Consider the following 111,480-nt stretch of genomic DNA (forward strand, 5'->3'; position numbering starts at 1 on the left):
GACGCCGTCCGTCGGGCCCGCGCGCGGGCCGATCTATATGCCAGAGCCGCCGGTCTGCGGGTGACGCGGATCGTCTCGATCGCGGAAGCCGGTCAGGATGCGGGCGGGCCCGATCGTCCGCCGATGCTGATGGCGCGCTCGATGGCGGCCGACGCGAAGACGCAGATCGCGCCGGGCGAGAAGGACATCACCGCGACGCTGCAGGTCCGCTTCCTGCTCGAACAGTAACGACGCAGACGAAAAAGGGCCGCCCGGACATGCCGGACGGCCCTTTTGTCTACGGTGCAGTCGCTACCGGAAAAACCCGATCAGCGAACGCTGCCGCGACGCACCAGGTTGACGATCGCCAGCAGGACGACCGCGCCCAGCAGCGACACCAGGAACGAGGTGATCGTCAGCGGCGCGTTGTTGATCGATCCGCCCGAGATGATCAGGCCGCCGATGAACGCGCCGACGATGCCGACCACGATGTTCAGGAAGATGCCCTGCTGCGCGTCCGTGCGCATGATGATGCTCGCCAGCCAGCCGATGACGCCGCCGATGATCAGCCAAAGAATGATGCCCATATCCGTTCCCTCCGTTGCGGCCCGCGAACGGCGCGGGCGTTGGAAGCAGAACAGTAACGGGGCCAAGTTGTTCCGGGCGCGATCCTAATCAGTACTTCTGCTGGCGTTCGTACAGCGAGCGATAGTGCTGGATTCGGGTGACGCGCAGACCGGGCATCCCCGACCGGTCGATCGCACGCTGCCAGCCGGCGAACTCCTCGACGGTCAGGCTGTACCGGTCGCACACCTCGTCCACCGACAACAGGCCGCCGTTGACCGCGGCGACGACCTCCGCCTTGCGGCGGACCACCCAGCGGGTGGTGGAGGGCGGCGGCAGCGAGTCGATCGTCAGCGGCTCACCGAGTGGACCGATGACCTTGGCCGGGCGGATCTTTTCGTTCTGGATCATTCTTCAACCTCTGGCGGGGCGCAGGGCCCCCTCGAAACGCGTACAGGCGACATACCGGCGGGGCTTGAAGATCGCCTGAAACGCCGCGGTAAACGGGGACTTCAATTCTCCTTCCAATGCGTTAGCATTCGGGCCACGCCCCGGTTGAAACAGCCGCTGCCGGCGGGTGCCCCGCCACCCGCCACGGACCCGGTCCGGGCGGCCTCCGGCGCCACGCCCAGCGATGCCATCGCGGCCGCCACATCGGGGTCGGGCATCGTCCCGTCCGTTCCGGGCGCGCGTTCGATACGGCTCTGATGCAAGGCGACCCCCCGATAATCCATGCGAGGCGTCCGCTTACCGCAGCTTTGGTGAAGGCGAGGTAAAGCGCTTTTGCCGATCGCCGCCTGCACCTATGTAGCGCTGCGTGGACCAGTCGATCGATTTCCAGTTGCCCGGGGGCGCCGCCGGCCGCCGCATCGTCGTCGCCATGTCGGGCGGCGTCGACAGCTCGGTCGTGGCCGCGCTGGCGGTGCGGACCGGTGCGGAGGTCATCGGCGTGACGCTGCAGCTCTACGATCACGGCGAGGCGACCGCCCGCCCGGGCGCCTGCTGCGCCGGTCGCGACATCCGCGACGCCCGCGCGGTCTGCGACCGGCTGGGCATCGCGCACTACGTCTTCGATCACGAAAGCGCGTTCCGGACGGCGGTGGTCGACCGTTTCGCCGACGAATATCTGGCCGGCCGTACGCCGATCCCGTGCGTCCAGTGCAACATGGGGCCGAAATTCACCGATCTGTTCGGCCTCGCGCGCGATCTCGGCGCGGACTGCCTCGCCACCGGCCACTATGTCCGCCGCGTCGTCGGTCCGGGCGGGGTGGAACTGCATCGCGGCAGCGACCCGGCGCGCGACCAGAGCTATTTCCTGTTCGCCACCACCACCGCCCAGCTCGACTTCCTCCGCTTCCCGCTGGGCGGCCTGCCTAAGGACGGCGTCCGCGCGATCGCGGCCGAACTGGGGCTGGGCGTCGCTGCCAAGCCGGACAGCCAGGACATCTGTTTCGTCCCCGATGGCGACTATGCCGGGCTGGTCAAGAAACTGCGGCCGGAGGCGGCGGTCGGCGGCGACATCGTCGATCAGGCCGGCACGAAGCTGGGCGAACATCGCGGCCTCGTCCATTTCACCGTTGGCCAGCGCCGCGGGCTGGAGATCGGTGGCCAGACGGAGCCGCTCTACGTCGTCCGGATCGAGCCCGACAGCCGCCGAGTCGTCGTCGGCCCGCGCCAGGCGCTGGCGGTGGAGGCGGTGGTGCTGGAAGGCGCCAACTGGATCGGCGCCGGTCATGCCGGACCCGTCACGGTGAAGGTCCGCTCGATGGCGCGCCCGGCCGCTGCACGGCTCGACGGCGACCGGCTGGTCTTCGACGCACCGGAATACGGCGTCGCGCCGGGGCAGGCGGCCGTTCTCTACGCCGGTGAGCGGGTGCTGGGCGGCGGCTGGATCGCCCGGACCGAACGGGCACTCGCCGCGGCCTGATCGGCCGGTAAAGATGTAAATGGCGGGAGAGAGCGCTTCCGCGCTCGATCTCCCGCACCATCGCGTCGCCGCTGCCGGTTCGACCGGCGGCTCCGCTCCGCATTTCGTCTTATGATTGACGGCAAGGCGACAGTGGCGGCTCGGTAGCCGAGCGCCGGACGAAAAAAAAGGCCGGACGAGCCGGCCTGTGAAGTTTTTAGGAGAGGATGCCTGAAAGGCACAGCCGTTGTGCACCGCAGCGCGTTTGTTCGCAAGTGCAACTTGATCGCCAGCGATTGCGCGACGCGCAATCGTGCCTTTTCAGGACGACGTGGCTCGGGTCTCACGATGGCCGGTGAAATTCTCTATGCTCGAACGACGCCGGCACTTAACCTGACGGTGACAGCGTTTGCCTATGCGGCACCGGTACCCGCGGACGGAGGATGGAATGCCTTATATCGATGTGATGAATGCGCGCACCGGTCTGGTCGATCCGGTCGGCGCGCGTGAGAAGGGATCGGAACTCGCCGCGCGCTATGCCGCCGCTGCGCCCTTCCCCAACATCATGATCGACGATTTCCTGCCTCCCGCGATCCTCGACATGGCTCTCGCCGAGTTCGAAGCCGCCCGCAGCACGCTGGAGGCCGATGAGTTCGATCGCAGTCAGGAGCGGTTCAAGGCCAGCTTCAACCCCGACGTTCTGCCGGAACGGCTGCGCAACCTGTTCTATTCGTTCAATTCGAAGCCCTTCATCCGGGTGCTTGAGAACATCACCGGCATTCGCGGCCTGATTCCCGATCCGTTCTTCGTCGGCGCCGGCATCCACGAGATTCGCCAGGGCGGGCATTTGTCTATTCATGCCGACTTCAACCATCACAAGATGATGAACCTCGAGAGGCGCATCAACGTCCTGATCTACCTCAACAAGGACTGGCAGGACGACTATGGCGGTCAGCTGGAGCTGTGGGATACGCAGATGACGAAGAAGGAGCACTCTATCGTGCCGCTTTTCAACCGCTGCGTGATCTTCAACACCACATCGAACAGCCAGCACGGCAATCCCAATCCGATCACCCATCCCGATGGCATCACGCGCAAGTCGATCGCGCTATATTATTACACGTCGACCTGGGATGCGACGAAGCGGTCACATACCACGCAGTTTCAGGTTCGTCCGGGCAGCACCGACCGTCGGGACGTCGAGGTTCGTCGCCGGGAACTGATGGAGGACTGGGTCCCGCCCGCCATTCGCCGCAACGTCGCGGCCGTCCGGCGCCGCGTCGGCAAGCTCGTCGGCCGCTCCGCGTAAGGATGGCCGGCGGGCAGGCCTGATGTCCGCCGCCCTCACGGCAGCCGGAATTCGCCCTCGATCACCGTCACGCATCGCCCCGTCAGGACTACCGTCTCCTCCTCGACGCGGCAGTGCAGCAATCCTCCCCGCGCACTCGCCTGCCGCGCGCTGAAGGAGGGGCGGTCCAGTCGGCCGGCCCAGTACCCGGCGATCACCGCGTGGGCCGATCCGGTCACCGGATCCTCGTCGACCCCGTAAGCGGGAACGAAGACACGGCTGACGATATCGGTGGTGTCGCCCGGCGCGGTCACGATCGCCATCAGGTCGCCCGCCGCCTTCAGCGCCGCGAGGTCGGGACGCACGGCGCGCACGGCCGCCTCGTCCGCCAGTACGATCACTGCATAGCCGCGATCGTCCCACAACGTCGCGACCGGTGCCGTCACCCCCAGCGCCGCGGCGATCGCGGGCAGCGACCGGGCGACGGGGGTCAGCCGCGGCAGGGCCAGCCGATATCCGTCGTCCTCCCGCGCGACCTCCAGCACCCCGGACCGCCGCGTGGCGAAGCGCACCCGGTCAAGCGACCGGTCGGATTGCAGCACGAGGTGCCCGCTCGCCAGCGTGGCATGTCCGCACAGCGCCACCTCTGCCACCGGCGAGAACCAGCGCAGCTCGAACTCCGCTCCCGCGACGGTGGCGGGGATCAGGAACGCGGTTTCCGACAGCGCATTCTCCGCCGCGATCGCCAGCAGCGTCGCATCGTCCAGCCATCGCGGCAGCGGCATCACCGCTGCCGGATTGCCGGAAAGGGCGACGTCGGCGAAGGCGTCGACCTGGGTGAAGGGAATGCGCAGCCGATCAGATCCGCTTGGCGAACCAGTGGGGCGTCACATCCGCCTCGACCAGCGGGTTGTCGGTGTCGACATGCCCCTCGGGATCGAGATGGATCAGCACCTCTACCTTGGGGAAACGCTGCTTCAGGTTGCGCTCCACCGCCTCGACCAGATCGTGCGCACGCGCGACCGTGATCGCCGGATCGACCTCCATGTGGAACTGCGCGAAATCGTGGCTGCCCGACCGGCGGGTGCGGAAATCGTGGATGCCGCGCAGTCCGGGCTGGCGCGCCGCCACGTCGAGGAACGCCGCGCGCTCGCCTTCCGGCCATTCCTTGTCCATCAGCTGGTCGATCGCGTTCGACGACGCCTTGAACGCCCCCCATGCCAGCCATGCCGCGATCGCGATGCCCAGCAGCGCGTCGGCGCCGTGCCAGCCCATATACTGGTCCAGCACCAGCGCCGCGATCACCGATCCGTTCAGCAGCACGTCCGACTGGTAATGGATGTTGTCGGCCATGATCGCGACCGACCCGGTCTGGCGGATGGCGCGGCGCTGATAGGCGAGCAGCAGCATCGTCGCGATCATCGCGACGATCGACACGCCGATGCCGAACTCCGCATCCTGGGTGATCGACGGGTTGGTCATCGCCTGTACCGCGCGCCAGCCGATGCCGGCCGCCGATGCGGTGATCAGCGCGACCTGGAACAGCGCGGCCAGCGCTTCCGCCTTGCCGTGGCCGAACCGGTGGTCGTGATCGGCCGGCTCTCCGGCCAGTTTCACCCCGTACAGCGTCACCAGCGAGGCGAGCAGGTCCAGCGCGGTGTCGGCCAGCGACCCCAGCATCGCCACCGATCCGGTATGCCACGCCGCGAAGGCCTTCAGCGCCAGCAGGAACAGCGCCGTCGCCACGCTCGCCAGCGCGGCGCGGATGGCCACCGGGATCAGCCGCCGGCGTTCTTCATGGGTCATGGAAACAGCAGCCCTTCGTTCCAGCCGGCGCCGTCGCGGGTGAACAGCCGGCGTTCGTGCAGGCGGTGGGCCCGATCCTGCCAGAACTCGATCGCGCGCGGCGCGACGACGTACCCGCCCCAGAATGGCGGGCGCGGCACGTCGCCGCCCTCGAACCGCGCCTTCGCCTCGTCGAACCGCCGCTCGAACGTCGCACGCTCGTCCAGCGGGCGCGACTGCTCGGACGCCCAGGCACCCAGCTGCGAGTCGCGGCTGCGCGAGGCGAAATAGGCGTCGGACTGCGCGTCGCTGGCGATCGTCACCGGTCCCTCGACCCGCACCTGCCGGCGCAGCGATTTCCAGTGGAACAGCAGCGCCGCGTTCGGATTCGCCGCAAGGTCGGCGGCCTTCCGCCCCTCGCGGTTGGTATAGAAGACGAAGCCGTCGGCACCGTGCCCCTTCAGCAGCACCATCCGCACCGACGGGCGCCCGGCCGCATCGGCGGTGGCCAGCGCCATCGCATTGGGGTCGTTGGGTTCTGATGCCTTCGCCTCGGCAAACCAGGCGTCGAACAGGGCCAGGGGATCGTCCATCGACCGGCTCTTACCGCATTTGCCGGGCGAACGGAACGAGTCCGCGCCGGCGGCATTGAATCGCTGTCGTAACGGGGTGTAACATCATGGCAGCGCGCGCATATTGGCAGGGACAGATCAGGCTGGCCCTGGTCTCGATCCCGGTCGAGATCTACTCGGCGACGCGCAGCGGTGCCGCCGTGTCGTTCCGCCAGATCCACGAACCCACCGGCAAGCCGATCAGTTACGAGAAGGTCGTCACCGGCATCGGTCCCGTCGACCTCGACGAGATCGTCAAGGGATACGAGGTGTCGAAGGGCGAATACGTCCTCCTCGAACAGGACGAGATCGACGCGGTGAAGCTGGAATCGAAGAAGACGCTGGAGCTGACCCAGTTCGTCGACGCCAGCGAGATCGACGTGCTCTATTATGAGAAGCCCTATTTCGTCGTCCCGGCCGACGATCTGGCCGAAGAGGCGTTCATCGTCCTGCGCGAGGCGCTGCGCCGCACGAAGAAGGTCGGGCTCGGCCAGCTGGCGATGCGCGGCCGCGAATATGTCGTCAGCCTGAAACCGTGCGGACGCGGCATGGTGCTGGAAACGCTCCGCTATGCCGACGAGGTGCACAAGGCGCAGGGTTACTTCCGCGAGATCCCCGACGACAAGCCCGATGCCGAGCTGCTCGATCTCGCCGAGGCGCTGATCGACCGCAAGACCGCCGCCTTCCACCCGCAGGAATTCCACGACCGCTATGTCGATGCGCTGAAGGGCCTGATCGAGCGCAAGCGCAAGGCGAACGGCAAGAAGATCATCGAGGATACCGACAAGGGCGAGCCGAAATCGTCGAACGTCGTCGACCTGATGGCCGCGCTGCGCAAGTCGATGGGCGACAAACCCGCCGCCAAGGCCACGCCGGCGAAGAAGGCACCTGCCAAGACGGCGACCAGGAAACCGGCGGCGAAGAAGCGTGCCTGATCGCACTGTCTTATCCCTTCCAGAGAGGGTCGGCATGACGGGCGCGCGCGATGGCTGAAGACCCCCTCGCCCTCTACAACGCCAAGCGCGACTTCGCGAAGACCGCCGAGCCCGCCGGCACGCTCGCGCCCGGTCATGGCAACGGCTTCATGGTCCAGAAGCACGACGCCACCCGCCTCCACTGGGACCTCCGCCTCGAAGTGGACGGCGTGCTGAAAAGCTGGGCGGTCACCCGCGGCCCCAGCCTCGACCCCGCCGAAAAGCGGCTGGCGGTGCGGACCGAGGATCATCCCCTCTCCTATGCCACGTTCGAGGGGACGATCCCCGCTGGCGAATATGGCGGCGGCACCGTGATGCTCTGGGATCGCGGCACCTGGTCGCCGATCAGGGGCAAGAGCGCGAAGGATCTCGAAAAGGGTCATCTGCACTTCGTCCTCGAAGGGGAGCGGATGAAGGGCGAGTGGCTGCTGATCCGGCTGAAGGGTCGCCCGAAGGAGAAGCGCGAGAACTGGCTGCTCCGCAAGATCGACGACGCTCATGCCGGCGGCACCGACGCGCTGGTCGAACAGGCGCTGACCAGCGTCGCGACGGGCCGGACGATGGCGGAGATCGCGGAGGGCAGGAAACCCGCCAAGGCTCCGCCCCGGCGAGGGCGCCGGTCCGGTGGAGAAGCCGCCGGCAACCCCGTCGCCGGCACCGTCGAACCGGATTCCGCCCCCCGCCGGCACGGCAGGAAGGACGATGGCCGGCTCCCGGCTTTCCGCGAACCCCAGCTCTGCACCCTCGTCGATGCGGTCCCCGCCGGCACCGGCTGGCTCCACGAGATCAAATATGACGGCTATCGCGCCATGGTCGCGCTGGTCGACGGCAAGGCCACGGTCTTCACGCGCAACGGCCTCGACTGGACCGACAGGTTCCCCCATGTCGCCGGCGCGGTGGCGGCCCTGCCGGGTCGCGCGCTGATCGATGGCGAGATCGTGTCGTTCAGGAACGACAAGCCCGATTTCGCCACGCTGAAGGACGCGATCACCAACGGCGGCGCGATGACCTTCTTCGCATTCGACCTGATCGAGCAGGACGGCGAGGATCTGTCCCCCCTGCCGCTGACCACCCGCAAGGAGCGGCTGCGCGCTCTCATCGGCGACGACGGCGACGCGCTCCGCTTTTCCGAGCATGTCGCGGGGTCCGGCGAACAGCTGTTCGCGCAGATGTGCGACGAGGGGCTGGAGGGCATCGTCTCCAAACGCGCCGACGCCCCCTATCGCAGCGGCCGCAGCAAGTCGTGGCTGAAGGCGAAGTGCATCGCCCGGCAGGAGTTCGTGATCGTCGGCTGGCAACCCTCGACGAAGCGCCGCGGCTTCGCCTCGCTCCTCCTCGGCGTTCGTCGCGGCGACGGCTTCGTCTATCGGGGCAAGGTCGGCACCGGCTTCACCCAGGCGACGATCGACGATCTCGCGCCCAGGCTGGAACGCCTGGCCCGCAAGAGCGCGCCCGTGGAGGCGCCGCGGGCGGCGGTGCGCGGTGCCCGCTGGGTCACGCCCAGGCTGGTCGCAGAGATCGCCTTTGCCGAGATCACGCCCGACGGCATGCTCCGCCACGCCAGCTTCGTCGGCCTGCGCGGCGACAAACCGGCCGACGAGGTCGTCGACGAGGTTCCGGCGGACACGCCCGCCACCCCGGCCTCGACGATCAAGGTCAGCAACCGCGACCGCGTCATCTTCCCCGAATCGAACGTGACCAAGGGCGAGCTGGCCGACTATTACGCCGCCGTCTCCTCGATCATGCTGCCCTGGACCGGCCACCGCCCGGTCAGCCTGGTCCGCTGTCCGCAGGGTCGCGCCCGCGCCTGCTTCTTTCAAAAGCACGATGCCGGCAGCTTCGGCGATGCCGTGCATCAGGTTCCCGTGCGCGAGAAGGACGGGTCGACCGAGAATTATCTCTGGGTCGACGACGCCGACGGGCTGGTCGCCTGCGTCCAGATGGGCTCGATCGAGTTCCATGGCTGGGGCTCGCGGATCGAGGCGCTGGAGCGGCCCGACCGTCTGGTCTTCGATCTCGATCCCGACGAGGGGCTGGGCTTCGCGGAAACGAAAAAGGCCGCCGAGCATCTGAAGGAGCAGCTGGCCGAGCTGGGCCTCGTCAGCTTCCCGCTGCTGTCGGGTGGCAAGGGCGTCCATGTCGTCGTCCCGCTCCGCCCGCAGGCGGAATGGCCCGCGGTGAAGGATTTCGCCAGCCGCTTCGCCCAGGCGCTGGCGCAGGCCGAACCCGAACGCTTCGTCGCCACCATGGCCAAGGCGAAGCGCAAGGGCCGCATCTTCATCGACTGGCTGCGCAACCAGCGCGGCAGCACCGCGATCATGCCCTTTTCCGCCCGCGCCCGTGCCGGCGCTCCGGTCGCCGCCCCGGTATCATGGACCGAACTGCGCGACATCGACACCGCCGCCCGCTGGAGCGTCCGCGACACCGCGACACTGCTCGACCTCGCCAACGGCCGCTCACTCGCCGGCTGGGGCATCGCCGATCAGGTGCTGCCCGATCTTTAGAGTGCGATTCACACAGGATGAAGCACCACCCCGGCGAAGGCGGGACGTTTGCAAAAGCGCGGTCGTGGCACGTTTGATGGCAGGTCGACGACGGCTCGGCATGCGGGCGGGCCTTGTTTCGGGCGATCGGGTATCGTCTGAGCGAGCCGGGGGCCGACGGTCGGGTCGGCAGACGGCGACGGCTCAGGTGCGGGCGACGGCCCGGCCCAGATTCCAGGCGGTCAGGACGAGCAAGGTCGCGCAGCGGTTTCGGGCAAGCCCCATGAAGCGCATGCGGTGCAGGCCATAGGATCGCTTGAGGGTCCCGAAGACACCTTCGATGCGTCCGCGTACCCGGCCGATCAGGGCGTTGCGCTGTTTCTGCCGGGGGTTGAGCGGATGACCGCGCTGCGCGCGCTGCTGGGTGCGGTCGCGAATGCCGTGCCGGGCGAGGCGGTCGCGCAGGCGCGGACCGACATAGCCCTTGTCGGCCCACACCGCCGCCTCGTCGCCCGAGACGAGGTCATGGCCATGCTCGACCTCGGGAACATTGGCAGGGGTCAGGATCGCCTTGCGCACGATCAGGCTGTGGCGGTCGACCCCGAGATGCAGCTTGTAGCCGAACCACGCCTTGCCGCTGACGTGCTTCTGCCATGTCGCATCCGGGTCCACCGGCGAGCGACCGCCACCCTTCTGGCGCGGCGGCTCGCTGGCCGCCGAGGCGATGAGCGTCGCATCCACCAGCGTCCCCGCCTTCACCACCAGTCCATGCCCGTCGAGTTGGCGCACCACTTCGGCAAAGACCGCCTCGGCCGTCCCGTCGCCCGCCAGCAGGCTGCGAAAGCGGCTGATCGTACTGTGGTCGGGAACCGACTCGTCCAGCGCCAGCCCGCAGAAACGACGAAACGACAGCCGGTCTGCCAGCGCTTCCTCCATCGCCGGATCCGACAGCCCGTACCAGCTCTCCAGCAGCAGCACCTTGAGCAACGTCAGCGGCCGATAGGACGGACGCCCCGTGCCGCTCGCATGCAACCGCTCCAGCACCGCCTCCACCCGCGACCAATCCAGCAGCCCATCGATCCGCTCCAGCCGCCGACTCCCGCCGCCCACCACCAGCGCTTCCGCAAACCCCGCCGACCCCGCCTCACGATGCATCGCCCGTCCCCGACAACCCTCGCAGGATATCAGTGAATCATCTCACGACACTTTTGCAAAGGTCCCGCGAAGGCCGGAGTCCAGCGGAGGGGCGGCCTGACGATGCGCAACGCCCCTCTCTGCCGCCCCTTCGGTCGCCCCCGGCCTTCACGAAACCTCGGCGAAGATCGATCCCGTGCTCCTGCACCAGCAGGAGCCCAAGGCCAAAGGCGCGACGGCGATCCTTCTGCTCTGCTCTGGGTCCCGTCGCTCGCCGGAACCCGGTGGAGAGGTTCCCCCTCCCCGCTGACGCGATCGGCCGCCCCGATCAGTCGCGCAACAGATCGTTGATGCTCGTCTTCGACCGCGTCTGCGCATCGACCCGCTTGACGATCACCGCGCAGTACAACGCCGGCTTGCCGTCGCCGCCGCCGATCGATCCCGGCACCACGACGGCATAGGGGGGCACCTCGCCCTTCAGGACCTCGCCGGTCTCGCGATCGACGATCTTGGTCGACGCGCCCAGATACACGCCCATCGACAGCACCGCGCCCTCGCCCACGCGCACTCCCTCGGCCACCTCGGCGCGCGCACCGATGAAGGCGCCGTCACCGATGATGACCGGATCGGCCTGCAACGGCTCCAGCACGCCGCCGATCCCGGCCCCGCCCGACAGGTGGACGTTCCGCCCGATCTGCGCGCACGATCCCACCGTCGCCCAGGTGTCGACCATCGTCCCCTCGCCGACATGCGCGCCGATGTTGACGAAGCTCGGCATCAGGATCGCGCCCTTGCCGATGAAGGCGCCGCGGCGCACGACGCTGCCCGGCACGGCCCGGAACCCTGCCGCGCGGAACGCATCCTCGCCCCAGCCGGCGAACTTCGAGGGCACCTTGTCGAACCCCGGAAGCTCGCCCGGGCCGCCGCCCGTCACGACATTGTCGTTCAGTCGGAACGACAGCAGCACCGCCTTCTTCAGCCACTGGTTGACGCGCCAGCCGCCATCGCCGTCCGGCTCCGCGACCCGCACCTCACCCGCGTCGAGCAGCGCGAGCGCGCGATCGACCGCGCTGCGCACCTCGCCGCCGGTGTCGAGGCCCAGGCTTGCGCGATCGTCCCACGCGGCGTCGATGATCGTGGACAGGTCGGTCATGATGTCTCCAGAATGGACTCGAGCCACGGCGCCAGCGCGTGGACATGGAAATCTACGTAATCGCGGGTCGCGTCGGGATCCTGTTCGGACCCGTTGTCGACCCACACGGTGGTCATGCCGATCGCCTTGGCCGGCTTCAGGTTGCGCGCCATGTCCTCGACGAACAGCGCCGTCGCCGGATCGATGCCGAACGCGGCACACAACCCGTCATAGGCTGCCGGGTGCGGCTTGGGCACCAGATCCATCGCGTGGATGTCGTGCACCGCCTCGAAACTGCCGCCCAGTCCCAGCCGGTCGAGGACCTTCAATGCATAGGGCCGGTCGCCGTTGGTGAAGACCAGCTTGCGTCCCGGCAGCCGCGCGATCGCTGCGGCCAGGGGCGCGTCCGTCTCCAGCACGTCCATCTCGATATCGTGCACGTAATCCAGGAACGCGTGCGGATCGACGCCGTGATCCGCCATCAGCCCGGCCAGCGTCGTGCCATGGCCGATGAAATACGCCTTCTGCACCCGCCGCGCCTCGACCGGGTCGACACCCAGCAGCTCGCCGATGAACGCGGTCATCCGCGCATCGATGCGCGCGAACAGGTCGGCACTGGCCGGGTACAGCGTATTGTCGAGATCGAAGATCCAGGTGCGGACATGGGCGAGGCGCTCGATCATCGCGCGCGGCTGTAGGCAAGGCGGTGCCGCCCGGCAAGGCGGGCACGCCACTGCCGCTTGGCCCTCGTCAGCGATCAATCCTTTGACCAGCCTCCGATTGCCGATAATGACCGATTAGGACCCAGTGAGTTAAAGCCGCGCAGATGAAGCCCCGATCGATTCTGCTGCGTACCGCCGCTCTGGTCGGGCCGCTCCTGATCGCGGCCTGCGGCGGGGGGGGCGGCGTCGGCAGCACGCCCACGCCACCCAGCGCGCAGATCCCCGATCCGGTCGCCACGCCCGCTCCGACGCCGACGCCGGTACAGACCCCGGCTCCCACGCCGACGCCTTCGGCCACCAACTACGATACGGCCGAATATCGCGCGACGGTCGGTGCCGTGTCGATGAACGCGCTGTCGTCCTACTCGCGCGGCGCGACCGGGGCCGGCATCGGCATCGGCATCGTCGACAGCGGCATCGATCTGCAGAGCGAGGAATTCGGCGGCCGCGTGTCCGCCGCCTCCGCCGATGTCGCCGGCAACGCCTCGGCCGATGACGAGGATGGCCACGGCACCGCCGTCGCCTTCACCGCCGCCGGCCGCCGCAACGGCGCCGGGTCGCACGGCGTCGCCTTCGACGCCACGGTGATCGCGCTGCGCGCCGATCGGCCGGGCAGCTGCGCGACCGCCACGGACGACGACAAGGACAGCGGCTGCAAGTTCGGGTCCGATGCAATCGCCCGCGGCATCGATATCGCGCGCACCGCCGGCGCGCGGGTCATCAACCTGTCGCTGGGCGGCACCAACATGCCCGCGCAGCTCCAGAACGCGATCGGCCGCGCGACCGCGGCGGGGATCGTCGTCGTCATCTCGGCGGGCAACGACGGCACCGACAATCCCGACAGCTTCGCCGCGGTCGCTACCAACGCGGCGGTCGCGCGCGGGCAGGTGATCGTCGCCGGCTCGGTCGGCGCCACCGACGCGATCTCGTCGTTCAGCGACCGGGCGGGCTCCGCCGCCGCCTTCTACCTGACCGCGGTCGGCGAACGGGTACGCGCCCCCGACGAGACGGGGACGCCCTTCCTCTGGTCCGGCACCTCCTTCGCCGCGCCGCAGATCTCGGGCGCGGTGGCGCTGCTGGCGCAGGCGTTCCCCAACCTGTCGGGCGCGCAGATCGTCCAGCTGCTGTTCCGTACCGCGCGCGATGCCGGCGCGGCGGGGGTCGACCCGGTCTATGGCAACGGCGTGATCGACCTGACGCGCGCGTTCCAGCCGGTCGGCGCCACGTCGGTCGCGGGCACCGGCGTCGCGGTGTCGATGGCGACCAACGCGACGCTGTCGGCACCGATGGGCGATGCGCGCACCAGCGGGCTGGGTGCCGTGATCCTCGACGGGTTCGACCGCGCTTTCGCGATCGATCTCGCCGGCACGATCGCGCGGACCGGTCCGGTGCCCGCGCTGAACCGCGCGCTGCGGGTCGGCGGGCGGCAGGTCGCGGCCGCGGTCGGCGGCACCACCGTGTCGATGACGCTCGCCCCGGTCCGCCCCGGCGCCGACTGGACGGCGCAGCCGACCCGGCTGGGCATGCGCGATGCCGCCGCCGCGCGCGTGATCGCCGGCACGGTGACCCGGCGGATCGGGTCGTCGCTGTCGTTCGGCCTCGCCTTCTCCTCGGGCGCCGGCTCGCTGGTTGCGCAGCTCGCCGGCCAGCACGAGCCGGCCTTTCTGGTCGCCGACACCCGCGCCCTCGGCTTCGACGGTGCCGCGCAGACGGCGGGCGCGGTGCGTCAGCGGATCGGCGGCATCGGCCTGACCGCCGCGGTCGAACAGGGCGTCGTCCGCCGCTATCGCCCGCTGTCGTCGCAGCCCCAGCCTCGCTTCGACCGCCTGTCGCTCACCCTCGACCGGCAGGTCGGCGCGATCGGCGTGCGACTCGGCGCCGAGCGGCTGGACGAGCGCGAGACGCTGCTCGGCGCCAGCTTCGATGCCGGGCTGGGCGCCGCGCGGGCCACCAGCTGGTTCGCCACCGCCGCCGCGCGCGCCGATCTGGGCACCGGCTGGACGCTGGGCGGATCGCTGCGTCGCGGCTGGACGCGCGGCAGCGTGCGCGCCGGGCTCGCCGGCGACGGCCTGATCCGCACCGGCGCGTTCGCCGCCGATATCGGCAAGGACGGGGTGTTCGGCGGCGACAGCCTGGGCCTGCGCCTGTCGCAGCCGCTGCGCGTGTCGAGCGGCGGGCTCGACATCGCGCTGCCGACGCTGTGGGACTACGACACCCGCTCGGTCGCGACCTTCACGACGCAGCGGCTGAACCTGGCGCCGCGGGGCCGCGAGCTGGACGTCGAGGGCCGCTACGCCCTGATAATGGGACCGGGCACCGCGCAGGCCAATCTCTACTGGCGCCGCGACCCCGGCAACATCGCCGACCTCGCCGACGATTACGGCATGGCGCTACGCTATTCGCTGGGGTTCTGACGCGTAAACATTCGCTTGCTGGGATTTCGGCCCCGCCTCCCCATCTTGGCCGCATGACCCGATACTCGTTCCTCGATCTCGTCCCCGTCGTCGAAGGCGGCAGCGTCGCCGATGCACTCGCCCGCGCCGCCGATCTCGCCGCCCATGCCGAGGCGGTGGGCTTCGACCGCTACTGGGTGGCCGAGCATCACGGCATGACCGGCATCGCCTCCGCCGCGACGGCGGTCGTCATCGGCCACATCGCCGCCGCCACCCGCTCGATCCGGGTCGGCGCCGGCGGCATCATGCTACCCAACCACGCCCCGCTGGTGATCGCCGAGCAGTTCGGCACCCTCGATGCGCTGTTCCCCGGCCGCATCGACCTGGGGCTGGGCCGCGCGCCCGGCAGCGACCAGCGTGTCGCCCGCGCGATGCGCCGCACCCTCGACAGCGATCCCAACGCCTTTCCGCAGGACGTGCTGGAGCTGCAAAGCTATTTCGCCGATGACGGCCAGACCGGCATCGTCGCCACCCCCGGTGCCGGTGCGAAGCCTGCATTGTGGATCCTCGGCTCCAGCCTCTACGGTGCGCAGGTCGCCGCCGCGCTTGGCCTGCCCTATGCCTTCGCCTCGCACTTCGCGCCCGACGCGCTCGACCAGGCGCTGGAGACCTACCGCCGCACCTTCCGCCCGTCGGCGGTGCTCGACCGGCCCTATGCCATGGCCGGCTTCAACGTCTTCGCCGCCGACACCGATGCGGAGGGCGAGCTGATCGCCTCGTCGCAGCAACAGTCGTTCATCGCGCTGCGCACCGGCGCCCCGCGCCAGCTGCCCCCGCCCGTCGCCGGCTACCGCGCGTCGCTGGGCGCGCAAGGGGCGGCGATGATCGATCAGGTCCTGTCCTGCTCGGCGATCGGCGGCCCCGCCACCGTCGCGCGCGGGATCGAGGCGTTCGTCGCCCGCACCGGCGTCGACGAGGTGATGGTCACCAGCGCGATCTGGGATCAGGACGCCCGCAAGCGCAGCCTGACCCTGACGATGGAGGCTGTCGCCAGACATAACAAGTACAATAGCACCGCTTTATTATGCGATTCGCAGTATTGACAGATCTGCGGGCCATGTAGAACTTCCTACGCCGTAAGCTGCAGTGAGAAATGCAATGCGTGCGCGTTTATCAACCAGCATAAAGTTGGCCACTTTGGCGCTGCTGATCTCTTTACCCATTACGGCGTTATCGGCATCTACTCAATCTAGATCCATTCCATGGTATCAAAGATGCACACGAGCCGCAGCAGCTTCTCCGGGAGAATGGAACAGCTTTTGTATATCTCTGTCAGGAAATAGCGGCTTGGCTCAGAGCTGTGTGGCATACACTACAGCAATCTACAGTAACAAAGTTAATCTCTTTTGTGTGCGTTTGATGAACTTCAAATAGGCACGCCATCTTATCGCCCAGCGTCATGCGATCGGCAGCCGCAGTCGCACCATCAGCCCGCCCAGATCCTCGCTCTCCTCCAGCGTGACCGTCCCCTCGTAGATCTCGGCCACGTCGCGCACGATCGCCAGGCCCAGCCCGGTGCCCGGCTTGCCGGTATCCAGCCGCACGCCCCGGTCGAAGATCCGCACCCGGTCCTCCTCGGGAATGCCGGTGCCGTCGTCCTCGACCAGGATCTCGACGAACCCGGCCTCGGCCGCCACCGTCACGAACACGCTGCCGCCGCCATATTTGGCGGCGTTCTCGATCAGGTTGCCCAGCATCTCGTCCAGATCCTGTCGCTCGACATGGACCGACAGGTCCCTGGGCCCGGTCACGTCGATGCGGACATGGCGGTACAGCCGCGCCACCGCGCGCTCCACCGATTCCAGGCTCGGCCACACCGCGGCGCGACTATGGGCGGAACCGCGCCGCCCCACCGCCCGCGCCCGCGCCAGATGATGGTCGACCTGCCGTCGCATCGTCCGGGCCTCGCGGATCACCGTGTCCGCCAGATCGTCCGCCTGTGCGGTCGCTGCGTTCATGATGACGGTCAATGGCGTCTTCAGCGCGTGCGCCAGGTTGCCGGCGTGGCGCCGCGCCTCCTCCGCCTGCCGCTCGTTATGCTCGACCAGCGCGTTGAGTTCTTCCACCATCGGGCTGACCTCGTCGGGCATCGCATCCGACACGCGGGTCGACTGGCCCGCCCGCATCCGCGCGATCTCGGCGCGCACCTTGCGCAGCGGCCACAGGCCATAGAAGGTCTGCAGCGCCGCCAGCGCGATCAGGCCGAGCCCCAGCAGCGCGAACGACCGCACCAGCGTCCGCCGCAGCACCTGGATCTGCCCGTCCAGTCCGTCGCGGCTCTGCGCCACCTGGAACCGCCAGCGCACCGGCGAACCCGGCAGCCGCACGTCGCGCTCGACGATGCGCAGCTTCTCCGCGCCGAACTGGTTGCTGTCGTAGTTATGGACCAACCGGTCGTAGTGCGGGGCGCCATAGGCCAGCCGCCGATCCCATAGCGATCGCGACGGAAACGGCTCGTGCTTTGGCGCCGACACCTGCCAGTACAACCCGGAATTCGGCTCCAGAAACTGCTGGTCGGCCGCCTCCCTCAGGAAGATCACCTCGCCGTCCGGCCCGATCTCGGCCGACAGGATCAGCGACTTCATCACATATTCAAGCTGGTCGTCGAAATTGCGCGTCACCGCCGACACCAGCACCCGATCTAGCGCGAAGCCGCCACCCGCCAGCAGCACGGTGATCCATCCCGCCGCGATCAGGATCATGCGGCGCGACAGCGACCCGGTCGCCGCCATCCGCGTCCGGAAACCGTTCATCGCCCGGCCGGAACCCGCATCGCGATGCCGGCCCGCTCCCCTGCCCCGTCGCCCATCCGCGGTGAGCGGCGGGCAGCGGGGCGGGGGAGCGGGCCGGTACCGTCGTCAAACCCGCCCTTCCGCGAGTCTGCGAACGCCCCGTCAGGCATCCGGGTCTTCCAGGCTGTAGCCGAGACCGCGGATCGTGGTGATGACGTCCTGCCCCAGCTTCTTGCGGATGCGCGTGACGAACACCTCGATCGTGTTCGAATCGCGGTCGAAATCCTGATCGTAGATATGCTCGATCAGCTCGGTCCGGCTCACCACCTTGCCCTTGTGGTGCAGCAGGTAGCTCAGCAGCTTGTATTCCTGCGCGGTCAGCTTCACCGGCTCGCCGGCCTTGGTCACCTTGCCCGACCGGGTGTCCAGCCGCACGTCGCCGGCGGTCAGTTCGGACGAGGCGTTGCCCGATGCGCGGCGGATCAGCGCGCGCAGGCGGGCGATCAGCTCCTCGGTCTGGAACGGCTTGGCGACATAATCGTCGGCGCCCGCATCTAGCCCGGCGACCTTGTCGGACCAGCTGTCGCGCGCCGTCAGCACCAGCACCGGGGCGGTCCGCCCCTCCTTGCGCCAGCGGTCCAGTACGGTCAGCCCGTCGATCTCGGGCAGGCCCAGATCCAGTACGATCGCATCGTAGCTTTCGGTGGAGCCCAGATAATGCCCCTCCTCGCCATCAGTCGCCAGGTCGACGGCATAACCTGCCCCCTCCAGCGTATTTCGCAGCTGCTGCCCCAGATTCGGTTCGTCCTCGACGATCAGAACGCGCATTGTCTCTCCTCACCGATACGAAAACGGCCGGCATCCGCTAACACGGAGCCGGCCGATACGGAATTGCCGCTGTCGCGTGGCTTAACGCCCGCGGGCGATCCGCGGGTGCATCGCTCGGCTGGCCGGCGACCTCAGGCGGCGAGTGCCACCGACATCCGGCGACGGCGCAGCGCCACGCCGACCGCGCCGAAGCCCAGCAGCATCATCGCCCAGGTCGACGGTTCTGGCACGGCCGCGACGTCGAACTGCGCCGTGCCTTCGAACTCCTGCTGGTTCAGGAAGCCGGCTGCTATATCGCCCAGGGCGAACGCCGCGAATTCACTGTTATTGTTGAACGTCAGGACGAGGCTCAACAGCGACGCGCCTGCGTCGTCGACCGTAATGAAGTTGCCCGTTTCATCGCCCGATACGGGATCGGTCAGAAATCCCAGATCCTTGATGGTGCGGGAAACACCACCCAGCGCCAGCGCGCCCTCGGCCGTCTTGATCTCGTAAACGGTGCTCGACCCATCCACCAGTTCGGCGCCGAACGTGCCGCTGCCGGACAGGGCGCCGGCCGTCGTGGTCCCGGAAAACGAAAAGCTGAAGGTCGTCGCGGCGGAGGCGACCTGCGCGGTCAGTGCCAGCGCCGCGGCGGCCACCGCGCCCAGAATCTTCTTCATGTCGTACCCCTTTGTCGAACCGGATTTCGTTAATCCGACCTTTCACGGATCGGTTAACGAATCGTTAACACGGTCATTACGGGGTAGGAATGACTATCTCGCGTCGGGGGTGTCCCGTGATGAATCGATTGCCGGTCTGGACATGATGGTCGTCATCGGCCGGTGCGACCCACGATCTGCCCCGACCGCGCATCGACGTCGACCCAGATGACGTTGCCGTCCCGCAGGAACTTCAGCGTGTACACCGCGCTCGCCCCGTCGAAGTCGGATCCCAGATACTCGGCATCGCCCATGGCCGGCACCACCCGGCGCTCGATCTCGCGCAGCGGCATCAATCGTCCCTGCCGGCGGCCGTCGAACACCTGCATCTGGTCGCCGCGCTTCTGCGCATCGACGGGTCCACACCCGGTCAGGGGCAGGCCGGCGGCCATCAGCGCGAGGAGGGCGGGGATCTTCATGGGCGGGACCGATAACTAATGGCCATTGAACCCGTTGTGAATGGTGCGCTGCACGCCTAGTTCCCGCGGCCATGGCCGCACCTGTTCTCTCCTACGAAAATCTCGGTCTCGTGCAGGGGTCGGGCTGGCTCTTCCGCGGGCTCGACATCCATATCGGCCAGCGCGACCGGCTCGCGCTGATCGGCCGCAACGGTGCGGGCAAGAGCACGCTGCTGCGCCTGCTGGCCGGCAGTATCGAGCCTGACGAGGGTCGCCGCACCACCGTGCCCGGCACGCGCGTGGTGATGCTGGAACAGGATCCCGACGTCTCCCGCTTCGCGACGCTGCGCGATTATGTGCTGGCGGGCGACGCGGCACCTGCCGTGCACGAAGCGAACGCGATCGCCGACCAGCTCGGCATCGACCTCGACCGCGAGGCGGCCTCGGCGTCGGGCGGCGAGCGGCGTCGCGCCGCGATCGTCCGCGCGCTGGCGCTGGAGCCCGACGTGCTGCTCCTCGACGAGCCGACCAACCATCTCGACATCGTCGCGATCGACTGGCTGGAGGGGTGGCTTGGCCGCTACACCGGCGCGTTCGTCGTCATCAGCCACGATCGTACCTTCCTCACCCGGCTGACCCGCCAGACGCTGTGGCTGGACCGCGGCACCGTCCGTCGGGCCGAGATCGGCTTCGGCGGGTTCGAGGCATGGACCGAGCAGGTCTTCGCCGAGGAGGCACGCAATGCCGAACGGCTCGACGCCAAGCTGAAGATCGAGGAGCACTGGCTGCAGCGCGGCGTCACCGGCCGTCGCCGCCGCAATCAGGGGCGCCTGGCCAAGCTGAAGGAGATGCGGGCCGAGCGCGCGGCGATGGAGGGGCCGCAGGGTACCGCCGCGATCGCGCTGGGGCACGAGGACGGCCGGTCGAAGGTGGTGATCGACGCGGAGCATGTGTCGAAAAGCTATGGCGACCGCACGATCATCCGCGACCTCACCCTGCGCGTCACCCGCGGCGACCGCATCGGCATCGTCGGTGCCAACGGCGCGGGCAAGAGCACGCTGCTGAAGCTGCTGACCGGCGAGTTGCAGCCCGACGGCGGCAGCGTGAAGCTGGCGAAGACGCTCGACGGGATCGTCATCGACCAGCAGCGCAGCCTGATGGCGCCCGACAAGACCGTCCGCGACGTGCTGGCCGATGGCGGCGACTGGATCGACGTGCTGGGCAGCCGCAAGCACATCCACGGCTATCTGAAGGAATTCCTGTTCGACCCTGCACTGGCGGAGGCGAAGGTCGGCACGTTGTCGGGCGGCGAACGCTCGCGCCTGCTGCTGGCGCGCGAGTTCGCCCGCGCGTCGAACCTCCTCGTGCTCGACGAACCGACCAACGATCTCGACCTCGAGACGCTGGACCTGCTTCAGGAGGTGATCGGCGATTACGACGGCACCGTGCTGATCGTCAGCCACGATCGCGACTTTCTCGACCGGACGGTGACGGTGACGCTTGGCCTTGACGGTCAAGGAACAGTTGACGTGGTCGCGGGCGGTTACGAGGACTGGGAACGCCGCCGAAAACCGCGTGTCGAGGCGAAGAAGGCGGTCAGGGCCGCTCCCCGGCCCCCGGCCACCCCGGCGCGCAAGCTGTCGTACAAGGACCAGCGCGATTTCGACTTGTTGCCCAAGCACATAGAGCAGATCGAGGCGGCCATCGCGCGCGACGAGGCGGTCCTCGCCGACCCCGATCTCTACACTCGCGACCCCAAGCGGTTCGCGCAGCTGACCCAGGCGATCGACAAGGCACGGGCAGAGAAGGAAGCAGCCGAAATCAGATGGTTGGACCTCGCCGAGCAGCTGGAGGCACTCGGCTAGATCGCCTTGCCATGCTGCCCGGCCAGCTCGACGATATACTGCCAGGCCACTCTGCCGGAACGACTTCCCCGCTGCGTCGCCCACCGCACCGCCATGTCGGGATCGACCGGCAGGTCATACGCGGCGGCATAGGCACGGACGATCGCGAGGTAACCGTCCTGGTCAAGTGCATGAAAGCCAAGGCTTAATCCGAACCGGTCGGCCAGTGCCAGGTGATCGTCGACCGAATCCCTGGGGTTGATCGCGCTCTCCTGCTCGGCGATGTCGCGGGGCTGGAGATGGCGGCGATTGGCCGTCACCAGCACCCGCACATTCCCCGGCCGCGGCTCCGCCCCGCCCTCCAGCACCGACCGCAACGCCCGCGCCTCGCCCGGGGCATCCACGCCCAAGTCATCGATAAACAAGGCGAATCCTCGCTCGATCGGGGCCAGGGCAGCGAACGCCGCCGGCAGGTCGGCCAGCGCCGCCACCTCGACCAGCGCCAGTTCCCCGCCCTCCGCCTGCACCGCGGCGACCGCGCTCTTCACCAGCGCCGACTTCCCCGTCCCCCGCGCACCCCACAGCAGCACGTCGTGCGCAGCGAAGCCCTTGGCAAGCCTGCGAAGATTGTCGATCAGCGCCGCCTTCTGGCGATCGATCCCGATCAGCCGCGCGGTCGGCACCGGCGCGAATGCCCGCCCCGCCACCAGCGTCCCGCCCGTCCAGCGATAGGCCGGATGCCCCCGCGGATCCGCCGCCGGTACCGGCGGCGGCGACAGGCGCTCCAGCGCGGCGGCGATACGGTCCAGCGGGTCCATCATCCCGCCTTGGCTCACGCCGGCAGCGCAGACAAGGCCGCTATATCCCTACGTCAGGCTTGCAGATCATAGGCTTTCAGCAAATCGTAGAGTGTCGGTCGACTGACGCCGAGCAGGCGGGAGGCGCCGGAAATGTTGCCCTCCGCCTGCGCCAGCGCGCGGCCGATCGCGCGACGATCGGCCGCCTCGCGCGCCGCCCGCAGGTTCAAGCCATTGACGTCGGGCGCCGCCGCCACGTCCAGATCGGCGGCGGTGACCAGCTTGCCCTCCGCCATGATGACGGCGCGCTTGACCCGGTTCTCCAGCTCGCGAACATTGCCCGGCCAGCGCCACGCATCCACCGCCGCGCGCGCATCCGCCGACAAGCCGCCAACCGCCGGGTTCAGCGATGCCGCATAGCGATCGACGAAATGACGCGCGAGCAGCGCTGCGTCGCCCGTCCGCTCGGCCAGCGACGGGATACGGACGACGATCTCGGCCAGCCTGTAATAGAGGTCCTCGCGGAACCGCCCCTCGGCCACCATCGCGTCGACATCCTGATGCGTGGCGCAGACGATGCGCGTGTCGACCGGTATCGCCCGCCGGCCGCCGATCCGCTCGATCACCCGTTCCTGCAGGAATCGCAGCAGCTTGACCTGCAACTGCAGCGGCACGTCGCCGATCTCGTCGAGGAACAGCGTACCCCCGGCGGCCAGTTCGATCTTGCCCTCGGTGGTCTTCGCGGCGCCGGTAAACGCGCCCTTCTCATACCCGAACAGTTCCGCTTCCAGCAGGGTTTCCGGGATCGCGGCGCAGTTGATCGCGACAAACCGGCCCTTTCCCCGCGGCGACGCGTCGTGCAGCCCCCGCGCCAGCAGTTCCTTGCCCGTGCCGCTCGCGCCCAGCAGCATCACCGAGACGTCGGCGGGCGCCACCCGTTCCAACGTGCGCGCGATCCGCGTCATCTCCGGCGAGGCATAGAGCAGCCCCCCGAAACCACCTCCGCCGCAGCGTGCCGCCAGCTTGCGATTTTCCGCTTCCAGTGCATGGACATGGAAAGCCCGCGCGACGATCATGCCGAGTGCGTCGATATCGATCGGCTTGGCATAGAAATCCCATGCGCCGTCTGCGATCGCCTGAAGCGCACTCTCGCGAGCGCCGTGTCCGGACGCGACGATAACCTTGGTGGCGGGGGCCAGCGCGAGGATATCAAGGAGCGTCGCGAACCCTTCCGCGGTGCCGTCGGGATCGGGCGGGAGCCCAAGGTCGAGCGTGACGACGGCCGGCTCGTGCAGGCGCAGCGCATCGATGGCGGCGCCACGATCGCCCGCGACGACGACCTCATATTCCTCATAGGCCCAGCGCAGCTGACGGGCGAGACCCTCATCGTCCTCGACGACGAGCAGTACGGGGCGCGTCATGCCGCCCTCTCCAAGGACGAAGCGGGCAAGTGGACCGGAGCCGCCGCCGGCAGGCTGATATGAAACGCGGTCCCCTCCCCTTCGCGGCTGGCGACCTCGATCGTGCCACCCATCGCGAGCACCAGTTGCCGCGCCTCATACGCACCGATGCCGAAGCCGGCGGGCTTGGACGACACGAACGGGCGAAACAGCTGATCCCGCACGAAATTGGCCGACATGCCACAGCCGCGATCGACGATCTCGATGACGATCCTTTCGCCATCGGTCCGCACCGCCAACGCGACGGCCGCGCCATCCGGGCTCGCCTCGACCGCATTCTGGATCAGGTGACCGATCGCCTGTTCCAGTCGGGCGGGATGCGCATGTGCCAGGCATGCGGCAGGCGCGTCGAGGACGAGGTCGTGCTGCGCGCGGCGGGACGCGGTCGCGCGGCTCACCAGCGCGGCGACATCAATCGCCTGCAACGCTTCCGGTCGGGCGCCGTCATGCTGGCCCAGCCGGGCGAGCAGCGTCGTCATCCGCGCAGCCGAATCCCGCAGCGTCGCCAGCATGTCGGCGCGGAAATCGGGGTTGTCGGCGTGGCGCTCCGCGTTGCGGGCGACCAGCGTCAACTGGCTGGCGACGTTCTTGATGTCGTGCATCAGGAACGCGAAGCGACGGTTGAACTCGTCGAAACGCTGCGCGTCGGCCAGTGCGGCGTGGGCGCGTTCCTCCGCCAGGTAACTCGCGGTCTGCCGTCCGACGATCCGCAGCAGGTCGAAATCCTCCCAGTCCAATGCCCGGTCGACCGGCGGCCGCGCCAGCACGATCGCCCCCATCAGGTTGCCGCCATGCAGCAGCGGCACCACCGCCCACGCATCATGATCGTCGAGCAGCCATGCCGGTACGACACGCTTTTCTCCCACCGACACGTCGCCGGCGCGCAGCGTGTCCAGCGACAGGATGCGGCCCGTATCGGCGAGATGACGGGCAAAGGCGGGATCGGCCGTCCGGTCGCGAGCGCCATCGCTCCAGCACCAGGCCGCCGCGATCGAGACGACCGTCCTGTCGAAGGACAGGAGCAGCCCGGCCGGCGAGTCGGTAAGATCGGCCAAGGCCTTGACGATGCGGGTGCCAAGCGGTTCGGCACCTTCGCCGGGCAGGCCCAGCGTGGCGGTGAAGCGCTGCCACTCGACACGGTAATCATAGCGGTGGCCGAACAGGTGCTTGGCGACCTTCACGCGCAGCCATGCGCGCAGCCAGGGGGTCGACGCGAAGGCGAGCAGAGCGGCGGTGAATCCGAGGACGACGACAGTCTGCGCGGCACGGGGCGACCCGCCGGTCACCGCTGCGGCGACGCTGGCCACCATCGCCGTGACGCCGGCGTAGAGGACGAGCGCGACCAGCACGAGCGACCGCGTCGCCAATGTCCGGGAGATCGACGGTGGCGCGACACCGCGATCGGCGCCTGCCGCCGCCAGCAGCAGGGCGGAGGCCGCCATGGCGGGACCGCGCAGCAACATGACCGACACCGACATGTCGGGCCGGAACGCCGCGGCGGCACTGATCGCCAGATCGACGCCCCACATCACGGACAGCGCGAAGATCAGCATACGGCGCTGTCCCGAGCGCCGCGCACCCGAAGTCTGGGCGAAGTCGCTGAGCAGGACGAGCGCGCCCATGGTTGCCATGGCCGACAGGAGTGCGCGGGTGGAGCCGATCGGCGCCCGCGCGCCGGCCGGCTCGTGCGCTCCCGCAAACAGCGACAGGCCGGCCTCGACGAGAAGGACGGCGCTAACGACCGTCGCCAGGATCAGGACCGATCGCCCCGCGACGCCCTCTCGCCGGGAAAGGGCGAGGACGACGTACAGCCAGGCAACGCTGCGCGCAGATTGGGCGAGATGGGTACTGACGTCGTCGGCGTCGATGCCGGCGACGGCCAGCGCCCACAGGGCGGTCAGCACCAACGCGATAACCAGAGCCGCCCGCGGTCGCCCGACCTCCGCCGGGCGGCCGCACTCCGCCTGCGCCAGCGCACCGAACAGCAGCGCGGCCAGCGCATGTCCCCACAGGATCAACGTGGCCGCCATGTCGCTCGCGCATTCCCCTGTCGTAAAGTTATCCGACAGGAGCCTTGGCACCGAAACACCAAGAAAAACTGAACGATGGCGGCAGCGAACTCCGTTCTTGGGAATTGCGATCGCTTGCCCTTATAGAAGCTTCGTCCCAGGAGGATCCATGACTGCCAAGACCATCGTTCCCGTGATCCTCTCCGGCGGATCCGGCACCCGGCTATGGCCGATGTCGCGTCCGGAAAGCCCCAAGCAGTTCCTGCCGCTGACCGCCGACGAGACCATGCTGCAGCTGACGGCCAGGCGGGCGGTGGGAGAGCGTTACGGCGCACCGATCGTCGTTGCGAACGCCAGCCATGCGGCGCAGGTGCAGGATCAGCTGGCGGCGATCGGCATGGCGCCGGCCGCGGTGATCCTGGAGCCGGCGGGCCGCAACACCGCGCCGGCCATTGCGCTCGCCGCGCTGGCGGCGGGCAATCCCGAGGCAGCGTTGCTGGTGATGCCGTCGGACCATGTCATCGCGGACATCGACGCTTTCCACGCCGCGATCGCCGCCGCGCTGCCGCTGGTCGGCGAGGGCTGGCTGGTTACGTTCGGGATCGAGCCGGACGCGCCCGAGACAGGTTACGGCTGGATCCAGATGGGCGAGCAGATCGCGCCCGGCGTCCACCGCGTCGCGCGGTTCGTCGAGAAGCCCCCGCTCGACCGGGCGCAGGCGATGCTGGCTGCGGGCGGGCATGCGTGGAACGGCGGCATCTTCCTGTTCCGCGCCGATATGTATCTGGGCGCACTGGCGGCTCACGCGCCGGAGATGCTGCACGCGACGCAGATGGCGATGGCATCCGCACGGGTCGAGGGGATCTGCCACTACCCGGACGAGCAGGCGTTCGCCGCTTCCCCCGCCGACTCGATCGACTATGCGGTCATGGAGAAGGCGGAGCGGGTCGCGGTGGTGCCGGTGGCGATGGGGTGGAACGACGTCGGCAGCTGGGATGCGCTGCATGCGATCAGCGATACCGACAGCGACGGCAATGCGCACCGGAGTACCGGCGGCGAGGTGATCGCGCTGGAGACGACGAACTGCCTGGTCCGGTCGGACGGGGTGCGGATCGCGATGGTCGGGGTGTCCGACCTGGTGGTGGTGGCCAGCGGCAACGACGTGCTGATCCTGCCGCGCGGCCGGAGCCAGGAGGTCAAGAAACTGATCGAGGCGATGAAGGACAGCGCGCCGCGCGACTAGTCGCGGGCGAAGACCTCGGCGTGCGGGATGGTCACGCCGAGGGCGGGCAGCGCCACGTCGTGCGGCTGGGCGAACAGGTCGTCGCGCCACGACGTCGCCCCGAGCCGCTGGACCACGCGGCTGGTTTCGTTCTCCGGGTCGACGAACACGATCGTGTCGACGGACGGCAGGGCACGGTACTGGCCGAGTTTCTCCCCCTCGTCGACGCGGACCGTCGAGGCGGACAGCACTTCGAAGATCACGACGGGATCGGTGAACACCTGTTGCTCTTCGCGCTCCGGCGTGGCCGGATTGCCGCAATAGACGCTGACATCGGGATAGCGGACATCGGTTTCGGTGACACGAACCCCCATGTCGGAATTGTAGGGACGGCAGCCGGTACCGCGCAGTCTGGTATGCAGGAAAGCGAAGATGTTGCCGCCGACCCGCGAATGAGCCGGGGTGCCGCCGGTCATCATCCGGATGACGCCGTCGACCAGTTCGTACTTGCGATCGCTCGGGAAATCGATCGCGAGGAATTCCTCGACCGTGATCGGCTTGTAGAAGGAATCCTTCCTCATGCCTGTCAGATAGCATCCGCAAGATAACAAACAAAGGGCCGGGGGAGTGATCCCCCGGCCCTTCTGTATAACCGACAGTGGCGGAGCCGCTGTCTGGACGTCGGACCGGTCGGGCGATGCCCGCCGGCTGGCCGTTCCGATCCTGTGTCCGGGGCAGGTTTCCCTGCCCCGGTCCAACATCAGAAGTCCATGCCGCCCATGCCGCCCATGCCGCCGCCGCCGGGCATGGCCGGAGCCTTGTCCTCGGGCAGTTCGGACACGGTCGCTTCCGTGGTGATCAGCAGGCCGGCCACCGAAGCGGCGTTCTGCAGCGCGGTGCGGACGACCTTGGTCGGGTCGATCACGCCGGCGGTCACCAGGTTCTCGTACGTGTCGGTCGACGCGTTGAAGCCGAACGACGTGTCCGACTGGTCGAGCAGCTTGCCCGACACGACGGCGCCGTCATGGCCGGCGTTCTGCGCGATCTGGCGGACCAGCGCGGTCAGCGACTTGCGAACGATGTCCACGCCGCGGGTCTGGTCGTCGTTGACGCCGTTGACGCCCTCGAGTGCCTTCGTCGCATACAGCAGCGCGGTGCCGCCACCGGGAACGATGCCCTCTTCGACCGCAGCGCGGGTCGCGTGCAGCGCGTCGTCGACGCGGTCCTTGCGCTCCTTCACCTCGACCTCGGTCGAACCACCGACCTTGATCACGGCAACGCCGCCGGCGAGCTTGGCGAGACGCTCCTGGAGCTTCTCGCGGTCGTAGTCGCTGGTGGTGTTCTCGATCTGCGCACGGATCGCCTCGGTGCGGCCCTTGATCGAATCGGCTTCACCCGCACCGTCGATGATGGTGGTGTTGTCCTTGTCGATCGTGACGCGCTTGGCGGTGCCGAGCATGCCGACGGTCACGTTCTCGAGCTTGATGCCGAGATCTTCCGAGATCATCTCGCCCTTGGTCAGGATCGCGATGTCCTCGAGCATCGCCTTGCGACGATCGCCGAAGCCCGGTGCCTTGACCGCTGCGACCTTCAGGCCGCCGCGCAGCTTGTTGACAACGAGCGTGGCCAGAGCCTCACCCTCGATGTCCTCGGCGATGATCAGGAGCGGGCGACCCGACTGAACGACGGCTTCCAGGATCGGGAGCATCGCCTGCAGATTCGACAGCTTCTTCTCGTGGATCAGGATGTACGGATCGTTCAGCTCGACCGTCATCTTCTCCGGGTTGGTGATGAAGTACGGCGACAGGTAGCCGCGGTCGAACTGCATGCCCTCGACGACGTCGAGCTCGAAATCGAGACCCTTCGCTTCCTCGACGGTGATCACGCCTTCCTTGCCGACCTTCTCCATCGCTTCTGCGATCTTCTCGCCGACTTCACGGTCGCCATTGGCCGAGATGATGCCGACCTGGGCGACTTCGGCCGAGCCCGACACGGGCTTCGAGCGGGCCTTGATGTCCTCGACGACCTTCAGGACGGCGATGTCGATGCCGCGCTTCAGATCCATCGGGTTCATGCCGGCCGCGACCGACTTCATGCCCTCGCGGACGATCGCCTGCGCCAGGACGGTCGCGGTGGTCGTGCCGTCGCCGGCGATGTCGTTGGTCTTCGAGGCCACTTCGCGCACCATCTGCGCGCCCATGTTCTCGAACTTGTCCTTCAGCTCGATCTCCTTGGCGACGGTGACGCCGTCCTTGGTGATGCGGGGAGCGCCGAAGCTCTTGTCGATCACGACGTTGCGGCCCTTGGGACCCAGCGTCACCTTCACCGCGTCGGCGAGGATGTCGACGCCGCGGAGAATGCGCTCACGCGCGTCGCGGCCGAATTTCACGTCTTTGGCTGCCATGTGGCTACCCTTTCAATTCGCGAATGTTGAGGAAGTTTAGGGTTACGGACGATCTCAGCCGACGATGCCGAGGATGTCCGATTCCTTCATGATGAGCAGGTCTTCGCCGTTCACCTTGACCTCGGTGCCCGACCACTTGCCGAACAGGATCTTGTCGCCGGCCTTGACGTCCAGCGGGGTGATCGTGCCGTTCTCGGCGCGGGCGCCGGTGCCGGCGGCGACGACCTCGCCCTCCTGCGGCTTTTCCTTGGCGGTGTCGGGGATGATGATCCCGCCCGCGGTCTTCTCTTCAGCCTCGACGCGGCGAACGAGAACGCGGTCGTGCAACGGACGAAAGTTCATTGCTAGAGCCCTCTTCTGGGTTATGTGACAGATTTCTGGCACTCCGGTATCCCGAGTGCCAACGCCCGCCATATGCGCAGCCGCCGACCCATCGTCAACGGGCGGCGGGAACTATTTCGGGCGGGCCGTGCGCGTGGCGAGGCCGAGCCGTTCGCGGTGGCGCCAGCGGCGGACGAGCAGGATCGAGACGACCAGCAGGCCCGCCGCCAGCCCCCACCAGATGCCCGTGGCGCCCAGCCCCGCGCCGAAGCCGAGCCACACGGCGGTGCCGAACCCGATCGCCCAATAACCGAACAACGCGACCAGCATCGGCACGCGGGTGTCCTGCACCCCGCGCAGCACGCCCGCCGCCACCGCCTGCGCGCCGTCGACCAGCTGGAAGATCGCGGCGATGCCGAGCAGTCGCACCGCCAATGCCGCGACGGGAGCATTGGCGGGCGAGGGATCGAGATAGATGCCGACGAGCGGTGCCGGCACGCTCCAGATCACCGCCGCGGTCAGCGCCATCACCCCGATGCCCAGCGCCAGCGCGACGTTGCCGGCACGCCCGATCCACGCATGGTCGCGCGCGCCATAAGCAAGGCCGACGCGGATCGTCGCCGCCTGCGCGATGCCGAACGGAAGCTGGAAGGCGACGGCCGCGATGTTGAGCGCGACCGCGTGCGCCGCCACCTCCGCCACGCCGATCAGCCCCATCAGCAGGCCGGCGCCGCCGAACAGACCGCCCTCGAACATCCAGGTCAGCGCGATCGGCAGGCCGAGGCGGAACACCGAGCGCAGATGCTGCCGGTCGCTGCGCCACCAGCGCCCGAACAGATGGAAACGACGCAGCCGCCGGTCGGTGACGAGGATCGCGGCATAGGCCAGCATCATCGCGATGCTGGTGACGAGGCTGGCGAGCGCCGCCCCCTCCAGCCCCAGCGCAGGAAAACCGGCATTGCCGAAGACGAGGCACCAGTTGGCCAGGATCGCAACGCCCAGCGCCAGCACGGTGACCGCGAAGACATAGCCAGGCCGGCCGAGCGCGGCCGCGGTCAGCCGCATCAGCCCGGCCGCGGCAGCGGGAACGACGGCGAGCGCGAGGATGGCGAGGAACGCGCCGGCGCGCGCCGCCACCGCCGCATCCTGCCCGAACAGCAGCAGCAGCGCCTCGCCATGCAGCAGCAGCGCCACCACCGGGACGGCGGCCAGGACGACCAGCCACAGCCCGGCCCGGAAGGTGCGCCGCACCTCGCGCACCGCGCCGACCCGTGCGCCGAGTGCGGCGGCGATGATCGGCTCCGCCGCGCCCGTCAGCCCGATGATCGCGAAGGTGAGCAGGTTGAACAGGAAGACGCCCAAGGTCGCCGCGGCGAACGCGACCGGCCCAAGCCGCGCGACGAACACCACGTCGACGGCGAACACCGCCATCTGGAGCAGGTTCGCCGCCACCAGCGGCCCGGCGAGCCGCAACAGCGCGGCGAACTCGGCCCTGGCCGTTGCGGGCGGCCGGGCCAGGGACGGCGCGGGATGGGACATGGGCGGGCGTTTAGCCCGACCGTCCGGCGTGGGGAAGCGCGGATCGGTTCGCGGCGTGCTGCAAAACCTCTACCGGGCAAAAGGATTGTCGGAGGACTTTTGCAGAAGTCTCGCGGGATGCGTGGAACGGATGGTTCGCGCGGAGACGCGGAGGCGCGGAGGGTTGCGCTTGACGGGAGTGATCCCTTGGCCAGCGGCCTTGAATGTTACGGCCACGGCCGGCGATGGGTCTTCCGATCGCGGGGCCGTTGACCTTACCACAGCTCTCCGCGTCTCCGCGTGAACCGGGCTTACTCTCCCGTCTTCGCGCGAAATCAACCCCCCGACACCCGATCGAAAGGCAGCGCGTGTTGCCTTCCCCATACACGCCGTTGCCAGCGATCGAGCCTTGCTCTAGCGCTATGGTCCATGACCGATACCGCCGCATCCTTTTCGGACCGCCCCGCCCCGTCCTTCACCGGTGGCCGGCCGCCCAGATCGCGCAGCGGGTGGCGGATCGTGCGGGGTGCGTGGAAGTTGCTGGTCGCGGTCAAGGACCTGCTGGCGCTGGTGCTGCTGCTCCTGTTCTTCGGGCTCCTGTTCGCGGCGCTGAACGCCCGGCCGGGGGCGAAGGCGCTGGGAGAGGGCGCGTTGCTGCTCGACCTGGACGGATCGATCGTCGAACAGCCGGAGGAACCGGCGGCGTTTGCCGCACTGTCCGGCCAGCCGGTGGCGGGGCAGTTCAGGCTGCGCGACGTGGTGCGCGCGATCGACCTGGCCCGGACCGACGCGCGGGTGAAGGTGATCGTGCTCGACCTGGACCGGTTCGGCGGCGCGTATCCGGCGGCGCTGGGCGAGATCGCCGACGCGCTGATCCGGGTCCGCCAGTCGGGCAAGCCTGTGCTGGCGTTCGCCACGGCCTATACCGACGGCGCCTATCGGCTGGCGGCGGCGGCGAGCGAGGTGTGGGTCGACCCGATGGGCGGCACGCTGTTCGGCGGGCCGGGGGGCACGCAGCTGTACTACAAGGGGCTGATCGACAAGCTGGGCGTGAACGCGCACGTCTATCGCGTCGGCCGCTACAAGTCGTTCGTCGAGCCCTATACCCGGACCGACCAGAGCCCGGATGCGCGCGCCGCATCGGAGGCGCTGTACGGCACGCTGCTGGCACAGTGGCGCGAGGGCGTGGCCCGGGCCCGGCCGAAGGCGCAGGTGGCGCAGTTCCTGGCGGCGCCGCAGCAGGCGGTACTGGCAACGCAGGGCGATGTCGCGAAGGCGAACCTGAACGCCGGGCTGGTCGACAAGCTGGGCAGCCGCGGGGCGTTCGAGCAACGCGTCGGCCAGCTCGCCGGGGTCGAGGCGGGCAAGCCGATCGGCAGCTTCCGCACGATCCGGTACGACCGCTACATCGCCGCCAATCCGCTGCCGACCGGCGGCGACGCGATCGGCGTGCTGACGGTCGCGGGCGAGATCGTCGACGGCGAGGCGGGCCCCGGGACCGCGGCGGGCGACACGATCGCGGCGGCGATGCTGAAGGGGCTGGCGACCAAGAACCTGAAGGCGCTGGTGGTGCGGGTCGACTCGCCCGGCGGGTCGGCGCTGGCGTCGGAGCGGATCCGGCTGGCGGTGCTGGAGGCCAAGAAGCGCGGATTGCCGGTGGTGGTCTCGATGGGCGGCCTGGCGGCGTCGGGCGGCTATTGGGTATCGACGGCGGGCGACGCGATCTTCGCCGAGCCCGGCACGATCACCGGGTCGATCGGCATCTTCGGGCTGCTGCCGACCTTCGAGAACGCGCTCGCCAAGATCGGCGTGACCAGCGACGGCGTGCGGACGACGCCGCTGACCGGCCAGCCCGACGTGACGGGCGGGACGACGCCGGTCCTCGACGCGATCCTGCAGGCGGGCATCGAGAACGGGTATCGCCAGTTCATCGGCCGGGTCGCCACGGCCCGCCGGATGACGCCGCAGCGGGTCGACGCGATCGGCCAGGGCCGGGTGTGGGACGGCGGCACCGCCCGCCAACTGGGGCTGGTCGATAATTTCGGCACGCTGCAGGATGCGATCGCGGACGCTGCGCGTCGCGCCAGGCTCGACCCGGCCAAGGTCCATGCCGAGTATCTCGAGAAGGAGCCGGGCTGGGCGGCCAAGCTGGCCGAAAGCTTCGCGCAGCGCGACGACGGCGACGACGGCATGGCGCCCGCCGGCGACGCGTTCGCCCGGATCGCGGCGGATCGTCGCACGCTGGTGGCACGCGCGCTGGGCGATGTGGCGCGGCTGACGCGCGGCGGATCGATCCAGGCGCGCTGCCTGGAATGCGGCGGACTGGGGCCCAGCGCGACGAGCAACGCCGATGCGCGGCTGCTCGACCTGCTGATGGCGCGGCTCGGGCTTTGATCGCGATCCGGGCGGCGGCGCCCGACGACGCCGCGGCGATCGCCGCGATCTACGCGCCCAACGTGCTGGTCGGCACCGCCTCGTTCGAGGAGCAGGCGCCCGATGCGCGGGCGATGCGGACGCGCATGGCCGCGGGCGACGGGCTGTACCCCTGGCTGGTCGCGACGCAGGGCGAGGAGGCGGGCGGCGTGCTCGCCTATGCCTATGCCACCGCCTTCCACAGCCGGGCGGCGTATCGCTGGACCGTGGAGACGACGGTCTATGTCGCCGACGCGGCGCAGCGGCGCGGCGCCGGACGGCTGGTGTACGAGGCGCTAGTCGACACGCTGACCGCGCAGGGCTTCACCCAGGCGATCGCGCGTATCGCGCTGCCCAACGAGGGATCGATCGCGCTGCACGAGGCGGTCGGCTTCCGCCGCGCGGGCGTGCAGCGCGAGGTGGGCTACAAGCTCGGCCTGTGGATCGATGTGGGCCTGTGGCAGCGCGAACTGGCGCAACCGGCCACGCCCCCGGTCGAACCGAAGCGCTTCGCCGAGGTGGGAGTGGTGCGGCTCTAGCGGGCGTTACTGGCCGTCGCCCCGGTAGGGCGGCAGCGCGAGTTTCCAGCGGATGGCGACGGCGCGGAGGGTGAAGCCGGCTGACGCGGCGGCGATCGCCGCCAGCGTCGGGTCCAGCCCCGCGGCGTGGAGCCCGACGAAGCTGGCCGCGGAGAGCGCGGCGGCGGAGACGTAGAGTTCCGGGCGCATCAGGATCGACGGCTCGCCCGCCAGCACGTCGCGGATGATCCCGCCGACACAGGCCGAGATCACCCCCATCAGCGCCGCGGGCACGGGCGGCACGCCGTAGCGGATCGCCTTGGCCGCGCCGTACACCGCATAGGCCGCGAGGCCGACGGCATCGAACCAGTCCAGCGCCGCGCCCGACCACCAGCGCGCCGGCGTGATCCAGATCACCGACGCCACCACCAGGCACAGCGCCGCGACATGGGCATCGCGCACCCAGAACACCGGCGCACCGATCAGCAGGTCGCGGACGGTACCGCCGCCCACCCCCGTCACCAGTGCGAAGAAGGCCAGGGTGACGAAGGTCTGCCGCGCCCGTGCCGCGGCGAGCGCGCCGGATGCCGCGAACACCGCGAGGCCGGCGAAGTCGAACCAGGGTGCCGCGATCGGCAGGACGGGGGCGAGCGTGGGCGGCAGCATCGGCGCTCCTATATCCGGCGACGCCCCCTGCCCGCCAGCCGCTTCGACCCAGATTAACCCTTGTTGTTTTGCGTTCATGCAACCGGCCGCGCGGCACTACGTTACGCAACCGTACTTGATCGCCAGAGAGGAAAAGAGTGATGCGTAAGATGATGCTCGCGCTGGGCTGTGCCGCGATGGTCGCGCCGACGCTGGTCGCCACCGTGTCGGAGGCCGACGCCCAGCGCCGCTACAAGTATCGCGAGTGGCGCGACGATCGCGGCCGGGTTCGCTGCCGCAAGCCGAACGGCACCACCGGGCTGGTGGTCGGCGGCGTCGCCGGTGCGCTGCTTGGACGCACGATCGACACGCGTGGCGATCGCACCATCGGTACGCTGGGCGGTGCCGCCGCGGGCGCGCTGGCCGGTCGCGAGATCGACCGCGGGACGAGCAACAAGCGCTGCCGCTGATCACGGGTTTTCGTCGGAAGGGGGCGTCGCGGCCATGCCGCGGCGCCCCTTTTCGTTGGCCGGTGGCGCCGCCGGCTGCGCTGTCGAAACGATGAACGCGACGTAGTTTTGGGTTCACGCAACCCGGCGTAGAACCGGCCGTTGGCACCCCATCAAAAGGAGAGTGTGTATGCGTTTCGCCTTCCTGTCCGCGGCCTTGGCCGCGACCGTCATGACCGCCGTTCCCGCCGCCGCGCAGGACACCCGGCGCGAAGCCAATCGCGAGTATCGCAACGAGGTGCGCGACGCGCAGCGCGATTACCGGCGCGACATCCGCAACGCCGATTCCCGCCGCGACGTGCGCGAGGCGCGCCGCGATTATCGCCGCGAGGTGAACGACGCCCGGCGCGATCGCCGCGACGACATCCGCGACATCCGCCAGGACCGGGCGCGCGACTGGCGCCGGTATCGCTCGTACGACTATAATCGCTTCGAGCCGGGGCAGCGCACCTATTACGCCGACCGCTACTATCGCGACGGCCGCTATTACCAGCCGCGCCGGCTGGGGCGGAACGACCGCATCTATCGCGGTTACAACGGACGCTATTACTGCCGTCGCGGGGACGGCACGACTGGCCTGATCGTCGGAGGCATTGCCGGCGGTGCGCTGGGCAGCCTGCTCGACAATGGCCGGTCGAGCCTGCTCGGTACCCTGCTGGGCGCGGGCGGCGGCGCGCTGCTCGGTCAGTCGATCGATCGCGGCAACGTGGTCTGCCGCTGATCGAGGAAGGACCCGGAGCGATCCGGGCCCTTTGCCCGTCGGATCAGGCGCGGCGTTCGTTCAGATCACGCCGCCACCCAGCATCAGGCGCAGCGAGAAGATCACGATCAGCACCAGGTTCATGTTGCGGCCGCCGTTCGTCGCCGACATCGCACCGATTCCGGCACCGACGATGCCGATCGGGATGACGAGCCAGTTCATCCAGCCGAGGAACGGGAAGAACGCGACGAGGCCCAGGGCCAGCGTCACGAAACCGAAGACGATCGATACCAGGTTCAGCATGACGTGAATGTGCCCCTTCCCCATCCGGACGACAAGAGTGTCGCCTGACCGGACGGGAGAACCGCCCGTACCCCGCCCGGTTGCATGTTTTCGCCTGTCCCATTTGGCCGTGCGGCCCGGCGGGCTCGATCAGACGGCGTTTGCCGCGCCAGCATGCAGCGGCTAGGGCGGCGCAATGCCCTCGTTGATCCTCGTGATGCTTGGCGGCGCGCTCGGATCGGGTGCGCGGCACCTGACCGGCCGGGCGGCGCTCGCGCTGATGGGCCCGGACCTGCCCTGGGGCACGCTGACCGTGAACCTGGCCGGCGGGTTGCTGATGGGAATACTGGTCGGCGTGCTGACCCGGACGACGGCGCCGGAGGGCTGGCGCCTGTTCCTGGCGGTCGGGGTGCTCGGCGGGTTCACGACCTTCTCGTCCTTCTCGCTCGACGTCGTGACATTGGCGCAGCGCGGGCAGATCGGGATGGCGGCCGGTTACGCGCTGCTGTCGGTGGCGGGATCGATCGCGGCACTGGTCGCGGGGCTGACGATGACGCGGAGCTGGGCATGAGTGACAAGAAAGAAGTCCGGCAGTTCACCGTCGGCTATGACGACGACGACATCCGGCTGGATCGCTGGTTCAAGCGGCACCTGCCCGACACCAGCTTCACGACCGTCGCCAAATGGGCGCGGACCGGGCAGCTGCGCGTCGACGGATCGCGCGCCACGCCGGGCGACCGGATCAGGGCGGGGCAGATCCTGCGCGTGCCCCCCGCCGAGGCGCCGCTGCCCGCCGGCCAGAAGCCGGAGCGGGAGCGCGCCGTCCTGACCGACGACCAGAAGTCGTTCATGCAAGACATGGTGATCCATCGCGATCCGCAGGCGTTCGTGCTGAACAAGCCGCCGGGCCTTGCCACGCAGGGCGGCACCAAGACGACCACCCATGTCGACGGGCTGCTGGACGCGCTGCGCAACGACGACGAGGGCCGGCCGAAACTGGTCCACCGGCTGGACAAGGATACGTCGGGCGCGCTGCTGGTGGCGCGGACGGCGCGGGCGGCGGCGTTCTTCGCCAAGGCGTTCTCGGGCCGGACGGCGCGCAAGGTCTATTGGGCGCTGATCGTCGACGTGCCGTCGATCGAGGACGGCATGGTCGAGTTGCCGATCGCCAAGCAGCCGGGCACCGGCGGCGAGAAGATGCATGTCGACGAGGAAAACGGCCAGGCGGCGCGCACCCGTTACCGGGTGATCGAGCGTGCCGGCAACCGCGCGGCGTGGGTCGAGCTGCAACCCTTTACCGGACGCACCCACCAGTTGCGCGTGCACATGGCGGCGATCGGCCACCCGATCGTCGGCGACGGCAAATATGGCGGGCCGGCGGCGTTCCTGACCGGCGGGATCAGCCGCAAGATGCACCTGCACGCGCGCCGCATCCGCGTCGACCATCCCGATGGCGGCCGGATCGACGAGGTCGCCGACCTGCCGACGCACTTCGCCGAAAGCCTGGCGAGCCTGGGCTTCGATCAGGCGCTGGGCGACGCGCTGGAGTTGCAGGAGGACAAGGGCCCGCCACCCAAGGCGGTGCTGAAGCAGCGCGCCAAGGCGCATGCCAAGTCGGTCCGCAAGGAACGCCGCGGCGAGCGGCGCGGGCGGGGCACGCGGGACTGATGCATCCTGCTCCAGCCTTCCGGAGCGACGAGGACTGGCTGGCGGTGGCGGCGGAGATCGGGTTCGCGCACATCTTCGTCGCGGGTGCCGACGGGCCGATGGTCGTCCATGCGCCGGTGACGCTGCACGACAGGCGGCTGCGCTTCCACGTCGCGCGTTCGAACCGGATCGCGCCTCACCTGCCCGGCGCGACGGCGCTGGCGAGCGTGCAGGGCGTCGACGGTTATATCAGCCCGAACTGGTATGCGGCGCCGATCGATCAGGTGCCGACCTGGAATTACGTGGCGGTCGAGATCGACGGGGTGGTGACTCCGCTGGACGAGCCGGCGTTGCTGGAACAGCTAGACGCGCTGGCCGCGGCGCACGAACCGCGCGTCAACCCGACGGCGCCGTGGACGCGGGACAAGACCGATCCCCGCCGGATTGAGATGCTGCTGCGTGGCATCCAGGGGTTCGAACTGACGCCGGCGGCGGTGCGGGGAACGCGGAAGCTTAGCCAGAACAAGACCGCCGCCGATCGCGCCGGCGTGGTGGCCGGGCTGGAGGCGATCGGGCACGACGCGCTGGCCGCCGCGATGCGCGGCTAAAGCGCCCAGTCGATCGCCGCCAGCGCGTGCAGGCGGGTAGTGTCGAACAGCGGAACGGCGCTGTCGGTGTCGTCGACCAGCAGCATGATCTCCGTACAGCCGAGCACGATCGCCTCCGCGCCGCGATCGACCAGGCGCGCGATGACGGCGCGGTAAGCCTGACGCGAGGACGGCTCGATCCGCCCGCCGACCAGCTCGTCATAGATGATGCGGTGGACGGTGGCGCGGTCGTCTGCATCGGGGATCAGCACGTCCAGCCCGTGGCGGGCGAGCCGGTCGGCGTAGAAGGGCTGCTCCATCGTGAAGGCGGTGCCGAGCAGGCCGACCCGACGATGCCCCGCCGCTGCGACGGCCCGGCCGGCCGCGTCGCCGATGTGGAGCAGCGGGATGGCGACGGCGGCGGCCACCCGGTCGGCCAGCAGGTGCATGGTGTTGGTGGCGATCAGCACGCACCCGGCACCGCCCCGCTCCAGCGCCTGCGCGGCGGCGGCCATCTCGTCACCCAGCGCGGTCCAGTCCCCCTCATGCTGAAGCGCGACGATCGGCGCGAAGTCGACCGACAGCATCAGCACGCGCGCCGAATGATGGCCACCCAGGCGGGACCGCACCTCCCGGTTGAGGATGCGATAATATTCGAGCGAGCTCTCCCAGCTCATCCCGCCGATGATGCCGATCGTGCGCATGCTTTCCCCTTATCGCAGCAGTCGCCGGCCAGTGTGCCGCAGGACGGCGGTGCCGAGAAGATAGCTGGCGAGCGCGAGTGCGAGCGTGAGGGGGACGACCCAGATGCCCAGCAGTTCGGGCGCGGCGGGTGCCGCGCCGAGCACGCCTGCCGAGAAACCGCCGTCGAGGCGCCACGCGCCGACATGATCGGGGGCGAACGGCTTCGCCAGCGCCACCGCCGCAAAGGCGAGCGCGAACAGGTAGCACAGGGTGGCGGCGAAGATCGCAGCCGCGCCCATGGCACGACGGCTGCTGCGGCCGAGCAGCGCGACCAGCAGCGCGCGCGGCCCCGAACCGGCCACGGCGCCCGCCAGCTCATATTCCTCCATGAAACCGCGGCCCAGCGCATACGGCGTGCCGAGCCCGGCGAAGGCGCGGTCGAGCGTGTCGCTGCCACCGGCCGCGCTGTCGACGAGATGGCTGCGGATCTCGCCGGTCAGGGCGGCGCGTTCGGCGGGGTCGAGCCGCTGGAGCGACCAGCCGAGACGGCGGACATAGTCGTTGATGCGGCGCTCGTCGGTCATCGTCATTCCTCCACCAGTTGATCGATCGTCTGCCGGAAGGCCGCCCAACGCTGGCGCATCAGCGCCAGCAGCCGGCGGCCGTCGTCGGTCAGCACATAGTATTTGCGCGGATTGCCGCCGCCTTCCGGCGATTCCCATTCGGCCGCGATCCGCCCCGCCTTCTCCAGGCGGGCGAGCAGCGGATACAGCCCACCCTCGGTCACCAGTTCGTCGCCGGCGTTCACCGACGCGAGCAGTTGCAGGCCGTAGGCTCGCTGGCGGGCGAGGACGGCGAGCACCACCAGTTCCACGGCGCCCTTGCGCAATTGCGACTGCCATGAGTCCACGTTCATGCCGTCATATTACCCAATGTACCTTGTTATGCAAGTGCAGGCTCGTTGCATCGACGTGGCGGTGTCGGCAGAGGTGAGTAATGGAATCCATCATGATGCGCAGTCGACCGGCATGACCATCCGCCTCGCCGTGTTCGACTGCGACGGGACGCTGGTCGACAGCCAGGCCAATATCGGCCGGGCGATGGACGAGACCTTCGCCGCCGCCGGGCTGCCGGTACCACCGCGTGCGGCCACGCGCGCGATCGTCGGGTTGAGCCTGGCGGAGGCGATGCGGGCATTGGCGCCGGGGCTGGCGGACCGCGAGCATCACGAACTCGCGGCGGCGTACAAGCTGGTCTATCAACGGCTGCGCCGCGACGATGCGCTGGACGACGAGCCGTTGTTCGAGGGGGTGGCGGCGGCGATCGACGCACTGTCGGGTGCCGGGTGGCTGCTGGGCGTGGCGACCGGCAAGTCCGATCGCGGACTGGCGCATGTGCTGGAGCGGCACGGGCTGACAGGTCGTTTCGTCACCTTGCAGACGGCGGACCGGCATCCGTCGAAGCCCGACCCGGCGATGCTGATCGCGGCGATGGCGGAGGCCGGCGCCGATCCGGCGGCGACGGCAATGATCGGCGACACCAGCTTCGACATGGCCATGGCGAAGGCGGCGGGCGCGCGGGCGGTGGGTGTCGCCTGGGGGTATCACGGCACCGATGAGCTGGCGTCGGCCGGGGCGGCGGTGATCGCGCACCATGCCGACGAACTGTTCGCGATGCTGGAGCGGGTGCCGGCATGAACGTGCCGCTGGCGACGGCGCGGCGGCGCTGGCTGATCATCGGCGGGGTGCGGCTGGCGGGGGCCGGCGGGGCGCTGCTGGGGCTGATCCTGGTGGGGCGGGCGATCACCTGGGGACCGAAGATACTGGGCGTGGCGCTGGTCCTGTCGGCGATGCTGATGATGATGGTCGTGCCGGCCAGTCTGGCGCGGCGCTGGCGGAGCGACGGGCGATGAGGCGGTTCTGGACCGGGGTCTCGGTGGTGGACGGTGGCGTGCTGCTCGACGGCAAACCGGTGCGCACGCCGGGACGGCTGCCGCTGGTGCTGCGCACGCCGGCGCTGGCCGAGGCGGTGGCGGCGGAATGGCGGGCGGTCGACGGCGAGATCGATCCGCGCGGGATGCGGCTGACCGGCCTCGCCAATGCCGCGATCGAGCGGATCGCGCCGGCGCCGGAAGTGTTCGCGGCGGGGCTGGCCAGCTATGCCGAGACCGACCTGCTCTGCTACCGTGCCGATGAGCCGGCAGACCTCGTCGCGCGGCAGGCAGCGATGTGGGATCCGCCGCTCGACTGGGCGCGGCGGCGGTACGACGTGCATTTCACCATCGCGACCGGGATCGTCCACCGGGCGCAACCCCCGGCCACGGTGACGCGGCTGGCGGAGGCGCTCAGTGCGCAGGATGCGTGGACACTGGCGGCGCTGTCGCCGATCGTGACGCTGACCGGGTCGCTGGTGCTGGGACTGGCGCTGGCGGAGGCGGCGATCGATCCGGATGCGGCGTGGGACGCGGCCGAACTGGATGCGACGTGGCAGGCTGAACGCTGGGGCCAGGATGCATTGGCGGCGGAGACGCTGGCGGCGCGGCGGGTGGAGTATGACGCGGCGGTGGCGTTCCTGCGGCTGGCCTGAGCGGGATCAGCGCCCTGCCCGGCCGACGCCGAACAGCGTCTGGTCGAACTTCAGCCGCATCGTGACATAGGGTCCCGCACGGGTCTGGCGTTCCGCCTCGAAATCGCGGTCGCGATAGCCGGAAATATTGTAGCCGATCGTGACCCACAGGTTCTTGGCGGGCGACGCGCCGAGCGTCGGACCGACGCTGAACCGCAGTGCGTGGCGGCTCCAGGCGTGCTGCACCGCGCCCTGGATGCCGATGTCGAGCGACGGCGCGATGTCGCGGCGCAGCTCGAACCCGGTCACGTCGATATAGCCGGTATATCCGTCCGCCCCGAACTTCCCGCGGACCCATTTGGCGCTGTAGTAGACGGTCGCTTCCATCCCGTGGCCGACACCCTCGTCGCCGCTGCGATAGTTCAGCGCGAGATTGTTGATCGCGCGCAGCGACGCCTGATAACTGCCGCCGATCGCCGGTACGCCCAGCACGTTGCGGTCGGTGAAGCCGGCGTCGGCACGCTCCTTGCGAAACTGAAGACGATCGAGGAGCGACCAGCGGCTGTCGAGCGGACGCCACGCCAGCGCCAGGTCGGCGGTGGCGCTGGACGCGATCGCGCCGTTATCCTGCCGGACCTGATACCAGCGGAGCGACGAGGCGAGCGTGCGACCCTCCCCCAGCGAACGCAGGACGTTGCTGGTGATGCCGAAGCGGTCGCCGGCCTGCCCGTCGCGGTACTCGGCGCGACCGTTCCACGTCCAGCGCGGGGCGCGATAGGCTGCGCCGAGGGTAAAGGCGGCATAGTCGCCATTGGAGCGGTCGGTGCCGGTGATGCCGGTCGGAGCTAGCGACCCGCCCGAGGCGACCGGCTGGAACGCGTTGATCGCGGCGCCATCGGCGATGCGCCCGCGCACCGTGCTGCTGGCGTCGAGCGTGGCATCGACCGTCCAGCGCTTGCCGAGCGGCACCGACTGTCTGAGCCCGTATTGCGCGAAGGTGCGGCCGCCATTCTCCCGCACGCCCTGCTGGTTCAGCGTGCTCATCAGCTTGCCGCCCGTCCAGGGCGCGACGTCGAAGCCGAACTGCGCGGTGCGGGCCGAGAAATCCTTGCCATCGGCGATCTCGTACCCGCCGATCAGGCGGATGCCGGGGCGCAGCCGATAGGCGGCGGTGATCTGGTGCCGGACGGGAAAATCAACGCTCGCCTTGCTGCCCCCCGGCGCGAACTGGGTCTGCGCGGTCACCGCCAGCTTGCCGCCGAGCAGCCCCTGCGTGCCGCCCAGCGTCAGCAACCGGCTGTCGCGATCCTGCCCGTCGATCCCACGGTCCATCGACCACTGGGTGCCGACGAATGCCGTACCGGCGGCACGGCGCCATTCCAGCCGCGCATCGAGCGCCGTGCGGCTGCCGGCGGTATCGAGCTGCTGCTGGTGCCAGGCGGTGCCGGTGAGCGACAGCCGCTCGGCCAAGCGGACGCGGCCGTCCAGGCCGAGCTTGCGCGTCCCGCCCTCGACAACGTTCTGCTGGTTCAGGCCGAAGCCGCGATCCTGCTGGCGGGCATAGCCGATCACGTCGATCGCGCCGTCGTGATGCTCCGCCTCGACCAGCCAGGCGCGGCCGGCACCGACGCCGCCCGGGCCACCGCCGGCGCCCTCGGCGCGGATCTCGGTCGTGTCGGTGGGACGGATCCGGGCGTCGACGGCAAGGACGGTGGCGTTACCGACGGTATCGTCGTGGAGCGCGGTGACGCCGATCTCGACGCGGCCATCGGCGGTCCGGGCGGCGGCGCGGCCGCCGGCGGCGACCTTTCGGCTGGTGCCGTAATTCTCGTAGTCGACCACGATGAAGATCGGGTTCAGCTGCGCGTCGCGCGTCAGCACCGGCTCGCGGAAGCGGATCGTGCCGGCGACCGGATCGATGTCATAGTCGATGTGACGGGTCATCGGCGTCGACGCGACGATCCGTTCCGACCGGAAGCGGTCGCGCACCTCGATGCGGAGCTTGTCGCTGTTGGGAACGATGTCGCGGCCGGACAGGCGGTACGGTCCGCTGAGACCGTTGCCGGGGATCTCGTCGCGGCCATAGCGCTCGTCGGTATGGGCGCCGAAGGCGGTGATGGTCAGCGCGCCGTTCTGGTACGCTGCCTTGGCGCCGTTCAGCGTGCGGCTGTAGCGGCCGAGGCGCGTATCGGTCAGCCCGGTTTCGAAATCGCCGAACAACGCGTAGAACTCGCGCCGCTCCAGACGCAGGTACAGCTTGCCCGCGGTCGGCGCGTCATAGGCCTGTTGAGAGCCGTCGCCATAGACGGTGTAGTAGCGATCGGGATCGATCGTGCCGAGCAGCCCGCGGCTGCGATCCCGTCGCCGGTCGCTGTCATACGCGATGGTGGCCAGCCACGACCCTTTCACCCGCCCCTTGGCATAGAGGGCGAGCTGGCCGTCGGCATAGACCTCGTCCTTGCCGCGCGTCGCCATCGGCTTGCCGTGGCGCTGAAGCATGTCGTACCCGAAGGTGCCGGCGCCGAAGCCGACTACCGTCCACTGCTTGCCCGCTGCGGACAGCCATGCGCGCAGTTCGCTGGTGCGGACGAGTTTGTCGTCAACGAGGCTGACGGTCGCTCGCACGGCGCCGGCCTGGGTGGTCGGCTGGAGCGCGATGAAGGCGAGGCCGTCGTCGCCGACGACGCGGGCGGTGGCGACGGCCGCCGCGTCGGTTTTCGTATCCTGACGGCGGGCCTGCTCGAGCGCGACGTCGAGTGCGGGCGCATAGGGTCGATCGACCTGGAAGGGCAGCAGCGTGCCGGCGCGGACCGGCCGGCCAGTACGGTCGGTGACGCGCACCGCGATCAACGGACGCGTGATGCCATCGGCGATCAGCCGGCCGAGTTCGGGCACCAGTACAGCCCGCGTCGCAGCGCCCGCGACATGGACGACGCGGCCCAGCGTCTCGACGACATGGCCGTCGGAGGCGAGGACGCGGGCCTCGATCCGGTTGTCGCCCTCTACCAGCGGCAGGCCGCTCCAGCGGGAGATCGCGATCGTTCCTTCGGGGTTCCGGTCGGTCGCGTCGAAGGCGAGCGGATCCGACAGGACACCGTTGACGCTGAGCGCGACCCGCTGGTCGGGCCCGTGCTTCACCACGACGCGCACGGCGGGGCTGCGCGGATTGTGATCGACCTGCGGAAACAGCATCGCGATCCCCGGCCGCTGCCCGGCGAACCAGTCGCGCGTGCCGCCGCCCGCGGCGGTGGCGGCGTCGACGACGGCGACGGGCAGCGCGGCCGCCGTGTCGGCTGCACGGCCGGTGGGACGCAACTGGAAGTCGACACGCTTCAGCAGGCCGCCATCACTCTCGACGAAGCGGGAGATGGCGCTGCCCGCCTGACGGGTGTCGTCATCGCAGGCCACCGGTTCGTACGCCGCGGGCATCGTGCCGGTATCGAGCTGGACGACATGGCGGCCGGGGCGGACGCCCTCGAAATGGTACAGCCCGTCGCGGTCGGTGACGACGAAGGTGCCGTCCTCCATCAGCAGGCGGACACCGGCGATGCCGCGCCGCCCGGCCGCCGGGTCACCGCACGCGCCCGCGGTGACCCGGCCGATGACGGTGAAGCCGTCGCTGAACAGCAGCGGACGGATACGGACGGAGGCCGATGCCTCGTTCGCGGTGGCACCGCCCGATCCCGATGCCAGGACGCGGTTCACCGCCTCCCCCGGCTTCGCGCCGGGTGCGACCGACATCACGTAGGTGACGGCGACATTGTCGCGGGCGGCGACGGTGGGCAGGGTGAAATCGAGGTTATGGCCATCGGCGGACAGAAGCGGCTGATCGGCCCCGCGCGCCGATCCTCGCTCGTAACGGAGACCGGCGGGCATGATATCGGTCAGGTGGATGCCGGAGACCGGCCCGTCGCCGCGATTCTCCAGCATGACGCGGAACTGCACGAAGTCGCCCGGCGACGCCTCCCTGATCGAGGCGGTCTTGGTGAGGAGGAGGACGGTGTCCCCCTGCCGGTCGAGCGGAATGTCGGCGTAGAACGGGTCGGGATCGATCAGGGTGAACCGCCCGCCGAACGACGCGGCGTTGATCAGGAACGGCCGCCCGATCGGATCCCGCAACGCGGCGAGCACTGCGCGATCCTGCGTCGAGGGCGCCGTGTAGCGGCCGGGCGGCACGACGCGGAGGTGGTAGGTGCCGGCAGCGACGAGCGGAAAGCGGTAATGCCCCTGCGAAAAGCTGTAGCGCCTACCGCTGGCGTCCTGCGCCGCACCGCCACTGACGACGGTGGAGGGATAGCGGCTCGTCCCATCCTCGCCGAAGACGATCGCGGGGCGGTCCTGATCGTCGAGCAGCGTCACCTCTGCCCCGTCGATCAGCGCACCGGTGGTCGAATCGAAGATCAGTCCGGCGGGATCGATCAGCGTCTCCGACGTGGAGGCGAGGCTGTAGTCGTCCTCCTGGAACGTCAGGATCAGCCTGGTCCCGCGCGCGAAACTGGGATCGCAGGCGGCCAGTTCGGGATAGCTGCCGACCGCCGGCACGCCCCCGGCGAACACGCCCGTGTCGGTGTCTGTCTCCATCAAGGCGATGCGACCGTTGAAGTCGCCCGACGCCACGGTGATCCATGCCATCTCGCGCGTGGCCGGATCGTGATTGCCGCCGGGATTGTCGAGCACGAAAATCACCGGCTCGTTCGTGTCCAGTGCCGCCGCCGGCGGTGCCGCGGCCAGCGTCGCGACATCGATCGGCGCGGGCGTGAAGCGACGGGTGGCGGCGTCGCACGCCATCCCCGCCATCCGGTAACCGGCCGGTGGCAGGCGGAAGCTGAGCGAGGTCGTCGTCTTGTTGCGGTCGATCGAGAGCGCGACGGTGTTCGACCGCACGATGGTCCGCGCAGCGGCCGGACCGAAGGTGAGCGTCGCGGTATTCTCGACACGCGTCGCCTGCCCGGCCGCAGGGGCGGCAGGCGCCAGCCCGATGAGGGCCAGGGCAAGGGCGAGGCGGCGCGCGATGGACATGCGTGGTCGGTCCCCGGCGCACATGGCTGAACCGGAGCGGCTTCTCCTGAGCTGGAGGGGATCGGCGGGTGCTAGTTGATCGTCACCCTGAACGACGCGGCGATGCGGCCGCCGCCGGACACATCGCCGACGTTCGCCGTCACCGTCTTCGTCGCGGTATCGAACGAGGCGGTCACGCCGTCCGTCTCGGCGGCATCGTCGGCATCGTCGTCCTCGGTACTGCCGAGCACGGTGCATGCGATGCCGAGCACCCCGGGTGCGCCGATCGACAGCGACCCGGCGACATAGGTGGTGTTGGCCGGCACCACGTCGGTCAACACCACGGCATTCGCGGGCGTGGTCAGCGTGGCGTTGTTGACGGTCAGGCAATATTCGACGGTGGCGCCCGGTATCGCCTTGGGATTGAGCGTGTTCACCCCGTCGGACAGGATCCGCGCCGACTTGGCCACGGTCAGCGCGACGTTGCGGGTGCCGATCTGGTAACCGGAATAGGCGCGGCCCTGACCGTTGCGGGCGATGTCGCCCAGGTTCAACGTGCCGTCGCTGTCGTCGTCGGCGAACACGATGTCGACGGTGTTGTCGGCATTGCCCAGGTTCAGGTCGGTCGGGATCAGGGCCGCACCCTTCGTATTGGCGGCACCGCCGGCGGCGGCGGTGACGTGGAGCGAATCCCAGGCGATCGAGGCGCTGGGCGTCGTCGGCACGTTGCCGACCAGGAACACCGTCGCCGATGCGTCGGGAGCGAGCTCGTCGATATAGGTCGCGGTGTCGGTGCCCGGATCATAGACGCCGTTGCCGTTCGAATCGACGAACACCTTCAGGTTCAGCATGTCGAAATTGTCGGCGCCGGTAAGGATACCGGTCAGCAGGCCAGGCTGGTCCGCCTCCAGCAGGAAGTCCTGGGTGCCGTTGGTCAGGTTGGTGACCTTGAAGGTGGTGACGGCATTCTGCTGGCCCAGATTGACCTGGGTGTAGCCGCTCTGGTCGGTGATGACCGTGAAGTTGACCTTGCGGTCGACGACGAAGCTGGCGGTGGTCGAGTTGGTGGACTGGTCGGTGCCGTTGACCTTGTACGTCACGCTGGCGGTGTTGCTGATGACGGTGCCGGCGGCGGTGGTCTGTGCCGCAGGCGTCTGCGCCTGGGCATGGGCGGCGCCGGCAAAGCCGATCGCGGCGGTGCCGGTCAGCAATGCCGCGACGAGCTTTTTCGCGAACATGGAATGATCCCCCTGATGGACGGTGGTTGCCGGGCGGTGCCGGATCACTTCAGCACCGCCTGGAAGGCGAGGCGGCCGGCGGCGCCGGGTGCGAGCGGCGCGTCGAGGCGCCAGCGGACATGAGTGACGTCGGCGGCGGTGGCGGGACGGCTGACGCCGCCGGGCTGCGCGACGCGGAGCGTGGCGAGCGGCCCGTACGTGCGGCCATCGACCGATACGTCGGGCACCTTCGACCCGTCCGCCGGCGCGCGATAGGCGATCGCCGACGGCACCGGATTGTCGAGCACGATGTCGGCGAGCGGCTGACGCCCGGTGTTGCGATAGGCGAGCTGGAATACGACCCAGTCGCCGGGCACCACCCGGGTGGCCGGCACCAGCGCGACGCGGGTGGTGCCGTCGGCGGCACGCTGTCTGGCCTCCACCAGCACCTGCGAGGTGACCTCCAGCGGGCCGGCGGCCATGGCGGGGGCGACCATCAGCAATCCGAGCAGCGATACCGACGCCGCCGCACTGGCGAAGAAGCTGGGAAACATCGAAACGGTCCTCATTGGATGCGGGTCTGGAAACGGATGGTGCGGAGCGTGGCGGCGCCGACGTCACCGACCGCGACATGGACGGTGGCGCCGTCGAACATGGCCGCGTCGCCGTCGTCGGCATCGGTCAGCGGCCGGTCGTCCAGGGTGATGCTGCCGGGAACGAAGACGGTGCCGGCGGGAACCACATCGGCGATGTCGACGGCCGCAACCGGACCGGCGAAGCGCGCCTCCAGCCGATAGGTGATGATCGCCCCCGGGCGGGCGCGGGCGGTTCCGTCTGCAGCGACGACCGACTGGAACTTGTCGAGCCGGGGTGCGGCCGCGGCGCCGTCGACCAGCAGCGTGCGGGCATTCGCGCTTGCGCCGGTCTGGCCGATCACCACGTCGGCGCCGCCTTGGCCTGCGCCCGGCACGACGGTGCCCGGCGCGCCATGGCCCTTGCGCGCGGTGGCGGCGAGAGAGACGGCGGCTCCGGCAGTGCCGCCGCGCACCAGCACGAACAGCCGGCGCCGTTCCCCGGCGGCGAGCGTCACCGCACTGGCAGAGAGCGTCGCGTCGCGGCCGGCATCGTAGCGGCCGTCGCCGTCGCTATCGACCGCCACGCCGACAATCTCCGTCCCGCGGTCGGCCGTGGGCAGCAGCGTGAAGGTGTCGGCACCGTTGCCGGTATCCGTCACCACGAAGCCGACCGGCAGCACCGCGTTTGTCGCGGCGACGGCGACGTTCGGCGCATCGGCGGTGACGGCCACGTCGAGGACCTCGTCGACGACGAGGGCGACGGTGTTGCTGGGCACGCGCGCGGCGGCGGTGCCCTGGCCGAAGACCAGCGCGGCCGTATTCTCGATCCGGGTGCCGGCGGGCGTCGTCGCCGCGGCGAGCGGGGCGCACGGCAGCAGCACGGCGACGATCGCCGCCGCCGCTCGTTCCGGCCCTGTCCGCAAGGCGCCTGCCGCCAGCATTCCGTCGATCCCCCGCGCAACCGAATGTGCGCAAGCCGACGAGACGCCGAAGTCGTTAAGCGGAACTTACCCGGCGCCCCCCGGAACCAGGTGATTCGACCATGGTCGTAGGAGGGCGAGCCGATCGGTCGAGCGGCCGGTCCAGCGGCGAATCAATCCGGCAGGCGAGTCAGCCCGGTCGCGTAAGTGGCGGCGCGGGCAGCGTAATGGGCGGCGGAGAGACGCAGGCCGCCGATCTGCTCCGCCGTCAGTTCGCGCACCGCCCGGGCCGGTGCGCCGACGATCAGGCTGCCGGGCGGAAACGTCTTTCCCTCGGTCACCAGAGCGCCGGCACCGATCAGGCAATCGTTGCCGATCACCGCGCCGTTCAGCACCGTAGCACCCATGCCGACCAGCACATTGTCGCCGATCGTACAGCCATGGAGGATGGCGTGATGGCCGACCGTCACCCCGGCGCCGACGGTCAGCGGGATGCCGGGATCGGAGTGGAGCATCGCCCCCTCCTGCACATTGGTCCGTGCGCCGACGAGGATCGGCGTATTGTCGGCACGAATCACGGCACCGAACCAGATGCTGGCCGATTCACCCAGCCGTGCGTCGCCGATCACGTCGGCGGAGGGGGCGATCCACGCGCCCTCCCCCAACTGGGGCTCGATGCCGTCGATGGCGTAGCGGGGCATTCAGTTGGCTTCCTTCTGCTTTGCGAGCGCACGGTAGCGATGGAGCAGCGGCTCGGTATAGCCGTTCGGCTGGCGGATACCGTCGAAGACCAGCGCGCGGGCGGCCTGTATCGCATAGCCGTCCTGTCCGGACAGCGGACGGTAGAGCGGATCGCCGGCGTTCTGGGCATCGACCTTGGCCGCCATGCGATCGAACGCGGCGTCGATCGCGGCGGCATCGGCGACACCGTGGAGCAGCCAGTTGGCCATGTGCTGCGACGAGATGCGCAGCGTCGCGCGGTCCTCCATCAGGCCGATATCGTGGATGTCGGGCACTTTCGAGCAGCCGACGCCCTGATCGATCCAGCGGACGACATAGCCGAGCAGTCCTTGCGCATTGTTGTCCAGCTCCGCGCGCACCTCGTCCGGCTGCCAGTTGCGGCCGGGCGCGACGGGTATCTGAAGCAGCGCGGCCAGCGGCGCCACCGGTTCACTTCGCCGCGCCGCCTGGCGGGCGGCGACGTCGACCCGGTGATAGTGCGTCGCGTGCAGGGTAGCCGCGGTCGGGCTGGGCACCCAGGCGGTACTGGCGCCGGTCTGCGGATGGGCGATCTTCTGGTCGAGCATGTCGGCCATCCGGTCGGGCGCAGCCCACATGCCCTTGCCGATCTGCGCCCGGCCGCCCAGCCCGCAGGCAAGACCGATCTGGACGTTGCGATCCTCGTAGGCCGCGATCCAGGCCGCGCCCTTCATCTCGCCCTTGCGGATCATCGGGCCGGCCCGCATCGACGTGTGCATCTCGTCGCCGGTGCGATCGAGGAAGCCGGTGTTGATGAAGACGATGCGGTCGCGCACAGCGTGGATGCACGCGGCGAGATTGGCGGAGGTGCGCCGCTCCTCGTCCATGACCCCGACCTTGATAGTGTGGCGGGGCAGTTCGAGCAGATCCTCCACCGCATCGAACAGGTCGTCGGTAAAGGCGGCCTCGTCCGGACCGTGCATCTTGGGCTTGACGATGTAGATGCTGCCGGCGCGGCTGTTGCGGCGGGCGCCGAGCACATCGTGCAGCGCGATCAGGCTGGTGACGATCGCATCCAGCACCCCCTCCGGCGCCTCGGCCCCGTCGGCCAGGCGGAGCGCGGGCGTCGTCATCAGATGGCCGACGTTGCGGACGAACATCAGGCTGCGACCGGGCAGGATCAGCTCATCGCCGTCCGGCGCGACGTAGCGGCGGTCGTCGGCCAGCGAACGGGTGACCGTACGCCCCCCCTTGTCGAAGCTGGCCGACAGATCGCCCTTCATCAGGCCGAGCCAGTTGGCATAGGCCGCGACCTTGTCCGCGGCATCGACCGCGGCGACCGAATCCTCCAGATCGGCGATCGTCGACAGGGCGGATTCGAGCACCACGTCGGCGAGGCCGGCCGGATCGGTGCGGCCGATCGGGTGCTCCCGGTCGATGACCAGTTCGATGTGCAGGCCGTGGTGGCGCAGGAGGATGTTCGCGCCGGCACGGCCGACCAGCTGGCCGGGATCGGCCAGCGCGGGATCGCCGCCGTCCCACGCCGCCCACGAGCCCGCCGCCAGCGGCACCGCCTGGTCGAGGAATGCCTTCGCCCAGGCGATGACCTGGCTGCCGCGATCGGGATCGTAGCCCTTGCCGGCCGGCGCGCCGGGCAGCGCATCGGTCCCGTAAAGGGCGTCATACAGGCTGCCCCAGCGGGCGTTGGCCGCGTTCAGGAGAAAGCGGGCATTCAGGATCGGGACGACCAGCTGGGGCCCGGCGAGCGTCGCGACTTCCGGATCGACGCCGGTCGAGCCGATCGTGAAGGCCGCCGGCTCCGGCACCAGATAGCCGATGTCGCGGAGAAAGGCCTGGTAGGCGAGCGGGTCGACGGGCTGTCCGGCATGATCGTCGTGCCAGGCGTCGATCCGCGCCTGCATCCCGTCGCGGACCGCCAGCAGCGCGGCGTTGCGCGGGGCGAAGCGGGCGAAAATCGCGGCGACGCCCGGCCAGAACGCGGCTGCCGACACGCCGGTGCCGGGCAGCACCCGATCCTCGATGAACGAGGCCAGCGACGCGGCGACCTCCAGTCCAGCCCGTTCGGTCATCGCAACCACGCCGATCCCCTTCCCCATCGTTTCTTGCAGCCGCGATAGCGGGTCGCCGCCGGCACCGGTAGTCATGACAATCCGTCGACCAAGAGCTTCGCGCCGATCGCCAGCATCAGCCCGTAGATGAGAAGGTACAGCCGGCCGGCATCGACGCGGCGGACCAGCCACACCCCGGCAAAGGTCGCGGCGATCGCCACCGGCAGCAGCGTCGCGCTGGCGATCAGGTGCGCCCGGCTGAACTGGCCGAGCGCCAGATAGGCCGGCACCTTGATCCAGTTGACGATGCCGAAGAAGATCGCGGTGGTCCCGACCAGTTCGTCGCGGGGCAGCCGGCGGGGCAGAACGTAGATCTGGAACGGCGGCTGGCCGGCATGGGCGATCTGGCTGGTCACCCCGGCGGCGACGCCCATCAGCGCACCGAACCAGCGGGGATACAGGACCGCCGCCGGTTGCCGGCCGCCGCGCAACCGCCACAGGCTGCGGAGCGCGAACAGGATCGAGATCGTGCCGAGCGCGACCTGCATCGCATCCCGCGACAGGGCGGCGGCAAACCACCACGCCAGCGCCACGCCGATCGCCGCGCCCGGCAGCATGGTGGCGACGATCCGCCGGTCCCAGCTGTGGCGAAAGGCCCAGATGCCGACGACGTCCTGGACCAGCAGGATCGGCAGCACCACCGCCGCCGCCTCCACCGGGCCGATGACCAGTGCCAGCATCGGCACGCCCAGGGCACCGATCCCCGCGAACCCGCCCTTGCTGAGCCCGAGCAGGATGACGGCCAGCGTGCCGACGACGTAGAAGAGCGGGGAAGCGATCACGTCGCCTCCTTCGCGGCGAGCGGCGCGCTTCGCAAGGGCGCGACGATCGCGTAGGGTCGCCCGGCCGGCGGACCGGGTGGTGGCAAGAGCGGCGGCCGTAAACGCCCGGTTCACGACCTGAACGCTAGCTGGCCCGGCAACAGGGGCATGGAATGGCAGCCAATTTCGAGCGTGATCGCAGCGTAAGGACGGATATGGAGCGCGTGTTCGGCGGGGCGCCGGCGCTGCCCGACGAATCGCCTGCACCCGATTCGCGGCCGAACGCCGCGCTGCCGATCGCCGCCCCGTCATCGTCGTCCGCCGCCGTGCGCCCGGTGACCGGCGCCGCGCCGCAGCGGTCGCGGCGCTGGCTGCTGCTGGCGGCACCGGTGCTGGCGGCGCTGTTCGCGATCGCGCTGGCGGTGCGGTTCGCGCTGACGCTGGTGCCCGGCAACGAGGCGGCACCTGCCACCGGGCGGACGCCGCCGGTCGCCTATTCCGCCAGCGCCGCACGACCGGTACCAGTCGCCGTCGGCGAGGGCGAAACGGCGGAGCGCGATACGCTGAGCCCCGACGATTTCGGCCCGGCGCCGGTCGACGACCGGTCCGTCGCCCGCCCGGCCGGGGCGGCCGAGCAGGTGCAGGAGGTGCCGCCACCGGTCCGCACGGCGGCCGCGCGCCGGCGGCCGGCGGTGGCGAGCGACTGCCCGCCCGGATCCGACGACGACCGCTGCATCTATCGCGACGTGGTGGGGGCCGACCGGCGGTTGCGTGCGGCCTATGACGATGCGACGCAGGCCGGGGTGCCGACCGACGAGCTGGTCGCGGTGCGCCGGCGCTGGGACCGGGCGCGGGCCATCTCGCTGAGCGAACCCGACGAGACGATCCGCCGCTACGATCGCCTGACCGAGCGGCTCGACGACCTGACCCGCGGCGAGCAGCACTAGACGATGAGCACCCAGCCCAACATGCAGGCCGCCCCGCCGGCCGCCGCCATCGAGGTCGTCCGCCGGGGCGACGTGTCCCGCGATGCGGTGTCGGGCGCGACCGACGGGCAGGTGGTGTATGCGATCGGCGACGTCCATGGCTGTTACGACCTGCTGGTCCGCCTGCTGGCGGCGATCGCGGAGGATGCCAGGGACCGGATGGCGCCGCGCCGCCCCCTGCTGCTGTTCGCGGGCGATTATGTCGACCGGGGTCCGCAGTCGGACAAGGTGCTGTCGACCCTGGTCTGGCTGACCCGCCACTCGCCGTTCGAACTGGTGCTGCTGAAGGGCAATCACGAGGCGATGATGCTCGATTTCCTGGAGCGGCCGTTCCACGCCAAGGGCTGGCTGCGGGTCGGCGGGGCGACCACCCTGTCGTCGTACGGCATCGCGCTGCCCGAGGGCGAGCAGGCGGTGGCGGACCGGTGCGAGCGGATCCGCGACGAGCTGATGGACCGGCTGCCGGCGTCGCACCTGGACCTGCTGCGCGGGCTGAAGACCAGCGCGACGCGGGGCGATTACCTGTTCGTCCATGCCGGCGCGCGCCCCGGACTGCCGCTAAATCGCCAGGACGAACGCGATTTCCTCTGGATTCGCGACGACTTTCTGGAGAATAGCCAGGCATTCGAGAAAGTGATCGTGCATGGCCATAGCTGGACGTCGGCAACACCGATCCTGGCGGCGCACCGGATCGGAATCGATACAGGAGCGTATCGTACGGGTGCGTTGACCGCAGTGCGGCTGGGGACATCGACGATCGAATTCCTTCAGGCAAGACAGGTGCAGCCACCTTCATGAACAGGTTACGGATGTGCGCGGCGATGCTGTCGATCGCATCGCTGCTGATGGCGGCGATATTCCTGATGATCCCCGCGATCGGGTTCGCCACCGTCGGCCTGATGGTGGCGGGCGCGGCGTGCCTGGGCGCGGTGGCCCCGTTCGACGCCATGCAGCCGCCCCAGCGCAAGCGGGTGGTGTGGGCGATGCTGGCCTATTGCCTGACGATCGCGGCGGCGGGCGTGGCGGTGGCGCTGAGCAATGCCGGGCTGAAGCCGCTGATGGTGCTGGCGGTGATGGGCGCGTGCGGCGCCATCCTGCTGGGCTGGGCGTTCAAGACGCGCAACCGCCGGCGCCGGGTGGGCTGGACCGATTATTTCGACTGACCGGGCCACGGGCTCACGCATCCTCGCACAGCCGCGCGTCGGCCGCTGACCGGCCGGGCACCGGCGCTTCTGTCGCCGGTTCCTGCCCCGCGAGCCAGTCGGCGCCGGCCGGCCCGTGGGGATCGGCGGCGGGCTGACGCGCGACGAACCAGGCGCGGCGCGCGGCATGGCGGCGGGCCTCCCACTCCGGCGACACCAGCGGCGCGCGAGTGACCGCGTATTCCTCCGCCTCGGTCAGGCTCCGGTGATAGCCGCGCTCGCCCAGCCGTCCCCACTCTTGCGCCCATTCGCCCGGCGGCACCGGAAAGGCGGTGCGCCACTCCGCCAGACGCTCGTCGTACCAGACGGGATCGGCCTCGGCCGGCGCCGCATCGGGCGTGCCGGCGGCCGGCGAATGTTGAGGAAGTTGCGGGTCGTGCGCGGGTGCGGGCGCGAGGGCGAGGAGGCCGGCGGCCTCCGCCCGGCGCCACTGGTCCGCGGTCCAGTCCGCCCGGGTGGCGGGATCGAGGTCGGCGATGTCGACCTCCGACGCGTCGCCGACGCCGGTGCGCAGGTAGAGATCGGCGCGGGCGAGCGACAGGACCGGCGCCAGCGCGGCGACCGGATCGGGCGCGGCGGCGGGCGCGGCGCCGTCGGCCGGAACGGCGGCGGGCGCGCGGGCGGCGAGGAACAGGCCGATGCGGGCCGGGGTGGCATCGGCGGCGACCATGTCGAGATAGCGCTGCCACTCGCCCGCGACGATGCGCTGCGCCTGCGCCTCGCCATGATGGTCGGTGGCATCGTCGCGCTCGGCGATGCGATCGAGGCGGCTGAGCAGCGCGAGTGCGAGACGATTGTCGTGGCGGTGGCGCGTCACCTCCGTTCCGTCGGCACGGGTGAAGGTATCGACCTGCCCGTCGAAGGCGCGGCTGGTGAGCGTGTCGACCAGCTTGTCGCGCTGGAGCAGCAGCGCTGCACGCCAGCCCAGCGCGAAGGCGGCACCGTGCGCGCGCTGGCGAAAGCCATAGGCGGATTGCGGCGACAGCCCGACGAGCGCGGCCGCCGCCTCGACCGTGCTGCCCTCCGCCAGCGCGGCGAGGAAGGTGCGCTGGCGATCGCAGGTCCAGCCATCGGCGCGGCGGGAATCATGGGCCAGGCCGGCGGCCTGCATCCCCTCCCCCATCTGGATCCAGTTTTCGTACGTGTCGCGGGTGGCGTCGGACAGGCGTGGCACGGGCGCGGGATTCGGGGCAGCTTCGGTCGCGAGATCGGCGGTGGCGAAAGCGGGCGGGCGGATGCGCATGGGTGGTCCTCCGGTTGGGGGACCTGCCTAGTTATAGGAGATGGGGGGATGTAGGACAGCCCCGCCGCCCCGAGAGCGCCGCGAAGCTGCGCGCGAGGCGCCCGAGGGCAGCGAAGCTGCATGAGGGCTGCCGGCGGCGGGGCCGGCCAGCGGCGCCGTGGCGCCGACTGACGACGCGGGATTCACTCCCGCGGCGGGGGCGTTGGCGGACGGAAGGTTCCGGCAGGAGCCCCGCGAGCCCCCTGCCGGCGCGGGGATGGTGGTGAACCGCCGATACGCACTATCCCCGATTGCCCCTTGATTTCTGTAGCTACATAATCATGTTGTGAACATCAGCTTCGACCCCGAGAAGCGCGCCCGGACGCTGACCGACCGAGGGCTCGACTTCGCCGAGGCCGGACGGGTTTTCGCGGGATCGACGCTGACTCAGGAGGATGACCGGTTCGATTATCCCGAGCCGCGCTATCAGACCTATGGCTGGCTGGCGGGTCGGCTGGTGCTGGTGGCGTGGACGCCGACCGACACCGGCATCCGCGTGATTTCGATGAGGAACTGCCATGACAAGGAAAGCCGCCGCATCGTCCCCCGGCTGGGATGACGACGATCTGCCGGAATGGACGGACGACCAGCTCGACCGCGCGGAGCTTGCGGTCGCGGGCAAGGTCGTGCGCCCGGCGAACGGGACGCTGACGCGCGCCGGACGGCCCCCGCTGGGCAGCGCGGCGAAGCAGCAGGTGACGCTGAGGCTGGACCCGGACGTGCTGGAGCGGTTCCGGGCGACGGGGCCGGGGTGGCAGGGGCGGATCAACGAGGCTTTGCGGCGGGTAGCGGAGATGCCTTACTAAAGGTCGATCCATCCAGGATGAAGCACCACCCCGGGGAAGGCCGGAGTTCAGCAGAGGGCGTCAGAGAGGGGCGTTGCGCGTCGTCAAGCGGGCCTTCCCGACTGGACCCCGGCCTTCGCCGGGGTGGTCGTTGTGAGCGGTCGAGCCTGGATGGATCGCACTCTTGAACGGACCCACATTCCGCGCTTTCGGCTGTTTCCCGTCGGTCCCGCACAGGCGGGAACTCACAGGCGCACCGCATTCGGCTCGATCTCGTTCGTTGGCGTGTATGGATCCCCGCCTTCGCGGGGATGACGAGGGTGTTGCGGGCCCATGATCCCCGCTTGAAAACCGAATGTCGATCCGCCCCAGTTTACCACTTGGCTCCCAGCTCGCCCAGAACCTTGAGCAACGCCCGCTTGCTTGCCGTCCGTCGGTTGCCAGCATTGCGCGGCAGATCGGTGATGCCGGTTTCCCGTCGCCGTCGTTCGATATCGGCGCCGAACTCGGCGAGGGAAACAGCCTTAGGCTTCGAGGTCTGCGATGCCATAGTCGCCAGCGCTTTCATGTCTGATGCGGCGATCCATATACTCCCGATCAGCGTCGGCATGAAGCGCGAACAGCCGACGCGCCTGCTCCAGCATTTCCGGCGCCGTTCCGGAGGCATACTGGCCGATCCGATCGGCGATCAGATCCTCGACCGCGACGATGGCAGCTTCTCCATCCCGATCGAGGTCAATCAGAACAAGTCGATCCTGATCGGCCATCCCGTCGTAAAGTGTGGCCGAGACAATCTCGAAACCCAGCCGCAAGTCCGCATGCACCCATCCGAGCGGCGTATGACCGAGCCCCTCGGGCTTGCTGAAACCTGCGATCACCAGCTCCCGTTCGAACTCGTCCTGACTTGGCGTGACTATGTCGAAGTCGCCTGTCGTGATCGCGCTTGCCGAATAGAGCTCCACCGCCCCTCCACCAACGAGTATCGGCGCGGAAAAGCCACGGGCTTTCATCGTCTTGCTCACACGCGCGAACAGGCGCAGCGCCGCCTCGAACTCGGGGCGGTACGGACTCACTCCGCCGCCACCGCCTGCGCCCCCCGCCCCTTCAGCAGCGGCGCGAGGTACTTGCCGGTGTAACTCCGCGGTTCCTTCGCCACCGTTTCGGGCGTGCCGGTCGCGACAATCTCGCCGCCCTTGACGCCCCCCTCCGGCCCCAGGTCGATGACCCAGTCAGCGGTCTTGATGACGTCGAGATTGTGCTCGATCACCACCACGGTGTTGCCCTGCTCGACCAGGGCGTGGAGGACCTCCAGCAGCTTGCGGACATCCTCGAAATGCAGGCCGGTGGTGGGTTCGTCGAGGATGTAGAGGGTGTTGCCGGTCGCGCGGCGCGCCAGTTCCTTGGCGAGCTTCACGCGCTGCGCCTCGCCGCCGGACAGGGTGGTGGCTTGCTGGCCGACCTTGACGTAGCCGAGGCCGACCTCGACCAGCATCGCCATCTTGTCGCGGATGGGGGGCACCGCCTTGAAGAACTCGGCGGCATCCTCGACCGTCATGTCGAGCACGTCGGCGATGCTGTGGCCCTTGAACTTCACCTCCAGCGTCTCGCGGTTGTAGCGGGCGCCGTGGCAGACGTCGCAGGTGACGTAGACGTCGGGGAGGAAGTGCATCTCGATCTTGAGCACGCCGTCGCCCTGGCACGCCTCGCACCGGCCGCCCTTGACGTTGAAGCTGAAGCGGCCGGGCTTGTAGCCGCGCGCCTGCGCCTCCGGCAGGCCCGCGAACCAGTCGCGGATCTGGGTGAAGGCGCCGGTATAGGTGGCGGGGTTCGAGCGCGGGGTGCGGCCGATCGGCGACTGGTCGATGTCGATGACCTTGTCGAGATGGTCGAGGCCCGACACCCGGTCGTGCTTGCCCGCCAGGATGCGCGCGCCGTTCAGCTGGCGGGCGGCGGTGGCGTAGAGCGTGTCGATGGTGAAGCTGGACTTGCCCGAGCCCGACACGCCGGTGATGCAGGTGAAGGTGCCGAGCGGCACGCTGGCGGTGACGCCGGTCAGGTTGTTGGCGCGGGCGTTGTGGACGGTCAGCTTCTTGCCCGTGCCCTTGCGGCGCCGGGCCGGCACCGGCACCTCGCGCACGCCGTTCAGGTAATCGGCGGTGATGCTGGTCTTGCTCTTCAGCAATTGCTTCAGCGTGCCCTGCGCCACGATCGCGCCGCCATGGACGCCGGCGCCGGGGCCCATGTCGATGACGTAGTCGGCGGTGCGGATCGCATCCTCGTCATGCTCGACGACCAGCACGGTGTTGCCGAGGTCGCGCAGGCGGCGGAGCGTGGCGAGCAGCATGTCATTGTCGCGCTGGTGGAGGCCGATCGAGGGCTCGTCGAGGACGTAGAGGACGCCCGACAGCCCGCTGCCGATCTGGCTGGCAAGGCGGATGCGCTGGCTCTCGCCGCCCGACAGCGTGCCGGACGTGCGATTGAGGTTCAGATAGTCAAGGCCGACATTGTTGAGGAAGCCGAGCCGCTCGACGATCTCCTTCAGGATGCGCTCGGCGATCGCGCGCTGCTGGTCGCCCAGATGGTTGGGCAGGTCGGTGAAGAAGGCGAGCGCATCGACGACGGACAGGCGGGTGGCGTGGCTGATGTCCTGCATCGCCACCTTCACCGCCAGCGCCTCCGGCTTCAGGCGGGCGCCGTGGCAGACCTCGCACGCCTGGCTCGACTGGTATTTGGACAGTTCCTCGCGCATCCACGCGCTCTCGGTCTGGAGCATGCGGCGGTTGAGGTTGCCGATGACGCCCTCGAACGGCTTGTTGACGTCATACTTCTTCTTGCCGTCGATGAAGGTGAGGACGACCGCCTTGCCCTCGGTACCGAACAGGATCTTGTCCTGCACCTCGGGGTGGAGATCCTTCCAGGGGGTGTCGAGCGAGAAGTCGAACGCCTTGGCGAGGCTGGCTAGCACCTGCATGTAATAGGGGCTGGGCGGGTTGCTCTTCGCCCAGGGGACGATCGCGCCCTTCTTGATCGTCAGGTCGTGGTTGGGGACGACGAGGTCCTCGTCGAAGATCAGCTTCTCGCCCAGGCCGTCGCACGCCGGGCAGGCGCCCTGCGGCGCGTTGAAGCTGAACAGGCGGGGCTCGATCTCCGAAATGGTGAAGCCGCTGACCGGGCAGGCGAACTTTTCCGAAAAAACGATGCGGCCGGGGGGTGCGTTGTCGCCCAGCACGACGCTGGACGGGGTGTGCGGCTCGACGGGGTCGGCGGGGTCGACATAGGCGAGGCCGTCGGCGAGCTTCAGCGCCGCCTCGAAGCTCTCGGCCAGGCGCGTGGCGATATCCTCGCGCACGACGAGGCGGTCGACGACGACCTCGATGTCGTGCTTGTACTTCTTGTCGAGCGCGGGCGCCTCGTCGATCTCGTGGATGGTGCCGTCGATGCGGACGCGGGTGAAGCCCGCCTTCTGCCACTCGGCCAGTTCCTTGCGGTACTCGCCCTTGCGACCGCGGACGACGGGGGCGAGGAGATAGAGGCGCGTCCCCTCGGGCAGGGACAGGACCCGGTCGACCATCTGGCTGACCGTCTGCGCGGCGATCGGCTCGCCGGTGGCCGGCGAATAGGGGACGCCGACGCGCGCCCAGAGCAGGCGCATATAGTCGTAGATCTCGGTGACGGTCGCCACCGTCGAGCGCGGGTTGCGGCTGGTCGTCTTCTGCTCGATCGAAATGGCCGGGGACAGCCCCTCGATATGGTCGACATCGGGCTTCTGCATCAGTTCGAGGAACTGGCGGGCATAGGCACTAAGGGATTCTACGTATCGACGCTGCCCCTCGGCATAGATGGTGTCGAAGGCGAGCGACGACTTGCCGGACCCGGACAGCCCGGTGATGACCGTCAGCGTGTCGCGCGGGATGTCGACGTCGACATCCTTCAGATTGTGTTCGCGGGCACCACGGACGGAGATCTTGGTCAGCATGAGGACGTTCTACTTCCGTTCTGTGCGCAGGGCTAGGCCGGGAAAATAGGAAGTCCCGGCGCCGGATGCGAGAGGCGGCTTGACCCGCGCGGACGCTCGGCTAGCGGTGGCACCGGGGGGATCAGATGATGACGGGATCATGGCGGACGTCCGCAGGGGCGCGGATGCCGACGATGGCGCTGCTGGCCGCGGGGCTGCTGATGACGAGTGCGTGCGGCGGCGGCGGCGGCGTGGCGAGCACGCCGGCCCCGCCCGCACCGACGCCGACGCCGACGAACACGGTCATCACCGACCTGAAGGCGACGCAGACCTTCGCGTCGGAGTCGGCGACGACCCAGACGACGCTGAACACCTCGACCGGGCTGGTCGAGCGCGGGGCGGCGGCGCGCTCCGCCGTCACCGTGAGGTACGACGCGGCGACGCAGAGCTACACCATCACCGGCGACGGCCGTGCGCAGACCTTCCTCCCGGCCGACGAGCGCACCGGGCAGGATCCCGGCCAGCGGCTGTTCGTGAAGACCGGCGATGCGCGCGATTTCCTGACGATCGTGACGACGCCCTTCACCGGCACCGTGGCCAACCGCTACGTCGCGCTGGGATTCTGGCAGCGGAATGCGGGCACGGCACCTTTGCAGGAGACGAGCCTGGACGTGTTCACGTTCGGGCTGGACACGCCGGTGGCGGCGGTGCCGCGCACGGGCACGGCGCAATACGCGACCGATGCGTTCGGCTTCGTCACCCAGCGCGGGGTGGCGCCGCGCGCGTTCACCGGTGCCGGCAGCTTCGCGATCGATCTGGCCCTCGGCACCTTCGCCCTGAAGAACTATGTGCAGGAATACGACCTGACGACCGAGGAATCGCGCACGGGCGGCGGGATCGAAGTGGTCGCCGCGGGCCGGCTGGGTAGCGGCAACGGCTTTACCGGCAACGTCACCTATGGCGGGCGCGACACGCGGGTGGCCGGGACGATCGCCGGCCGCTTCTACGGTCCCGGCGCCGAGGAACTGGGCGCGAGCTTCGCCGCCGACGACGGTGCGGGCGGCGCGGTCACCGGATCGATCACCGGCCAGCGCCAGGCGGGTGCCGCGCAGACGAATCTGTCGTTGACCAACCTGACGGTCGACCAGCTCTATTACAGTCAGAACGCGCAGCTGACCGTCGGCAACGGCTTTATGGGCGCGCGTGCGGTCAACACCTATGTCGGGAACGGCCAGGTCCAGCAGCGGCCGGACGGCAGCTTTTCCGTGCTGGCCGCAACCAGCGCGCTGCCCAGCGTCACCGGCGACCAGAGCAACCGCGTGACCGACGCCCGTCCCAACTTCGTCACCTACACCAAAACGGTCGACGGCGCGCCGACCCGCGTATCCTTCTATCGGCCAGGCGCCGCCAACAGCGAGCTGGCGCTGACCTATGCGGGGTTCGGAGTGCTCGAGGCGCTGGCACCGTCCGCAACCTATTACAGCGCGGGTCGCAACTACTTCGCCTATGGTCTCACGACACCGACATATGTGCTGACGCGCCGGACGGGCAGCGCCGAGTATGCGGGCGTGGCCTATGGCTATGGCGCAAGACCGAACGGGCAGGATGTCGAGGTGACGGGGACGTCGCGATTTACCGTCGATTTCGGCAACCAGCGCTACTCGGGCAGCCTGGCACTCGAGGGCGCTCCGGTCGCCGGCGGTGCGGCGCAGTCGCTGGGCAGCTGGACCTTCGCGAACCAGCTGTTCAGCGGACAGATGGCCGAGGCGTCGTTAAGCCCTACGGGCACGCCGACGACCAACTTCTTCAACCGGATCGTTCCGCAACTTTATGGTCCGGACGGGGAGGAGATCGCCGCCGCCTTCTCGGTGGCGATCGGCGCAGATGGCGCGGCGGACCGTCTGTCGATCGTCGGAGCCACCGTCGCGAAGCGCAAGTGATCGCGCTGCCATCCGCTGCGCTCGTCGCGGCGGTGCAGGCGACCCCGGCTGCGACCGCCGCGGCGCCGCGGGGCCTGTCGTCGGTCGAGCTGTTCGCCGCGGCCGACGCCGCGCTGGCGGCGGGGCGGCGTGAGGATGCGCTGGCGATGTACGCGGCGCTGGCGCGCGACCCCGACGCCGAGGTGCGCGCGGAGGCGCGGTACCGGATGGCGAACGAGCTGACCGCGGCGGGGCTGCTGCGCGAGGCGGCACGCACCTATCGCGCGCTGCTGGACGAGAAGCCGGGCGCGGCGGGGGTGCGGCTGGCGCTGGCGCGGCTGCTGGCGATGCTGGGCGACGAGGCGGGTGCGCGCGCCGCGGTGCGGCAGGCGCAGGCGGCAGGCCTGCCCCCGCAGGTCGCGCTGGTCGCCGACCAGTTCGCGGTGGCGCTGCGGTCGCGGCGGCGGCTGGGCGGATCGGTGGAGGCGGCGATCGCGCCCGACAGCAACATCAACCGCGCGACCGCGGCACGAACGCTGGACACGGTGATCGCGCCGCTGGTGCTGTCGGGCGATGCGCGGGCGCGATCGGGGCTGGGCGTGCGGGGTTCCGCCCAGGGTTTCGCGCGACTGCCCGTGGCGAACCGCTGGGCATTGCTGCCGCGCGTGTCCGGCCGGGGCAGCCTTTACCGGCAGCATCGATTCGACGACGTGGCGGCATCGGCGCTGGTCGGGATGGAATGGCAGGGCGGGCGCGACCGGCTGACCCCGTCGATCGGACAGACGTGGCGCTGGTATGGCGGCGCGCTGTACGCGACGACGCAGACCGCCAGCCTGGACTGGCTGCACCCCGCCGGGGCGCGCGGGCAGATCGTGGCGGGCGCCAGCGTGTCGCGCGCCCGCTATCGCGGCAACGCGTTGCAGGACGGTGCGATCATCGACCTGACGATCGGGGTCGAGCGGGCGCTGGGCGCGCGCGGCGGTGGCGGCATCACCCTGTCGGGCACGCGGCAGACGGCGCGCGATGCCGGCTATGCCACCGTCGCCGGCGGCATCGGCGCGATCGGCTGGCGCGAACTGGGGAGCGCGACCCTGGTCGCGACCGGCAGCGTGCGGCGGACCGAGGGCGACGAGCGGCTGTTCCTGTTCGCCGACCGGCGCCGCGAGTGGCTGACCCAGGCGAGCGTCGCGGTGACGTGGCGTCGGCTGGCGGTGGGCGGCATCGCGCCGCTGGCCCGGATCGGGTGGGAACGGAACCGGTCGAGCGTGGGGCTGTACGATTATCGCCGGGTGTCGACCGAACTGGGACTGAGCCGCGCGTTCTGAGAACACTCCCACTTGCGCGCAGCCGCAGGTGACCTAACTTACCAATACACCAGACAGGAGCGGCGGCGTGGCGAAGGATGCGAGCGGCAAGGGAAAGACGGGCAAGCTGCCCAAGCGGATCGGCGGCATCAAGCTGCCCAAGGAGTTGCGGCGCACCGCCAACTCGCTGATCGAGCAGGCGGACAGCCCGGCGGGGCGTCAGGTGCTGGCGGCCGGCCTGACGATGGCCGCCGCCGCCGCGAGCGCGGCGCTGACCCGCAAGCCGGAGGTGCGGCCCGCTGCGTCGGGCGGCCAGCCGGTGCCGCCCGTTCCTCCGGAAGCGCCGGTTCCGCCCTTTCCTCCCGAAGCGCCGCTGCCGCCGCAGGGCACGACGCGGTCGCCCGACCCACACGAGATCGGGGTGGCGCTGGGCAAGGCGGCGGAGCAGGTGCTGGGGGCGTTCCTGCGGAAGAAGCCGGGGGTTTAGACTGCGAGTTATTCGGGACGGATCACCATCCTGGCGGGCCGTGGTGGCCGGCCTGACGATAATCGGCGACCCTCTCCGCCGTCTGTCCGCTGGACCCCGGCCTTCGCCGGGGTGGTCGTCACGGGTGGATCAGGTGGATGGATCACCCACTGGGCCGGTAGATCGCCACCTGATGACCATGCGAGTGATCATGAATTGGCGAGGGTGGATTAGCTGCTTTGCCGGGCCGGCATCCGTGTTCGTCATCCCCGCGTAGGCGGGGATCCAGACGCGCGGCGTTCGGGCGGGAGTCGCTACGTCAGCGGTTATGGATCCGACGGATTCACGAAAGAAGTGCACCACCGATAGGGTGGCGGCGCGATGGGACAGGGATACAGGCAGCTCAGCCTCGATGAGCGGATAGAGATCGCCCGGCTTTGGGCGTCAGGATGGTCGTGGCGTCGTATCGGGGCGGCGATCGGACGCAGCCATACGACGGTGAGCCGAGAGGTGAGGCGCAACAGTCGCATGACCAGGATGTGGTCCGGCGGCTATGCGCCTGTGCGGGCGCAGGAACTGGCACAGCGACGGCGGCGATGGGATTGCCGCTTCAAGCTGGTGCGCCAGCCGGACCTGCGGGACCGCGTCAGGCAAAGCCTTGCGATGGGGATGATGCGGTCGGATCGCCTGCCGATCCGCAAACATGCCGGGGGCATGTTTGACGCATCGTCCGCCCGAGCAGATCGCCGGCCGACTGGCGCGCGAGGCTGGTCGCACCGTCATCAGTCATGAGTCAATCTACCGCTTCGTCTATCACCGCTCGGCGCAGAAGGATTACTGGCACCGCCTGCTGCCCCGCGCCAAGTCGCGCCGCGGACGACACCGCCTGCAAGGCGGCAGTCCCGCCAGCTTCATCAAGCACCGCCGCTCCATCCACGAACGCCCGCCCGCGGCACAGGACCGACGTCAGCCGGGCCATTGGGAAGCCGATTACATGCTGTTCTCGCGCTACGGCGACAACATCCTCGTCCTCCACGAGCGCACCACCCGCTTCACCATGCTCGACCAACCGCCTCATCGCAGGGCATCGATGACCGCTCGGCGCATCGCCCGGCAGCTCCGCGACATGCCCCAGCCGTTGCGACGGACCATCAGCTTCGACAATGGGACCGAGTTCGCAGAACACCATCGCCTGCGGCACCTTGGACTGCAGACCTTCTTTTGCGATGTGCGAAGCCCCTGGCAGAAGGGCGGGGTCGAGAACACCATCGGTCGCCTGCGGCGCCTGCTGCCCCGCAAAACCAACCTCGACACCCTCTCACCCGCCCAACTGCGCGCCTACGCCACCCGACTCAACGACACACCTCGAAAATGCCTCGACTTCCAAACACCCGCCGAGGCATTCCTCAACCTCTCAACCGGTGCACTTCAAACGTGAGTCCACATCCCCGCCTGCGCGGGGATGACGTTGGTGGTGTGGGGATGACGGTGGTGGGCGGCAATGACGGTGGCGTTGCGGCAATGACGTTGGTGGGTGCGCAGATGGCGGCGTCGAGCGGGGCGGGGATCTGGTTCGGCGGAGGCAGGTCGTCACGCCTTGTTACAGGCGGGGCGTTCTGGGAGACGCCCCACCCCCGGCCCCTCCCCTGAAGGGGAGGGGAGAAGTTGCTTCTGTCTTCTCGCTTTCGGTCGAGCGTCGGGTTGGCGGAGACCTTTCATTTTGACGTCACCCCGGACTTGATCCGGGGTCTCGCCTTCACTTCGGGCAGGTAGCGGGTCCCCGGATCGAGTCCGGGTGACGGCGGATGTCGGCGATGTCGTGATCGAGGAGGCGATCCGGCTTCCTCCCGCAGGCGCCGCTTTTTTTGTTAACCATCTGAGATCGTTAAAGCCTCCGTTCCGGATCAGCCTCCGCTTGGCCTCGCTGCCGCTGCGTCGCAGCGTCCTTGCCATCGGGGGGACGGCATGGCGGACGAGGCGATCGGGCGGTTCATCGAGCGGTGGAGCCGGAACGAGGGCGGGGCGGAGCGGGCGAACTTTCCGCTGTTCCTGACCGAGTTGTGCGCGCTGCTGGACCTGCCGCCGCCCGATCCGGCCAATGCCACCCACGCGCACAACGATTATGTGTTCGAGCGGGCGGTGACCTCCATCGATCCCGACGGCACCGAGCGGCACGGACGGATCGACCTGTACCGGCGCGGCTGTTTCGTGCTGGAGGCCAAGCAGAGCCGCGAGCGGGGCGGTGCCAAGCAGGTGCCGGCGGGCGCGGCGCAACAGGCGGTGCTGCCGGGGATGGAGGCGCCGCGCGGCCGGCGGAGCGCCGATGCCGGGTGGGACGTGCTGATGCGCAACGCCCGCGCGCAGGCGGAGCGATATGCGCGGGCGCTGCCCGAGAGCCATGGCTGGCCGCCGTTCATCCTGACCGTCGACGTCGGCCACGCGATCGAGCTGTTCGCCGACTTTTCCGGACAGGGAAAGAATTACCGGCAGTTCCCCGACCGCCGCGGCTTTCGCATCTATCTGGACGACCTGATCGATCCGGCGGTGCGTGCGCGGTTGCGCGCGGTGTGGCTGGACCCGCAATCGCTGGACCCGGCGGCGCGCGCGGCACAGGTCACCCGCGATATCGCCCGGCGGCTGGCGAGCGTCGGCAAGCTGCTGGAGGATCGCGGCCATGCGGCGGAGCCGGTCGCCCATTTCCTGATGCGCTGCCTGTTCACGATGTTCGCGCAGGACACCCGGCTGCTGGAGCCGGGCAGCTTCACCCGCCTGCTGGCGGAGGCGCGCGACGATCCGGACAGCTTCGCGCCGCTGCTGGAGGGATTGTGGGCGGACATGGACACGGGCGGGTTCAGCCAGGTGATGCGGCGGCGGGTGCGCCAGTTCAACGGCGGGCTGTTCGCCGATCCGGCGGCGATCCCGCTGCGCCGCGACGAGATCGGCGAGCTGTACGAGGCGGCATGCCACGACTGGACCGAGGTGGAGCCGGCGATCTTCGGCACGCTGCTGGAACAGGCGCTGGACAAGGCCGAGCGGCGGCGGCTGGGCGCGCACTACACGCCGCGCGCCTATGTCGAGCGGCTGGTGACGGCGACGGTGATCGAGCCGCTGCGCCGCGAGTGGGAGGGCGCGGTGCTGGGCGCGGTGGAGCGCGAGCGGGGCGCGAACCGGCAGGCGGCGATCCGGGCCGTGCACGAGTTCCACGAGAAGCTGGCGGGGACGCGGGTGCTGGACCCGGCCTGCGGCACGGGCAATTTCCTGTACGTGGCGCTGGAGCTGATGAAGCGGCTGGAGGGCGACGTGCTGGAGGTGCTGGTCGACCTGGGCGGGCAGGAGGCACTGCAGCTGGAGACCGCGACGGTGCATCCGCGCAGCTTCCTGGGGCTGGAGCTGAACCCGCGCGCGGCGGCGATCGCAGAGCTGGTGCTGTGGCTGGGTTACCTGCAATGGCAGCTGCGCAACGGCGGCACGGTGGCCGATCCGGTGCTGGAGAAGCTGTCGAACATCACGGTGATGGATGCGGTGCTGGCGCATGGCCCCGCCCGCCCGCGGGCCGATGGCCGCGGCGAGGAGCTGACCGGCGCACGGCGACCCGACTGGCCGGAGGCGGATTATATCGTCGGCAACCCGCCCTTCATCGGCGGCAAGGACCTGCGCGGACGGCTGGGCGAGCCGTATGCGACGGCACTGTGGCGAGCGCATCCGCGGATCAACCGGTCGGCCGATTTCGTGATGTACTGGTGGGACCGCGCCGCCGAGCGGCTGACCGAGCGCGGCACGCGGCTGAAGCGGTTCGGCTTCGTCACCACCAATTCGATCACGCAGGAGTTCAGCCGGCGGGTGATCGCCCGGCGGCTGGCGGCGGCGGCGCCGGTGCGGCTGGTGATGGCGGTGCCCGACCATCCCTGGACCCGGACGACACGCGACGCGGCGGCGGTGCGGATCGCGATGACGGTGGTGGAGGCGGGTGCGGGATCGACCGACGCCGTGCTGTTGACGGTGGCGGCGGAGGCGGGGCTGGACACGGACGCGCCGCTGCTGTCGATCGTGGAGGACGACGGCCCGATCCACGCCGACCTGAGCACCGGTGCCGACGTGACCGCCGCGCAGCCGCTGCTGGCGAATGCGTGGCTATGCTCGCCGGGGGTGAAGCTGCATGGTGCGGGCTTCATCGTGACGCCGGCGGCGGCGCGGCACCTGGTGGCGGACGATGGCGAGCAGGCGTCTGTCGTCAGGCCGTACCTGAACGGGCGCGACCTGACGGGGCGATCGCGCGGGGTGATGGTGATCGACCTGTTCGGCCTCAGCGAGACGCGGGTTCGGCGCGACTTCCCCGACGTGTACCAGCACCTGCTGCGCACCGTGAGGACCGGACGGGCGACCAACAACCGCCCCAGCTACCGCGATGCATGGTGGGTGTTCGGCGAGCCGCGACGCGAACTGCGCGCGGCGCTGTGCGGGCTGACGCGCTATATCGGCACGGTCGAGACGACCAAGCACCGGACGTTCCAGTTCGTGGATGCGGCGACGCTGCCCGACAATATGGTGATCGCGATCGCGTGCGAGGAGCCGCATGTGCTGGGCATCCTGGGCTCGCGGATCGCGCTGGAATGGACCTATGCCAATAGCGGCCTGATCGGCGTCGCGCGGTTCGAGCAGGGGCATCGCTACACCAAGTCGAACATCTTCGACCCCTTCCCCTTTCCCGATCCGGATGCGGCCGGGCGGCGGCGGATCGGCGAGCTGGCGGAGGAGCTGGACGGGCTGCGCAAGGCGGTGCTGGCCGCGCAGAGCGACCTGACGCTGACCATCCTCTACAACCTGCTGGCGCTGGTGCGGGCGGCGGCGACGCTGTCGCCGCGGCAGGAGGACCAGCGGCGGCGCGGGCGGGTGGACGTGATCGCGGAACTGCACGACCGGATCGATGCGGCGGTGGCCGATGCCTATGGCTGGCCGGTCGACCTGCCGGCGGCGGCGATCGTCGCGCGGCTGGTGGCGCTGAACGCCACGCGTCGGGCCGAGGAGCAGGCGGGCACGGTGCGGTGGCTGCGGCCCGATTACCAGATCGCGCGCGCCGGGCTGACCGCGCTGCCGGTCGCCCGTCCGCGCGAAGGGCAGATCGCCGCCCCGCTCGCCGCCGCCGCGACGGGGAAGCCCGGTTTCCCGCGCGACCCGATCGGCCAGACCGCGATGGTGCTGGCCGACCTTCACGCCGGCGGGGCGCCCAGCGTCGAGGAGATCGCGCGCCGCTACGCCCAGGGTCGCCGGATCGAGGGACGGGTACAGGCGACGCTGGAGGCGCTGATCCGGCTGGGCCATGTGTCGATGGAGGGCGGACGCTATCGACTGCGGCGGGTCGCCTGACCCTTGCCGCGCCAGGCGAGCGAGCGGTCGTTCAGGGCGGCGAGATCCACCTCGCCGGCGATCACCGCGTGCGCCAGTGCCACCGCCCGGGCGAGGACGGCGTCGGGCGCATGTACATAGGCCGGGCGGCGGGGAATGTGATCGTACCAGCGGCCGCCACAGCCATGGTCGAGGAGGATGCGCTGGAAGCAGTGATCGGCACTGACCGGCCAGCCGCGCGCGGCGGCGAGCGGCGGCAGGGTGTCGCGGGTGAGGTGCAGCCACTCTGTTTCGAGCGCGTGGCGGGTCGGGGTCATGGCAGTCGCCTGTCGGGGATAGCGTAACGTTCCGGTGGGGGTTCTCGTGCCGTGATGGAGCGGCGGTCGCCCCGGCCCCGGAGATGCGCGGAGTGGCGGGGGCGGGCGCGCAACTCTTTTCAGGGCGAGATACCACCCCGGCGAAGGCCGTGGCCCAGGCGGGATGGCCGTCGTGGCGACGCGCGACGCATACTTCCTCGCGCGCCCAACTGGACCCCGGCCTGCGCCGGGGCGGTAATTGGGGCTGGTTCGGGCCGGGTACATCGGACCGGGCGGCAGCGGCTCGCATCGATGCGAGGAGGTCGGGTGATGGGGAGGTGTTGCCCCGCGTGGGACGTTATCGGCGTTACGCCGGTGGAAGCGCCCGTTGCCCTACCCCTGCCCTGAGGGAGCGGGGGGCTGGAGGAACGTTGTTTCGCGTTTGGGGGCCGTCATGGGAGTAGATCCCATGACGTCGGACGCGGAGGTAGCCGCGCCGGCCGGCCGCGATGGCGGTGCCGGCGCGCCTGTTCATATCTAGCTCGGGCTAGATATGAATCGGCTTGCCCTGCACCGCCATCGCGGCTTCCTTCAGCGCCTCGGCATGGGTCGGATGCGCATGGCAGGTATAGGCGATGTCCTCCGACGTGGCGCCGAATTCCATCGCCTGCGCCGCCTGCGCGATCATCGTGCCGGCCAGCGACGAGATGATCCAGACGCCCAGCACCCGGTCCGACTTCGCATCGGCGATGACCTTCACGAAACCGTCGGTGTCGCGGTTGGTCTTGGCGCGGCTGTTGGCGGCGAAGGGGAATTTGCCGACCTTGATCTCGCCCGCCTTTTCCTTCGCGGCTTCCTCGGACAGGCCGACGCCGGCGATCTCGGGCATGGTATAGACCACGCTGGGGATCACGTCGTGGTTCACGATGCCGGTCTGGCCGGCGATGTTCTCCGCCACCGCGACGCCCTCGTCCTCGGCCTTGTGGGCGAGCATCAGGCCGGGGGCGACGTCGCCGATCGCCCAGATGCCGGCGACGTTGGTGCGGAAATCATGGTCGATGCCGACCTGGCCGCGCTGGGTCAGCTGGACGCCCGCGGCCTCCAGGTTGAGGCCGTCGATGTTCGGCTTGCGGCCGATCGCGACCAGCACCGCGTCGGCGTCGAGAGTCGTGCCCTCGCCGCCCGCCGCCGGTTCGATCGAGACGGTGGCGCGGTCGCCGTTCACCGCGACGCCGGTGACCTTGGTCGAGGTCATCAGTTCGAAGCCCTGCTTCTTGAACAGCTTGGCCGATTCGCGGCGAACCTCGCCGTCGAAGCCGGGCAGGATCTGGTCGACATATTCGACGACGGTGACCTTCGCACCCAGCCGCTTCCATACCGAGCCGAGTTCGAGACCGATGACGCCACCGCCGATCACCACGAGGTGCTCGGGCACCCGGGGCAGCGCCAGCGCGCCGGTGGAGTCGACGACAACCTTCTGGTCGACCTCGACGCCCGGCAGCGGCGTGACGGACGAGCCGGTGGCGATCACGATGTCCTTCGCAGTCACGGTCTGGTGGCCGACCGTCACGGTGTGGCCGTCCTGGAACGCCGCCCTGCCCTTCAGCCACGTCACCTTGTTCTTCTTGAACAGGAACTCGATGCCGCCGGTCAGCTCCTTGACCGCCTTCGCCTTCTCGGCGTGCATCTGGTCGAGGTTGAGGGTCGCGCCCTGGATGTCGACGCCGAACTTGGCGAGATGGCCGCCGGTCGCCTCCGCGTAGAGTTCGGAGGCGTGGAGCAGCGCCTTGGACGGAATGCAGCCGACGTTGAGGCAGGTGCCCCCCAGCGTCTCACGACTCTCCGCGCAGGCGGTGCGCAGGCCCAGCTGCGCGGCACGGATCGCGGCGACATAGCCACCGGGTCCGGCACCGATCACGAGGACGTCATAGTCGTAGGTCTGGTCGGCCATCTTCATATCTCCTCCCCGGCGCGTGCCGGGGTCCAGTTGGGGGACATATGGGAAGAGCGTGGCGCTTCGTCACCGCCGCCTTCCCAACTGGGCCCCGGCCTTCGCCGGGGTGGTAGGTTGTCGGTCGCTTACAGATCGATCAGGATACGCGTCGGGTCCTCGATCGCATTCTTCAGCGCGACGAGGAACGTCACCGCCTCGCGGCCGTCGATCAGGCGGTGGTCGTAGCTGAGGGCGAGGTACATCATCGGGCGGACGACGACCTGGCCGTTCACCACCACCGGGCGATCCTCGATACGGTGGAGGCCCAGCACCGCCGACTGGGGCGGGTTGATGATCGGGGTGGACATCAGCGAGCCGAACACGCCGCCGTTGGAAATGGTGAAGGTGCCGCCCTTCATCTCGTCCATCTTCAGCGTGCCCTCCTTGGCGCGCTTGCCGAAATCGCCGATCGTCTTCTCGATGCCGGCGACCGACAGGTCCTGGGCATCGCGGATGACGGGGACGACGAGGCCGCCGGGAGAGGATACCGCGACCGAGATGTCGGCATAGTCGTGATAGACGATCTCGTCGCCCTCGATGCTGGCGTTCACCGACGGGATATCCTTCAGCGCCATCGTCGCGGCCTTCACGAAGAAGCCCATGAAGCCGAGGCGGACACCGTGCTTCTTCTCGAACAGGTCCTTGTACTTCGCGCGCGCCTCGATCACCGCGGTCATGTCGACGTCGTTGAACGTCGTCAGCATCGCCGCGGTGTTCTGCGCCTCCTTCAGGCGCTTGGCGATGGTCTGGCGGAGGCGGGTCATGCGGACGCGTTCCTCGACGCGAACCTCACCCTTCGCTTCGAGCTTGATTTCGGATTGTATCTGACCGGTGACCGGGGCGGGCTTCGCACTCGCCGCGGCCGCGACGTCTTCCTTGGTCAGGCGGCCGTCCTTGCCGGTGCCCTTGATCGTCGCCGGGTCGACGCCGTGCTCCAGCACCGCGCGGCGGACCGAGGGGGATAGCGCCGCGGCGTCACCGGCCGGTTCGGCAGCGGCGGGTGCCGCTGCCGGCGTTTCGGTGACGGCGGGCTGCGGGGCGGCGGCCTGCGCAGGCGCGGCGGCGGAAGCCCCATCGCCACTGTCGATCGTCGCGATCATCGCGCCGACCTGCACCGTATCACCGACCGCGACCGCGTGCTGGCCCATGACGCCGGCGACCGGCGAGGGCACCTCGACCGAGACCTTGTCGGTCTCGAGGCTGGCGATCGGCTCGTCGGCGGCGACCTTGTCGCCGGGCTGCTTCAGCCACTCGCCGACGGTGGCTTCGGTGATCGATTCGCCCAGGACGGGGACAAGAACTTCGGTGGCCATCTCTGCTTCCTTTTGTGTCCCCGCAAGGGCGGGGACCCAGTACTGGGCTCCCGCCTTCGCGGGAGCACAGCGGGTGGGTTACGCGCCGGCCTTGCCGGCCTTCTTGTCGCTCTCGCGGTTGCGGCGGATTTCCTCGCGGACGCTGTGGCCGAGCGCATCGGCGATCAGCGCGCCCTGCTCGGTCTGGTGGCGCTTCATCAGGCCGGTCGCGGGCGAGGCGGCAGCGGCGCGGCCGGCGTAGCGGGCGCGCTTCACCGCGGCGCCGGTGCCGGCCAGCGCCTCCTCGATCAGCGGCTCGACGAAGGTCCAGTAGCCCTGGTTCTTCGGCTCCTCCTGCGCCCAGATCACCTCTTCGAGGTTGGGCATGCGTGCCACCCGCTCGGCCAGCGGCTCGCCCGGGAAAGGATAGAGCTGCTCGACGCGGACGATCTGGATGCCGGTGTCGCCCGCCGCGTCGCGCGCCTCGATCAGGTCGTACGCGACCTTGCCGGTGCACAGCACCAGCCGCTTCGTCTCCGCATCCGGCGCGCCGTTGGTGTCGGACAGGATGCGGTGGAAGTGGCTGTCGCCCTGGAAGTCGGCCGCGGTCGACACCGCCAGCTTGTGGCGGAGGAGCGACTTTGGCGTGAAGACGATCAGGGGCTTGCGGAAACTGCGATGCATCTGGCGGCGCAGCAGGTGGAAATAATTGGCCGGCGAGGTGCAGTTGGCGACCTGCATGTTGTCGCCCGCGCACAGTTGCAGGAACCGCTCTGGCCGGGCCGACGAATGCTCCGGCCCCTGCCCCTCGTACCCGTGCGGCAGCAGCATGACGAGGCCGTTGGCGCGCAGCCACTTCGCCTCGCCACTGGCGATGAACTGGTCGATCATGATCTGCGCGCCGTTGACGAAGTCGCCGAACTGCGCCTCCCACATCACCAGCGTCTTCGGATCGGCGAGCGCATAGCCATATTCGAAGCCCAGCACGCCATATTCGGACAGCGGGCTGTCGAGCACCTCGAAGCTGCCATGCTCGACGGTCGAGAGGGGCACGTACTTGTGCTCGTCGGTCTGGTCGACCCAGACGGCGTGACGCTGGCTGAAGGTGCCGCGGCCCGAATCCTGGCCGGACAGGCGGACGCCGTAACCTTCCGACTGGAGCGAGCCGAAGGCGAGCGCCTCGCCGGTCGCCCAGTCGAAATTCTGGCCGGTGGCGAACATCTGGCGCTTGGCGTCGAGCACGCGGGCCAGCGTCTTGTGGACCTGGATGCTGTTCGGCACCGTCGTCAGCGTGCGACCCAGGCTGTCGAAGAGCTTGGGCGTGATGCCGGTGTCGGCGGCGCGGCGATCGCTCAGCCGGTCGGTCGGCGCGGACAGCCCGGTCCAGCGGCCCGCGAACCAGTCCGCCTTGTTGGGCTTGTAGCCGGCGCCTGCCTCGAACTCGCCCTCCAGCCGGGTGACGTACTGGTTGACGTTGTCGTCGAGCCATTTGGCGTCGATCACGCCCTCCGCCTGCAACCGCTTGGCATAGACGGCGCTGACCGGCTCGTGATCCTTGATGACCTTGTACATCAGCGGCTGGGTGAAGCTGGGCTCGTCACCCTCGTTGTGGCCAAAGCGGCGGTAGCACCACATGTCGATAACGATGTCGCGGTGGAACTTCTGCCGGAATTCCATCGCCATCTTGGTGGCGAACGTGACCGCCTCCGGATCGTCGCCGTTGACGTGGAAGATCGGCGCCTGGACGCCCTTCGCCACGTCGGACGAATAGGGCGAGGAGCGCGCGAACTGCGGGCTGGTCGTGAAGCCGATCTGGTTGTTGATGATAAAGTGGACGCAGCCGCCGGTGTTGTAGCCGCGGATGCCGGAGAAGCCGAGGCATTCCCAGACGATCCCCTGTCCCGCGAACGCCGCGTCGCCGTGGATCAGCACGGGCAGCGCCGCGACATGCTCGTTCAGGTCGTTGTTCAGCGTCTGGATCGCGCGGGTCTTGCCCAGTACGACCGGGTCCGCCGCCTCGAGATGCGAGGGATTGGCGACCAGCGACATGTGCACCTTGTGCCCGTCGAACTCACGATCGGTCGAGGTGCCGAGATGGTACTTCACGTCGCCAGAGCCGCCGATGTCGTCGGGATTGGCCGATCCGCCCGCGAATTCGTGGAAGATGACGCGCAAGGGCTTCGCCATCACGTTGGCGAGGACGTTCAGCCGGCCGCGATGGGCCATGCCGATCACGATCTCGCGCACGCCGGCCTGGCCGCCGTACTTGATGACCGATTCCAGCGCGGGGATCATGCTCTCGCCGCCGTCGAGGCCGAAGCGCTTGGTACCGACATATTTGCGGCCGAGGAACTTCTCCCACTGCTCGGCCTCGATCACCTTGTTCAGGATCGCCTTCTTGCCGTCGGTGGTGAACTCGATCGCCTTGTCCTGGCCCTCCATCCGCTCCTGGAGGAAGCGGCGCTCGTCGACATCGGCGATGTGCATGAATTCGAGGCCGACATTGCCGCAATAATTCTTGCGCAACGTATCGACCAGCTGGCGGATCGTCGCCCATTCGAAGCCCATCGTGCCGCCGAGATAGACGGGACGGTCGAGATCGGCATCGGAGAAGCCGTGATATTCGGTGCGCAGGTCCTCCGGCATCTCGCGCTTGACGAGGCCGAGGGGATCGAGATTGGCGGCGTAGTGGCCGCGGACGCGGTAGGTGCGGATCAGCAGCTGGGCGCGGATCGCATCGCCGGCGGCCTTGACGATGTCGTCCTTCGACACGGTCGCCGTCGCCGCGGCGGGTGCGGGCTTGCCGCCGCCGCGCGCAGGCTTGGGCGCGGGCTCCATCTGGGTCGGATCGAGCGCCGCGGTCAGGTCGTCGGTGGTGGTCAGCGGCCAGCGGTCGCTCTGCCAGCTGGGCTGCGAGGCGCCGCCCTCCAGCCCCTCGAAGAAACCGCGCCAGCCGGGCTCGATCGATCCGGGATCGGCATTGTACTTCGCGTACAGCGCCTCGATGAACGCCGGGCTGACGCCCGCTGCGATGTCGCTGAAATCCTGGCCTTCGTAGCCCATCGTCAATCACCTCTTTGCGCCCCCGCGAAGGCGGGGGCGCGGTACCGGGTCCCCGCCGTTGCGGGGACACAATCCGGTTAGCCCTTCAGCACCTCGAGCAGGGTCGAGCCCAGCTCCGACGGGCTCGCCGCGACCTTGATGCCGGCGGCTTCCATCGCCGCGATCTTGCTCTCGGCATCGCCCTTGCCGCCCGACACGATCGCGCCGGCATGGCCCATGCGGCGGCCCGGGGGCGCGGTGCGACCGGCGATGAAGCCCGCCATCGGCTTCTTGCGGCCGCGCTTCGCCTCGTCGATCAGGAACTGCGCCGCCTGCTCCTCGGCATCGCCGCCGATCTCGCCGATCATGATGATCGACTGGGTCGCGTCGTCGGCCAGGAACAGCTCCAGCACGTCGATGAAGTTGGTGCCGTTGACGGGATCGCCGCCGATGCCGACCGCGGTCGTCTGGCCGAGGCCCGCGTTCGAGGTCTGGAACACCGCCTCATAGGTCAGCGTGCCCGAGCGCGAGACGACGCCGACCGAACCCTGCTTGAAGATCGAACCGGGCATGATGCCGATCTTGCACTGGCCGGGCGTCAGCACGCCGGGGCAGTTCGGGCCGATCAGCCGCGACTTCGAGCCCGACAGCGCGCGCTTGACGCGGACCATGTCGAGGACCGGGATACCCTCGGTGATCGTCACGATCAGCGGGATCTCGGCATCGATCGCCTCGAGGATCGAATCGGCCGCGAAGGGGGGCGGAACGTAGATGACGGACGCATCGGCGCCGGTCTTCGCCTTCGCCTCGGCGACGGTGTCGAACACCGGCAGGTCGAGATGCGTGGTGCCGCCCTTGCCGGGCGTGACGCCGCCGACCATCTGCGTGCCGTATTCCAGCGCCGCCTTGGTATGGAAGCTGCCGGTCTCGCCGGTCATGCCCTGGGTGATGACCTTGGTGTTCTTGTCGACGAGGATGCTCATCTTGGCTCCCAACTCCGTTGTGTCCCCGCGAAGGCGGGGACCCAGTACTGGGCTCCCGCCTGCGCGGGAGCACGAGATATCAGAACAACGACTGGTATAGATCGAGCCAGTCGGGGTTCTTCGTTTCGATCAATCGCAGCTTCCAGTCCCGGTTCCACTTCTTCAACTGGCGCTCGCGAAGTCTCGCGTCATCCAGTGCATCATGAACCTCGTACCAGACCAGCAGCTTGCAATCGTACTTCTTGGTGAAACCGTCGATCAAACCATTGCGATGTTGATACACCCGAACGGGCAGATCGCTGGTGACACCGATGTAAATCGTCCCGTTCAGCCGGCTCGCCATGATGTAGACATAGCCGGGTTTACTCACCACTTGCCCCTATCGGCTCCCGCGAAGGCGGGAGCCCGGAACTGGGTCCCCGCCTTCGCGGGGACACAATGGGGGGCTCGCTTCAACTCAGTTCAGCGACCCGTCGATCCCCTTGCACGCCACCAGCAGTTCCTTCACCGCATCGACCGACACGGTCAGGTTCGCCTTCGCCTCATCGTCGAGCGCGATCTCGACGATCTGCTCGACGCCGCCGGCGCCGATCACCACCGGCACGCCGACATAGAGGTCGTTCACGCCGTACTGGCCATCGACATAGGCGGCGGCGGGCAGGACGCGTTTCTGGTCGTAGAGATACGCCTCGGCCATCGCGATGCCGCTGGTGGCGGGGGCGTAATAGGCCGAGCCGGTCTTGAGCAGCGCGACGATCTCGCCGCCGCCGCCGCGGGTGCGCTTGACGATCGCGTCGATCCGCTCCTGCGTCGAGCGGCCCATCTTGATGAGGTCGGGGACCGGGATGCCCGAGACGGTGGAATAGCTGATCACCGGCACCATCGTGTCGCCGTGGCCGCCCAGCACGAAGCTGGTCACGTCCTTCACCGACACCTGGAACTCGTCGGCGAGGAAGTGGCTGAAGCGGGCCGAGTCGAGCACGCCGGCCATGCCGACGACCTTGTTGTGCGGCAGGCCGGAAAATTCACGCAGCGCCCAGACCATCGCGTCGAGCGGGTTGGTGATGCAGATGACGAATGCGTCGGGGGCGTGCGCCTTGATGCCCTCGCCCACCGCCTTCATCACCTTCAGGTTGATGCCGAGCAGGTCGTCGCGGCTCATCCCCGGCTTACGAGCGACGCCGGCGGTGACGATGATGACGTCCGCGCCCGCGATGTCGTTGTAATCGTTGGAACCGATGATCTTCGCATCGAAGCCCTCGACCGGGCCGCACTGCGACAGGTCGAGCGCCTTGCCCTGGGGCACACCCTCCGCCACGTCGAACAGGACGATGTCGCCCAGCCCCTTGAGCGCCGCGAGGTGCGCGAGCGTGCCGCCGATATTGCCGGCGCCGATCAGCGCGATCTTCTTGCGTGCCATTCCAATCCTTCTCCGTTGGGGTCGCGGGCGATTGGAGATGCCGCCTACGCCCATTGCCGGGATCGAGCAACCCGTAATCGGGCGTGGGAGGGATTAGATTTGATAATGGTTCGCAGGAGCGATAAGCTGATAGATAACTGGCCGTCATCCCCGCGCAGGCGGGGATCCAGACGCGCAACCTTACTACTGAGCCAGAGCGTCAGAGTTTCTGGATTCCCGCCTCCGCGGGGATGACGGGAGGTGTGAGGATTGAAGGTCGGGCCTTTTTGGTCACACGCCGCACCGCCCTCCGCCCCGCCCGCCGTCAGTCGCGGCAAAGCCGCGCCTTGTGGCGGGCTCTGTCGCGCTGGCCGGGCCGCACGGCGTGCGGCGTAGCTCGCTACGCCGTCTCGCCGGGTCTGGCCCCGCCCGCCGTCAGTCGCGGCAAAGCCGCGCCTTGTGGCGGGCTCTGTCGCGCTGGGCGGGCCGCACGGCGTGCGACGTAGCTCGCTACGCCGTCTCGCCGGTCTGGCCCCGCCCGCCGTCAGTCGCGGCAAAGCCGCGCCTTGTGGCGGGCTTTGTCGCGCTGGCCGGGCTTACCGCGTGCGCCGTAGCTGGCGCTACGGCGTCTCGCCGGCTGCGCCGTGTCCGGCGCCGAGATAATCGTCCGACTGCATCTCCTCCAGCCGGCTGACCGTCCGCTGGAACTCGAACGCGCCGTCACCGCTCGGATACAGATCGGCGGGTGCGGCGTCGGCGGCGGCGAGCAGCTTGACCTTGTGCTCGTACAGCGCGTCGATCAGCGAGACGAAGCGGGCCGCCTCGTTGCGGTTGTCGGGGCCGAGGCGCGGGATGCCGACCAGGATGACGGTATGGTAGCGGCGGGCGACCGCGAGATAGTCGGCGGCGCCGCGTGCCTCGCCGCACAGCTTCCTGAACGAGAAGACCGCCACGCCCTTCAGCGTCTTGGGTACGTGGAGCGTGCGGCCCTGGACGGCGAGATCCTCCGAGGGGATCGGCTCGGTCACCTCGTGATCGGTCAGGCGGAAGAAGGCGGCGGACAGGCTGGCGGTCGCCGCCGCGCCGTTGGGCACCAGCCACGTCTGCTGGCTGCCCAGCCGGTCGCGGCGGTAATCGACCGGGCCGTTCAGCGCGAGCACGTCGAGCCGGTCCTGCACCAGCGCGATGAAGGGCAGGAAATGCTCGCGGTTCAGGCCATTCCTGTAGAGGTCGGACGGTGCCCGGTTGGACGTGGTGACGATCGTCACGCCGTGTTCGATCAGGGCGGTGAACAGCCGCGACAGGATCATCGCATCGGGGCTGTTGGTGACCATCATCTCGTCGAAGGCGAGCAGCGGCGCCTCCGCCGCCAGCGCGGCGGCGACGGGCGGGATGGGATCGCCCTGTTCCTTGCGCCGCTCGATGGCGATGCGGCCGTGCACCTCGATCATGAACTCGGCGAAATGGACGCGCCGCTTCGCCGGGATGGCGACATGAGCGAAGAACAGGTCCATCAGCATCGACTTGCCGCGCCCGACACCGCCCCACAGGTACACGCCGCGCGCGGGCACGGTGCGGCGGCGGAAGAGCCCAGTCTTGCGGGGATGCTCCAGTTCGGTGGCGAGCGCCTGCAGCCGCTCCGCGGCGGCGGCCTGTTCCGGATCGGGGCGGAGTTCGCCGGCGGCGATGAGCGCGTCGTAGGCGGCGAGGACGGTCACGGGCGCGTGCTCCCGCGGAGAGGCACCACCACCCCGGCGAAGGCCGGGGCCCAGCATCGAAGGTTCATGTGACTAAGCCCGGCACTCGCCAACCGGGGTCTTTCCACCTGGGCCCCGGCCTTCGCCGGGGTAGTGCCGTGGCTGCCGCTCACGCCATCTGACCTGCGCGAAGAGGCGGCGACGGTTTGCGGATCGTCGCGGCGAAGGCGGCGACCGTTGCGGGTTCGTCGCCCTGCACCACCAGCCCGCGCAGGAACAGCAGGCGGCCGGTCTCACGCAGCAGCTCGACGCGCGCCTCCAGCGGCTCGCCGAGCCGCGCCTCGGCGATGAACTGGGTGTCGAGGCCCAGCGTCACCGCGGTGCCCGCCGTGACGAGGCCGAAGCCGCGGGCGGCGGCGAAGAGGGAGATGTCGATGAAGGCGAGCGTGACGCCGCCATGTACCGCGTCGCGAACATTGGAATGGCGATGCTCCGGCGTCATCCGCACGAACGCGGTGCCGGCATCGACGCGGTAGGTGATCGGCCCCATCAGCGTGTTGAAGCGGGTCGGATCGGCGGGGCGCCATTCGGACCAGCCCGGCTGGCCGGGCATGGGCGTGTCGATAAACGGATCGGTCATCGGTTGGGCGGCTCGTGGTTCCTGCTGGCGCGGCATGGCGGCGCCACGCCGTCGGTCCTCGCCGGGGCGAGGCCGGCCGGTGTGACGCCCGCGACGCGGATCGACGTTCGCCGATCCGCCGGCGTCACACGATCCGCTCTGCTTCCATCTTCTTGATCTCGGCGATCGCCTTGGCCGGGTTCAGCCCCTTGGGGCAGACGTTCGCGCAGTTCATGATCGTGTGGCAGCGATAGAGGCGGAAGGGATCCTCCAGCTCGTCGAGCCGCTCGCCGGTCATCTCGTCGCGGCTGTCGGCCAGCCAGCGATAGGCCTGGAGCAGGATCGCCGGGCCGAGAAACTTGTCGCTGTTCCACCAGTAGCTGGGGCAGCTGGTCGAGCAGCAGGCGCACAGGATGCACTCGTACAATCCGTCGAGCTTGTTGCGATCCTCGGGGCTCTGCAACCGCTCCTTGCCCGAGGGCGGCGGCGTGACCGTCTGCAGCCAGGGCTTGATCGAGCTGTACTGCGCGTAGAAGTGGGTGAAGTCGGGGACGAGATCCTTGACGACGTCCATGTGCGGCAGCGGGGTGATCCGCACCTCGCCCTTCACATCCTCGATCGCGGTGGTGCAGGCCAGGCCGTTGCGCCCGTCGATGTTCATCGAGCAGGAGCCGCAGATCCCCTCGCGGCAGGAGCGACGGAAGGTGAGCGAGCTGTCCTGCTCCGCCTTCATCTTGATCAGCGCGTCGAGCACCATCGGCCCGCATTCGTCGAGGTTGATCTCGAAATTGTCGTAGCGCGGGTTCTGGCCGCTGTCGGGATCGTAGCGATAGACCTTGAACTTCTTCAGCCGGCCCTTCGCGGCCGGCGCACCGGTCGCGGGATGATCGGCGCCCTTCGTGATCTTGCTGTTCTTGGGGAGGGCGAATTCGGCCATGCTGCGTCCCGATGTAAGAAGTCCGGCGTCCGTTAACACCCCTGCCGCGCCGCCGCAAATGTTTGAGGACGGCCCACGGCCCGCCGCGATCGACGCTCAGATGATGTCGAGAACCAGGCCGCGCTCCTTCGCCTCCGCCGCCTCGATATACCAGTTCGACGGCGCCTTGCGCTTCAGCTCGTCCAGGGGAACCTGCGAGCCCTTCACCAGCGCCTCGAACCCCTCGTCCTGAATGCGGATGGAATCGTTGATCTCGTGCAGCTTGGCCTTCAGCAGATATTCCAGCGTGCTGAGCGGGCCGTTCAGCTGGACGGTCGAGTTCATCAGCCGCTCGTGAATCATCAGGCGGGTGCCGCGGGTCAGGAAGCGGCTGTCGACCGGGAATGCCGACATGAAGGTGGCGCCCGCCGAATAGACCGCGACCTTGCCGAGGAACAGCGTGTCGCGCCCGGTATATTCGCGGATCAGGCGGATGCCGTCGCCCATCGCGCGGGCCATCTCGGGATCGCCGCCCAGCGTGGTGATCGACACGACCAGCGGACCGTCGGCGGGGGCGTCGATCACCTGCTGCTTGAAGCTGGTGTACATCGCCTCGTCGACCGTGCCGTACAGCTGGACGTGCGGCGCGGCGAGGAGGGGATAGTTGGTGGCGTTGCTGTGGCTCTCGGTCATGGCGCGGGCAACACGCCGGGCGGAGCGGGGTTCCTGTGCCGCGGCACAATGCCGCATTGTGCGCGAGAGACCGGCACGGCGTGGTGGTGGGAGGCCTATCGCTCCTCCAGCACGTCGGTGGCGGGGCGGCCGACCGGGGCGCCGCCGTCGGGCGCGGGTTCCAGCGCGGCGAGCCAGCGGGCCACGCCCGGGCCGATCGACACCTGCGGCTGCGACGGATCGAGCGCATCGGCCTTTTCCCAGCCGGCGATGGTCGCCTGCGCCTCCGCCGCGGCACGGGCGAGCGGCTGCCCCTTGCGGAGCGCGTGGTTGATCATCGCGTCGCCGAAGAAGGTCCAGTCATTGTCGGCACGGCATCCGAACGAGGTGCGATCGGCGGACGAGGCGGTCAGGATCGCGCTGGTATCGCTGGCGAGCAACGGCACGAAGGTGCCCGAGAAGCAGGCGCTGACCAGCACCAGCCGGTTCTCGATGCCGAGCATCGACAGCATCGTCCACAGCGCGGTCGGCGAGATCGCGCCATAGCCCTGGTCGCCATCGTTGTAGACGATGCCGAGCGGCGCGCCGTGCGCGGTCATGTAGAGGACCAGCACGTCCTCCCGCTTGTCCATCAGCTCGGCGATGCGGGCGAGGACGGTGGCGATCGCCGCCGGCGATCCCATCGGCAGCGCGGTACCGCCGCGCCCGTCGCTGCCCGCCAGCGTCACGCTGCGCCCGGTGGCGGCATAGCGGCGGGTCAGGACCCGTCCCGCCTCCCGCGCCTCGCGGGCGAATACCGGATCGCTGTCCAGTGCGACCGCGAGGACATAGGCGTCGACCTTGCCCGGACGCTGCGCACCCAAGCCGGCCAGGGCGGCGGCGAGGCGGCGATGCTGGGCCAGCTGGTGGACGGCAGTTCGGTCATGCTCGATGGCGACGGCGCCGTTGGCGAGCGCGACCGCCTCCTGCGGGCTGGCGGTGCCGAACAGCGGCGGTTCGCCGGTGTGCGGCGGCGGCGGCTCCTGCGCGACGAGACCGGCGGCAACCAGTGCCGCAAAGCCGGCGATGGCCGCTGCGATGCGTGTCTTCCCCACGGGCGGTGGTGTCCGGCGGATCGGCGCCGCGGTCAAGCCGGAACCGATCCGTCCGGCGGAACTCATTGATAAAGCGCATGGTTGAGGCGCGACACCCCCGACAAGGCGACACCCATGCTCCAGTTGAAGCCGCTCCGCGATCAGGCGATCGTCATCACCGGCGCCAGTTCCGGCATCGGGCTGGTGACCGCCCGCACCGCGGCACGCGCGGGCGCGAGCGTGCTGATGGTGGCACGGTCCGAAGACGTGCTGCGCGAACTGGTCGCCGAGTTGCAGGCCGAGGGATGTCGCGTCGAGGCGAAGGCGGCGGACGTCGGCGATGCGGAGGCGATGAAGGTCGCCGCCGCCTATGCCGAGGACGTGTTCGGACGGATCGACACATGGGTGAACGATGCCGGCGTCGCGATCTATGCCCGGCTGGCCGAGACGCCGCTCGACGAGCATGAGCGGCTGTTCCGCACCAATTATTTCGGGACGGTCCACGGGTGCCAGGCGGCGCTGCCCTATCTGCGCAAGCATGGCGGCGCGCTGATCACGGTCGGCTCGGTCGCGTCCGATATGGCGGCACCGGTGATGGGCGCCTATTCGGCGTCGAAGCACGCCGCCCGCGCCTATGTCGAGGTGCTGCGGATGGAACTGGCCGAGGAGGGCGTACCCGTGTCGGTGACACTGGTGAAGCCGGCCGGCATCGACACGCCGATCGCCCAGCACGCCGCCAACCACGAGGGCGGGGAAGCGCAGATCCCCCCGCCCGTCTACGACCCGCAGCTGGTGGCCGACGCGATCCTCGCCTGTGCGGTGACGCCCACGCGCGAGATCACGGTTGGCGGCGCGGCGAAGGTGCAGGCGCTGTTCGCGGCGCACTTCCCCGCGATCTACGAGTGGCTGGCGCCCAAGGCGGCTCGCGCGTTCGTCGACAAGGACCGGGTGCAGCCGAAGCCCGACAACCTGAAATGGGGCGTGCATGCCGGCCAGGAGCGATCCGGCGAGCATCCGGCGGCGCGCAAGACCAGCTTCTACACGGCGGCGGCGCTCCACCCGAAGACGACCGCGGCAGTGGGACTGGGCGGACTGGCGCTGGCATTGGCGGGGGTGATGGTGCGGCGGCGGGCAGCGTCCAATCCCTGAACACCACTTCAACGTTATAACATTGTGCTGCCGTCAAACGCGTGGCATAATCTTCCGATGCAAACGTCGCTTCGTAGAATGGGCAACTCGGTCGGCATGATCGTGCCGCGTTCCGCCTTGACGCAGATCGGCGCCACGACCGGAACCCGGTTCGATCTGGAGGTGCGTGACGGGAAGCTGGTCGCGTCGCCGGTGGAGGCGTCCGTCCGGGAAGGATGGGCGCTCGCGGCGGCAGCGATCGCGGATGACGACGCGCCGGAATGGCGCGCACCCGGCAACGAGGCGGACGCCGACTGGACGTGGTGAAGCGCGGGGAAGTCTGGCTGGCGGTGCTTGACCCGACACTGGGCAGTGAAATCCAGAAGACGCGCCCGTGCCTGATCGTATCGCCGGATGAGATGAACGCCCATCTGCGAACGACGACGATCGTGCCACTGACGAGCGGCGGACGACCGGCGCCGTTCCGGGTTCCCGTGACCTTCAAGGGCAAGCCGGGGTTGCTGTTGCCCGATCAGATACGGACGCTGGATCGGGTCCGCCTGGTCAAGCGCTTGGGAAGGGTGGATGCGGAGACCCTCCGGATGACGCTGACGGTCTTGCGTGAAATGTTCGGGGAATGATGCCGACGCTGCTCGCGCCATAGCGCGATCACGAAGGCACCGCGCGCGGGCATTCTGTCCATCATGAAAGTATGAACGGCGCCAACGTCGGCTCAGGGGCCGCAGGACGTCCCCATTCCGCGATCAACCATATATCCCAGGTCGGTCCGGCAGAAGTGCAGCTGCCGGCTGGTTGATCAACCGGACGGCAGCCCCACTCAATACACCCGCTTCTTCGGCTTGATGTACTCGATGTCGTCGGTCATCGTGTAGTCGTGGACGGGGCGGTAATCGATCGCGACCGATCCGCCCTTGCCGCCCCAGCCGTCGAACGTGGTCAGCGTGTGCTTCATCCAGTTCGCGTCGTCGCGCTCGGGAAAGTCCTCGTGCATGTGGGCGCCGCGCGATTCCTTGCGGTTCTCGGCGGCCTTGATGGTGACCGACGCCTGGCTCATCAGATTGTCGAGCTCCAGCGTCTCGACCAGATCGGTGTTCCAGATCAGCGAACGATCCTTGACCGACACGTCCTGCAGCCCGGCATAGATCTGCTCCATCTTCGCCACGCCCTCGCTCAGGAGGGCGCTGTCGCGGAACACGGCGCAGTGCTTCTGCATGGTGCGCTGCATCTCGGTGCGCAGCTTCGCGGTCGGCGAGCCGCCGGCGGCGTTGCGGAAGGTGTCGAGGCGGCTGAGCGCCATCTCCTCCGACCCCTTGGGCAGCGGGTTGTGCGACACGCCGGGCTGCTGGATGTCCTTGATCCGCAGACCGGTGGCGCGGCCGAACACGACGAGATCGATCAGCGAGTTCGAGCCGAGCCGGTTGGCGCCGTGGACCGACACGCACGCCGCCTCACCCACCGCGAACAGTCCGGGCACGACGCTGTCGGGATCGCCGTCCTTCAGGCGCACGACCTCGCCGTGATAGTTGGTCGGGATGCCGCCCATGTTGTAATGGACGGTCGGCGTCACCGGCAGCGGCTGGCGCGTCAGATCGACACCGGCGAAGATCTTGCCGGTCTCGGTGATGCCCGGCAGCCGCTCGGCCAGAACCTTCGGATCGATATGGTCGAGGTGGAGATAGATATAGTCGCCATGGTCGCCGACGCCGCGACCCTCGCGCATCTCCATCGCCATCGACCGCGACACGACGTCGCGCGACGCCAGGTCCTTCGCCGAGGGGGCATAGCGCTCCATGAAGCGCTCGCCCTCCTTGTTCGTCAGGTAGCCGCCCTCGCCGCGCGCACCCTCGGTGATCAGCACGCCGGCGCCGTAGATGCCGGTCGGGTGGAACTGCACGAACTCCATGTCCTGCAGCGGCAGGCCGGCACGCAGCACCATGGCGTTGCCGTCGCCGGTGCAGGTGTGCGCCGAGGTCGCGGAGAAATAGCAGCGGCCGTATCCGCCGGTCGCCAGCACCACCTGATGCGCGCGGAAGCGGTGGATCGAGCCGTCCTCCATGCACAGCGCGATCACGCCGCGGCAGGCGCCGTTCTCCATGATCAGGTCGAGCGCGAAATATTCGACGTAGAAGTCGGCGTCGTACTTCAGCGACTGCTGGTACAGCGCGTGAAGCATCGCGTGGCCGGTGCGGTCGGCGGCGGCGCAGGTGCGCTGGACCGGCGGCCCCTCTCCCATGTTCTGCATGTGGCCGCCGAACGGGCGCTGGTAGATCGTCCCGTCCTCGTTCCGGCTGAACGGCACGCCGGCATGCTCCAGCTCGTACACCGCCTGCGGCGCCTCGCGGCAGAGATACTCGATCGCGTCCTGATCGCCGAGCCAGTCGGAACCCTTGACGGTATCGTACATGTGCCACGACCAGTGATCGGGCGAATTGTTGCCGAGCGACGCGGCGATCCCGCCCTGCGCGGCGACGGTGTGGCTGCGGGTCGGAAACACCTTGGTGATGCAGGCGGTCTTCAGCCCGCTCTCGGCGATGCCCATCGTGGCGCGCAGCCCCGATCCGCCCGCGCCGACCACCACCGCGTCATAGGTGTGGTCGATGATCTTGTAAGAGGCGACCATTACGCAGCGGCTCCGAGTGCGATCTTGAGGATGGAGAAGATGGCGGTGGCGCCCAGCGCGACCACGAAGAAGTTCAGGAGGACGAGCGCGACGACCCGGCTCTCGTCATGCTGGTAATCCTCGATCACCACCTGCAGCCCCAGGCGGAAATGCCAGAACACCGACACGATGAGCAGCGCCATCGGCACCGCGACCCACAGGCTGGACAGCCAGAAGTGCATGGTGGCGAAGTCGAACGCCGGCTGGCGGGCGATCGACACGACCAGCCACAGCATCAGCAGGAAGTTGGAGCCCGCGGTCAGCCGCTGCGTCCACCAGTGGTGCGCGCCTTCCTTCGACGAGCCGAGGCCGCGGACACGGCCGAGCGAGGTGCCAGAGCGCATCACTTCATCCCCAGATAGAGCCAGAACGCCGCGGTCAGCGCCACCGAGGCGACCATCGTCATCAAGGCCCAGGTCTTGTTCGTCTTCAGTTCGTACCCGGCACCCGTGTCGAGGACGAGGTGGCGGATACCGGTCATCATGTGCTGGAACAGCGACAGCGTCAGCCCGATGCCGACGACGAAGCCCAGGACGTTCAGCCCGCCGCCATCGACCGTGAAGGTGTCGACGAAGGTCGCATAGCTCTCCGCGCCGCCGGCCAGCGCGGCGAGGAACCAGACCAGCAGCATCGCGCCGACGGTCGCCATCCCGCTGCCCGTCGCGCGGTGCAGGATCGAGACCAGCATGTGCGGGCCCCAGCGCCAGATGGTGAGATGGGGGCTGAGCGGCCGGGCGGGGTTGCGGGATGCCAAGGCGTGCCTCGTATGCGGTGGGGAACAGGAGATGGACGTTCCCGCGCCTATGCGACCCCCGCACGCGCGATGCAAGCGGGCAGGCCGTCGCCGCCAGTGCGACGGCGCCGTGCGGGACGATCGCGCCGGGAGCGCCCGCGATCTAACCTCGCCTTAACCAATGGCGGATAGGCCCATGTCACAAGCCGCCCTGAAATCTTGCGAGAAAACCGCCTGTGTCCGACAGCACCATGCCCGCGCCGACCTCGATCGCCGCCCGGATCGACATACAGGCCCGCATCCGCGCCTTCGACGGCGGCGACAACAGCCTGGTCGCGAACGCCGCCGCCCTGTGGGCCATCATCGAGCCGGAGGCGGACGAGGTCGTCGAGGCATACTGGACGTCGTGGAACAAGTCGCATCCGGGTCAGAAGGAATGGACGCCGCTCGACCAGCAGCGCCGGATCGAGGCGGGCCGCGCCTATCTTCGCAACCGGTTCTGCTCGCTGTCGGCGCGCGACTGGGTCGAATCGCTGGAACGGTCGGTGGCCGCCGCCTATCGCAACGGCATCTCGCCGATGGACCTGCTGGCGATGTCGTGCGCCAGCGATCGGGCCGCGCTCCAGGTATTGTGCCGTCGCCTGCCGGCAGACGACCCGCGCCACCACGCCATGGTCGATGCGCTGCTGCGCCTGTTCGGCATGGAAACCGAGCTGACGGTCGAGCTGTTCGCCGGCTTCGTCGCGCACGACGCGCGCCACGCCCGCGACCGGCTGACATCGGAATTCCACGACAGCATCGGCGTGACCGTCGAGGTCGCGAGCAACGATTCGGGCGCGCTGCGCACCCAGAGCGGCCGTGCCTCGATGCTGGCGCGCGGCATGCTGGGCAAGTCGTCGGAGGTCGCCGCCGCCGCCGAGCAGTCCGCCGTCGCCATGCGCGAGGCAGCGCAGACCGCCGCCGGCCTGATCCGCGCGATCGAGGATGCACGGACCGAGGTCGACGCCGCCGCCGAGATCGCGACCCGCGCCGCCGCGCAGGCCGGCCAGGCCGTCGGCATGTCGGAAGCGCTGTCGGACCACGCCAAGTCGATCGAATCGATTCTGGGCCTGATCCGCGACATTGCCGGGCAGACCAACCTTCTCGCCCTCAACGCCACGATCGAGGCGGCCCGCGCCGGGGACGCCGGCCGCGGCTTCGCGGTGGTGGCGCAGGAGGTGAAGAGCCTTGCCAGCCAGACCGCGCGGGCTACCGACGACATCGCGGCCAAGATCGCCGCGATCCAGTCGGCCACCCGCTCGACGGTCGACACCAACGCGTCGATCAAGTCGACCGTCGCCGAGGTGCAGGAATCGGCGGAGCGCATCCGCTATGCCATGGAGGCACAGGCGCAGACGGTGACGGCGATCACCGCCGCCGTCGACGAGACGGCACTGGCAGCGGACTCGATGTCCTCCACCATCGCCGCGATCCGCGAGGATACCGAGACGGTGGCCTGCGAGATCGACGGCGTCGGCCGCGGTTTCGATGCGCTGGACGGCCGACTGGGCCTGCTGAAGTCGAGCGCCGAGGATTTCGTGACGAAGGTCGCGGCGTAGGGGCTGGTCGCACCAGGCAGCAGGAGCCGGCCCGGCATCACGTCCTCTCGTCCGTCATTCCCACGCAGGCGGGAATCCATAGACGCTGACGTGGCGGCACGCACGGCGGTCTGCGCGTCTGGATCCGACGGATTCACGAAAGAAGTGCACCACCGATAGGGTGGCGGCGCGATGGGACAGGGATACAGGCAGCTCAGCCTCGATGAGCGGATAGAGATCGCCCGGCTTTGGGCGTCAGGATGGTCGTGGCGTCGTATCGGGGCGGCGATCGGACGCAGCCATACGACGGTGAGCCGAGAGGTGAGGCGCAACAGTCGCATGACCAGGATGTGGTCCGGCGGCTATGCGCCTGTGCGGGCGCAGGAACTGGCACAGCGACGGCGGCGATGGGATTGCCGCTTCAAGCTGGTGCGCCAGCCGGACCTGCGGGACCGCGTCAGGCAAAGCCTTGCGATGGGGATGATGCGGTCGGATCGCCTGCCGATCCGCAAACATGCCGGGGGCATGTTTGACGCATCGTCCGCCCGAGCAGATCGCCGGCCGACTGGCGCGCGAGGCTGGTCGCACCGTCATCAGTCATGAGTCAATCTACCGCTTCGTCTATCACCGCTCGGCGCAGAAGGATTACTGGCACCGCCTGCTGCCCCGCGCCAAGTCGCGCCGCGGACGACACCGCCTGCAAGGCGGCAGTCCCGCCAGCTTCATCAAGCACCGCCGCTCCATCCACGAACGCCCGCCCGCGGCACAGGACCGACGTCAGCCGGGCCATTGGGAAGCCGATTACATGCTGTTCTCGCGCTACGGCGACAACATCCTCGTCCTCCACGAGCGCACCACCCGCTTCACCATGCTCGACCAACCGCCTCATCGCAGGGCATCGATGACCGCTCGGCGCATCGCCCGGCAGCTCCGCGACATGCCCCAGCCGTTGCGACGGACCATCAGCTTCGACAATGGGACCGAGTTCGCAGAACACCATCGCCTGCGGCACCTTGGACTGCAGACCTTCTTTTGCGATGTGCGAAGCCCCTGGCAGAAGGGCGGGGTCGAGAACACCATCGGTCGCCTGCGGCGCCTGCTGCCCCGCAAAACCAACCTCGACACCCTCTCACCCGCCCAACTGCGCGCCTACGCCACCCGACTCAACGACACACCTCGAAAATGCCTCGACTTCCAAACACCCGCCGAGGCATTCCTCAACCTCTCAACCGGTGCACTTCAAACGTGAATCCACATCCCCGCCTGCTCGGGGATGACGGGAGTTGGTGGGATCGCCCTCTCCTTCCCCGTCCCGTCATCCCGGTGTGCGCCGGATGACGGCAGGGGAAACGATCGCGGCACTATCCACCCTGCCCCGCCCTGGCCCCGCCCCATGGCCTCCGCCCGCCACCCGCGCTAAGCGGCGGGCATGACGATACTTCTCACCGGATCCAGCCGCGGCATCGGTGGCGCGATCGATGGCGCGCTGCGCGGCGCCGGCCGGGCCGTGATCGGCCATGGCACCGCCAGCGGCATCCCCGCCGACTTCGACGAGCCCCACGCCGCCGCCGCGCTTTGGGACGCGGCGCTCGACCGGGCGGGCGGCACGATCGACGTGCTGGTCAACAATGCCGGGGTGTTCGAGGCCAACCCGCTCGACGCGGACGACTGGACCGCCGGGTGGGAGCGGACGATGCGCATCAACCTGACCGCGTCGGCCGAGCTATGCCGGCTGGCCGTCCTCCACTGGCAGCGGCGCCGCGCCGGGGGGTGGGACGGCGAGGGCCGGATCGTCAACGTCGCCAGCCGCGCCGCCTATCGCGGCGACAGCCCGGCGCACTGGCACTATGCCGCGTCGAAGGCGGGGATGGTGGCGATGACCAAGACGATCGCGCGGGGCTATGCCCGCGACGGCATCCTCGCCTTCGCCGTCTGCCCCGGCTTCACGATGACCGGCATGGCGGACGACTATCTGGCCAGCCGCGGCGGCGACAAGCTGCTCGCCGACATCCCGCTGGGTCGCGTGGCACAGCCGGAGGAGATCGCGAGCGCGGTGCGCTTCCTGGCGCTGGAGGCGCCGGCGTCGATGACCGGCGCGGTGATCGACGTGAACGGCGCCTCCTATGTCCGATAGCTGGCGGGTCACCCTGCCCTGCACCCGGACCGAGGCGGAGGCGATCGACGCCGCGTCCGACCTGGCGATCGACGCGGTGCTGATGACCACCGAGGAGGTGGAGGACGATGTCGAGCGCTGGCGGCTCGACGCCTATATGGACGCCGCGCCCGATGCGGCGATGCTGGCGGCGCTCGCCGCGCTGGTGCCGAGTGCCGGCGAGCGGGCGCCGACAGTCGTGCAATTGACCGACGAGGATTGGGTGACGCTGAGCCAGCAGGGGCTGGAGCCGATCCGCGAGGGGCGGTTCGTCGTCCATACCAGCGCGCATCCGGTGGCGGTGGACGCGGCGACGGGCGAGCGGGCGTTCCTGATCGATGCCGGCCGCGCCTTCGGCACCGGGCACCACGGCACGACCAGCGGCTGCCTGGCGATGCTGGACGCGATGGCGCGGACCGGCAAGCAGTTCACGCGGGCGATCGACATCGGCACGGGCACGGGATTGCTCGCCTTCGCGGCGGTGGAACTGTGGCCGGGAGCCGATGTCACCGCAACCGATATCGACCCGGTGGCGATCGAGGTGACGGCCGCCAATGCGGCGCTGAACGGGGTGGCGGACGTGACGCTGATCGTCGCGGACGGAACGCTGGACGAGGCGATCGTCGCACACGCGCCCTACGACCTCGTCATCGCTAACATCCTCGCCGGGCCGCTGGTGTCGATGGCGCCCGAACTCGCCGCGATCGCCGCGCCGGGCGCGACGGTGCTGCTCGCCGGCCTGCTGGAGACGCAGCGCGCGACGGTGGAGGCGGCGTACCGCGCGTGCGGCTGCACCGTCGATGCGATCGACCGGCGTGGCGACTGGACGGTCGTGCGGCTGACCGCGGGGGCGGAGCGCTATGTCCCGACTGCGCCGTTCGATCCCAAGGGGCGGGACGGCTGGGCGCTGGACATCTGATCCGGCGCCCGCCTCCTCTCACATCCTGAACCGCACCGTCCCGCCGATCGTGCGCGGGTCGCTGGGGCTGCCCAGGATCAGCCCGGAATTGCCCGCCTGGATCGTCAGGTTCTGGATGTAATCGGCGCCCAGCAGGTTGCGCGCCCAGACGATCAGCTCCAGCCCGTCGGCGAAGCGATAGCCGATATTGGCGTTGGTCAGGTTGTAGCCGCGGATATAGGTAAAGCGCGACAGGCTGGGGTCGCCGTTATAGCCGCTGCGCGAGGCGGTATCGACATGGACGAACACCGCGCCGTCGCCGACCGGCCGGGAATAGTCGAGCCCCGCGGTCAGCGCGAGGCGCGGCAGCGAGGCCAGCCGGCGGCCGGTCAGGCTGCACCGCGTCGTCGTGGCGGTCTGCACCTCCAGCGGGCACGGCCCGGCCGGATAATCGCTATACTCGCCGTCCGACCAGGCGACGCTGGTCCGCGCGCTCAGGCCCGGCAGGATCAGCGCGGTGACGTCCGCCTCGATCCCCTTCACCGTCACTTGCGGGATGTTCGACAGGTAACCGCGCAGCTGCACCGTCTGGGTCAGCGAGTTCTCGACCACGGTCGCCTGGAAGTCGCGGACCTTGGTGTAGAAGCCGTCGACGTTGAAGATCAGCCGCCGGTCGAATAGCGTGTTCTTCAACCCAATCTCGTACGTCTCATTGCGCTCGGGCCGGACCACGGCAGTGGCGAGCACCGGACGGTTGGCGTTGTCGAGCGGCAGGCCCGACATGTTGATCCCGCCCGATTTGAAGCCGCGCGCATAGCTGGCATAGGCCATCACGTTGCCGGTCACCTGCCACGCGATGTTGCCGCGGCCCGACAGGCTGCCGTCGCTGTCGTGCGCCTCGTAGCTTTGTGGGCGCAGCACGCCCAGGCGGGCGGCGATCAGCGCCGCGCTGGTCGTCGCCGGGCCGCCGGCGACGGTGGTGGCGTAATAGCCGTCCTTCTCCTCCTGCGTGTAGCGCAACCCGACCGTCGCGGTGACGGCGGGCACGATCCGCCAGTTGACCTCGCCGAACGCGGCATAGCTCAGGCTGCGGAAATCGGTGCGCCCGTCCTGGCCATAGCCGTCGAGCAGGTTGGCGGGCACCGGCGTGTTCGCGGCGCCGGTGGTGGTACCGATCAGGTAGCGCGCGGCGGCGGGGCCGTAGATGCTGATCGGCCGCCCGACCAGCTTCTGCCGGAATCCGTACAGGCCGACCACGTAGGTCAGCGGCCCCGCCCCGTTCGAGGCGAGGCGCAGTTCCTGGCTGTACTGGTCCTGCCGCGACGGGATGTGCTGCGACAGCTGGACGGGCAGGCCGGTATAGTCGCGGTCGTTCTCCGCATCCCAGTTCCAGAAGCGCCACGCGGTGACCGAGGTCAGCGTCGCGAAGCCGAGATTCCAGTCGGTGATCGCGCTGACCCCGCCCTCGTTGGTGTCGACACCCAGCGGCCCGTCGATGTCGGTGACGCGGTCGTAAGGGTTGGTGCTGGCTGGCGCATAGCCGAACTGCGCGGCGAGGCCGGCGGGGCCGCTGAACTGGCGATTGGCGGCGCGCTGGCTGGTGCCGGTGCGCAGATAGACCTGCCCGCAGCAATAGGCCTGGAAATTGGTGACGTCGGCGATGACCCGCATCTGGATCGTGTCGTCGGGCCGGAACAGCAACTGCCCGCGCACCGCCTGCGTGCCGAGCGTGTTGGTGTCGCGACCGGTGCGGATGTTGTCGATCACGCCGTCGCGGCGGGTCAACACGCCGGACACGCGATAGGCGATGCTGTCGGTGATCGGCCCCGACACCCAGCCCCTGGCCTGCACGAAGTCGAAATCGCCGTACGACAGCTCGGCGAACCCCTGCTGCGTGAAACTGGGCGCGCGCGTCGTGATGTTGAGGGCGCCGGCGGTGGTGTTCTTGCCGAACAACGTTCCCTGCGGCCCGCGCAGTTCCTCGATCTGCTCGACATCGGCGAAGTCGAACGCCGCGGTGGCGGGGCGGGCATGATAGACCTGATCGACGTAGAAGCCGACGCCCGGTTCCAGCCCGTCGTTCGCCTGGCTGACCGCGACGACGCTAGACCCCAGGCCGCGGATGGTGAAGGCGGTGTTGCGCGGATTGGCGGAGCTGTAATTCAGGCTGGGGATCAGCGTCGTCAGTCCCTGCGTATTCACGGTGTAGCTCTGGTCGATCAGGTCGCCGCCCACCACCGACAGCGCGGCCGGCACCCGCTGCGCATCCTCCGCGCGGCGACGGGCGGTGACGATCACCTCCGGCAGGGAATCGGCGTCGTCGGCCTCGGCAGCCTGATCGGCCGGCGCCTGCTGCGCCGCGACCGGCACCGCGAGACACAGCGCCAACGAGGCGCACAGAACCGGGCGGACAGGATTGGACATCGACGACAGACCCCTTCGACGGCGCGGTTCGTCCGCACCTTTATGCCCGTTCGTATATCGAGGACGTATTTGGCCGTATATAGAGGATGAACGCGACGATCGGCTCTGCGCCCCCCGACGCTCCATTTTCGTCGTCATTTCGCCGGATGCCGGGACCCACGGTTACGGACCATCGATGGCCTGGGGACGCGGGAAGATATGGATTTCGGCGGTCGCCGGGATGACGGCTGGGAGCATCGAGCGGGAGGTGTGACGCACCTTCCTCACCATCGTCGCCCCGGACTTGATCCGGGGTGACGGACAATGGTGAACCTGATTGATCGCCCCATGCTGGCGGGAGAACGCTCCCCTCGCTTCAATGCGCCGGGCGCGGCTCGTCGCGCAGGTTCGCCAGCAGTTGCGCGCAGGCCGGGCGCGCCGCCAGCGCGGCGGCTTCCTCCTCCAGCGCCCGGTATGCGGCCAGCACGGTGCGACCCGTCTCGGTCACCCGCGCGCCCCGCTCCTGCCCGCCGCCGCGCAGCGTCTCGACCAGCGCCGGATCGAAGCAGCGGTTCATCTCGTCGACCAGCAGCCAGGCGCGACGATAGCTCATGCCGATCGCGCGACCGGCCGCCGAGATCGATCCATGGGCGGCGATCGCGTCGAGCAGGTCGGCCTTGCCCGGCCCCATGGCGAAGCCGTCGCCGCAGGCGACCTGCAGCTTCAGCTTGAGCGGGCCGACCTTCACCTCATTTGCCGATCATCACGTCGCTGGCCTTGACAACGACGGTCACCGCGTCGCCCGTCGCCAGCGCCAGTTCGGCGATCGCTTCCTCGGTGATGCTGGCGGTGACGACATTGCCGCCGCCGATATCCACCTTGATCGTGCCGTTGACCGCGCCGGGGGTGATCGACACCACCGTGCCGGCGATCTGGTTGCGTGCGCTGAGCTTCATCATGTCGTCCTCCAGCCCTTCGAGCGGGCATAATCCTGCGTCCCGCGGGTCAGCACCGTGTCGGTGTCGAGCACGGTCGCGACTGGCAGGTCCGGCTGCTGCTTCAGGGCGTCGTACAGCGGCGCGAAATCGGTTTCCACGGTCAGGCGCAGCAATTCGTCGAAGCTGGGCACGACGAAATAGGTCTGCTGGAAATCGTCGATCCGGTATTCGGTGCGCATCACCCGCGCCAGATCCAGCATGATCCGGTCGGGACTGGGATCCTCCAGCGCGAAGCGGCTCTCCGAGAAGCTCGACACGATGCCCGCGCCATAGATGCGCAAGCCCTCCGGTTCGGCGATCAGCCCGAACTCGACCGTGTACCAGTACAGCCGGCTGAGATACTTCAGCGCCCCCAGCCCCAGCGCCCGCTGACCGCCACGGCCATAGGCGGCGAGATAGTCGGCGAACACCGGATCGGCCAGCATCGGCACATGCCCGAACACGTCGTGGAAGACGTCGGGCTCCTGCAGGTAATCCAGCTGCTCGGGCGTGCGGATGAAGTTGCCCGCGACGAAGCGGCGATTGGCCATGTGGTCGAAGAACACCTCGTCCGGCACCAGCCCCGGCACCGCCACCACCTGCCATCCGGTCAGCGCCATCAGCCGGTCGGACAGCACGCGGAAATCGGGGATGCCGGGCTTGTCCAGCTTCAGCACGTCCAGCCCCTTCAGCCACGCGTTCGACGCACGGCCGGGCAGCAGCGTCGCCTGGCGCGCGAACAGCGTGTCCCAGGTGGCGTGTTCCTGCGGCGTGTAGCGATCCCATTGCTGGTCGATCGTCCAGTCGGCGCCGGCATGGGCGGGCGGAGTGTCGAGCACGTGCGTATCGTTCGCCATGGCGCTATCCTAGCATGGATGGTGACAGTTGAAACCTTATCGTGAGGCGCTGGCTGCTCCGCCTGCTGCTCGCCGTCGCCGCGTTGCCGGTCGTCTGGCTGGTGGCGGGCGCGATCGGCGGGGCGGTGCCGGTCAACCGTGACTGGCGGGCACCGGCGGCGGGCATCACCATCTATGTCGAGACCAACGGCGTCCACACCGGCATCGTCGTGCCGAAGCTGGCGGCCGGCATCGACTGGCGCCGGCTGGCGCGCGCGCAGGACCTCGCCGATCCGCGCTACGCCGGGTACGACCACCTGTCGTTCGGCTGGGGGGAGCGCGGCTTCTATCTCGGCACGCCGACCTGGGCCGAGCTGCGGCCGGGCACGATCGTCGCGGCGGCGCTGGGCAGCGACGACACGCTGGTCCATGTCGACCACCTGCCCCGCCCCGCGCCGGGGCCGCAGGTCCGCGCGCTGGTGCTCCGGCCCGCGGAGTACCGGCGGCTGGCGCGCTTCATCGCGGCCAGCGTCGCGCCCGGTGGCGAGCGGCGGCACGGCTATGCGGATTACGACGCCTTCTATCAGGGACGCGGGCATTACGATGCGATCACGACGTGCAACGAGTGGACCGGCGCGGCGCTGCGCCATGCGGGGGTGAGGATGGGGGCATGGACGCCGTTCCCAGCGACGGTGATGCAATGGCTGTGATGGTGCGTCCGCCGTCGAAGGCATTGTGGGCGGCGGAGGTGCCGCGCGCGGCGTGGATGGCCGCGACATGGTGGCGGCACCGGGGCGCGCTGGCGGCGGCGGCGCGTGGGGACGGCCGACCCGTTCTGCTGCTGCCCGGCCTGTTCAATTCCGACCGCTCGAACGCGGTGCTGCGCCGCTATCTGGCGGGTCTCGGCTACCGCGCGGAAGGATGGGGGCTGGGCCGCAACCTGGGCGTGAAGACCGTCGGCCTCGATGCCGGGCGGCTGATCGCGCGGGTGGAGGCGATGGCGCGCGATGCCGGGCCGGTGACGCTGATCGGCGTCAGCCTGGGCGGCATCATGGCGCGGCTGGTGGCGCACGAGCGGCCCGATCTGGTGCGCGAGGTGATCACCATCAGCTCGCCCTTCGCCGGCAGCGGCCGTGCCACCAACGTCTGGCGCGCGTTCGAGTGGTTCACCGGCGAACGGCTGGACGATCCGGCGGTGATCGCCCGGTCGCAACGGATCGCCGGCGCCCTGCCCGTCCCCGCCACCGCGATCTGGAGCCGCAGCGACGGACTGGTCACCGGCACGATCTGCCGCGACGACGCGTGCCACGCGATCGAGGTCAGGAGCGGCCATCTGGGCGTGCAGCTGCGCCCGGCGGTGCTAATCGCGGTGGCGGGGGTGCTGGCGGGGAATGGCCGCAGTTCCCAATCTCCGTCATCCCGGGCTTGACCCGGGATGACGGAGATTGGAAATGCCCTACCTCAACCCGCGGCCGCGCATCTGCGCGCGTAGCCGCCCCGGCAGCCAGCGTGCCGCGAACGACAGCCGCCGGGCTGTCCTGCCCACCGGCCACAGCAACCGGTCGCCATGCACCGCCGCCCAGGCGGCCTCCGCCACCTGTTCGACCGGCGTGAACTCCAGCCGCGCGGCGGTCACCATCTCGCGCACCGTGGCGTTGCTGCCGGTCAGCGTCGCGTTCAGCAGCGGCGTCTCGATGAAGCCCGGCATCAGCGCGCGGACGCGGATGCCGTCCGCTGCCCATTCCGCGTCCAGCGTTTCGGTCAGGCTGCGTACCGCCGCCTTCGTCGCGCCATAGATCGACATGTTCGGGCCGCCATAGATCCCGGCGGCCGAACAGGTGTTCAGCAGGCACGCCTCCGTCGCCCTCGCCAGATAGGGGTAAGCCAGCCGCGCGCCGTCGATCACGCCGACCAGGTTGATCGCGATCACCCGGTCGATCTCGTCGCCGCCGGTCTGCGCCAGCGGCCCGCCGGCCGGCACCCCGGCATTGTTGAACAGCACGTCGAGCGCCCCGTCGGCGCCGCAGAAGCCGGCCAGGGTCCGCATCCACGCGTCCCGGTCGCGCACGTCCATCACATGCGTTTCCGCCGTCTCGGGCAGCAGTGCCGCAGTGGCGGCCAGTCCGGCCGCATCGACATCGGCGAGGCCGATGCGCCATCCCCGTGCGGCGAACAGCTGCGCGGTCGCGCGGCCGATCCCCGATCCGCCGCCGGTGATCAGGATACTGCGTGCCATCCGGGCTTCCTTCCCCAAGTGATTATGTTTTTGACGATGGCGCAGGCGTCGCCCATCGTCGCGCCCGATGCAACCGCCCGCCCTCGCCTGGGAACAGGTCACCAAGCTCTACGGCGACACGGCGGCGGTCAACGACGTGTCGCTGGCGGTCGCGCCGGGCAGCTTCGTCGCGCTGGTCGGCACCTCCGGATCGGGCAAGTCGACGCTGCTGAAGATGGCGAATCGCCTGATATCCCCGACGCGCGGCCGCGTGCTGCTCGCCGGGGAGGATGTGACGACCGGCCCGGCGCCGGCGCTGCGGCGGCGCATCGGTTACGTGTTCCAGAACATCGGCCTGTTCCCGCACATGACCGTCGCCGACAACATCGCGATCGGCCCCCGCATCGCCGGCCTGCCGCCGCCCGACATCGCCCGCCTGCTCGACCTTCTGGAGCTGCCGCGTGACGCGGCCGCGCGGATGCCGGCGGAGCTGTCCGGTGGCCAGCGCCAGCGGGTCGGCATCGCCCGCGCGCTGGCACCGGGCGCGACGCTGCTGCTGCTCGACGAGGCCTTCGGCGCGCTCGATCCCGTCACGCGCGACGCCCTCGGCCGACGCCTGCGCGATCTGCACGACGAACTGTCGCTGACGACCATGCTGGTGACGCACGACATGGCGGAGGCGCTGCTGCTGGCGACGCGCGTGGTGGTGATGACGAACGGCCGCATCGTCGCCGACGAGGAGCCCGCCGCGCTCCTTGCCGGCAGCGGCGGCACCGCGGCGCAGGCGCTGGTCGCGGTGCCACGCGATCAGGCTGCCCGGCTGGCGGCGATGGCCGGATGAGCGCCTTCGCCGCCGCGCTGTCGCGCGTTCCGCCGCTCCTCGCCGCGCATGTCGTGCTCAGCCTGGCGGCGGTGGCGCTCGGGTTGCTCATCGCGGTGCCATTGGCGATCGCCGCCGCCCGCCGCCCCCGCCTCGCCGCGGCGGCGCTGGGGTTCGCCAGCCTGATCCAGACCATCCCGGCGCTGGCGCTGCTCGCCCTGTTCTTCCCGCTGCTGCTGCTGGTCGGCGGCGGGGCGCTGCCGGCGCTGGGGTTCCTCCCCTCGCTGATGGCGCTGACCCTCTATGCGCTGCTGCCGCTGCTGCGGAACGGCGTCGCGGGGCTGCGCGGCATCGACCCGGCGGTGATCGAGGCGGCGGACGCGGTGGGGATGACGCCCGCGCAACGGCTGCGCCTGGTCGAGGCGCCGCTCGCCGCCCCCGTCGCGATCGCCGGGCTGCGCACCGCGGCGGTGTGGACGATCGGCGCGGCGACGCTGTCGACCACGGTCGGCCAGCCGAGCCTGGGCGACCTGATCTTCGCCGGGCTGCAGACGCAGAGCTGGTCGCTGGTGCTGGCCGGCTGCGCCGCCGCGGCCGCGCTGGCATTGGCGGTCGATGCGCTGATGGGGCTGGTGGAACGCGGCATTGCCACCCGCCGGCGTGGGTTGTGGATCGGTGCGCTGGCGATGCTGGCGGCCGGCCTGCTCGCCGCCACCATACCCCTGTGGTGGCCGGCAAGGGACGCCGACCGGCCGCTGGTAACGGTCGGCGCCAAGAACTTCGCCGAGCAATATATCCTCGCCCGGCTGATCGGCGACCGGCTGGAGCGTGCCGGCTACCGCGTGCAGTACCGCGACGGGCTGGGATCGGCGGTAATCTTCGGCGCGGTCGCGAGCGGCGCGGTCGACGTCTATGTGGATTATGCCGGTACGATCTGGACGAACGAGATGAAGCGGACGGACGTGCCGCCCCGCGCGGCGATGCTCGGCGCGATCCGCACATGGGCGGCGCGCACGCACGGCGTCGGGCTGGTCGCGCCACTGGGGTTCGAGAACGCCTATGCCTTCGCGATGCGCGAGGACGATGCGAGGCGGCGCGGCATCGCGACGCTGGCCGATCTGGCCGCGCAGTCGGGGTCGCTGCGGCTGGGCAGCGACCTGGAGTTCCTGGAACGGCCGGAATGGGCGGCGGTGCGCCGCGCCTATCCGATGCGCTTCGCCGCCGCAACGCCGTTCAGCCCGACCTTCATGTACCAGGCGCTGGCCAGCGGGCGGGTCGACGCGATCACCGCCTTCTCCTCCGACGGACGCATCGCGGCGGAGCGGCTGCGCGTGCTGACCGATCCGAAGCGCGCCATTCCCGGCTATGACGCGATCCTGCTGGCGGCGCCGGCCCGGACGAACGATGCCCGCTTCCTCGCGGCGTTGCGGCCCCTCGCCGGACGGATCGGGGTACAGGCGATGCGCCAGGCTAACTACCGCGTCGACCGCGAGGCGGACAAGCAGTCGCCCGAGCAGGCGGCGGCGTGGCTGGCGCAGGCGATCGGCGTGGATTGAGCCCCGCGCTCCATCGTCACTCCTGCGCTGACAGGATCGCGGGATGGCGTGACATGCATCCAGACTGAAGCGCCTCCCCCGGCGAAGGCCGGGGTCCAGCTGGAACGGCCGCAATGACGACGCACGACGTGTTCCTCTTCCGTCTCCCGATTGGGCCCCGGCCTTCGCCGGGGGAGGCGTTTGTCGACGGCTCGGCGGGCATCCCGCTCCATTGCCCCCGTCCTACCGAAACACCACCGTCCGGTTGCCGTTCAGGAACACCCGCCGCTCGCCCACCCACGCCACCGCGCGGGCCAGCACCTGCGCCTCGATGTCGCGGCCGATGCGGATCAGGTCGTCGACGCCGGCGCGGTGATCGACCCGCTCCACCGCCTGCTCGATGATCGGCCCCTCGTCCAGATCGGCGGTGACGAAGTGCGCGGTGGCGCCGATCAGCTTGACGCCGCGGGCATGCGCCCGGTGATAGGGCTGCGCGCCCTTGAACCCCGGCAGGAAGCTGTGATGGATGTTGATGCATCGCCCCGCCAGCGCCTCGACCAGCCGCGGGCCGAGCACCTGCATGTAGCGGGCGAGTACCAGGTAATCCGCGCCGCTCGCCTCCATCAGCGCCAGGATCGCGTCCTCCTGGACCGCGCGGTCGTCCGCGCCGACCGGCAGGTGGTGCCAGGGCAGGCCGTGCCATTCGACCAGCGGCCGCAGCGCATCGTGGTTCGACAGGACGCCGACGATCTCGACCGGCAGCGTGTTGGTGCGCCAGCGGTGGAGCAGGTCGTTCAGGCAGTGCGATCCCTTCGACACCGCGACCAGTACGCGCGGGCGATCCGCCTGGCTGGCGAGCGACCAGTCGAAACCGAACCGTTCGGCGACCGGCGCCAGCGCAGCGGCGAGCGGCTCGCCTGTCGTCGGGAAACGCTCGCCACCCCGGCCGAACACGACGCGCAGGAAGAACCGCCCCGTCTCCAGATCGGCATATTGCTGGCTGTCGAGGATGAAGCCGTCGACGCCCGCCAGCGCCCCCGCCACCGCCGCGACGATGCCGACCCGGTCCGCGCAGGTCAGCGTCAGGACGAACGGCGGCTCCCCGGTCACGCGGGCAGCAGGTGGCGGGCGCAGATCTTGTTGCCGGCGGGATCGCGCAGATAGGCGAGGTAGAGGCGCCCGACCGGCATCTCGCGCACGCCCGGCGGGTCCTCACACGGCGTGCCGCCATGCGCCAGCCCGGCCGCGTGCCACGCATCAGCCGCTTCGGGCGAGTCGGCCAGGAAGCCCAGCGTACTGCCGTTGCCGTGCGTCGCCGTCTGGCCGTCGATCGGCCGGGTCAGCAGGAAACGGCCGCCGTCGTGCGAATAGACGATCCGCCCCTTCGCATCGGGCGTGCCGGGCGGAACGCCGAGCGCACCGAGCGCCGCATCGTAAAAGGCGCGGGAAGCGTCCAGATCGTTCGCGCCGAGCACGGCATGGCTTATCATCGTCAATTCCCTTCAGGATCGCGTCAGTAGATCACGACCGACCGGATGCTCTCCCCGGCGTGCATCAGGTCGAACCCCTTGTTGATCTCGTCCAGCGTCAGCCGATGGGTGATCATCGGGTCGATCTGGATCATGCCGTCCATATACCAGTCGACGATCTTCGGCGTATCCGTCCGCCCGCGTGCACCGCCGAACGCGGTGCCGCGCCAGTTGCGCCCCGTCACCAGCTGGAACGGACGCGTGCTGATCTCCTTGCCCGCCTCCGCCACGCCGATCACGATGCTGGTGCCCCACCCGCGGTGGCAGCATTCCAGCGCCTGGCGCATCACATCGGTGTTGCCGGTCGCGTCGAAGCTGTAATCGGCGCCGCCGTCGGTCAGCTGGACGATGTGCTGGACGATATCGCCGATGCTCTTCGGATTGGCGAAATGGGTCATGCCGAACCGGCGGCCCCATTCCTCGCGGGCCGGGTTGATGTCGACGCCGACGATCATCTTCGCCCCCGCCAGCTTCGCGCCCTGGATCACGTTCAGCCCGATGCCGCCCAGTCCGAACACCACCACCGTGTCGCCCGGCTGCACCTTGGCGGTATGCACCACCGCTCCCACGCCCGTCGTGACGCCGCAACCGACATAGCAGCTGGTGTCGAACGGCGCGTCCGGCCGGATCTTCGCCACCGCGATTTCGGGCAGCACGGTGAAGTTCGAGAAGGTCGAGCAGCCCATATAGTGGAAGATCGGCTGCCCCTTGTAGCTGAAGCGGGTGGTGCCGTCCGGCATCAGCCCCTTCCCCTGCGTCGCGCGGATCGCGGTGCACAGGTTGGTCTTGCCCGACAGGCACGACTTACACTGGCGGCATTCGGGGGTGTAGAGCGGGATGACGTGGTCGCCGGGCGCGACGCTGGTCACGCCCGCGCCCACCTCGCGCACGATCCCGGCACCCTCATGGCCCAGTACGCTGGGGAACAGCCCCTCGCTGTCCAGCCCGTCCAGCGTATAGGCGTCGGTGTGGCAGATGCCGGTCGCCATGATCTCCACCAGCACCTCGCCGGCCTTCGGCCCCTCCAGGTCGAGTTCGACGATCTCCAGTGGCTGTTTGGCTTCGAACGCGACGGCGGCACGGGTCTTCATGGGCTATGCTCCGGAAGGTCAGTCGGCGTCGAACAGCGACGCGAGTTGCTCGATGATCGTACCGCCCAGCTGCTCGGCATCCATGATCGTCACGGCGCGGGCATAATAGCGGGTCACGTCGTGGCCGATGCCGATCGCGATCAGCTCGACCGGGCTCTTCGCCTCGATCCAGCCGATCACCTGGCGCAGATGGCGCTCCAGATAGCTGCCGCTGTTCACCGACAGGGTCGAATCGTCGACCGGCGCGCCGTCGCTGATCACCATCAGGATGCGGCGATCCTCGGGCCGGGCGATCAGGCGGCTGTGCGCCCACAACAGCGCCTCGCCGTCGATATTCTCCTTCAGCAGCCCCTCGCGCATCATCAGGCCCAGATTCTGGCGCGCGCGGCGCCATGGATCGTCGGCCTTCTTGTAGACGATGTGGCGAACGTCGTTCAGCCGCCCGGGCTGCGGCGGGCGGCCGGCGGCCAGCCACGTCTCGCGGCTCTGCCCGCCCTTCCACGCGCGGGTGGTGAAGCCCAGTATCTCGGTCTTCACCCCGCACCGCTCCAGCGTGCGCGCCAGGATGTCGGCCGAGATCGCGGCGATCGAGATCGGGCGCCCGCGCATCGATCCCGAATTGTCGATCAGCAGCGTGACGATCGTGTCGCGGAAATCGGTATCGCGCTCGACCTTGTAGCTCAGCGACTGGCCGGGACTGACGACGACGCGCGCCAGCCGCGCGGCGTCGAGCATCCCCTCTTCCTGGTCGAAATCCCAGCTGCGGTTCTGCTGCGCCATCAGCCGCCGCTGCAGCCGGTTGGCCAGTTTCGACACCGCCGATTGCAGATGCGCCAGCTGCTGGTCCAGATAACCGCGCAGCCGCAGCAGCTCGTCCGCATCGCACAGGTCGGTGGCGGTCACCACCTCGTCGAACTGGGTCGTCCATGGCTTGTAGTCGAACTGCGGCGCCGTGTCATTGCCGGGCCGGTTCGGGCGCACCGGCTGCATGCCATCGTCACCCTCGTCGCCGGGCTCGCCGTCCATGTCGTCGCCGGCTTCCTGATCGGAGTCCTGCTGGTCGTCGCCCTCGCCCTCCGCCTCGCGCTCCTCGCCGCGCGCTTCCATCTCGCCCTCGGCCTCCCCGCCCTCGGCCGCATCGTCGGTGTCGCCTTCGGACGGATCGTCCTGCCCGTCATCGTCGTCTTCGCCGCTTTCGTCGCTCTCCTCGGGCTCCTGCTCCCCCTCGACCAGTTCCAGGTCGGCGAGCAGCTTGTTGGCCAGCGCCTGGAACGCGCGCTGGTCGTCCAGCGCCAGCGCCAGTGCCGACAGGTCGGCGCGCTCATCCACCCAGTCGCGCACCATGCCGAGGCCCGCATCGGCGGCCGCGGGCGAGGGGCGGCCGGTCAGCGCCTCGCGCACCAGCAGCCCCAGCGCGGTCGACAGCGGCACCTCCGCCCGGGTCCGCGCCCGCGCGATCGGATCAGATTTCAACCGCATCTCCAGCGCCTGCGCCAGATTGTCGCCGATCCCCTCGTAACCGCGGCTGCCCAGCGCCTCGATCCGCGCCGTCTCCACCGCGTCGTACACCGCGCGCGCCACCGGATCGCCGGGCGCGGCACGCAGGTGGATCCCGGGGTCGTGCAGCTTCAGGCGCAACGCGAACCCGTCGGCGAACCCGCGCGCCTCCGCCACCTGCTCCGCGGGCAGCGCGCGCGCCGGCATCGGCACCTTCAGATGCTTGCCCGACTGCACCGGCAGGTCGGCGGTGAAGGCCAGCTCCACCTCCGGCTCGTCCGCCAGCGCGCGCGCGGCGCCGCCGAGAACGGCCTTGAACCGGTCGAGCGGGGTTTCGTTGGCCATCAGCTACCCAATGCTCTTTCCGCGGCAGCGACCAGCACCGGCAATTCGTCGCGGGCGGTCCGCAGAAGCAGCGCAGGATCGATGTTGCGATAGTCGTGACGCAAGCGGTTGCCGAGACCGCGGATATTGCGGACCGGCAGGTCCGGATCGATGCGCGCCATATCGTCCGGGCCGATCTGGATCACCGCTTCGGTGATACGCTGCAACAGCCGTTCCACCGCCAGCAACGTCCTCTCGTCCGCCGCCAGCGTCTGCTCATCCATTCCCGCGACGTAGGACAGAAGAAGGTTCGCGTCTTCCACGACATCGGTCAGAAACAGGCGGGTCCGCTCAGAATACATGGATGCGGTCGCGATCGATCTGGGCCTGCAGGCGCGGGCGGCGGCTCGGTTCGGTGACCAGGTCCACCTTCACGCCGCCCAGCATCTCGGCGAGCCGGTCCTCGATACCGAAGAAGCCAAACGGCCCCAGCGTCCTCACCTGATCATAATCCATGATGGCGGCCAGATCGACGTCCGAGTCGGGTCGATCCTCCCCGCGCGCGGTCGAACCGAAAATGGACAGACGCTCGATTCCCAGGGCGCGCAGGTCCGCCTCTCGCGCGCGGAGCCGCTTCAGAGCCTCGGCCTTGTCCATCTGGGCCTAACCCCGCATCACCACGCTCTCGGGCAGGTCCTTGCCGAACACGCGCTGGTAATATTCCGCCACCAGCGGCCGTTCGGCCTCGTCGCACTTGTTCAGGAACGACAGGCGGAACGCCAGCCCGACATCGCCGAAGATCAGCGCGTTCTGCGCCCAGGTGATGACGGTGCGCGGGCTCATGACGGTCGAGATGTCGCCGTTGACGAACCCCTTGCGCGTCAGGTCGGCGACGCGGACCATCGCATCGACGGTCTTCTTGCCGTCCGGCTTGTCGTATTCGCCCGACTTGGCGAGCACGATCCGCGCCTCGACCGCGGCGGGCAGGTAGTTCAGCGTGACGACGATGTTCCAGCGGTCCATCTGGCCCTGGTTGATCTGCTGCGTGCCGTGGTACAGCCCGCTGGTGTCGCCCAGGCCCACCGTGTTGGCGGTCGCGAACAGGCGGAACCACGGGCTCGGCCGGATCACGCGGTTCTGGTCGAGCAGGGTCAGCTTGCCCTCGGTCTCCAGCACGCGCTGGATCACGAACATTACGTCGGGCCGGCCCGCATCATATTCGTCGAACACCAGCGCGGTCGGCGTCTGGAGCGCCCAAGGGAGCAGCCCCTCGCGGAACTCCGTCACCTGCTGCCCGTCGCGCAGCACGATCGCGTCGCGGCCGATCAGGTCGATGCGGCTGATATGCGCGTCCAGGTTGATCCGGATGCACGGCCAGTTCAGCCGCGCCGCCACCTGCTCGATATGCGTCGACTTGCCGGTGCCGTGATAGCCCTGCACCATCACGCGGCGGTTGTGCGCGAAGCCCGCCAGCACCGCCAGCGTCGTCTCGCGGTCGAAGACATAGGCGGGGTCGAGGTCGGGCACGCGTTCGTCCGCCTCGGAAAAGGCGGGAACCTCCATGTCGAGGTCGATGTCGAACGCGTCGCGCACGTTCACCACCTTGTCGGGGGCGTCGAGGATCGTCGTCTCGCGCCGGTTATGATCAAAGGGGGCGGGCTGGGTGTTGGGGATATCGGTCATGGCCATGGCCCGAACGTCTTAGGCCAAGGTCGGCTCCCTACTCAACCGACGCTTTCGGCGGCAGCACGAACAACCGCGCGAAATCGAGCGCCGCGCCGGCATCGCCCGCGACCGCGATCGGCAGCGCCTCCAGCGGCACCTTGCCGTATACGAACGCGGCGACGATCGTCGGCTCGGTGGTCAGCACCACCTGCGCGACCCCGGCCGGCTCCTCGCGCGTCACCTCCAGCGTGTCGGCGACGCGGACGACGAACGCTTCGTGGCCGAAGCGGAAACCGATCGCCCCGTGCCAGTCGCCACGCCCGCGATCGAACATCGTCCGGAACGACAGCATGATCGACGCAGGCGAGATCGGCAGCGTCGGGTCGTGATCCGGCGATCGTGCCGCCCAGCGGCCCAGCGCCTGGATCGCGCCCTCCGCCTCGTACCCCCACTCGGTCAGGCGATAGACCTGCACGGCCGCCGGCGGCGGCAGCTTCTCGCGCCGGAGGACGCCGGCGGCCTCCAGCCCGCCCAGCCGCTGGGTCAGGACATTGGCGCTGATCCCGGCCAGCGCGGCGCGGATCTCGCCGAAGCGCCGCGGCCCGAACATCAGCTCGCGCACGATCAGCAGCGACCAGCGCTCGCCCACCAGCTCCAGCGCGTGCGCGGTGCCGCACGCATCGTCGTACCACCGCTTCGCCGTCGCCCGGGCCTCGTCAGTTACTTTTTCTAACTTCATAGTTGCTTTTACTAACCGAATCGCGCATCCAACGCAAACAGCGAGTCGAAGGAGGGGCGGACATGCAACCGATGATCTTCGTGAACCTGCCGGTCAGGGATGTGGAGGCGTCCGCCGCCTTCTACACCGCGATCGGCGCGACCAGGGACGAACGCTTCAGTACTCCCGGCCGGGCGGCGTCGATGCAATTCTCGGACACGATCGTCTTCATGCTGACCTCGCACGAGTTCTTCGGCACGTTCAGCCCGCGCCCCGTCGCCGATGCGCACGCGACGGCACAGGCGCTGTTCTGCCTGTCGCAGGACAGCCGCGCCGCCGTCGATGCGATCGTCGAGGCGGCGGCGGCGGCGGGCGGACGCGCCGACGTCAACGCGCCCGACGATCACGGCTTCATGTACGGACGCAGCTTCGAGGATCCGGACGGCCATCTGTTCGGCCCGATGTGGATGGACGTCGACGCCGCGCTTGCCGCGATGGCCGCGCCGCCGGCGGCGGGCTGACGCGGTGCGCGTCGCCCGCGAATGGTCGATCGGGCTGGCCGCCTTCGTCGCGACCGCGCTGCTGATCGCCACCCGGCACGGCCTGATCGGGGCCGTCCCGCTCGCCTGAACATCTGAACGAACGTCAACGAGGAGAGGAACGATGACCTTCATTTCCGGATTCGTCACGCCGGTGCCCACCGCCAACAAGGCGGCCTATGTCGAACTCTGCCAGAAGGTCGGCGTGCTGCTGAAGGAATATGGCGCGCTGGCGATGACCGAATCGTGGGGCGTCAAGCTGCCCGACGGCAAGGTCACCGACTTCCGCCGCGCGGTGCAGGCGACCGGGGACGAGACGGTGGCGTTCTCGTGGATCGTCTGGCCCGATCGCGCCACCGCCGACGCGTCGGAGACGCGGATGATGGAGGATCCGCGGATGCACGATCTGGGCATGCCGTTCGACGGCAAGCGCATGATCTTCGGCGGGTTCGAGCCGATCTACGAGCTGGAGGCCTGAGATGGCGCACGCACAGGGCAACCCCGTCTGGTTCGAGCTGATCGCCGACGACGCCGATGCCGCCCAGGCCTACTACGCCGATGTCGTCGGCTGGACGATCGCGCCGGGCGAGATGCCGGGCATGGACTATCGCATCGTCTCTGCGCCGGACGGCGACCGGATCGCCGGGCTGATGCCGCGCCCGGCAGGGATGCCGGGCAAGCCGGTATGGCTGGTCTATATCGGTTGCGACGACGTCGACGCCACCGTCGCCGCCGCGCAGGCGGCGGGCGCCACGCTGCGACTGCCGCCGATGGAGGTGCCCGGCGCCGGGCGGCTGGCGATGCTCGCCGATCCGCAGGGCCACCCCTTCTACGTCATGCAGGGCGATGGCGCGCGCGACAGCCGCGCGTTCGAGCAGGGGCCGGAGGCGCGCGCCGGCCACGCCGTCTGGATCGAGCTGTCCGCCCCCGATCAGGATGCGGGCATCGCCTTCTACGTCGACCTGTTCGGCTGGCGGCAGGACGGCGCGATGCCGATGGGCCCGCTGGGCGAGTACCGCTTCCTCTACAACGGCCCCACGCCCGTCGGCGCGGCGATGCGCACCCCGCCCGGCGCACCCGACGGCTGGCAGACCTATTTCCTGACGCCCGACATCGATGCCGCGGTCTCCCGCGCCACCGCCGGCGGCGGCACGCTGGTCCAGGGCCCCGACGAGATCCCCGGCGGCGCCTTCTCGGCGGTCCTCGCCGATCCGCAGGGCGCGCGCTTCGGGCTGGTCGGGCGGCGGGGAGCGGCGGCATGAGCGGCTTCGGCACCCCGGACAAGGTCACCACCTGGTTCTGCTGCGACGGCACCGCGGAGGAGATGGCGCGCCTCTATACCGGTCTGATCCCCGGCAGCGCGATCGGCACCGTCACCCGCTCCCCGCTCGACAATCCCGGCAACGCCGCCGGACAGGTGCTGACGGTCGCCTTCACGCTCGCCGGCCGGCCCTTCGTCGCGCTGAACGCCGGGCCCGGCTTCACCTTCACCGAGGCGATGTCGCTGCAGGTGATGTGCGACGATCAGGCGGAGGTCGACCGCTACTGGGACGCGCTGACCGCCGATGGCGGCCGTCCGGTCCAGTGCGGCTGGCTGAAGGACCGGTTCGGCGTGTCGTGGCAGGTCGTGCCCCGCCGCCTGCCCGACCTGCTGACCGATGCCGATACCGCCCGTGCCGCCCGCGCGATGCAGGCGATGATGACCATGACGAAGATCGACATCGCCGCGGTCGAGGCCGCCGCCGACGGAGAACCCGCATGAACCACGAACTGTCCGTCACCCGCCTCATCGACGCAGCCCCCGCCCTGGTGTGGCGCGCCTGGAC

Annotated in this window: 106 protein-coding genes and 3 pseudogenes (2 of these 109 running past the window's edge); 45 read left to right on the top strand and 64 right to left on the bottom strand. The window is 69.3% G+C overall.

Features of this window, described 5'->3' with window-relative positions:
• Positions 1–228: the final stretch of an SIMPL domain-containing protein gene (locus tag ABC319_RS07915; protein ID WP_413069696.1), read on the top strand. 501 nt of this gene lie to the left of the window's left edge; 228 of the gene's 729 nt are visible here — the last part of the coding sequence; the start codon falls outside the window, past its left edge; the stop codon is at positions 226–228.
• Positions 229–308: 80 nt separating this feature from the next.
• Here ABC319_RS07915 and ABC319_RS07920 read toward each other — a convergent pair whose 3' ends face one another.
• The 3 genes from ABC319_RS07920 to ABC319_RS07930 all read right to left on the bottom strand — a co-directional run bounded on the left by ABC319_RS07920 (position 309) and on the right by ABC319_RS07930 (position 1,211).
• On the bottom strand, positions 309–566 hold the full coding sequence (locus tag ABC319_RS07920) for a GlsB/YeaQ/YmgE family stress response membrane protein (protein ID WP_413069697.1): 258 nt from the start codon (positions 564–566) through the stop codon (positions 309–311).
• Positions 567–654: 88 nt separating this feature from the next.
• Positions 655–954, bottom strand: coding sequence for a CtrA inhibitor SciP (sciP, locus tag ABC319_RS07925; protein ID WP_413069698.1), 300 nt, complete (start codon positions 952–954; stop codon positions 655–657).
• Positions 955–1,055: 101 nt separating this feature from the next.
• Positions 1,056–1,211: a hypothetical protein gene (locus tag ABC319_RS07930; RefSeq protein WP_413069699.1), complete on the bottom strand. Its 156-nt coding sequence runs from the start codon at positions 1,209–1,211 to the stop codon at positions 1,056–1,058.
• A gap of 149 nt (positions 1,212–1,360) precedes the next feature.
• On the opposite strand from ABC319_RS07930, the gene mnmA reads away from it, so the two are divergent.
• Both mnmA and ABC319_RS07940 read left to right on the top strand, forming a co-directional pair.
• Positions 1,361–2,470 carry a tRNA 2-thiouridine(34) synthase MnmA gene (gene mnmA, locus ABC319_RS07935; protein WP_413069700.1) on the top strand — a complete coding sequence of 370 codons (1,110 nt, stop codon included), beginning with the start codon at positions 1,361–1,363 and terminating at the stop codon, positions 2,468–2,470.
• 427 nt (positions 2,471–2,897) lie between these two features.
• Positions 2,898–3,758: a 2OG-Fe(II) oxygenase gene (locus ABC319_RS07940; protein WP_413069701.1), complete on the top strand. Its 861-nt coding sequence runs from the start codon at positions 2,898–2,900 to the stop codon at positions 3,756–3,758.
• A 35-nt stretch (positions 3,759–3,793) separates the two neighbouring features.
• Here ABC319_RS07940 and ABC319_RS07945 read toward each other — a convergent pair whose 3' ends face one another.
• From ABC319_RS07945 to pdxH, 3 genes are read right to left on the bottom strand one after another with little or no spacing between them, the layout of a single operon-like run.
• Entirely contained in the window at positions 3,794–4,591 is a 798-nt protein-coding gene (locus ABC319_RS07945) for a PhzF family phenazine biosynthesis protein (protein ID WP_413071651.1), read from the bottom strand.
• A 4-nt stretch (positions 4,592–4,595) separates the two neighbouring features.
• Positions 4,596–5,543 carry a cation diffusion facilitator family transporter gene (locus tag ABC319_RS07950; RefSeq protein ID WP_413069702.1) on the bottom strand — a complete coding sequence of 316 codons (948 nt, stop codon included), beginning with the start codon at positions 5,541–5,543 and terminating at the stop codon, positions 4,596–4,598.
• Complete coding sequence (gene pdxH, locus ABC319_RS07955) at positions 5,540–6,115, bottom strand: pyridoxamine 5'-phosphate oxidase (protein ID WP_413069703.1); 576 nt, start codon at positions 6,113–6,115, stop codon at positions 5,540–5,542. The genes ABC319_RS07950 and pdxH overlap by 4 nt, the downstream gene beginning before the upstream one ends.
• Before the next feature lie 86 nt (positions 6,116–6,201).
• Between pdxH and ku the strand changes: the two genes are divergently transcribed.
• Together ku and ligD are read left to right on the top strand one after the other, a co-directional pair.
• Positions 6,202–7,068: a non-homologous end joining protein Ku gene (ku, locus tag ABC319_RS07960; protein WP_413069704.1), complete on the top strand. Its 867-nt coding sequence runs from the start codon at positions 6,202–6,204 to the stop codon at positions 7,066–7,068.
• 50 nt (positions 7,069–7,118) lie between these two features.
• A complete protein-coding gene (gene ligD, locus ABC319_RS07965; RefSeq protein ID WP_413069705.1) occupies positions 7,119–9,611 on the top strand; it encodes a DNA ligase D in 2,493 nt (830 codons plus the stop codon).
• A 183-nt stretch (positions 9,612–9,794) separates the two neighbouring features.
• Here the strand turns inward: ligD and ABC319_RS07970 are convergent, their stop codons facing one another.
• The 3 genes from ABC319_RS07970 to ABC319_RS07980 form a co-directional block, all read right to left on the bottom strand.
• A complete protein-coding gene (locus ABC319_RS07970; protein WP_413069706.1) occupies positions 9,795–10,745 on the bottom strand; it encodes an IS5 family transposase in 951 nt (316 codons plus the stop codon).
• A 307-nt stretch (positions 10,746–11,052) separates the two neighbouring features.
• A complete protein-coding gene (dapD, locus tag ABC319_RS07975) occupies positions 11,053–11,877 on the bottom strand; it encodes a 2,3,4,5-tetrahydropyridine-2,6-dicarboxylate N-succinyltransferase (RefSeq protein WP_413069707.1) in 825 nt (274 codons plus the stop codon).
• Positions 11,874–12,539, bottom strand: a complete 666-nt coding sequence (locus ABC319_RS07980) for a pyrimidine 5'-nucleotidase (protein WP_413069708.1) — start codon at positions 12,537–12,539, stop codon at positions 11,874–11,876. Before ABC319_RS07980 ends, dapD begins: the two co-directional genes overlap by 4 nt.
• Before the next feature lie 143 nt (positions 12,540–12,682).
• On the opposite strand from ABC319_RS07980, the gene ABC319_RS07985 reads away from it, so the two are divergent.
• A complete protein-coding gene (locus tag ABC319_RS07985; protein WP_413069709.1) occupies positions 12,683–14,992 on the top strand; it encodes a S8 family serine peptidase in 2,310 nt (769 codons plus the stop codon).
• A gap of 53 nt (positions 14,993–15,045) precedes the next feature.
• A complete protein-coding gene (locus ABC319_RS07990; protein ID WP_413069710.1) occupies positions 15,046–16,074 on the top strand; it encodes an LLM class flavin-dependent oxidoreductase in 1,029 nt (342 codons plus the stop codon).
• Positions 16,075–16,428: 354 nt separating this feature from the next.
• On the opposite strand, the gene ABC319_RS07995 is transcribed toward ABC319_RS07990, so the two are convergent.
• From ABC319_RS07995 to ABC319_RS08010, 4 genes and pseudogenes are all read right to left on the bottom strand, one after another.
• Positions 16,429–17,784 (bottom strand): sensor histidine kinase, encoded by a 1,356-nt coding sequence (locus ABC319_RS07995; protein ID WP_413069711.1) that lies wholly within the window; start codon positions 17,782–17,784, stop codon positions 16,429–16,431.
• A gap of 141 nt (positions 17,785–17,925) precedes the next feature.
• Positions 17,926–18,591, bottom strand: coding sequence for a response regulator transcription factor (locus ABC319_RS08000; protein ID WP_413069712.1), 666 nt, complete (start codon positions 18,589–18,591; stop codon positions 17,926–17,928).
• Positions 18,592–18,722: 131 nt separating this feature from the next.
• A pseudogene (locus tag ABC319_RS19830) lies at positions 18,723–18,830 on the bottom strand (PEPxxWA-CTERM sorting domain-containing protein); the annotation flags it as partial.
• A gap of 575 nt (positions 18,831–19,405) precedes the next feature.
• Positions 19,406–19,711 (bottom strand): PepSY domain-containing protein, encoded by a 306-nt coding sequence (locus ABC319_RS08010; protein WP_413069714.1) that lies wholly within the window; start codon positions 19,709–19,711, stop codon positions 19,406–19,408.
• Between the two features lie 71 nt (positions 19,712–19,782).
• Here ABC319_RS08010 and ABC319_RS08015 point away from each other — a divergent pair, with 71 nt between their 5' ends.
• Positions 19,783–21,555, top strand: a complete 1,773-nt coding sequence (locus tag ABC319_RS08015; RefSeq protein WP_413069715.1) for an ABC-F family ATP-binding cassette domain-containing protein — start codon at positions 19,783–19,785, stop codon at positions 21,553–21,555.
• Here the strand turns inward: ABC319_RS08015 and ABC319_RS08020 are convergent.
• From ABC319_RS08020 to prsK, 3 genes are read right to left on the bottom strand one after another with little or no spacing between them, the layout of a single operon-like run.
• Complete coding sequence (locus tag ABC319_RS08020; protein ID WP_413069716.1) at positions 21,552–22,355, bottom strand: ATP-binding protein; 804 nt, start codon at positions 22,353–22,355, stop codon at positions 21,552–21,554. The two genes, ABC319_RS08015 and ABC319_RS08020, sit on opposite strands and share 4 nt — an antisense overlap.
• 50 nt (positions 22,356–22,405) lie before the next feature.
• Positions 22,406–23,752 carry a PEP-CTERM-box response regulator transcription factor gene (gene prsR / locus ABC319_RS08025; protein ID WP_413069717.1) on the bottom strand — a complete coding sequence of 449 codons (1,347 nt, stop codon included), beginning with the start codon at positions 23,750–23,752 and terminating at the stop codon, positions 22,406–22,408.
• Positions 23,749–25,821: an XrtA/PEP-CTERM system histidine kinase PrsK gene (prsK, locus tag ABC319_RS08030; protein WP_413069718.1), complete on the bottom strand. Its 2,073-nt coding sequence runs from the start codon at positions 25,819–25,821 to the stop codon at positions 23,749–23,751. The genes prsR and prsK overlap by 4 nt, the downstream gene beginning before the upstream one ends.
• A 148-nt stretch (positions 25,822–25,969) precedes the next feature.
• Here prsK and ABC319_RS08035 point away from each other — a divergent pair, with 148 nt between their 5' ends.
• The gene (locus ABC319_RS08035) at positions 25,970–27,043 is read left to right on the top strand and encodes a mannose-1-phosphate guanylyltransferase/mannose-6-phosphate isomerase (protein WP_413069719.1); all 1,074 of its coding nucleotides are present in this window, start codon (positions 25,970–25,972) and stop codon (positions 27,041–27,043) included.
• On the opposite strand, the gene ABC319_RS08040 is transcribed toward ABC319_RS08035, so the two are convergent.
• The 4 genes from ABC319_RS08040 to ABC319_RS08055 all read right to left on the bottom strand — a co-directional run bounded on the left by ABC319_RS08040 (position 27,040) and on the right by ABC319_RS08055 (position 31,286).
• A complete protein-coding gene (locus ABC319_RS08040; RefSeq protein ID WP_413069720.1) occupies positions 27,040–27,603 on the bottom strand; it encodes a Uma2 family endonuclease in 564 nt (187 codons plus the stop codon). The genes ABC319_RS08035 and ABC319_RS08040 overlap by 4 nt on opposite strands.
• A 179-nt stretch (positions 27,604–27,782) precedes the next feature.
• Positions 27,783–29,426 (bottom strand): chaperonin GroEL, encoded by a 1,644-nt coding sequence (gene groL, locus ABC319_RS08045; protein WP_413069721.1) that lies wholly within the window; start codon positions 29,424–29,426, stop codon positions 27,783–27,785.
• Between the two features lie 54 nt (positions 29,427–29,480).
• Complete coding sequence (gene groES / locus ABC319_RS08050) at positions 29,481–29,768, bottom strand: co-chaperone GroES (protein ID WP_174191974.1); 288 nt, start codon at positions 29,766–29,768, stop codon at positions 29,481–29,483.
• Between the two features lie 111 nt (positions 29,769–29,879).
• Positions 29,880–31,286 carry an MATE family efflux transporter gene (locus ABC319_RS08055; protein WP_413069722.1) on the bottom strand — a complete coding sequence of 469 codons (1,407 nt, stop codon included), beginning with the start codon at positions 31,284–31,286 and terminating at the stop codon, positions 29,880–29,882.
• Positions 31,287–31,694: 408 nt separating this feature from the next.
• On the opposite strand from ABC319_RS08055, the gene sppA reads away from it, so the two are divergent.
• Together sppA and ABC319_RS08065 are read left to right on the top strand one after the other, a co-directional pair.
• Positions 31,695–33,659: a signal peptide peptidase SppA gene (gene sppA / locus ABC319_RS08060; protein WP_413069723.1), complete on the top strand. Its 1,965-nt coding sequence runs from the start codon at positions 31,695–31,697 to the stop codon at positions 33,657–33,659.
• Entirely contained in the window at positions 33,656–34,216 is a 561-nt protein-coding gene (locus ABC319_RS08065) for a GNAT family N-acetyltransferase (protein WP_413069724.1), read from the top strand. Before sppA ends, ABC319_RS08065 begins: the two co-directional genes overlap by 4 nt.
• A gap of 6 nt (positions 34,217–34,222) precedes the next feature.
• On the opposite strand, the gene ABC319_RS08070 is transcribed toward ABC319_RS08065, so the two are convergent.
• A complete protein-coding gene (locus ABC319_RS08070; RefSeq protein ID WP_413069725.1) occupies positions 34,223–34,861 on the bottom strand; it encodes a trimeric intracellular cation channel family protein in 639 nt (212 codons plus the stop codon).
• Between the two features lie 140 nt (positions 34,862–35,001).
• Here ABC319_RS08070 and ABC319_RS08075 point away from each other — a divergent pair, with 140 nt between their 5' ends.
• Both ABC319_RS08075 and ABC319_RS08080 read left to right on the top strand, forming a co-directional pair.
• Positions 35,002–35,310: a glycine zipper 2TM domain-containing protein gene (locus tag ABC319_RS08075; RefSeq protein WP_413069726.1), complete on the top strand. Its 309-nt coding sequence runs from the start codon at positions 35,002–35,004 to the stop codon at positions 35,308–35,310.
• 169 nt (positions 35,311–35,479) lie between these two features.
• Positions 35,480–36,070 carry a glycine zipper 2TM domain-containing protein gene (locus ABC319_RS08080; protein ID WP_413069727.1) on the top strand — a complete coding sequence of 197 codons (591 nt, stop codon included), beginning with the start codon at positions 35,480–35,482 and terminating at the stop codon, positions 36,068–36,070.
• Positions 36,071–36,130: 60 nt separating this feature from the next.
• Here the strand turns inward: ABC319_RS08080 and ABC319_RS08085 are convergent, their stop codons facing one another.
• Positions 36,131–36,352 carry a hypothetical protein gene (locus ABC319_RS08085; RefSeq protein WP_413069728.1) on the bottom strand — a complete coding sequence of 74 codons (222 nt, stop codon included), beginning with the start codon at positions 36,350–36,352 and terminating at the stop codon, positions 36,131–36,133.
• A 175-nt stretch (positions 36,353–36,527) separates the two neighbouring features.
• On the opposite strand from ABC319_RS08085, the gene crcB reads away from it, so the two are divergent.
• From crcB to ABC319_RS08100, 3 genes are read left to right on the top strand one after another with little or no spacing between them, the layout of a single operon-like run.
• Entirely contained in the window at positions 36,528–36,902 is a 375-nt protein-coding gene (gene crcB, locus ABC319_RS08090; protein WP_413069729.1) for a fluoride efflux transporter CrcB, read from the top strand.
• Positions 36,899–37,999, top strand: coding sequence for an RluA family pseudouridine synthase (locus ABC319_RS08095; protein WP_413069730.1), 1,101 nt, complete (start codon positions 36,899–36,901; stop codon positions 37,997–37,999). Before crcB ends, ABC319_RS08095 begins: the two co-directional genes overlap by 4 nt.
• Positions 37,999–38,586 (top strand): FMN-binding negative transcriptional regulator, encoded by a 588-nt coding sequence (locus ABC319_RS08100; protein WP_413069731.1) that lies wholly within the window; start codon positions 37,999–38,001, stop codon positions 38,584–38,586. Before ABC319_RS08095 ends, ABC319_RS08100 begins: the two co-directional genes overlap by 1 nt.
• On the opposite strand, the gene ABC319_RS08105 is transcribed toward ABC319_RS08100, so the two are convergent.
• From ABC319_RS08105 to ABC319_RS08115, 3 genes are read right to left on the bottom strand one after another with little or no spacing between them, the layout of a single operon-like run.
• Positions 38,583–39,269 (bottom strand): aspartate/glutamate racemase family protein, encoded by a 687-nt coding sequence (locus ABC319_RS08105; RefSeq protein WP_413069732.1) that lies wholly within the window; start codon positions 39,267–39,269, stop codon positions 38,583–38,585. The two genes, ABC319_RS08100 and ABC319_RS08105, sit on opposite strands and share 4 nt — an antisense overlap.
• Before the next feature lie 9 nt (positions 39,270–39,278).
• Complete coding sequence (locus tag ABC319_RS08110; RefSeq protein ID WP_413069733.1) at positions 39,279–39,833, bottom strand: hypothetical protein; 555 nt, start codon at positions 39,831–39,833, stop codon at positions 39,279–39,281.
• 2 nt (positions 39,834–39,835) lie between these two features.
• A complete protein-coding gene (locus ABC319_RS08115) occupies positions 39,836–40,165 on the bottom strand; it encodes a PadR family transcriptional regulator (protein ID WP_413069734.1) in 330 nt (109 codons plus the stop codon).
• A 112-nt stretch (positions 40,166–40,277) separates the two neighbouring features.
• Between ABC319_RS08115 and ABC319_RS08120 the strand changes: the two genes are divergently transcribed.
• Genes ABC319_RS08120 through ABC319_RS08130 form a run of 3 tightly spaced genes read left to right on the top strand, consistent with a single transcriptional unit; the run spans position 40,278 to position 41,835 of the window.
• On the top strand, positions 40,278–40,946 hold the full coding sequence (locus ABC319_RS08120) for an HAD-IA family hydrolase (protein ID WP_413069735.1): 669 nt from the start codon (positions 40,278–40,280) through the stop codon (positions 40,944–40,946).
• A complete protein-coding gene (locus ABC319_RS08125; protein WP_413069736.1) occupies positions 40,943–41,161 on the top strand; it encodes a hypothetical protein in 219 nt (72 codons plus the stop codon). Before ABC319_RS08120 ends, ABC319_RS08125 begins: the two co-directional genes overlap by 4 nt.
• Positions 41,158–41,835: an ATP12 family chaperone protein gene (locus ABC319_RS08130; protein ID WP_413069737.1), complete on the top strand. Its 678-nt coding sequence runs from the start codon at positions 41,158–41,160 to the stop codon at positions 41,833–41,835. The genes ABC319_RS08125 and ABC319_RS08130 overlap by 4 nt, the downstream gene beginning before the upstream one ends.
• 6 nt (positions 41,836–41,841) lie before the next feature.
• Here the strand turns inward: ABC319_RS08130 and ABC319_RS08135 are convergent, their stop codons facing one another.
• The 7 genes from ABC319_RS08135 to ABC319_RS08165 all read right to left on the bottom strand — a co-directional run bounded on the left by ABC319_RS08135 (position 41,842) and on the right by ABC319_RS08165 (position 53,134).
• Positions 41,842–46,833, bottom strand: a complete 4,992-nt coding sequence (locus ABC319_RS08135) for a hypothetical protein (protein WP_413069738.1) — start codon at positions 46,831–46,833, stop codon at positions 41,842–41,844.
• Between the two features lie 71 nt (positions 46,834–46,904).
• Entirely contained in the window at positions 46,905–48,050 is a 1,146-nt protein-coding gene (locus ABC319_RS08140; RefSeq protein ID WP_413069739.1) for a hypothetical protein, read from the bottom strand.
• Between the two features lie 44 nt (positions 48,051–48,094).
• Positions 48,095–48,583 (bottom strand): hypothetical protein, encoded by a 489-nt coding sequence (locus ABC319_RS08145; RefSeq protein ID WP_413069740.1) that lies wholly within the window; start codon positions 48,581–48,583, stop codon positions 48,095–48,097.
• An 11-nt stretch (positions 48,584–48,594) separates the two neighbouring features.
• Positions 48,595–49,545: a hypothetical protein gene (locus tag ABC319_RS08150; protein WP_413069741.1), complete on the bottom strand. Its 951-nt coding sequence runs from the start codon at positions 49,543–49,545 to the stop codon at positions 48,595–48,597.
• Positions 49,546–49,697: 152 nt separating this feature from the next.
• Positions 49,698–50,225, bottom strand: a complete 528-nt coding sequence (locus tag ABC319_RS08155) for a gamma carbonic anhydrase family protein (RefSeq protein WP_413069742.1) — start codon at positions 50,223–50,225, stop codon at positions 49,698–49,700.
• Positions 50,226–52,313, bottom strand: a complete 2,088-nt coding sequence (locus ABC319_RS08160) for a malate synthase G (protein ID WP_413071652.1) — start codon at positions 52,311–52,313, stop codon at positions 50,226–50,228.
• Positions 52,314–52,384: 71 nt separating this feature from the next.
• Positions 52,385–53,134, bottom strand: a complete 750-nt coding sequence (locus ABC319_RS08165) for a sulfite exporter TauE/SafE family protein (protein WP_413069743.1) — start codon at positions 53,132–53,134, stop codon at positions 52,385–52,387.
• A gap of 152 nt (positions 53,135–53,286) precedes the next feature.
• Here ABC319_RS08165 and ABC319_RS08170 point away from each other — a divergent pair, with 152 nt between their 5' ends.
• The 3 genes from ABC319_RS08170 to ABC319_RS08180 are packed head-to-tail and all read left to right on the top strand — an operon-like array spanning position 53,287 to position 55,262.
• Positions 53,287–54,060 (top strand): hypothetical protein, encoded by a 774-nt coding sequence (locus ABC319_RS08170; protein WP_413069744.1) that lies wholly within the window; start codon positions 53,287–53,289, stop codon positions 54,058–54,060.
• Positions 54,061–54,063: 3 nt separating this feature from the next.
• Positions 54,064–54,897, top strand: coding sequence for a metallophosphoesterase family protein (locus ABC319_RS08175; RefSeq protein WP_413069745.1), 834 nt, complete (start codon positions 54,064–54,066; stop codon positions 54,895–54,897).
• Entirely contained in the window at positions 54,894–55,262 is a 369-nt protein-coding gene (locus tag ABC319_RS08180) for a hypothetical protein (RefSeq protein ID WP_413069746.1), read from the top strand. Before ABC319_RS08175 ends, ABC319_RS08180 begins: the two co-directional genes overlap by 4 nt.
• A gap of 13 nt (positions 55,263–55,275) precedes the next feature.
• Here ABC319_RS08180 and ABC319_RS08185 read toward each other — a convergent pair whose 3' ends face one another.
• Positions 55,276–56,544 (bottom strand): hypothetical protein, encoded by a 1,269-nt coding sequence (locus ABC319_RS08185; RefSeq protein ID WP_413069747.1) that lies wholly within the window; start codon positions 56,542–56,544, stop codon positions 55,276–55,278.
• Between the two features lie 325 nt (positions 56,545–56,869).
• On the opposite strand from ABC319_RS08185, the gene ABC319_RS08190 reads away from it, so the two are divergent.
• On the top strand, positions 56,870–57,142 hold the full coding sequence (locus ABC319_RS08190) for a BrnT family toxin (protein WP_413069748.1): 273 nt from the start codon (positions 56,870–56,872) through the stop codon (positions 57,140–57,142).
• Positions 57,102–57,389 carry a BrnA antitoxin family protein gene (locus ABC319_RS08195; protein ID WP_413069749.1) on the top strand — a complete coding sequence of 96 codons (288 nt, stop codon included), beginning with the start codon at positions 57,102–57,104 and terminating at the stop codon, positions 57,387–57,389. The genes ABC319_RS08190 and ABC319_RS08195 overlap by 41 nt, the downstream gene beginning before the upstream one ends.
• A gap of 352 nt (positions 57,390–57,741) precedes the next feature.
• Here the strand turns inward: ABC319_RS08195 and ABC319_RS08200 are convergent, their stop codons facing one another.
• Genes ABC319_RS08200 through uvrA form a run of 3 tightly spaced genes read right to left on the bottom strand, consistent with a single transcriptional unit; the run spans position 57,742 to position 61,344 of the window.
• Positions 57,742–57,918: a hypothetical protein gene (locus tag ABC319_RS08200; RefSeq protein ID WP_413069750.1), complete on the bottom strand. Its 177-nt coding sequence runs from the start codon at positions 57,916–57,918 to the stop codon at positions 57,742–57,744.
• Positions 57,893–58,441: a hypothetical protein gene (locus tag ABC319_RS08205; protein ID WP_413069751.1), complete on the bottom strand. Its 549-nt coding sequence runs from the start codon at positions 58,439–58,441 to the stop codon at positions 57,893–57,895. Before ABC319_RS08205 ends, ABC319_RS08200 begins: the two co-directional genes overlap by 26 nt.
• Positions 58,438–61,344, bottom strand: a complete 2,907-nt coding sequence (gene uvrA, locus ABC319_RS08210; protein WP_413069752.1) for an excinuclease ABC subunit UvrA — start codon at positions 61,342–61,344, stop codon at positions 58,438–58,440. Before uvrA ends, ABC319_RS08205 begins: the two co-directional genes overlap by 4 nt.
• A gap of 164 nt (positions 61,345–61,508) precedes the next feature.
• Between uvrA and ABC319_RS08215 the strand changes: the two genes are divergently transcribed.
• The 5 genes and pseudogenes from ABC319_RS08215 (at position 61,509) to ABC319_RS08240 (ending at position 70,376) form a co-directional block, all read left to right on the top strand.
• Positions 61,509–63,263 carry a HupA family protein gene (locus ABC319_RS08215; RefSeq protein ID WP_413069753.1) on the top strand — a complete coding sequence of 585 codons (1,755 nt, stop codon included), beginning with the start codon at positions 61,509–61,511 and terminating at the stop codon, positions 63,261–63,263.
• The gene (locus ABC319_RS08220) at positions 63,260–64,567 is read left to right on the top strand and encodes a surface lipoprotein assembly modifier (RefSeq protein ID WP_413069754.1); all 1,308 of its coding nucleotides are present in this window, start codon (positions 63,260–63,262) and stop codon (positions 64,565–64,567) included. The genes ABC319_RS08215 and ABC319_RS08220 overlap by 4 nt, the downstream gene beginning before the upstream one ends.
• 67 nt (positions 64,568–64,634) lie before the next feature.
• The gene (locus tag ABC319_RS08225) at positions 64,635–65,033 is read left to right on the top strand and encodes a hypothetical protein (RefSeq protein WP_413069755.1); all 399 of its coding nucleotides are present in this window, start codon (positions 64,635–64,637) and stop codon (positions 65,031–65,033) included.
• Positions 65,034–65,393: 360 nt separating this feature from the next.
• Positions 65,394–66,450, top strand: a pseudogene (locus ABC319_RS08235) (IS30 family transposase).
• 527 nt (positions 66,451–66,977) lie between these two features.
• Entirely contained in the window at positions 66,978–70,376 is a 3,399-nt protein-coding gene (locus ABC319_RS08240; RefSeq protein ID WP_413069758.1) for a class I SAM-dependent DNA methyltransferase, read from the top strand.
• On the opposite strand, the gene ABC319_RS08245 is transcribed toward ABC319_RS08240, so the two are convergent.
• The 12 genes from ABC319_RS08245 to ABC319_RS08300 all read right to left on the bottom strand — a co-directional run bounded on the left by ABC319_RS08245 (position 70,352) and on the right by ABC319_RS08300 (position 84,358).
• Positions 70,352–70,672, bottom strand: coding sequence for a GCN5-related N-acetyltransferase (locus tag ABC319_RS08245; RefSeq protein ID WP_413069759.1), 321 nt, complete (start codon positions 70,670–70,672; stop codon positions 70,352–70,354). The two genes, ABC319_RS08240 and ABC319_RS08245, sit on opposite strands and share 25 nt — an antisense overlap.
• A gap of 526 nt (positions 70,673–71,198) precedes the next feature.
• On the bottom strand, positions 71,199–72,602 hold the full coding sequence (gene lpdA / locus ABC319_RS08250; protein WP_413069760.1) for a dihydrolipoyl dehydrogenase: 1,404 nt from the start codon (positions 72,600–72,602) through the stop codon (positions 71,199–71,201).
• 128 nt (positions 72,603–72,730) lie between these two features.
• Positions 72,731–73,957 carry a 2-oxoglutarate dehydrogenase complex dihydrolipoyllysine-residue succinyltransferase gene (gene odhB, locus ABC319_RS08255; protein WP_413069761.1) on the bottom strand — a complete coding sequence of 409 codons (1,227 nt, stop codon included), beginning with the start codon at positions 73,955–73,957 and terminating at the stop codon, positions 72,731–72,733.
• 78 nt (positions 73,958–74,035) lie between these two features.
• Positions 74,036–76,999, bottom strand: a complete 2,964-nt coding sequence (locus tag ABC319_RS08260) for a 2-oxoglutarate dehydrogenase E1 component (protein ID WP_413069762.1) — start codon at positions 76,997–76,999, stop codon at positions 74,036–74,038.
• Positions 77,000–77,076: 77 nt separating this feature from the next.
• Entirely contained in the window at positions 77,077–77,961 is an 885-nt protein-coding gene (sucD, locus tag ABC319_RS08265) for a succinate--CoA ligase subunit alpha (RefSeq protein WP_413069763.1), read from the bottom strand.
• A gap of 79 nt (positions 77,962–78,040) precedes the next feature.
• Entirely contained in the window at positions 78,041–78,331 is a 291-nt protein-coding gene (locus tag ABC319_RS08270; protein WP_413069764.1) for a GIY-YIG nuclease family protein, read from the bottom strand.
• 87 nt (positions 78,332–78,418) lie between these two features.
• Positions 78,419–79,381: a malate dehydrogenase gene (gene mdh, locus ABC319_RS08275; RefSeq protein ID WP_413069765.1), complete on the bottom strand. Its 963-nt coding sequence runs from the start codon at positions 79,379–79,381 to the stop codon at positions 78,419–78,421.
• Between the two features lie 599 nt (positions 79,382–79,980).
• The gene (gene zapE / locus ABC319_RS08280; protein WP_413069766.1) at positions 79,981–81,135 is read right to left on the bottom strand and encodes a cell division protein ZapE; all 1,155 of its coding nucleotides are present in this window, start codon (positions 81,133–81,135) and stop codon (positions 79,981–79,983) included.
• Positions 81,136–81,226: 91 nt separating this feature from the next.
• The gene (locus ABC319_RS08285; RefSeq protein ID WP_413069767.1) at positions 81,227–81,697 is read right to left on the bottom strand and encodes a PaaI family thioesterase; all 471 of its coding nucleotides are present in this window, start codon (positions 81,695–81,697) and stop codon (positions 81,227–81,229) included.
• Positions 81,698–81,821: 124 nt separating this feature from the next.
• On the bottom strand, positions 81,822–82,613 hold the full coding sequence (locus tag ABC319_RS08290) for a succinate dehydrogenase iron-sulfur subunit (RefSeq protein ID WP_413069768.1): 792 nt from the start codon (positions 82,611–82,613) through the stop codon (positions 81,822–81,824).
• A gap of 96 nt (positions 82,614–82,709) precedes the next feature.
• A complete protein-coding gene (locus tag ABC319_RS08295) occupies positions 82,710–83,285 on the bottom strand; it encodes an ATP-dependent Clp protease proteolytic subunit (protein ID WP_413069769.1) in 576 nt (191 codons plus the stop codon).
• A 95-nt stretch (positions 83,286–83,380) separates the two neighbouring features.
• Positions 83,381–84,358, bottom strand: coding sequence for a C13 family peptidase (locus ABC319_RS08300; RefSeq protein WP_413069770.1), 978 nt, complete (start codon positions 84,356–84,358; stop codon positions 83,381–83,383).
• Between the two features lie 81 nt (positions 84,359–84,439).
• Between ABC319_RS08300 and ABC319_RS08305 the strand changes: the two genes are divergently transcribed.
• From ABC319_RS08305 to ABC319_RS08315, 3 genes are read left to right on the top strand one after another with little or no spacing between them, the layout of a single operon-like run.
• Entirely contained in the window at positions 84,440–85,486 is a 1,047-nt protein-coding gene (locus tag ABC319_RS08305) for an SDR family oxidoreductase (protein ID WP_413069771.1), read from the top strand.
• 57 nt (positions 85,487–85,543) lie between these two features.
• Positions 85,544–85,792: an AbrB/MazE/SpoVT family DNA-binding domain-containing protein gene (locus ABC319_RS08310; protein ID WP_413069772.1), complete on the top strand. Its 249-nt coding sequence runs from the start codon at positions 85,544–85,546 to the stop codon at positions 85,790–85,792.
• Entirely contained in the window at positions 85,747–86,106 is a 360-nt protein-coding gene (locus ABC319_RS08315; RefSeq protein ID WP_413069773.1) for a type II toxin-antitoxin system PemK/MazF family toxin, read from the top strand. Before ABC319_RS08310 ends, ABC319_RS08315 begins: the two co-directional genes overlap by 46 nt.
• 197 nt (positions 86,107–86,303) lie before the next feature.
• Here the strand turns inward: ABC319_RS08315 and sdhA are convergent, their stop codons facing one another.
• From sdhA to sdhC, 3 genes are read right to left on the bottom strand one after another with little or no spacing between them, the layout of a single operon-like run.
• Entirely contained in the window at positions 86,304–88,106 is a 1,803-nt protein-coding gene (gene sdhA, locus ABC319_RS08320; RefSeq protein ID WP_413069774.1) for a succinate dehydrogenase flavoprotein subunit, read from the bottom strand.
• Complete coding sequence (gene sdhD / locus ABC319_RS08325) at positions 88,106–88,489, bottom strand: succinate dehydrogenase, hydrophobic membrane anchor protein (RefSeq protein ID WP_413069775.1); 384 nt, start codon at positions 88,487–88,489, stop codon at positions 88,106–88,108. The genes sdhA and sdhD overlap by 1 nt, the downstream gene beginning before the upstream one ends.
• Positions 88,489–88,899: a succinate dehydrogenase, cytochrome b556 subunit gene (gene sdhC, locus ABC319_RS08330; protein WP_413069776.1), complete on the bottom strand. Its 411-nt coding sequence runs from the start codon at positions 88,897–88,899 to the stop codon at positions 88,489–88,491. Before sdhC ends, sdhD begins: the two co-directional genes overlap by 1 nt.
• Positions 88,900–89,129: 230 nt before the next feature.
• On the opposite strand from sdhC, the gene ABC319_RS08335 reads away from it, so the two are divergent.
• The 4 genes and pseudogenes from ABC319_RS08335 to ABC319_RS08355 all read left to right on the top strand — a co-directional run bounded on the left by ABC319_RS08335 (position 89,130) and on the right by ABC319_RS08355 (position 93,526).
• Positions 89,130–90,476: a methyl-accepting chemotaxis protein gene (locus ABC319_RS08335; protein WP_413071653.1), complete on the top strand. Its 1,347-nt coding sequence runs from the start codon at positions 89,130–89,132 to the stop codon at positions 90,474–90,476.
• Positions 90,477–90,647: 171 nt separating this feature from the next.
• Positions 90,648–91,704: pseudogene (locus ABC319_RS08345) on the top strand (IS30 family transposase).
• A gap of 180 nt (positions 91,705–91,884) precedes the next feature.
• On the top strand, positions 91,885–92,589 hold the full coding sequence (locus ABC319_RS08350) for an SDR family NAD(P)-dependent oxidoreductase (RefSeq protein WP_413069777.1): 705 nt from the start codon (positions 91,885–91,887) through the stop codon (positions 92,587–92,589).
• Positions 92,579–93,526 carry a 50S ribosomal protein L11 methyltransferase gene (locus ABC319_RS08355; protein ID WP_413069778.1) on the top strand — a complete coding sequence of 316 codons (948 nt, stop codon included), beginning with the start codon at positions 92,579–92,581 and terminating at the stop codon, positions 93,524–93,526. The genes ABC319_RS08350 and ABC319_RS08355 overlap by 11 nt, the downstream gene beginning before the upstream one ends.
• Positions 93,527–93,544: 18 nt before the next feature.
• Here the strand turns inward: ABC319_RS08355 and ABC319_RS08360 are convergent, their stop codons facing one another.
• The 4 genes from ABC319_RS08360 to phhA form a co-directional block, all read right to left on the bottom strand.
• Complete coding sequence (locus ABC319_RS08360; RefSeq protein WP_413069779.1) at positions 93,545–95,929, bottom strand: TonB-dependent receptor; 2,385 nt, start codon at positions 95,927–95,929, stop codon at positions 93,545–93,547.
• Positions 95,930–96,284: 355 nt separating this feature from the next.
• A complete protein-coding gene (locus tag ABC319_RS08365; RefSeq protein WP_413069780.1) occupies positions 96,285–96,656 on the bottom strand; it encodes a winged helix-turn-helix domain-containing protein in 372 nt (123 codons plus the stop codon).
• A 1-nt stretch (position 96,657) separates the two neighbouring features.
• Positions 96,658–96,864 carry a TOBE domain-containing protein gene (locus tag ABC319_RS08370; protein ID WP_413071654.1) on the bottom strand — a complete coding sequence of 69 codons (207 nt, stop codon included), beginning with the start codon at positions 96,862–96,864 and terminating at the stop codon, positions 96,658–96,660.
• Positions 96,864–97,742, bottom strand: a complete 879-nt coding sequence (gene phhA / locus ABC319_RS08375; RefSeq protein ID WP_413069781.1) for a phenylalanine 4-monooxygenase — start codon at positions 97,740–97,742, stop codon at positions 96,864–96,866. Before phhA ends, ABC319_RS08370 begins: the two co-directional genes overlap by 1 nt.
• 41 nt (positions 97,743–97,783) lie before the next feature.
• Here phhA and ABC319_RS08380 point away from each other — a divergent pair, with 41 nt between their 5' ends.
• Both ABC319_RS08380 and ABC319_RS08385 read left to right on the top strand, forming a co-directional pair.
• Positions 97,784–98,431, top strand: a complete 648-nt coding sequence (locus tag ABC319_RS08380) for a TIGR02117 family protein (RefSeq protein WP_413069782.1) — start codon at positions 97,784–97,786, stop codon at positions 98,429–98,431.
• Positions 98,392–99,150 (top strand): esterase/lipase family protein, encoded by a 759-nt coding sequence (locus tag ABC319_RS08385; RefSeq protein ID WP_413069783.1) that lies wholly within the window; start codon positions 98,392–98,394, stop codon positions 99,148–99,150. Before ABC319_RS08380 ends, ABC319_RS08385 begins: the two co-directional genes overlap by 40 nt.
• A 27-nt stretch (positions 99,151–99,177) precedes the next feature.
• Here ABC319_RS08385 and ABC319_RS08390 read toward each other — a convergent pair whose 3' ends face one another.
• Positions 99,178–99,957 (bottom strand): SDR family oxidoreductase, encoded by a 780-nt coding sequence (locus ABC319_RS08390; RefSeq protein WP_413069784.1) that lies wholly within the window; start codon positions 99,955–99,957, stop codon positions 99,178–99,180.
• Between the two features lie 67 nt (positions 99,958–100,024).
• On the opposite strand from ABC319_RS08390, the gene ABC319_RS08395 reads away from it, so the two are divergent.
• Positions 100,025–100,777 carry an ATP-binding cassette domain-containing protein gene (locus ABC319_RS08395; RefSeq protein WP_413069785.1) on the top strand — a complete coding sequence of 251 codons (753 nt, stop codon included), beginning with the start codon at positions 100,025–100,027 and terminating at the stop codon, positions 100,775–100,777.
• Positions 100,774–102,312 (top strand): ABC transporter permease/substrate-binding protein, encoded by a 1,539-nt coding sequence (locus ABC319_RS08400; RefSeq protein WP_413069786.1) that lies wholly within the window; start codon positions 100,774–100,776, stop codon positions 102,310–102,312. Before ABC319_RS08395 ends, ABC319_RS08400 begins: the two co-directional genes overlap by 4 nt.
• 222 nt (positions 102,313–102,534) lie before the next feature.
• Here ABC319_RS08400 and purU read toward each other — a convergent pair whose 3' ends face one another.
• Genes purU through ABC319_RS08440 form a run of 8 tightly spaced genes read right to left on the bottom strand, consistent with a single transcriptional unit; the run spans position 102,535 to position 109,136 of the window.
• The gene (gene purU / locus ABC319_RS08405) at positions 102,535–103,401 is read right to left on the bottom strand and encodes a formyltetrahydrofolate deformylase (protein ID WP_413069787.1); all 867 of its coding nucleotides are present in this window, start codon (positions 103,399–103,401) and stop codon (positions 102,535–102,537) included.
• Complete coding sequence (locus tag ABC319_RS08410; RefSeq protein WP_413069788.1) at positions 103,398–103,781, bottom strand: VOC family protein; 384 nt, start codon at positions 103,779–103,781, stop codon at positions 103,398–103,400. Before ABC319_RS08410 ends, purU begins: the two co-directional genes overlap by 4 nt.
• 23 nt (positions 103,782–103,804) lie before the next feature.
• Positions 103,805–104,911, bottom strand: coding sequence for an S-(hydroxymethyl)glutathione dehydrogenase/class III alcohol dehydrogenase (locus ABC319_RS08415; RefSeq protein ID WP_413069789.1), 1,107 nt, complete (start codon positions 104,909–104,911; stop codon positions 103,805–103,807).
• Positions 104,912–104,929: 18 nt separating this feature from the next.
• Positions 104,930–106,753: a cobaltochelatase subunit CobT gene (gene cobT / locus ABC319_RS08420; protein WP_413069790.1), complete on the bottom strand. Its 1,824-nt coding sequence runs from the start codon at positions 106,751–106,753 to the stop codon at positions 104,930–104,932.
• Complete coding sequence (locus ABC319_RS08425; protein ID WP_413069791.1) at positions 106,753–107,094, bottom strand: HepT-like ribonuclease domain-containing protein; 342 nt, start codon at positions 107,092–107,094, stop codon at positions 106,753–106,755. The genes cobT and ABC319_RS08425 overlap by 1 nt, the downstream gene beginning before the upstream one ends.
• Positions 107,084–107,389 carry a nucleotidyltransferase family protein gene (locus tag ABC319_RS08430; RefSeq protein WP_413069792.1) on the bottom strand — a complete coding sequence of 102 codons (306 nt, stop codon included), beginning with the start codon at positions 107,387–107,389 and terminating at the stop codon, positions 107,084–107,086. The genes ABC319_RS08425 and ABC319_RS08430 overlap by 11 nt, the downstream gene beginning before the upstream one ends.
• Before the next feature lie 6 nt (positions 107,390–107,395).
• Entirely contained in the window at positions 107,396–108,415 is a 1,020-nt protein-coding gene (cobS, locus tag ABC319_RS08435) for a cobaltochelatase subunit CobS (RefSeq protein WP_413071655.1), read from the bottom strand.
• A 37-nt stretch (positions 108,416–108,452) separates the two neighbouring features.
• On the bottom strand, positions 108,453–109,136 hold the full coding sequence (locus ABC319_RS08440; protein ID WP_413069793.1) for a winged helix-turn-helix transcriptional regulator: 684 nt from the start codon (positions 109,134–109,136) through the stop codon (positions 108,453–108,455).
• A 62-nt stretch (positions 109,137–109,198) separates the two neighbouring features.
• Here ABC319_RS08440 and ABC319_RS08445 point away from each other — a divergent pair, with 62 nt between their 5' ends.
• The 5 genes from ABC319_RS08445 to ABC319_RS08465 form a co-directional block, all read left to right on the top strand.
• On the top strand, positions 109,199–109,636 hold the full coding sequence (locus ABC319_RS08445) for a VOC family protein (RefSeq protein WP_413069794.1): 438 nt from the start codon (positions 109,199–109,201) through the stop codon (positions 109,634–109,636).
• Between the two features lie 142 nt (positions 109,637–109,778).
• Positions 109,779–110,132 carry a DUF1428 domain-containing protein gene (locus tag ABC319_RS08450; protein WP_413069795.1) on the top strand — a complete coding sequence of 118 codons (354 nt, stop codon included), beginning with the start codon at positions 109,779–109,781 and terminating at the stop codon, positions 110,130–110,132.
• Between the two features lies 1 nt (position 110,133).
• Positions 110,134–110,916: a VOC family protein gene (locus ABC319_RS08455; RefSeq protein ID WP_413069796.1), complete on the top strand. Its 783-nt coding sequence runs from the start codon at positions 110,134–110,136 to the stop codon at positions 110,914–110,916.
• Positions 110,913–111,416, top strand: a complete 504-nt coding sequence (locus tag ABC319_RS08460; protein WP_413069797.1) for a VOC family protein — start codon at positions 110,913–110,915, stop codon at positions 111,414–111,416. Before ABC319_RS08455 ends, ABC319_RS08460 begins: the two co-directional genes overlap by 4 nt.
• Positions 111,413–111,480 carry the start of an SRPBCC family protein gene (locus ABC319_RS08465; protein ID WP_413069798.1) on the top strand. It continues 388 nt past the right edge of the window, so only the first 68 of its 456 coding nucleotides appear in the window; it begins with the start codon at positions 111,413–111,415; its stop codon lies beyond the right edge, outside the window. Before ABC319_RS08460 ends, ABC319_RS08465 begins: the two co-directional genes overlap by 4 nt.

It is taken from the genome of Sphingomonas phoenicis (assembly GCF_047238005.1).
Classification (GTDB): domain Bacteria; phylum Pseudomonadota; class Alphaproteobacteria; order Sphingomonadales; family Sphingomonadaceae; genus Sphingomonas.

What these genes read in the sequence shown, in the direction of transcription:
- ABC319_RS07920 (WP_413069697.1), bottom strand. Translation starts at nt 566, where the DNA reads ATGGGCATCATTCTTTGGCTGATCATCGGCGGCGTCATCGGCTGGCTG.
- sciP (WP_413069698.1), bottom strand. Translation starts at nt 954, where the DNA reads ATGATCCAGAACGAAAAGATCCGCCCGGCCAAGGTCATCGGTCCACTC.
- ABC319_RS07930 (WP_413069699.1), bottom strand. Translation starts at nt 1,211, where the DNA reads ATGCCCGACCCCGATGTGGCGGCCGCGATGGCATCGCTGGGCGTGGCG.
- ABC319_RS07940 (WP_413069701.1), top strand. Translation starts at nt 2,898, where the DNA reads ATGCCTTATATCGATGTGATGAATGCGCGCACCGGTCTGGTCGATCCG.
- ABC319_RS07950 (WP_413069702.1), bottom strand. Translation starts at nt 5,543, where the DNA reads ATGACCCATGAAGAACGCCGGCGGCTGATCCCGGTGGCCATCCGCGCC.
- pdxH (WP_413069703.1), bottom strand. Translation starts at nt 6,115, where the DNA reads ATGGACGATCCCCTGGCCCTGTTCGACGCCTGGTTTGCCGAGGCGAAG.
- ku (WP_413069704.1), top strand. Translation starts at nt 6,202, where the DNA reads ATGGCAGCGCGCGCATATTGGCAGGGACAGATCAGGCTGGCCCTGGTC.
- ligD (WP_413069705.1), top strand. Translation starts at nt 7,119, where the DNA reads ATGGCTGAAGACCCCCTCGCCCTCTACAACGCCAAGCGCGACTTCGCG.
- ABC319_RS07970 (WP_413069706.1), bottom strand. Translation starts at nt 10,745, where the DNA reads ATGCATCGTGAGGCGGGGTCGGCGGGGTTTGCGGAAGCGCTGGTGGTG.
- dapD (WP_413069707.1), bottom strand. Translation starts at nt 11,877, where the DNA reads ATGACCGACCTGTCCACGATCATCGACGCCGCGTGGGACGATCGCGCA.
- ABC319_RS07980 (WP_413069708.1), bottom strand. Translation starts at nt 12,539, where the DNA reads ATGATCGAGCGCCTCGCCCATGTCCGCACCTGGATCTTCGATCTCGAC.
- ABC319_RS07985 (WP_413069709.1), top strand. Translation starts at nt 12,683, where the DNA reads ATGAAGCCCCGATCGATTCTGCTGCGTACCGCCGCTCTGGTCGGGCCG.
- ABC319_RS07990 (WP_413069710.1), top strand. Translation starts at nt 15,046, where the DNA reads ATGACCCGATACTCGTTCCTCGATCTCGTCCCCGTCGTCGAAGGCGGC.
- ABC319_RS07995 (WP_413069711.1), bottom strand. Translation starts at nt 17,784, where the DNA reads ATGAACGGTTTCCGGACGCGGATGGCGGCGACCGGGTCGCTGTCGCGC.
- ABC319_RS08000 (WP_413069712.1), bottom strand. Translation starts at nt 18,591, where the DNA reads ATGCGCGTTCTGATCGTCGAGGACGAACCGAATCTGGGGCAGCAGCTG.
- ABC319_RS08010 (WP_413069714.1), bottom strand. Translation starts at nt 19,711, where the DNA reads ATGAAGATCCCCGCCCTCCTCGCGCTGATGGCCGCCGGCCTGCCCCTG.
- ABC319_RS08015 (WP_413069715.1), top strand. Translation starts at nt 19,783, where the DNA reads ATGGCCGCACCTGTTCTCTCCTACGAAAATCTCGGTCTCGTGCAGGGG.
- ABC319_RS08020 (WP_413069716.1), bottom strand. Translation starts at nt 22,355, where the DNA reads ATGATGGACCCGCTGGACCGTATCGCCGCCGCGCTGGAGCGCCTGTCG.
- prsR (WP_413069717.1), bottom strand. Translation starts at nt 23,752, where the DNA reads ATGACGCGCCCCGTACTGCTCGTCGTCGAGGACGATGAGGGTCTCGCC.
- prsK (WP_413069718.1), bottom strand. Translation starts at nt 25,821, where the DNA reads ATGGCGGCCACGTTGATCCTGTGGGGACATGCGCTGGCCGCGCTGCTG.
- ABC319_RS08035 (WP_413069719.1), top strand. Translation starts at nt 25,970, where the DNA reads ATGACTGCCAAGACCATCGTTCCCGTGATCCTCTCCGGCGGATCCGGC.
- ABC319_RS08040 (WP_413069720.1), bottom strand. Translation starts at nt 27,603, where the DNA reads ATGAGGAAGGATTCCTTCTACAAGCCGATCACGGTCGAGGAATTCCTC.
- groL (WP_413069721.1), bottom strand. Translation starts at nt 29,426, where the DNA reads ATGGCAGCCAAAGACGTGAAATTCGGCCGCGACGCGCGTGAGCGCATT.
- groES (WP_174191974.1), bottom strand. Translation starts at nt 29,768, where the DNA reads ATGAACTTTCGTCCGTTGCACGACCGCGTTCTCGTTCGCCGCGTCGAG.
- ABC319_RS08055 (WP_413069722.1), bottom strand. Translation starts at nt 31,286, where the DNA reads ATGTCCCATCCCGCGCCGTCCCTGGCCCGGCCGCCCGCAACGGCCAGG.
- sppA (WP_413069723.1), top strand. Translation starts at nt 31,695, where the DNA reads ATGACCGATACCGCCGCATCCTTTTCGGACCGCCCCGCCCCGTCCTTC.
- ABC319_RS08070 (WP_413069725.1), bottom strand. Translation starts at nt 34,861, where the DNA reads ATGCTGCCGCCCACGCTCGCCCCCGTCCTGCCGATCGCGGCACCCTGG.
- ABC319_RS08075 (WP_413069726.1), top strand. Translation starts at nt 35,002, where the DNA reads ATGCGTAAGATGATGCTCGCGCTGGGCTGTGCCGCGATGGTCGCGCCG.
- ABC319_RS08080 (WP_413069727.1), top strand. Translation starts at nt 35,480, where the DNA reads ATGCGTTTCGCCTTCCTGTCCGCGGCCTTGGCCGCGACCGTCATGACC.
- ABC319_RS08085 (WP_413069728.1), bottom strand. Translation starts at nt 36,352, where the DNA reads ATGCTGAACCTGGTATCGATCGTCTTCGGTTTCGTGACGCTGGCCCTG.
- crcB (WP_413069729.1), top strand. Translation starts at nt 36,528, where the DNA reads ATGCCCTCGTTGATCCTCGTGATGCTTGGCGGCGCGCTCGGATCGGGT.
- ABC319_RS08095 (WP_413069730.1), top strand. Translation starts at nt 36,899, where the DNA reads ATGAGTGACAAGAAAGAAGTCCGGCAGTTCACCGTCGGCTATGACGAC.
- ABC319_RS08100 (WP_413069731.1), top strand. Translation starts at nt 37,999, where the DNA reads ATGCATCCTGCTCCAGCCTTCCGGAGCGACGAGGACTGGCTGGCGGTG.
- ABC319_RS08105 (WP_413069732.1), bottom strand. Translation starts at nt 39,269, where the DNA reads ATGCGCACGATCGGCATCATCGGCGGGATGAGCTGGGAGAGCTCGCTC.
- ABC319_RS08110 (WP_413069733.1), bottom strand. Translation starts at nt 39,833, where the DNA reads ATGACCGACGAGCGCCGCATCAACGACTATGTCCGCCGTCTCGGCTGG.
- ABC319_RS08115 (WP_413069734.1), bottom strand. Translation starts at nt 40,165, where the DNA reads ATGAACGTGGACTCATGGCAGTCGCAATTGCGCAAGGGCGCCGTGGAA.
- ABC319_RS08120 (WP_413069735.1), top strand. Translation starts at nt 40,278, where the DNA reads ATGACCATCCGCCTCGCCGTGTTCGACTGCGACGGGACGCTGGTCGAC.
- ABC319_RS08125 (WP_413069736.1), top strand. Translation starts at nt 40,943, where the DNA reads ATGAACGTGCCGCTGGCGACGGCGCGGCGGCGCTGGCTGATCATCGGC.
- ABC319_RS08130 (WP_413069737.1), top strand. Translation starts at nt 41,158, where the DNA reads ATGAGGCGGTTCTGGACCGGGGTCTCGGTGGTGGACGGTGGCGTGCTG.
- ABC319_RS08135 (WP_413069738.1), bottom strand. Translation starts at nt 46,833, where the DNA reads ATGTCCATCGCGCGCCGCCTCGCCCTTGCCCTGGCCCTCATCGGGCTG.
- ABC319_RS08140 (WP_413069739.1), bottom strand. Translation starts at nt 48,050, where the DNA reads ATGTTCGCGAAAAAGCTCGTCGCGGCATTGCTGACCGGCACCGCCGCG.
- ABC319_RS08145 (WP_413069740.1), bottom strand. Translation starts at nt 48,583, where the DNA reads ATGTTTCCCAGCTTCTTCGCCAGTGCGGCGGCGTCGGTATCGCTGCTC.
- ABC319_RS08150 (WP_413069741.1), bottom strand. Translation starts at nt 49,545, where the DNA reads ATGCTGGCGGCAGGCGCCTTGCGGACAGGGCCGGAACGAGCGGCGGCG.
- ABC319_RS08155 (WP_413069742.1), bottom strand. Translation starts at nt 50,225, where the DNA reads ATGCCCCGCTACGCCATCGACGGCATCGAGCCCCAGTTGGGGGAGGGC.
- ABC319_RS08160 (WP_413071652.1), bottom strand. Translation starts at nt 52,313, where the DNA reads ATGACCGAACGGGCTGGACTGGAGGTCGCCGCGTCGCTGGCCTCGTTC.
- ABC319_RS08170 (WP_413069744.1), top strand. Translation starts at nt 53,287, where the DNA reads ATGGCAGCCAATTTCGAGCGTGATCGCAGCGTAAGGACGGATATGGAG.
- ABC319_RS08175 (WP_413069745.1), top strand. Translation starts at nt 54,064, where the DNA reads ATGAGCACCCAGCCCAACATGCAGGCCGCCCCGCCGGCCGCCGCCATC.
- ABC319_RS08180 (WP_413069746.1), top strand. Translation starts at nt 54,894, where the DNA reads ATGAACAGGTTACGGATGTGCGCGGCGATGCTGTCGATCGCATCGCTG.
- ABC319_RS08185 (WP_413069747.1), bottom strand. Translation starts at nt 56,544, where the DNA reads ATGCGCATCCGCCCGCCCGCTTTCGCCACCGCCGATCTCGCGACCGAA.
- ABC319_RS08195 (WP_413069749.1), top strand. Translation starts at nt 57,102, where the DNA reads ATGACAAGGAAAGCCGCCGCATCGTCCCCCGGCTGGGATGACGACGAT.
- ABC319_RS08200 (WP_413069750.1), bottom strand. Translation starts at nt 57,918, where the DNA reads ATGGCATCGCAGACCTCGAAGCCTAAGGCTGTTTCCCTCGCCGAGTTC.
- uvrA (WP_413069752.1), bottom strand. Translation starts at nt 61,344, where the DNA reads ATGCTGACCAAGATCTCCGTCCGTGGTGCCCGCGAACACAATCTGAAG.
- ABC319_RS08215 (WP_413069753.1), top strand. Translation starts at nt 61,509, where the DNA reads ATGCCGACGATGGCGCTGCTGGCCGCGGGGCTGCTGATGACGAGTGCG.
- ABC319_RS08240 (WP_413069758.1), top strand. Translation starts at nt 66,978, where the DNA reads ATGGCGGACGAGGCGATCGGGCGGTTCATCGAGCGGTGGAGCCGGAAC.
- ABC319_RS08245 (WP_413069759.1), bottom strand. Translation starts at nt 70,672, where the DNA reads ATGACCCCGACCCGCCACGCGCTCGAAACAGAGTGGCTGCACCTCACC.
- lpdA (WP_413069760.1), bottom strand. Translation starts at nt 72,602, where the DNA reads ATGGCCGACCAGACCTACGACTATGACGTCCTCGTGATCGGTGCCGGA.
- odhB (WP_413069761.1), bottom strand. Translation starts at nt 73,957, where the DNA reads ATGGCCACCGAAGTTCTTGTCCCCGTCCTGGGCGAATCGATCACCGAA.
- ABC319_RS08260 (WP_413069762.1), bottom strand. Translation starts at nt 76,999, where the DNA reads ATGGGCTACGAAGGCCAGGATTTCAGCGACATCGCAGCGGGCGTCAGC.
- sucD (WP_413069763.1), bottom strand. Translation starts at nt 77,961, where the DNA reads ATGAGCATCCTCGTCGACAAGAACACCAAGGTCATCACCCAGGGCATG.
- mdh (WP_413069765.1), bottom strand. Translation starts at nt 79,381, where the DNA reads ATGGCACGCAAGAAGATCGCGCTGATCGGCGCCGGCAATATCGGCGGC.
- zapE (WP_413069766.1), bottom strand. Translation starts at nt 81,135, where the DNA reads ATGCTGGGCCCCGGCCTTCGCCGGGGTGGTGGTGCCTCTCCGCGGGAG.
- ABC319_RS08285 (WP_413069767.1), bottom strand. Translation starts at nt 81,697, where the DNA reads ATGACCGATCCGTTTATCGACACGCCCATGCCCGGCCAGCCGGGCTGG.
- ABC319_RS08290 (WP_413069768.1), bottom strand. Translation starts at nt 82,613, where the DNA reads ATGGCCGAATTCGCCCTCCCCAAGAACAGCAAGATCACGAAGGGCGCC.
- ABC319_RS08295 (WP_413069769.1), bottom strand. Translation starts at nt 83,285, where the DNA reads ATGACCGAGAGCCACAGCAACGCCACCAACTATCCCCTCCTCGCCGCG.
- ABC319_RS08310 (WP_413069772.1), top strand. Translation starts at nt 85,544, where the DNA reads ATGCAAACGTCGCTTCGTAGAATGGGCAACTCGGTCGGCATGATCGTG.
- ABC319_RS08315 (WP_413069773.1), top strand. Translation starts at nt 85,747, where the DNA reads ATGGCGCGCACCCGGCAACGAGGCGGACGCCGACTGGACGTGGTGAAG.
- sdhA (WP_413069774.1), bottom strand. Translation starts at nt 88,106, where the DNA reads ATGGTCGCCTCTTACAAGATCATCGACCACACCTATGACGCGGTGGTG.
- sdhD (WP_413069775.1), bottom strand. Translation starts at nt 88,489, where the DNA reads ATGCGCTCTGGCACCTCGCTCGGCCGTGTCCGCGGCCTCGGCTCGTCG.
- ABC319_RS08335 (WP_413071653.1), top strand. Translation starts at nt 89,130, where the DNA reads ATGCCCGCGCCGACCTCGATCGCCGCCCGGATCGACATACAGGCCCGC.
- ABC319_RS08350 (WP_413069777.1), top strand. Translation starts at nt 91,885, where the DNA reads ATGACGATACTTCTCACCGGATCCAGCCGCGGCATCGGTGGCGCGATC.
- ABC319_RS08355 (WP_413069778.1), top strand. Translation starts at nt 92,579, where the DNA reads ATGTCCGATAGCTGGCGGGTCACCCTGCCCTGCACCCGGACCGAGGCG.
- ABC319_RS08360 (WP_413069779.1), bottom strand. Translation starts at nt 95,929, where the DNA reads ATGTCCAATCCTGTCCGCCCGGTTCTGTGCGCCTCGTTGGCGCTGTGT.
- ABC319_RS08370 (WP_413071654.1), bottom strand. Translation starts at nt 96,864, where the DNA reads ATGAAGCTCAGCGCACGCAACCAGATCGCCGGCACGGTGGTGTCGATC.
- phhA (WP_413069781.1), bottom strand. Translation starts at nt 97,742, where the DNA reads ATGGCGAACGATACGCACGTGCTCGACACTCCGCCCGCCCATGCCGGC.
- ABC319_RS08385 (WP_413069783.1), top strand. Translation starts at nt 98,392, where the DNA reads ATGGACGCCGTTCCCAGCGACGGTGATGCAATGGCTGTGATGGTGCGT.
- ABC319_RS08390 (WP_413069784.1), bottom strand. Translation starts at nt 99,957, where the DNA reads ATGGCACGCAGTATCCTGATCACCGGCGGCGGATCGGGGATCGGCCGC.
- ABC319_RS08395 (WP_413069785.1), top strand. Translation starts at nt 100,025, where the DNA reads ATGCAACCGCCCGCCCTCGCCTGGGAACAGGTCACCAAGCTCTACGGC.
- ABC319_RS08400 (WP_413069786.1), top strand. Translation starts at nt 100,774, where the DNA reads ATGAGCGCCTTCGCCGCCGCGCTGTCGCGCGTTCCGCCGCTCCTCGCC.
- ABC319_RS08410 (WP_413069788.1), bottom strand. Translation starts at nt 103,781, where the DNA reads ATGATAAGCCATGCCGTGCTCGGCGCGAACGATCTGGACGCTTCCCGC.
- ABC319_RS08415 (WP_413069789.1), bottom strand. Translation starts at nt 104,911, where the DNA reads ATGAAGACCCGTGCCGCCGTCGCGTTCGAAGCCAAACAGCCACTGGAG.
- cobT (WP_413069790.1), bottom strand. Translation starts at nt 106,753, where the DNA reads ATGGCCAACGAAACCCCGCTCGACCGGTTCAAGGCCGTTCTCGGCGGC.
- ABC319_RS08425 (WP_413069791.1), bottom strand. Translation starts at nt 107,094, where the DNA reads ATGTATTCTGAGCGGACCCGCCTGTTTCTGACCGATGTCGTGGAAGAC.
- ABC319_RS08430 (WP_413069792.1), bottom strand. Translation starts at nt 107,389, where the DNA reads ATGGACAAGGCCGAGGCTCTGAAGCGGCTCCGCGCGCGAGAGGCGGAC.
- cobS (WP_413071655.1), bottom strand. Translation starts at nt 108,415, where the DNA reads ATGACCGATATCCCCAACACCCAGCCCGCCCCCTTTGATCATAACCGG.
- ABC319_RS08440 (WP_413069793.1), bottom strand. Translation starts at nt 109,136, where the DNA reads ATGAAGTTAGAAAAAGTAACTGACGAGGCCCGGGCGACGGCGAAGCGG.
- ABC319_RS08445 (WP_413069794.1), top strand. Translation starts at nt 109,199, where the DNA reads ATGCAACCGATGATCTTCGTGAACCTGCCGGTCAGGGATGTGGAGGCG.
- ABC319_RS08450 (WP_413069795.1), top strand. Translation starts at nt 109,779, where the DNA reads ATGACCTTCATTTCCGGATTCGTCACGCCGGTGCCCACCGCCAACAAG.
- ABC319_RS08455 (WP_413069796.1), top strand. Translation starts at nt 110,134, where the DNA reads ATGGCGCACGCACAGGGCAACCCCGTCTGGTTCGAGCTGATCGCCGAC.
- ABC319_RS08460 (WP_413069797.1), top strand. Translation starts at nt 110,913, where the DNA reads ATGAGCGGCTTCGGCACCCCGGACAAGGTCACCACCTGGTTCTGCTGC.